Source organism: Pseudoalteromonas sp. GCY, from assembly GCF_016695175.1.
GTDB lineage: Bacteria > Pseudomonadota > Gammaproteobacteria > Enterobacterales > Alteromonadaceae > Pseudoalteromonas.
On record NZ_CP068023.1, the window covers coordinates 458,528 to 573,870 of the forward strand.

General features: G+C 44.8%; 81 protein-coding genes, 5 tRNA genes and 1 pseudogene. 54 read left to right on the forward strand and 33 right to left on the reverse strand.

The features are described 5' to 3' along the window. The first annotated feature begins 4 nt into the window (after positions 1 to 4). From JJQ94_RS07265 to alr, 18 genes are all read left to right on the forward strand, one after another. Positions 5 to 80: transfer RNA gene (locus JJQ94_RS07265), tRNA-Gly, on the forward strand. 191 nt (positions 81 to 271) lie between these two features. Continuing rightward, positions 272 to 347: transfer RNA gene (locus JJQ94_RS07270), tRNA-Gly, on the forward strand. A 117-nt stretch (positions 348 to 464) separates the two neighbouring features. Beyond that, positions 465 to 540 (forward strand) — tRNA-Gly (locus tag JJQ94_RS07275). A 208-nt stretch (positions 541 to 748) separates the two neighbouring features. Continuing rightward, positions 749 to 824: transfer RNA gene (locus tag JJQ94_RS07280), tRNA-Gly, on the forward strand. 204 nt (positions 825 to 1,028) lie between these two features. Beyond that, positions 1,029 to 1,370: a 30S ribosomal protein S6 gene (rpsF, locus tag JJQ94_RS07285; protein WP_010368810.1), complete on the forward strand. Its 342-nt coding sequence runs from the start codon at positions 1,029 to 1,031 to the stop codon at positions 1,368 to 1,370. A gap of 38 nt (positions 1,371 to 1,408) precedes the next feature. Continuing rightward, positions 1,409 to 1,738 (forward strand): primosomal replication protein N, encoded by a 330-nt coding sequence (gene priB, locus JJQ94_RS07290; protein ID WP_010368809.1) that lies wholly within the window; start codon positions 1,409 to 1,411, stop codon positions 1,736 to 1,738. Positions 1,739 to 1,749: 11 nt separating this feature from the next. Beyond that, positions 1,750 to 1,977, forward strand: coding sequence for a 30S ribosomal protein S18 (gene rpsR / locus JJQ94_RS07295; RefSeq protein WP_002962753.1), 228 nt, complete (start codon positions 1,750 to 1,752; stop codon positions 1,975 to 1,977). A gap of 35 nt (positions 1,978 to 2,012) precedes the next feature. After that, positions 2,013 to 2,465, forward strand: a complete 453-nt coding sequence (rplI, locus tag JJQ94_RS07300) for a 50S ribosomal protein L9 (protein ID WP_010368808.1) — start codon at positions 2,013 to 2,015, stop codon at positions 2,463 to 2,465. A 438-nt stretch (positions 2,466 to 2,903) separates the two neighbouring features. Continuing rightward, entirely contained in the window at positions 2,904 to 3,317 is a 414-nt protein-coding gene (locus JJQ94_RS07305) for a type IV pilin protein (protein ID WP_099028967.1), read from the forward strand. Then, complete coding sequence (locus tag JJQ94_RS07310; RefSeq protein ID WP_099028968.1) at positions 3,301 to 3,759, forward strand: GspH/FimT family pseudopilin; 459 nt, start codon at positions 3,301 to 3,303, stop codon at positions 3,757 to 3,759. Before JJQ94_RS07305 ends, JJQ94_RS07310 begins: the two co-directional genes overlap by 17 nt. Next, the gene (locus JJQ94_RS07315) at positions 3,750 to 4,172 is read left to right on the forward strand and encodes a type IV pilus modification PilV family protein (protein WP_099028969.1); all 423 of its coding nucleotides are present in this window, start codon (positions 3,750 to 3,752) and stop codon (positions 4,170 to 4,172) included. Before JJQ94_RS07310 ends, JJQ94_RS07315 begins: the two co-directional genes overlap by 10 nt. Further along, positions 4,169 to 4,657 (forward strand): PilW family protein, encoded by a 489-nt coding sequence (locus tag JJQ94_RS07320; protein ID WP_099028970.1) that lies wholly within the window; start codon positions 4,169 to 4,171, stop codon positions 4,655 to 4,657. Before JJQ94_RS07315 ends, JJQ94_RS07320 begins: the two co-directional genes overlap by 4 nt. 4 nt (positions 4,658 to 4,661) lie before the next feature. Continuing rightward, entirely contained in the window at positions 4,662 to 6,401 is a 1,740-nt protein-coding gene (locus JJQ94_RS07325; protein ID WP_099028971.1) for a DUF7305 domain-containing protein, read from the forward strand. 206 nt (positions 6,402 to 6,607) lie between these two features. Beyond that, entirely contained in the window at positions 6,608 to 7,159 is a 552-nt protein-coding gene (locus tag JJQ94_RS07330; protein WP_010368802.1) for an RNA polymerase sigma factor, read from the forward strand. Then, on the forward strand, positions 7,152 to 7,631 hold the full coding sequence (locus JJQ94_RS07335) for a hypothetical protein (protein ID WP_010607097.1): 480 nt from the start codon (positions 7,152 to 7,154) through the stop codon (positions 7,629 to 7,631). Before JJQ94_RS07330 ends, JJQ94_RS07335 begins: the two co-directional genes overlap by 8 nt. A 10-nt stretch (positions 7,632 to 7,641) precedes the next feature. After that, positions 7,642 to 8,580, forward strand: a complete 939-nt coding sequence (locus tag JJQ94_RS07340; protein ID WP_099028972.1) for a DUF4097 family beta strand repeat-containing protein — start codon at positions 7,642 to 7,644, stop codon at positions 8,578 to 8,580. Between the two features lie 118 nt (positions 8,581 to 8,698). Continuing rightward, positions 8,699 to 10,078 carry a replicative DNA helicase gene (dnaB, locus tag JJQ94_RS07345; RefSeq protein ID WP_099028973.1) on the forward strand — a complete coding sequence of 460 codons (1,380 nt, stop codon included), beginning with the start codon at positions 8,699 to 8,701 and terminating at the stop codon, positions 10,076 to 10,078. A gap of 19 nt (positions 10,079 to 10,097) precedes the next feature. Beyond that, entirely contained in the window at positions 10,098 to 11,180 is a 1,083-nt protein-coding gene (gene alr / locus JJQ94_RS07350) for an alanine racemase (RefSeq protein ID WP_099028974.1), read from the forward strand. Between the two features lie 11 nt (positions 11,181 to 11,191). On the opposite strand, the gene JJQ94_RS07355 is transcribed toward alr, so the two are convergent. From JJQ94_RS07355 to JJQ94_RS07370, 4 genes are all read right to left on the reverse strand, one after another. Continuing rightward, positions 11,192 to 11,623, reverse strand: coding sequence for a secondary thiamine-phosphate synthase enzyme YjbQ (locus JJQ94_RS07355; RefSeq protein ID WP_099028975.1), 432 nt, complete (start codon positions 11,621 to 11,623; stop codon positions 11,192 to 11,194). A gap of 23 nt (positions 11,624 to 11,646) precedes the next feature. Next, the gene (locus JJQ94_RS07360) at positions 11,647 to 12,117 is read right to left on the reverse strand and encodes a chemotaxis protein CheX (RefSeq protein WP_010607100.1); all 471 of its coding nucleotides are present in this window, start codon (positions 12,115 to 12,117) and stop codon (positions 11,647 to 11,649) included. 80 nt (positions 12,118 to 12,197) lie between these two features. Next, entirely contained in the window at positions 12,198 to 12,632 is a 435-nt protein-coding gene (gene zur / locus JJQ94_RS07365) for a zinc uptake transcriptional repressor Zur (protein WP_010368795.1), read from the reverse strand. 126 nt (positions 12,633 to 12,758) lie between these two features. Continuing rightward, positions 12,759 to 15,221 carry a bifunctional diguanylate cyclase/phosphodiesterase gene (locus tag JJQ94_RS07370; protein ID WP_236596560.1) on the reverse strand — a complete coding sequence of 821 codons (2,463 nt, stop codon included), beginning with the start codon at positions 15,219 to 15,221 and terminating at the stop codon, positions 12,759 to 12,761. A 261-nt stretch (positions 15,222 to 15,482) separates the two neighbouring features. On the opposite strand from JJQ94_RS07370, the gene ggt reads away from it, so the two are divergent. The 12 genes from ggt (at position 15,483) to JJQ94_RS07430 (ending at position 59,376) form a co-directional block, all read left to right on the forward strand. Then, complete coding sequence (gene ggt / locus JJQ94_RS07375) at positions 15,483 to 17,177, forward strand: gamma-glutamyltransferase (protein WP_099028976.1); 1,695 nt, start codon at positions 15,483 to 15,485, stop codon at positions 17,175 to 17,177. Positions 17,178 to 17,288: 111 nt separating this feature from the next. Beyond that, positions 17,289 to 19,304 carry an amidohydrolase family protein gene (locus tag JJQ94_RS07380; RefSeq protein ID WP_099028977.1) on the forward strand — a complete coding sequence of 672 codons (2,016 nt, stop codon included), beginning with the start codon at positions 17,289 to 17,291 and terminating at the stop codon, positions 19,302 to 19,304. Between the two features lie 701 nt (positions 19,305 to 20,005). After that, positions 20,006 to 29,932, forward strand: coding sequence for a hybrid non-ribosomal peptide synthetase/type I polyketide synthase (locus JJQ94_RS07385; RefSeq protein WP_099028978.1), 9,927 nt, complete (start codon positions 20,006 to 20,008; stop codon positions 29,930 to 29,932). Next, a complete protein-coding gene (locus JJQ94_RS07390) occupies positions 29,932 to 39,753 on the forward strand; it encodes a non-ribosomal peptide synthetase (RefSeq protein WP_099028979.1) in 9,822 nt (3,273 codons plus the stop codon). Before JJQ94_RS07385 ends, JJQ94_RS07390 begins: the two co-directional genes overlap by 1 nt. After that, a complete protein-coding gene (locus JJQ94_RS07395) occupies positions 39,753 to 51,809 on the forward strand; it encodes a non-ribosomal peptide synthetase (protein ID WP_099028980.1) in 12,057 nt (4,018 codons plus the stop codon). The genes JJQ94_RS07390 and JJQ94_RS07395 overlap by 1 nt, the downstream gene beginning before the upstream one ends. A gap of 32 nt (positions 51,810 to 51,841) precedes the next feature. After that, complete coding sequence (locus tag JJQ94_RS07400; protein WP_099028981.1) at positions 51,842 to 52,810, forward strand: TauD/TfdA family dioxygenase; 969 nt, start codon at positions 51,842 to 51,844, stop codon at positions 52,808 to 52,810. 81 nt (positions 52,811 to 52,891) lie between these two features. Further along, the gene (locus tag JJQ94_RS07405; RefSeq protein WP_099028982.1) at positions 52,892 to 54,268 is read left to right on the forward strand and encodes a serine hydrolase domain-containing protein; all 1,377 of its coding nucleotides are present in this window, start codon (positions 52,892 to 52,894) and stop codon (positions 54,266 to 54,268) included. Between the two features lie 266 nt (positions 54,269 to 54,534). After that, complete coding sequence (locus JJQ94_RS07410; protein WP_010607109.1) at positions 54,535 to 55,095, forward strand: YcjF family protein; 561 nt, start codon at positions 54,535 to 54,537, stop codon at positions 55,093 to 55,095. Between the two features lie 80 nt (positions 55,096 to 55,175). Continuing rightward, complete coding sequence (locus JJQ94_RS07415; RefSeq protein WP_172439889.1) at positions 55,176 to 55,352, forward strand: hypothetical protein; 177 nt, start codon at positions 55,176 to 55,178, stop codon at positions 55,350 to 55,352. 155 nt (positions 55,353 to 55,507) lie between these two features. Beyond that, positions 55,508 to 57,169 (forward strand): cyclic peptide export ABC transporter, encoded by a 1,662-nt coding sequence (locus JJQ94_RS07420; protein ID WP_099028983.1) that lies wholly within the window; start codon positions 55,508 to 55,510, stop codon positions 57,167 to 57,169. Then, a complete protein-coding gene (locus tag JJQ94_RS07425; RefSeq protein ID WP_099028984.1) occupies positions 57,166 to 58,245 on the forward strand; it encodes a prohibitin family protein in 1,080 nt (359 codons plus the stop codon). Before JJQ94_RS07420 ends, JJQ94_RS07425 begins: the two co-directional genes overlap by 4 nt. Before the next feature lie 69 nt (positions 58,246 to 58,314). Then, positions 58,315 to 59,376 (forward strand): DUF6765 family protein, encoded by a 1,062-nt coding sequence (locus JJQ94_RS07430; RefSeq protein ID WP_099028985.1) that lies wholly within the window; start codon positions 58,315 to 58,317, stop codon positions 59,374 to 59,376. A 43-nt stretch (positions 59,377 to 59,419) separates the two neighbouring features. Here JJQ94_RS07430 and JJQ94_RS07435 read toward each other — a convergent pair whose 3' ends face one another. From JJQ94_RS07435 to cutA, 7 genes are all read right to left on the reverse strand, one after another. Beyond that, positions 59,420 to 60,166, reverse strand: a complete 747-nt coding sequence (locus tag JJQ94_RS07435; RefSeq protein WP_099028986.1) for a hypothetical protein — start codon at positions 60,164 to 60,166, stop codon at positions 59,420 to 59,422. Positions 60,167 to 60,583: 417 nt separating this feature from the next. Beyond that, positions 60,584 to 60,660, reverse strand: a tRNA-Ile gene (locus JJQ94_RS07440). 466 nt (positions 60,661 to 61,126) lie between these two features. Then, a complete protein-coding gene (gene accC, locus JJQ94_RS07445) occupies positions 61,127 to 62,473 on the reverse strand; it encodes an acetyl-CoA carboxylase biotin carboxylase subunit (RefSeq protein WP_069021387.1) in 1,347 nt (448 codons plus the stop codon). Positions 62,474 to 62,493: 20 nt separating this feature from the next. Then, positions 62,494 to 62,955 (reverse strand): acetyl-CoA carboxylase biotin carboxyl carrier protein, encoded by a 462-nt coding sequence (accB, locus tag JJQ94_RS07450; protein ID WP_099028987.1) that lies wholly within the window; start codon positions 62,953 to 62,955, stop codon positions 62,494 to 62,496. A gap of 19 nt (positions 62,956 to 62,974) precedes the next feature. Then, positions 62,975 to 63,436, reverse strand: coding sequence for a type II 3-dehydroquinate dehydratase (gene aroQ, locus JJQ94_RS07455; protein ID WP_099028988.1), 462 nt, complete (start codon positions 63,434 to 63,436; stop codon positions 62,975 to 62,977). A 195-nt stretch (positions 63,437 to 63,631) separates the two neighbouring features. Further along, positions 63,632 to 65,458: a protein-disulfide reductase DsbD gene (locus JJQ94_RS07460; protein WP_099028989.1), complete on the reverse strand. Its 1,827-nt coding sequence runs from the start codon at positions 65,456 to 65,458 to the stop codon at positions 63,632 to 63,634. Continuing rightward, positions 65,458 to 65,778, reverse strand: coding sequence for a divalent-cation tolerance protein CutA (cutA, locus tag JJQ94_RS07465; RefSeq protein ID WP_039494127.1), 321 nt, complete (start codon positions 65,776 to 65,778; stop codon positions 65,458 to 65,460). The genes JJQ94_RS07460 and cutA overlap by 1 nt, the downstream gene beginning before the upstream one ends. A 129-nt stretch (positions 65,779 to 65,907) precedes the next feature. On the opposite strand from cutA, the gene JJQ94_RS07470 reads away from it, so the two are divergent. The 4 genes from JJQ94_RS07470 (at position 65,908) to JJQ94_RS07485 (ending at position 69,472) form a co-directional block, all read left to right on the forward strand. Beyond that, positions 65,908 to 66,420, forward strand: coding sequence for an FxsA family protein (locus tag JJQ94_RS07470; protein ID WP_099028990.1), 513 nt, complete (start codon positions 65,908 to 65,910; stop codon positions 66,418 to 66,420). Positions 66,421 to 66,576: 156 nt separating this feature from the next. Then, positions 66,577 to 66,864 carry a co-chaperone GroES gene (locus tag JJQ94_RS07475; protein WP_010368755.1) on the forward strand — a complete coding sequence of 96 codons (288 nt, stop codon included), beginning with the start codon at positions 66,577 to 66,579 and terminating at the stop codon, positions 66,862 to 66,864. Positions 66,865 to 66,914: 50 nt separating this feature from the next. Further along, positions 66,915 to 68,561, forward strand: a complete 1,647-nt coding sequence (gene groL / locus JJQ94_RS07480; RefSeq protein ID WP_010368752.1) for a chaperonin GroEL — start codon at positions 66,915 to 66,917, stop codon at positions 68,559 to 68,561. 281 nt (positions 68,562 to 68,842) lie between these two features. After that, a complete protein-coding gene (locus JJQ94_RS07485) occupies positions 68,843 to 69,472 on the forward strand; it encodes a hypothetical protein (RefSeq protein WP_099028991.1) in 630 nt (209 codons plus the stop codon). 19 nt (positions 69,473 to 69,491) lie between these two features. On the opposite strand, the gene JJQ94_RS07490 is transcribed toward JJQ94_RS07485, so the two are convergent. Next, positions 69,492 to 69,968 (reverse strand): hypothetical protein, encoded by a 477-nt coding sequence (locus JJQ94_RS07490; RefSeq protein WP_099028992.1) that lies wholly within the window; start codon positions 69,966 to 69,968, stop codon positions 69,492 to 69,494. Between the two features lie 1,060 nt (positions 69,969 to 71,028). Here JJQ94_RS07490 and JJQ94_RS24150 point away from each other — a divergent pair. Continuing rightward, positions 71,029 to 71,483, forward strand: a pseudogene (locus tag JJQ94_RS24150) (IS982 family transposase). Positions 71,484 to 71,570: 87 nt separating this feature from the next. On the opposite strand, the gene JJQ94_RS07500 reads toward JJQ94_RS24150, so the two are convergent. Next, entirely contained in the window at positions 71,571 to 72,506 is a 936-nt protein-coding gene (locus JJQ94_RS07500) for a hypothetical protein (protein ID WP_099028993.1), read from the reverse strand. Positions 72,507 to 73,090: 584 nt separating this feature from the next. Between JJQ94_RS07500 and JJQ94_RS07505 the strand changes: the two genes are divergently transcribed. From JJQ94_RS07505 to JJQ94_RS07540, 8 genes are all read left to right on the forward strand, one after another. After that, entirely contained in the window at positions 73,091 to 73,600 is a 510-nt protein-coding gene (locus tag JJQ94_RS07505; RefSeq protein WP_088531706.1) for a DUF3016 domain-containing protein, read from the forward strand. Between the two features lie 354 nt (positions 73,601 to 73,954). After that, positions 73,955 to 74,539 (forward strand): TetR/AcrR family transcriptional regulator, encoded by a 585-nt coding sequence (locus tag JJQ94_RS07510; RefSeq protein WP_165384115.1) that lies wholly within the window; start codon positions 73,955 to 73,957, stop codon positions 74,537 to 74,539. Positions 74,540 to 74,695: 156 nt separating this feature from the next. Continuing rightward, positions 74,696 to 77,062 (forward strand): efflux RND transporter permease subunit, encoded by a 2,367-nt coding sequence (locus JJQ94_RS07515; protein WP_099028995.1) that lies wholly within the window; start codon positions 74,696 to 74,698, stop codon positions 77,060 to 77,062. Further along, complete coding sequence (locus JJQ94_RS07520) at positions 77,043 to 77,834, forward strand: outer membrane lipoprotein-sorting protein (RefSeq protein ID WP_099028996.1); 792 nt, start codon at positions 77,043 to 77,045, stop codon at positions 77,832 to 77,834. The genes JJQ94_RS07515 and JJQ94_RS07520 overlap by 20 nt, the downstream gene beginning before the upstream one ends. A gap of 8 nt (positions 77,835 to 77,842) precedes the next feature. Beyond that, entirely contained in the window at positions 77,843 to 79,021 is a 1,179-nt protein-coding gene (locus tag JJQ94_RS07525; RefSeq protein WP_099028997.1) for a hypothetical protein, read from the forward strand. A gap of 9 nt (positions 79,022 to 79,030) precedes the next feature. After that, on the forward strand, positions 79,031 to 80,530 hold the full coding sequence (locus JJQ94_RS07530; RefSeq protein WP_099028998.1) for an NAD(P)/FAD-dependent oxidoreductase: 1,500 nt from the start codon (positions 79,031 to 79,033) through the stop codon (positions 80,528 to 80,530). A 211-nt stretch (positions 80,531 to 80,741) separates the two neighbouring features. Then, on the forward strand, positions 80,742 to 81,629 hold the full coding sequence (locus tag JJQ94_RS07535; RefSeq protein ID WP_099028999.1) for an isocyanide synthase family protein: 888 nt from the start codon (positions 80,742 to 80,744) through the stop codon (positions 81,627 to 81,629). Further along, positions 81,629 to 82,423, forward strand: a complete 795-nt coding sequence (locus JJQ94_RS07540) for a TauD/TfdA family dioxygenase (RefSeq protein ID WP_099029000.1) — start codon at positions 81,629 to 81,631, stop codon at positions 82,421 to 82,423. The genes JJQ94_RS07535 and JJQ94_RS07540 overlap by 1 nt, the downstream gene beginning before the upstream one ends. A gap of 56 nt (positions 82,424 to 82,479) precedes the next feature. On the opposite strand, the gene gph is transcribed toward JJQ94_RS07540, so the two are convergent. Together gph and JJQ94_RS07550 are read right to left on the reverse strand one after the other, a co-directional pair. After that, positions 82,480 to 83,139: a phosphoglycolate phosphatase gene (gene gph, locus JJQ94_RS07545; protein WP_099029001.1), complete on the reverse strand. Its 660-nt coding sequence runs from the start codon at positions 83,137 to 83,139 to the stop codon at positions 82,480 to 82,482. Between the two features lie 56 nt (positions 83,140 to 83,195). Then, positions 83,196 to 83,489, reverse strand: coding sequence for a prephenate dehydrogenase (locus JJQ94_RS07550; RefSeq protein WP_099029002.1), 294 nt, complete (start codon positions 83,487 to 83,489; stop codon positions 83,196 to 83,198). A 185-nt stretch (positions 83,490 to 83,674) separates the two neighbouring features. Between JJQ94_RS07550 and JJQ94_RS07555 the strand changes: the two genes are divergently transcribed. Next, positions 83,675 to 83,884 carry a hypothetical protein gene (locus JJQ94_RS07555; protein WP_099029003.1) on the forward strand — a complete coding sequence of 70 codons (210 nt, stop codon included), beginning with the start codon at positions 83,675 to 83,677 and terminating at the stop codon, positions 83,882 to 83,884. 93 nt (positions 83,885 to 83,977) lie between these two features. On the opposite strand, the gene epmB is transcribed toward JJQ94_RS07555, so the two are convergent. After that, a complete protein-coding gene (epmB, locus tag JJQ94_RS07560) occupies positions 83,978 to 84,994 on the reverse strand; it encodes an EF-P beta-lysylation protein EpmB (protein ID WP_099029004.1) in 1,017 nt (338 codons plus the stop codon). 42 nt (positions 84,995 to 85,036) lie between these two features. Here epmB and efp point away from each other — a divergent pair, with 42 nt between their 5' ends. Continuing rightward, positions 85,037 to 85,603 (forward strand): elongation factor P, encoded by a 567-nt coding sequence (gene efp / locus JJQ94_RS07565; RefSeq protein ID WP_017217199.1) that lies wholly within the window; start codon positions 85,037 to 85,039, stop codon positions 85,601 to 85,603. 67 nt (positions 85,604 to 85,670) lie between these two features. Continuing rightward, entirely contained in the window at positions 85,671 to 86,645 is a 975-nt protein-coding gene (gene epmA, locus JJQ94_RS07570; protein WP_099029005.1) for an elongation factor P--(R)-beta-lysine ligase, read from the forward strand. On the opposite strand, the gene JJQ94_RS07575 is transcribed toward epmA, so the two are convergent. From JJQ94_RS07575 to JJQ94_RS07585, 3 genes are all read right to left on the reverse strand, one after another. Beyond that, positions 86,642 to 87,856, reverse strand: coding sequence for a methyl-accepting chemotaxis protein (locus JJQ94_RS07575; protein ID WP_099029078.1), 1,215 nt, complete (start codon positions 87,854 to 87,856; stop codon positions 86,642 to 86,644). The genes epmA and JJQ94_RS07575 overlap by 4 nt on opposite strands. Before the next feature lie 93 nt (positions 87,857 to 87,949). Beyond that, entirely contained in the window at positions 87,950 to 88,672 is a 723-nt protein-coding gene (locus tag JJQ94_RS07580) for a glycerophosphodiester phosphodiesterase (protein WP_099029006.1), read from the reverse strand. Beyond that, positions 88,669 to 89,532 carry a DMT family transporter gene (locus JJQ94_RS07585; protein WP_099029007.1) on the reverse strand — a complete coding sequence of 288 codons (864 nt, stop codon included), beginning with the start codon at positions 89,530 to 89,532 and terminating at the stop codon, positions 88,669 to 88,671. The genes JJQ94_RS07580 and JJQ94_RS07585 overlap by 4 nt, the downstream gene beginning before the upstream one ends. A gap of 246 nt (positions 89,533 to 89,778) precedes the next feature. Between JJQ94_RS07585 and JJQ94_RS07590 the strand changes: the two genes are divergently transcribed. From JJQ94_RS07590 to rlmB, 5 genes are all read left to right on the forward strand, one after another. Then, the gene (locus JJQ94_RS07590) at positions 89,779 to 90,759 is read left to right on the forward strand and encodes a sensor histidine kinase (RefSeq protein WP_236596561.1); all 981 of its coding nucleotides are present in this window, start codon (positions 89,779 to 89,781) and stop codon (positions 90,757 to 90,759) included. Next, positions 90,756 to 91,358 carry a response regulator transcription factor gene (locus JJQ94_RS07595; protein WP_099029009.1) on the forward strand — a complete coding sequence of 201 codons (603 nt, stop codon included), beginning with the start codon at positions 90,756 to 90,758 and terminating at the stop codon, positions 91,356 to 91,358. The genes JJQ94_RS07590 and JJQ94_RS07595 overlap by 4 nt, the downstream gene beginning before the upstream one ends. Positions 91,359 to 91,464: 106 nt before the next feature. Beyond that, complete coding sequence (locus JJQ94_RS07600; RefSeq protein ID WP_099029010.1) at positions 91,465 to 93,651, forward strand: ATP-binding protein; 2,187 nt, start codon at positions 91,465 to 91,467, stop codon at positions 93,649 to 93,651. A gap of 79 nt (positions 93,652 to 93,730) precedes the next feature. Beyond that, positions 93,731 to 96,220 (forward strand): ribonuclease R, encoded by a 2,490-nt coding sequence (gene rnr / locus JJQ94_RS07605; RefSeq protein ID WP_099029011.1) that lies wholly within the window; start codon positions 93,731 to 93,733, stop codon positions 96,218 to 96,220. A gap of 22 nt (positions 96,221 to 96,242) precedes the next feature. Beyond that, the gene (gene rlmB, locus JJQ94_RS07610; RefSeq protein ID WP_010368698.1) at positions 96,243 to 96,983 is read left to right on the forward strand and encodes a 23S rRNA (guanosine(2251)-2'-O)-methyltransferase RlmB; all 741 of its coding nucleotides are present in this window, start codon (positions 96,243 to 96,245) and stop codon (positions 96,981 to 96,983) included. Between the two features lie 621 nt (positions 96,984 to 97,604). Here rlmB and yjjG read toward each other — a convergent pair. The 3 genes from yjjG to JJQ94_RS07625 all read right to left on the reverse strand — a co-directional run bounded on the left by yjjG (position 97,605) and on the right by JJQ94_RS07625 (position 99,812). Further along, positions 97,605 to 98,282: a pyrimidine 5'-nucleotidase gene (gene yjjG, locus JJQ94_RS07615; RefSeq protein WP_099029012.1), complete on the reverse strand. Its 678-nt coding sequence runs from the start codon at positions 98,280 to 98,282 to the stop codon at positions 97,605 to 97,607. Then, the gene (yjjX, locus tag JJQ94_RS07620; RefSeq protein ID WP_010605825.1) at positions 98,282 to 98,815 is read right to left on the reverse strand and encodes an inosine/xanthosine triphosphatase; all 534 of its coding nucleotides are present in this window, start codon (positions 98,813 to 98,815) and stop codon (positions 98,282 to 98,284) included. The genes yjjG and yjjX overlap by 1 nt, the downstream gene beginning before the upstream one ends. Positions 98,816 to 98,912: 97 nt before the next feature. Then, complete coding sequence (locus tag JJQ94_RS07625) at positions 98,913 to 99,812, reverse strand: phosphoribulokinase (protein ID WP_010368692.1); 900 nt, start codon at positions 99,810 to 99,812, stop codon at positions 98,913 to 98,915. A 135-nt stretch (positions 99,813 to 99,947) separates the two neighbouring features. Between JJQ94_RS07625 and JJQ94_RS07630 the strand changes: the two genes are divergently transcribed. The 3 genes from JJQ94_RS07630 (at position 99,948) to phnW (ending at position 103,173) form a co-directional block, all read left to right on the forward strand. Continuing rightward, positions 99,948 to 100,832, forward strand: coding sequence for a hypothetical protein (locus tag JJQ94_RS07630; protein WP_099029013.1), 885 nt, complete (start codon positions 99,948 to 99,950; stop codon positions 100,830 to 100,832). Positions 100,833 to 100,892: 60 nt separating this feature from the next. After that, positions 100,893 to 101,906: a UDP-glucose 4-epimerase GalE gene (galE, locus tag JJQ94_RS07635; protein ID WP_099029014.1), complete on the forward strand. Its 1,014-nt coding sequence runs from the start codon at positions 100,893 to 100,895 to the stop codon at positions 101,904 to 101,906. Positions 101,907 to 102,066: 160 nt separating this feature from the next. Further along, a complete protein-coding gene (phnW, locus tag JJQ94_RS07640; RefSeq protein ID WP_099029015.1) occupies positions 102,067 to 103,173 on the forward strand; it encodes a 2-aminoethylphosphonate--pyruvate transaminase in 1,107 nt (368 codons plus the stop codon). 495 nt (positions 103,174 to 103,668) lie between these two features. Here phnW and JJQ94_RS07645 read toward each other — a convergent pair whose 3' ends face one another. The 11 genes from JJQ94_RS07645 to JJQ94_RS07690 all read right to left on the reverse strand — a co-directional run bounded on the left by JJQ94_RS07645 (position 103,669) and on the right by JJQ94_RS07690 (position 115,209). Beyond that, positions 103,669 to 104,394, reverse strand: a complete 726-nt coding sequence (locus JJQ94_RS07645) for a hypothetical protein (RefSeq protein ID WP_099029016.1) — start codon at positions 104,392 to 104,394, stop codon at positions 103,669 to 103,671. 5 nt (positions 104,395 to 104,399) lie between these two features. Continuing rightward, positions 104,400 to 104,885, reverse strand: coding sequence for a DUF1643 domain-containing protein (locus tag JJQ94_RS07650; protein ID WP_099029017.1), 486 nt, complete (start codon positions 104,883 to 104,885; stop codon positions 104,400 to 104,402). Positions 104,886 to 104,933: 48 nt separating this feature from the next. After that, positions 104,934 to 105,944 carry a hypothetical protein gene (locus tag JJQ94_RS07655; protein ID WP_099029018.1) on the reverse strand — a complete coding sequence of 337 codons (1,011 nt, stop codon included), beginning with the start codon at positions 105,942 to 105,944 and terminating at the stop codon, positions 104,934 to 104,936. A 2-nt stretch (positions 105,945 to 105,946) separates the two neighbouring features. Beyond that, positions 105,947 to 106,744, reverse strand: coding sequence for a tyrosine-type recombinase/integrase (locus JJQ94_RS07660; RefSeq protein WP_099029019.1), 798 nt, complete (start codon positions 106,742 to 106,744; stop codon positions 105,947 to 105,949). Between the two features lie 142 nt (positions 106,745 to 106,886). Further along, complete coding sequence (locus JJQ94_RS24305) at positions 106,887 to 107,012, reverse strand: hypothetical protein (RefSeq protein ID WP_017217180.1); 126 nt, start codon at positions 107,010 to 107,012, stop codon at positions 106,887 to 106,889. Positions 107,013 to 107,431: 419 nt separating this feature from the next. Then, entirely contained in the window at positions 107,432 to 108,124 is a 693-nt protein-coding gene (locus JJQ94_RS07665; protein ID WP_099029020.1) for a UTRA domain-containing protein, read from the reverse strand. Positions 108,125 to 108,204: 80 nt separating this feature from the next. Beyond that, a complete protein-coding gene (locus JJQ94_RS07670) occupies positions 108,205 to 108,753 on the reverse strand; it encodes an HD domain-containing protein (protein WP_099029021.1) in 549 nt (182 codons plus the stop codon). Continuing rightward, the gene (locus JJQ94_RS07675; protein WP_099029022.1) at positions 108,750 to 110,168 is read right to left on the reverse strand and encodes an FAD-dependent oxidoreductase; all 1,419 of its coding nucleotides are present in this window, start codon (positions 110,166 to 110,168) and stop codon (positions 108,750 to 108,752) included. The genes JJQ94_RS07670 and JJQ94_RS07675 overlap by 4 nt, the downstream gene beginning before the upstream one ends. Beyond that, complete coding sequence (gene phnX / locus JJQ94_RS07680) at positions 110,168 to 110,977, reverse strand: phosphonoacetaldehyde hydrolase (RefSeq protein ID WP_099029023.1); 810 nt, start codon at positions 110,975 to 110,977, stop codon at positions 110,168 to 110,170. Before phnX ends, JJQ94_RS07675 begins: the two co-directional genes overlap by 1 nt. 13 nt (positions 110,978 to 110,990) lie before the next feature. Beyond that, on the reverse strand, positions 110,991 to 112,328 hold the full coding sequence (locus JJQ94_RS07685; protein ID WP_236596562.1) for a DUF5690 family protein: 1,338 nt from the start codon (positions 112,326 to 112,328) through the stop codon (positions 110,991 to 110,993). 85 nt (positions 112,329 to 112,413) lie between these two features. Beyond that, the gene (locus JJQ94_RS07690) at positions 112,414 to 115,209 is read right to left on the reverse strand and encodes a TonB-dependent receptor (RefSeq protein WP_099029025.1); all 2,796 of its coding nucleotides are present in this window, start codon (positions 115,207 to 115,209) and stop codon (positions 112,414 to 112,416) included. Between the last annotated feature and the right edge of the window lie 134 nt (positions 115,210 to 115,343).

Sequence of the window (115,343 nt, forward strand, 5' to 3'; positions counted from 1 at the left end):
GAATGCGGCACTAGCTCAGCTGGTAGAGCGCGACCTTGCCAAGGTCGAGGTCACGAGTTCGAACCTCGTGTGCCGCTCCAAACACTTACTTTAGGTGTATAAACTAAAAAATGTAATGCGGCACTAGCTCAGCTGCTACAGGTAAAGACGCGACCTAGCGTAGTTACCGATAAATCCAGAGCTAAATATGTGATGCGGCACTAGCTCAGCTGCTACAGGTAAAGACGCGACCTAGCGTAGTTACCGACAAATCCAGAGCTAAATATGTGATGCGGCACTAGCTCAGCTGGTAGAGCGCGACCTTGCCAAGGTCGAGGTCACGAGTTCGAACCTCGTGTGCCGCTCCAAACACTTGTTTTAGGTGTATAAACTAAAAAATGTGATGTGGCACTAGCTCAGCTGCTAAAACGTTAGACGCGACCTCAAGGTTGCGCCCAGCGGAAAATTAAGAGCTACATCGGAATGCGGCACTAGCTCAGCTGGTAGAGCGCGACCTTGCCAAGGTCGAGGTCACGAGTTCGAACCTCGTGTGCCGCTCCAAAATTCTCAGTTCATATTCGACTGAAAAAATAAAGAATATGATGTGATGCGGCACTAGCTCAGCTGCTAAAACGTTAGACGCGACCTCAAGGTTGCGCCCAGCGGAGAAATAAGAGCTATATCGGAATGCGGCACTAGCTCAGCTGCTAAAACGTTAGACGCGACCTCAAGGTTGCGCCCAGCGGAAAAATAAGAGCTATATCGGAATGCGGCACTAGCTCAGCTGGTAGAGCGCGACCTTGCCAAGGTCGAGGTCACGAGTTCGAACCTCGTGTGCCGCTCCACCCCCCTAAATATTCTTATTTTTCAATCTCTCTAAAAAAACTTGCAGATATAGTCTTATTCCACCAATTTTTCATAACAAACTGATTGCTTAATTTTAATGCTACGCGTAAAATACTCGCTCTTTCGGCCTTACTATTATCGTTCCTTGCCTTACCCCGACTGGCCGAAACGGGACAAGGCTATACTAACCGTAAGGAATATCCATGCGTCATTACGAAATCGTATTCATGGTTCACCCAGACCAAAGTGAGCAAGTACCTGGTATGATCGAGCGTTATACTGGTGCTATCACTGAAGCTGGCGGTACTATTCACCGTCTAGAAGACTGGGGTCGTCGTCAACTGGCTTACCCAATCGAAAAGCTTCACAAAGCACACTATGTTCTATTGAACGTTGAAGCACCAACTGAAGTAATCAACGAGCTTGAAACTTCTTTCCGCTACAACGATGCAGTGCTTCGTAACCTAGTTATGCGTACTAAAAACGCGGTAACTGAAGCGTCTCCTCTTGCAAAAGAAGAGAAAAAAGAAGCAGCTTCTGCTTAATCGTTGTTGATTTCGGATTTGACTAACCTTTCGAGGTAATGGTGAGTAATCAGGTTGACCTGTATACCAATCAATATCTGCTTTCGGGCGTGATTTGTAAAACACCTAAATTTAGTCAAAGCCCAGCTGGGATCCCACATTGCATATTTGTACTTGAGCACAAATCAATGCAATTAGAGGCTGACCTTACTCGAAATGCCTACGTGCGTATTCAAGTGGTTGCCAGTGGAGAACAGTTCCGAAACCAAACTGAGCATTTATACGTTGGGCAAGCATTACAAGTTCGCGGTTTTATAAATCGCCACGAGAGCCGAAATGGCTTGAGTCAGCTGGTATTGCACGCACAACATATTGAAAGAATTAATTGAGGAAATTACTCATGGCACGTTATTTCAGACGTCGTAAGTTCTGCCGTTTTAAAGCGGAAGGCGTACAACAAATTGATTACAAAGATCTGGCTACTCTTAGAAACTACGTAACAGAAAGTGGCAAAATCGTACCTAGCCGTATCACAGGTACTAGCGCTAAATACCAGCGTCAGCTAGCAACTGCTATCAAGCGTGCTCGCTACCTAGCCCTTCTTCCATACACTGACTTACACAAGTAAGCAGCTGATTACTAGTTTTTAAAAGGTGTAGAGACATGCAAGTTATTCTACTAGACAAAATTGCAAACCTAGGTAGCCTAGGTGATCAGGTTAATGTTAAATCTGGCTTCGCACGTAACTTCTTATTCCCTAAGGGTAAAGCAGTTCCTGCAACTAAATCTAACATTGAAACTTTCGAAGCACGTCGCGCTGAGCTTGAAGCGAAAATCGCTGAAGAGCTAGTTGCTGCACAGGCACGCGCTGAAAAACTAGAAGCACTAGCTGAAGTAACTCTAGTTTCTAAAGCGGGTGACGAAGGTAAGTTATTCGGTTCTATCGGTACTCGCGATATTGCTGATGCTATCTCTGCAGTAGGTGTTGAGGTATCTAAGTCAGAAGTTCGTCTACCTCTTGGTACTATCCGTGAGACTGGCGAGTTCGATGTAGCTATCCAAGTACACTCTGACGTTACAGCTACGATCAAAGTAATCGTAATTGCTGAAGCTTAATTTTTAATTGAGCTTAAATTAAAAAAGCCGTGTATTTTATACACGGCTTTTTATTCACTTAATTTACCTAAATTCGCCCGAATTTCGAACAGTAAAAACCTAGTTAACAGATATTCTTAATGCTGAATGCATTGAATATTAAAAATATTGGTTTTGTTGGCATCCAAATCTTAGGTTGAATTAAGTAACCCCTCGAAGAAAATCATAATAATCTTATTCATACCAATTTAAGGTGTGACATGGATGATCCTCTCGCTCAAAGTTTGCCTTATATCAAAAGGCAATACTGCTGTAATGTGGTGTAATAAGTTTCCTTTTTAGAAACTTTCGCTCCATGTTATGTTTACATATTATAGGTTAACCCTTTTCTTTGTCTTTTGTCTGTCATACAGTGCAATGTAAATGACAGCGCTATCAATCTAGTGGTGGAATAATTAAATGTCTGTAAATAAAGGTTTTACACTTACGGAGCTATTAATTGCCGTTGCAATCGTGGCGATCACTGCCAGTGTGGCATATCCGTCGTATGTGGAATACGTTCAGGATGGGCGTCGTTCGCAAGCACAGCAGCAAATGTTGGAAATGGCTGGTGTGATTGAACGCATATACAGCCGCAATAGTGGCTATCCTGATGCGAGTTTACTTACAGATTTGCCTGAGTCTAAATTCTACACGTTTAAATATATTCCCACTGATAAACCAAATGGCGCTGTTGGGCAATACCGTAATTTGGGATATCAATTTACAGCTACGCCAATAGTAGGAAAAGCACAAGCAGCTGACAGGTGTGGTGTGCTAAGTATCAACCATCTTGGTGAACAAGGACCGAAGAACAATGATTGCTGGCAATAGACATTTAGGGTTTACCTTGCTTGAGCTGCTTATTTCCATGGCAATACTTGCAATTTTAGCTTCGATAGCAGCGCCCAGTTTTATAAAGCAAATTCAGCAAGACAGACTTACGACGCATGCTAATCAACTGCAGGCGGTATATCGCTTGGCCCGCAGTGAAGCGGTTCGACGTGAGCAACAGGTATCACTGGTCGTTGAGGACAGCGACTGGGTTGTGAAAACCACTGAAAATGGCCAATTGACCGAAGTGGGGCGGTTTTCTATTAAACACAGCTCGATAGAAGTGGCACTGGCCGACCAAGTTGTGCGCGAAAGTGGCGAAGTGCTGGCTACAAACAACATATTGATCACCGACAACATTACCGATACCCAGGATTATCGTTTATGTGTGCTGGTCAGTGGTCAAAGTTGGTTAGCTGAGGCGGAACAAAATTGCAGTTAAGTAAGGGGTTTTCTCTCATTGAGGTCGTGGTGTCGATGTTGGTGGCTGGGCTAATGTTGCTTGGTCTTGCTGCGACGCAGCTTAAGTCATTACAGTTTGCCTCCAATAGCTTTCAATACACGATGGCGTTAATTCATGGCCAAAATGCAATTGAGAGGATATGGCCCTTGTTATGTGAATTACAACATAACAACAATGATATGACATTCGCTAATCCACTTATTCAACAGCTGCATCCAGCGGATAGTCGCTTTACGTTAGTGCTGCCTCCGGTATATAGCAATAACATGCAGCTTACAGTGAGTTGGGAAGATAAGCGGGTAAAAAACGCTGCTGAAAACCAAATTTCTTTGACTACCAGTTACCCAAATGTTGCGGATACTTGCTCTCCACCGCCTGGAGGGGGCTTATGAAACAAATAAAGGGATATACCTTACTGGAACTCATGGTTGCGATGGTTGTGGGGTTGGTTTTAGTTATTGGGATTGCAACGTCATACACGTCGATAAAAGAAACGGTGACGACAAGCCAACAGCTCGCAACATCGCAAGAGATTGTTCGCTATACCAATCGAGTGATGATGCGCAGCATCAAGCAAACTCAGGAAATCCCTACTGTGACGGCGACCGATATTACGATCCGCCAATTGGCTGGGGTGCCCGCTTGTGATGGCAGCGTACCTACGGCTGACTACACTGAGCGCTATTTTTTACAAGATGGGTATTTAGTGTGCGATCGCGGCACGGGTGATATCAATCTTTTGAAAGGGGTAACTGGACTCGCGTTTGCAACCGATGCCAGTGGTCAGTTAATTACAGTCACAATACAAGGTAGTAGTTTTCCGACGCAGTACGGTGCAGGCATACAGATGAATTTTTACGCTGGATTAGGTAGCTAATACAATGAAACAACAAGGTTTTACACTGGTTAAAGTGATGCTGCTCGGCGGCATGGCTAGCGTTGTGGTATTCGCTTCCCTCAAAGAAGGCGTTGTACAAGAAAGGTTGAGTGGTAACTTCCAAAAAGACATTAATGCAAGATTAGTGGCTGAACAAGGGATCAGAGAATATCGTCAAAAGCTGGATGCGGCGTTAAGTGGCAATCCGCAAGATGTCAATGCGCTGATAAATGGTATTAGTAAAACAGGTAGCGGAACGATCACTGATTCGCAATATCAGATCTCGGTTAATGCTAATGGCAATGAGTTTGAAATTGAAAGCTTGGGTCAGCGTCATGGTGAGCACGCGAACCATCGGCTAGTTGCGCGCTTCGAGTTACAGCCAGCAGCGAAAGAGTCCATATTCCAAAATGCGGTTACTGGCTGTAAAGGTGTAAATCTATCTGGTAGTGGCTCTGTCGATAGCTATGACTCATCGAAAGGCACTTACGAAGAAACAAAAAGCCATGATGGTGATGTACACACTGTGGTGGGCGATGCGGATGTGGTGCTATCAGGTCACTCTCCGATTAAAGGCGATGTTGAAGCATCTGGTGTGATTTACTTAAAAGGTTCTTCACCTATTTTGGGTGACGTTAGATCAAATACCGGGGTAGATATTTCGCCGTCATCAAGTGGTATTCGAGTGGAAGGTAATGTCTACAGCCGCGGCTTTTTTACACATAGAGGCGGCAAGATCCAAGGTTATGTGCGCGCAATGGGTGACGCGAAAATGGAGTGGGGCGCTGAGATCATCAACCAAAATGGCGATGCGTTCGATATTCAATATACTGGCAGTGGTCAATTTAAAGATACTGGCTTGCAAGTTCAAGATGGTGTGCATTACTCCGATGCTAAATTTAGAGTCGCTGATTTAGTGGTTGAGCCGGTAAAAGTGTACGATCCTGATTCTCCCGACTACGACCCTGCAAAGCCTAATAAAGAGTGTGATCCTTTGGCGTTACCTTTTAATATGGATAGCATTATCGATCCTCGTAATCGATTCACTCCCCTAAATGTAGGCGCGCAACAAATCTTACACTTTAAACCAAAACAGGCAGTGTATGAGCGTAATGGCTCGAGCGTGTATGTTGCTAAAGAGCACACCATTTATTTATTCCAAGAGGTGGATCAAAATCTAGGCACAGCGACAGAAAAAACGCAGCTTGCGTTCTCATTTAAAGGGTTGAAATTAGGATCTGACGGCAAAATCAAGATTTCTGGTGGCGATGTGATTTGGTTGATTGATGGTGATCTCACATTAACTGGCGACACCCATATCTGGATAGAAAAAGAAAGTTCTTTGACGGTGTTCACTACTGGCAAAGTTTCTATTGGCGCAAGTGCTAAGGTTATTGCTGAGCAAGAAGGTTTAACCAAGAAGAGCAAACTGCCGGTATTTAGTGTGTATTCTTCATTTGATGGCCCCGACGGTTTTGTATTTAGTGGCGCGTCTTCTTTATATGCTGCTATTTATTCACCGTTAACTTCTATTCTGTTGAATGGCAGTGGGCAATTGTACGGTACAGTTCGAGGGGCATCGATTACTGGTACCGGTGGTACAGGGATCCACTTTGACCAAGCATTAAAAAATTCGGGTATTGGCGTACAGCCGCCAGGGCAAAAGCCGAAATTAGTCTTTAAGGGCTGGCACTATAAACCATATCAAGTAGCAGACGAGAGCGAAACTAAAATCGCTGAGTAACTTTCCTAAGTGGAGCGTCAGGCTCCACTTTTTGCTGCCAAATAAAAAAGTAAAATTTTTTCCAACCCTTTTAAACCATTTCCGATTTCGCTCGCGTCTAAATAAGTACTTTATAAAAAAGTAGAAATTGGCAATTGAGCGTTGGTGACTTTGTTTGTTCCATTCGATATGCGAAGATGAAGGAATCAACCCAAAGGAACAGACGCATGATAATTAATGCCAAAGAGGCATTTACACAAGAACAAACCGATGCGCTAGTGGCTAGGTGCCAGCAAGGGGACCAAGGTGCATTTCGCGAACTATTTGAGCAACATCACCGTCGCGTATATGCATTGTGTCTTAGATTGCTCGCTGAGCCCGCCCATGCAGAAGATGCATGTCAGGAAGTTTTTGTGCAATTGTGGCAAAAGATAGACCAATTTAAAGGGCAATCACAATTTACGACTTGGCTTCATAGTGTGACCAGTAATATTGCTATCAGCTATCTTAGAAAGCAAAAAAACTGGTTACAAAAGGTTGTAAGCTTTGAACAATCCGGACTGGATGAGCAAGGAGCTGAGCAGCTAGGAGAGCTAAATGGCCTAGATAAACTCATCGTCAGATTGCCGGAACGTGCCAGGTTGGTCTTCGTATTACATGCTGTCGAAGGGTATCGCCACGAGGAAATTGCCAATATGTTAAACATGGCCGTAGGGTCGAGTAAATCGCAATATCACCGAGCACGTAACTTATTACAGGAGTGGTACAACAATGACTAAACCATCTTTTGATGAATTTATGCATACCGCACTGAATGACGAACAATCGCAGCCAAAGCCACAACGTGACTTATGGCAAGGCGTTGAGCGTGCAATCAATCAAGCACAACCGATGCAGCCGCCAAAGCAAAATAATTGGCAAAAGTTATCTGGTATTGCGGCGTGTACTATTGCGGGCTTACTTGCTTGGCAAGTCATTATGAATCAGCCCAAGCAGGACTCACTGGCCAATATTAGCGCTTTTTTTGAGCAGCAAAAGCAGTCTTTACTGGTTCAATATGAAACGCAGCCAGCGCTGACTTCTGATTGGCAGACACAATTGCAAGAGCTCGAGCAGGCGGAACAAGCGATCAAGCTGTCTTTAAAGCAAGATCCTGAGAACGCTGCGCTGTTAAAAATGTTAGCTCAGGTTTATCAGCAGCAACTCGACTTAATCAATAAGGTTCATCAACCTCGTTGGCAACAAATTTAGGAGAATTAAGATGAAAGCATTAATTATTGGCCTAGCGGCGCTACCTGCGATAGTGTTCGCCGGAGAATCTATCGATAAAGAACTGTCGATACCTGCAAATGGTAAAGTTGTCATCGAGAATCAGCGCGGTGACGTAACGATAAAAACATGGGATAAAAATGTTTTTAAAGTGACAGGCGAGCTAGACGATAAAGCCGAGGGTTATAAACTAAAAACCTCTGGCGAGGTAACTGAGTTTATCGTGAAGATGCCAAGACGCTATAAAAGTTGGGGTGGTGGTGATGGCTCTAAACTCACCATTTATATGCCTCGTAGCAGTGAATTAAACTTTGAAGGGGTGGTGGTTGACGTTGAAGCTGCTGATTTAACTGCGGGCGCTCGTATCAAAACGGTCAACGGTAATATTAAAGCGAGTAAAATCAGCGGTAAAATTGCGTTAGAAACCGTAAATGGTGATATTGATAGTCGTGACTTAGATGGCAATATTCAGTTTGAAACCGTCAATGGGGACATTGAAGATATCGCTTCGAGCGGTAAACTAAGGTTTAACGCCGTTAATGGCGAAATTAAAACGCAAACCACTGCAACCGAGCTGCGCTTAGAAAACGTCAACGGCGAAGTCGAGTTAAAGATGGCAGAGTTAAAAGACTTACGCTTATCTACCGTTAACGGCGAAATTGCAGTATATGCAGCAAAGTTACTGGATAACGCCAATATAAATATGGACAGTGTTAGTGGTGATATTGAGCTTTATTTCCCTGCAGATGTATCGGCAAGGTTTGAAATCAACGCGCATTCTGGTGGCCATATCACCAATGAGCTAAGCGCAGAGCAAGTTAAAAAAGCCAAATATGGCCCAGCTCGTTCACTTGAGTTTGTGCTTAACGGTGGTAATGCAGATGTAGAAATCGATACCGTTAGCGGCAATATTGAGCTAAAGCGTAACTAATACGAATATTTATCAGACTAGTAAGGCCAGAGTTTCCCCCAAACTCTGGCCTTTTGTTATTTGCACTTATGGGTAGACCAGATACAATAGAGGGCCTTCAATTTCTCAATGTTGTGATATGGCTAAACCAGATATACAAGTCGACACCTTAAAAGTTCCACCGCACTCAATTGAAGCTGAGCAATCTGTGCTCGGTGGCTTGATGCTAGATAATGAAGCCTTCGACCGTGTTGCGGAATTGGTGGTGTCTCATGACTTTTATACCAGAACCCATAAGCTGATCTTTGAAGCGATGGAAAAGCTAGTAGAGCTTGGTCACCCCATAGACTTAATCACGATTTCTGAGAATCTAGAAAAAAATAATCAGTTAGAAACCATCGGTGGTTTCTCATATCTTGCTGAGATTGCTAAAAACACACCAAGTGCTGCTAATATTGATGCTTACGCGAGTATCGTACGTGAACGGGCGGTTATTCGCGAAATGATTGGTGTGGCGAATGAAATTGCAGAGGCAGGCTTTAATCCTGAGGGACGAGATAGCCATGAGCTATTAGATTTAGCTGAGAGCAAGGTATTTAAGATTGCTGAGCAGCGCACTAAAAGCACTGAAGGTCCGCAAAGTATTCACAGCATTCTAGAAAAAACCGTCGACAAAATTGAAGAACTTTACCAATCTCCACAAGATGGTGTTACCGGGGTAAGTACAGGCTACGGCGACTTAGACAAGATGACGGCAGGACTGCAGCCTTCTGACTTGATCATTGTTGCAGCGCGTCCGTCGATGGGTAAAACCACGTTTGCGATGAACTTGGCTGAGCATGCAGCAATGACGCAAGACAAGCCGGTACTGATCTACTCGTTAGAGATGCCTTCAGAACAGATCATGATGAGGATGCTCGCCTCACTAGGCCGTATCAACCAGACCAAGGTACGTACCGGTCAGTTAGATGATGACGATTGGGCACGCCTGTCATCCACCATGGGCTTGCTGATGGAAAAGGGCAAGATGTACATAGATGATGCATCAGGTCTTACGCCAACAGACGTGCGTTCACGAGCCAGACGAATTGCACGTGATCACGGTGGGATCAGTATGATCATGGTGGATTACTTGCAGCTCATGCGCGTGCCGAGCCTTTCAGACAACCGTACGCTTGAGATTGCCGAGATTTCTCGTTCATTAAAGGCGCTAGCCAAAGAGCTGCAATGTCCAGTTATCGCGCTTTCTCAGCTTAACCGTACGCTAGAACAACGTGCAGATAAACGCCCAGTAAACTCCGACTTACGTGAATCAGGCTCTATCGAGCAGGATGCCGACTTAATTATGTTTATTTATCGTGATGAAGTTTACAACGACGATAGTCCAGACAAAGGCACGGCCGAAATCATCATAGGTAAGCAACGTAACGGTCCGATCGGTAAGGTTAGGTTAACCTTCCAAGGTCAATACTCTCGATTCGATAACTATGCGGGTCCAGCAATGGACGACGAATATTAACTGTCAATTGAGTAGTGAAATGCGACTAGCGAGTGCTGAAATAGATTTAACCGCGCTGAGAGAAAACCTACAGCTAACGCAAAAACTGGCGCCAAAAAGTAAGATTATGGCGGTACTTAAGGCCAACGCTTATGGTCATGGCTTGGTTAAAATAGCTCAGCATTTGCAAGATGCGGATGCATTCGCAGTGGCGAGAGTCGATGAAGCACTTGCGCTTAGAACTGGTGGCATCACCAAACCAATCGTCCTGTTGGAAGGTTTTTTTCATCCTTCTGATTTACCTATTTTACTTGCCAATAATTTGCAAACCATAGTGCATGACATTTCTCAGCTTGAAGCCATTGAGCGTGCTAATTTAGATGCACCGCTTACAGTTTGGCTAAAAGTAGATACCGGTATGCATCGACTCGGCGTTGAGCCTGAAGAGTTTGAAGCATTTTATGCCCGCCTTAAGCGCTCAAAAAATGTTGCTGATAAAATCCACTTAATGACACACTTTGCTTGTGCCGATGATATCAAAGACAATAAAACCGAAGTACAGCAAGTACTATTTAAGTCTTTAGTTGGCCAAAGTCACGCACCATTGTGTTTGGCAAACTCCGCGGGGATCATAGGTTGGCCAGAATCTCATGGCGACTGGATCCGTCCGGGCCTAATGCTTTATGGCGTTTCGCCTATGCTTGCGCGTGTTGGCCAGCAACATGGTTTAAAGCCTGTCATGCGTTTGACCACTAAAGTTATTGCCATCAAGCGGGTGAGAGCGCATCAGGCGGTGGGATATGGCGGACGTTGGCAATGTGAACAGGACACCTATCTTGCCGTTATTGGTGTTGGCTATGGAGACGGTTATCCCAGACACGCTAAAATTGGCACTCCAGTGGTTATTGGTAACCAGCGTTACGGCATAGTCGGCACCGTGTCTATGGATATGATCAGTGTGAATATTGGTGATAATCCCAATGGCATTCAAGTGGGTGACGAAGTAGAAATGTGGGGACCAAACCTGCCAGTAGAAGAAATAGCGCAATGTGCTGATACTATTCCATATGAGCTGCTGTGTAACGTCACCCCAAGAGTAAGCTACGAATACATAGAAAGCTAAGCGCTGAGCGCCTAGCCTTCTATGTCACCTTGAAGCGTTGCGATAACGCGTCTTGCACCGCCATGGTCACGATGCTCACCGAGATAAATACCTTGCCAAGTACCTAAACGCAGGCGGCCCTCAGAAATGGGAATCGTTACTTCACATCCTAAGGTGCTGGATTTGATATGTGCTGGCATATCGTCATCGCCCTCATAGTCATGGCGGTAGTAGCTTTGCCTCTCTGGTACAAAATGATTAAAGTGGCTTTCCATATCCATACGTACCGTTGGGTCGGCATTTTCGTTAATTGTTAGGCTGGCGGAGGTGTGTTGTATAAACAGGTGCAGCAGCCCTATACGATAGTCATGTAGTTCAGGAAGCTGCGAGATAATCTCGTCGTCTACCAAGTGAAAGCCTCGTTTTCGAGGCTTCAAGGTAATTTGTTTTTGAGTCCAACTCATAAAGTAACGTGTGTTTTTAACTGTTAGGCGAGTTTGTCGAAGCTGACTTCGATATTGGCATTACCGTCAGGAGAGGTGAATGGCATAATAAGTTTAGGACCATCACATTTATGGGTGATGGTATGGCCCGGGCCTGAAACGACAACCGGTGTTGCCATATCAAATTCGTAACCTTTTTCGCCGAGCAGGTTTTTAGCACCGCCAGTGACCATGTTGGTGATTTCACCAACCATATCAGTGACGTCTTCATTAATGGAATCTGGGCGCTCACCAAGCATACGCTCCATAATGGTTAGCGCTAGGTTCTCTTCAAAGGTGATCGAAAATGACCCTTTCGTCTGTGGACCAACCATGCCAATCAGACCCGATACATCACCTTGTGCGACTTCGTCTTTCTTCACTTTTGGCTTACCCGGCGTCAATTCTGTTTGCGCCATAGTAGCCAATACATTGATTAGAGATGATAAAAAGGGGTTGATGAACTCTACATTCATATGGACTTTCCCTTACGCATTTTTAATAAATTAGTGTCGCTCTTAGTGATAAGTGTAGTGGGCTTTTTTGCTCACTGCACTTAATCTTTACATTTTTCGCAACGGCCATGAGCCTCGATGGTTTGCTCTGTAACCACAAATCCGGTTTCTGCAGCTAGGCTGTTCAGTTCATGCGAAATCGTGTTTGAGTGTAACTCCTGAACGTTACCGCAACTATCACAGATCAGTAACTGCACTGGATGTGTGTGGTCGAAGTGATGGCAAAGCATAAACGCATTAGTGCTTTCTATTTTATGGATAAAACCCAACTCAGAAAGAAAGTCTAAGGCGCGATATACGGTAGCGGGTTTTGCAGCCGCTTCCGTCAACTTGAGCTCTTCAAGTAAGTCGTATGCACCAACGCCACCTTGTTTAGAAGCAAGTAGTCTAAATACTTTTTCTCTAATAGGGGTAAATCGTGCACCACGGTTGTCACATACTTGCTTGGCTTTGCTAACTAGTAACTCTATATTCATGATTCAAAATCCTTACACTGCCTTGCAATACTAACATATTATTTTTATTAGTCTTGTGTTTACCCTGATTTATTATCTCAAGTGGATATTCGGGAGCGATGTTGCTTTTACACTTTATTTTTCTTGCTAAGAAGAGCGCTTAACTGGTTCAATCTTAGTATGGTAAAAGGTTTCAAATTGTGCTGCAGAAAGCGGCTTGCTGATCAGGTATCCTTGGCCAAAATCACACTCCAGCTGCTGCAATAAACGCAATTGCTCCTGCGTTTCCACTCCTTCGGCGACTACTTTCATCGATAAATTATGCGCCATGGCAATAATGGTTTTAACTAACGCTTTAGACTCGTGAGTAGCGAGCATATCGCTGATAAAACTTCGGTCTATCTTGAGTAAATCAAAGGGGTAATGGCGGAGGTAATTCAGTGACGAATAGCCCGTACCAAAATCATCCAAAGATAATTTAAACCCTAACTGATGTAATTGAGTTAGGGTCTGCTTGACCTGAGTTTGCCCAGAGATCAGTACACCTTCAGTGATCTCCAACTCGATAAAGCGATTGGCAATCGGGATGTCTTTTACTAACAGCTCTATCTGCTTCAAAAGGCTTGGGTCTTTAAACTGCCTAGGTGACAAGTTGATTGCGATGCGAATATCGGGATCTAAGTGTTGCTGCCATTGGTGTGCTTGGTTAATAGCCGTTGAGAGCACAAACAATCCGATGTCGATGATCAAACCACTTTGTTCTGCAACGGGAATAAACTCCGCAGGAGAGACATTGCCCAATGTTTTACTGTGCCAGCGTAGTAAGGCTTCCGCGCCAAATACATCACTGTCTTCAATATAAAATTGAGGTTGGTAAAACACTTCTAACTCGTTTTCATTCAGTGCAACGCGCAATGCTTCCTCAATATCAATGCGCCGAGACAACTGCTGACTCATTTTTTGATTAAATAGACAGTAGTTGTTGCGACCGTTACTTTTGGCATTGTACATGGCGGTATCAGCACAGCTGAGTAACTCCTGAGGGGAGTTCGCGTCTAAAGGATAGATAGCAACGCCTATACTGACTGAAATATTAAAATCTTTATCGTCGACAATAATGGGATGGTGAAAAAGCTTGATGAGCATATCGGCAACAGACGTAATGTCTGAAGTATGTTTAAACCCTCCCATCAACACAATAAACTCATCACCACTAAGGCGTGACACGGTATCTTGCTCACGTAGCGATTGCTTAAGCCTTTTCCCTGAAGCGATGAGAATTCGATCGCCCGCTTCGTGCCCGAGTGAATCATTGATCCGTTTAAAATCATCCAAATCAATAAAAAACACCACCGCAAGCTCATCGTTGCGTTCGGCATCAAACAGTTGCTGCGCTAAACGCTCCATGGCTAAAAAGCGGTTTGGTAAATCGGTCAATGAGTCATAAAAAGCGTGATGTAAGATGACTTCTTCTTGACGCTTTTTCTCTGTGATATCACGCACTGCGATAACCAGTTGATCGGTCTCTGGAATGGGGGAGAGCCTGGCTTCAAATAGTTTCGCTTGATCAGCAATTGTCAATGGATATTCTATTTGGGTCAATTGATGACGCTGATTGGCAGACTTGATGGCTTGGCTAAATTGTTTTGCTGCGTGGGAAGGGAGTACTTCCGACATCTTCTTGTTGATAAACTGCTCAGGCGATATATACAAGTCGTCTGATTTTCCGGTATGGCATTCTAAGATGGTACCGTTCGTATTGATTATAAAGAAAATATCCGGCAAGGCCTCAAAAACACTATTAATAAGTGCGTGGCGGCGCTGTAATTCTTGGGTGCTTTCTAATTGCTGTTGCCAGTTTTTCTCTAATGTTTGTGCCATAACATTAAGCTGCTTAGCTAGGACTCCAAGCTCGCCATGTCCTACGATATCAGCTCTACTACTCAAAGACTTATTGGATAATTCAGCGCCTACTTGGATCAGCTTCTTAATTGGTTTATGAATGAAGTAATGGGTAAAGCTTAGTAGCGCGATAATGATGAGTATTAAAAACACCGCTAAAATACTCGCCTTCGTTATCAATTGCTGCCTTAACGAGAGAAAAACGGTGCTTACGTCGTAGATAGCAATCAGCCTAACTAAATCATCGGGCTCAACGACGGGCACTTTAGGTGAAATGGGAATTGCTGCGAGAAAGTACTGCTGACTAGGGTCAAATGTCACCTTGAGATCAAGGGTGCGTAGCGTTGCTGTGGCTTGCTCCTGACTGATAACTTGATTAAATACTTGTAGTCCAATCGCTGAGTGTTGAGTTTTGTTGACCAGTGTTTCTCCTTGAACAAGGAATAGTGCTTTATATTTATTGTCAGAATAATAATCCTCGAGGGTCAGGTTGATCTGATTATTGTTGCCTTCCACCAATTCAGTGAAAAGATGCTTACCTAAATGGGATAAATTTTGTCTTAGTTTTGTCTCATAGGTATCGAGAAGCATGTCTCGCTGGCTAACATATGAAATGGAGATAATAAGAGATGAGATCACCAGACCGCAGAGTACCGTGCCCCAAGTCAGTGTTTGTTTTAAATTTATAGAAATAACCCGATTACTCATAAACAACCAATTCAATTACCCCGATTCCATTGCGTTTATTTTTTCCTTCAGAGCGCTTCAACATTAGTGTAGTCCAGCTGCAAAATCCTGTATTAAATTTGAGCAAATATTAATGTGACAGATCATGTGCTGTGGCGATAGCGTGTTGAGTTTTCGCATTAGGTCCAATCTCGTTTTATTTCGCTTTGACCGCAAATTGATTGCCGTAAACGGATTGGCTTTTTATATTGGTTAAAAAGAAAACAATAAAAGAGAAAATTAATGAATAAGGTAGTTAAATGCACGCTGGTTAGTATGCTTTGTGCGTCAGTAAGCTCTGCAGCTCTCGCTTATGACAGGATCACCGGAAAAGCTTTTGCTAGCCGCTCTGAGATTATTGCAACCCAAGGCATGGCGGCAACTTCTCAACCACTGGCAACACAAGTCGCAATAGAGGTATTGAAGCAAGGCGGAAGCGCCATAGATGCTGCAATTGCGGCCAATGCTATGCTTGGCTTAGTGGAACCTACGGGTTGCGGTATCGGTGGTGACTTATTTGCCATTGTGTGGGACGCAAAGCAGCAAAAGCTGTTCGGTCTCAATGCATCAGGGCGCTCACCAAAAAGCCTTTCGTTAGCAAGGTTACAGCAACAAGGCGATACAATTCCAAGTTATGGGCCGCTTCCCGTTTCTGTGCCCGGAGCGGTCGATGGCTGGTTTGAACTGCACAACAAATTTGGCAAATTGCCAATGAAACAGTTGCTTCAACCTAGTATCGACTATGCCAGAAGCGGCTTTCCAGTTTCTGAGTTGATTGCCTATTATATGCAGCGCTCGGTATCGGCTCGTGAGCAATATCCAGGATTTAAAGAAGTATTCATGCCTGAGGGGGAAATGCCTAAAAAGGGAGAGATATTTAAGAATCCGGCACTCGCTAATACCTATGAATTACTTGCAGAGAAAGGCCGTGATGCCTTTTATAAAGGCGAAATTGCTAAAGAAATCGACCGTTACATGAAGGCCAATGGTGGATACCTAAGTTACCAAGACTTGGCTGAGCACCACAGTGAGTGGGTTGACCCCGTAAGTGCTGATTATCGCGGCTATACTTTATGGGAACTACCTCCCAATGGTCAGGGCATTGCCGCCCAGCAAATTCTCAATATTTTAGAGGGCTATGATATCAAGGCAATGGGATTCGACAGCCCCGAGTATATTCACACCTTTGTTGAAGCAAAAAAACTTGCCTTTGCAGATAGAGCAAAATACTACGCCGATCCAGACTTTAATGAGATACCAGTCGCGACGCTTATTTCGCAAGCATATGCTGACGAAAGGCGTGCATTGATTGATCCAAATAAAGCAGCTAAGCGCGATCATGCAGGTCCTGTAGATGGGGATACCATTTATCTCACGACTGCCGATAAAGAAGGGAATATGGTGTCGCTGATCCAAAGTAATTTCCGTGGTATGGGCTCGGGTATGACTCCAGTTAAACTTGGCTTTGTCTTGCAAAATAGAGGCGAGCTATTTACGTTAGATAAAAACCACTTTAACGGTTATGCGCCGGGAAAAAGACCATTTCACACCATTATTCCTGCCTTTGTCACAAAAGATGGTAAACCATGGATGAGTTATGGCGTGATGGGAGGCGCGACTCAACCGCAAATGCATGCGCAGATCCTCATTAACATGATTGATTTTGGTATGAATCTACAAGAAGCGGGCGATGCACCTCGAATTTTGCATAGTGGTTCATCGCAACCAACTGGTGAAATCATGACAGATGGAGGATATGTCAGTCTCGAGTCGGGCTTTTCGATGGAAACCCGTAGAGAGCTGATAAAAAAAGGTCACAAGTTACAAGAGGCCGTTGGTCCTTATGGCGGTTATCAGGCGATTATGCGAGATGGTAAAACTGGAGTTTACTACGGTGCATCTGAAACAAGAAAAGATGGCCAAGCAGCAGGTTATTAAAAGCCTAGCCGGATGGTGAAATCACACGAATTGTAACAGTTAAAGCACTTCGCTTTTTGTTATCTTGATGTAATATCATTGTTGTTAAACGGAAATTTAAGGAACAATAGCATGACAAAAATAATAACAAAGCGAAGTGCCTTGTCGACACTCGTTGCGGCGCTTTTAACTACTCAGAGTTGGGCGGTATTTGCTGACACCATTACCAATAATGTTTACTCAGAAAAGGGCTTGGCAGGTACGCTAACCCAAGAAAAAATCGACGAGCAAAACTATAAAGCCAAAATTGAGTTTGGCTGGAACAACCGTCGAATCTTAATTGATGAAACCTTAAAGTTGAATGAAAAAGGACTACCCATCAATTTTAGTCTTAAAGGGCGTTCTGCTTTTGGCTCCGCAATTGATGAAATGTTTAGCTATAATAGAGGCATTGCGCAGTGGAAAAGCGTCAATGAATCAGGTATTAAGGCTGACGCGACACTCGATTTCTACGTACCGTCTAATAACCACCTTGCACTAGATAACGCGACGATGCGTTATGTTCTAAAAAATAATAAATACGAATTAGATGTTTACCCTCAAGGCAAAATGCTTATCGAAAAAATGAAGACGATGAAGTTGGGGGAACAAACCGTTCATCTATTAGTAACGAGTGGCCTTAGCCTTACTCCTAATTTTGCATGGTACGATGACGATGGTAACTATTTCGCGCAAAGTTGGGGGCCAATGTATGTCTTGCGCGACGGTTACACTAAAGCACAGTTCGAAGAACTTGAGGCTATCCAAAAACAAGCCGAACAGCAGCATTTAGAAAACCTCGCTAGCAAGCTGACACATGATGTCCCAGCATTACTTATTGAAAATGTTGCCGTCTTTGATGGTGAGCAGAAAAAGCTGCTGAAAAACCATGATGTGTTGATTAAAAATGGCAAGATTGTAGAAATAGCTAAACATATTAAAAAGCAAAATGGGGTGGTTAGCCTTGATGGAAAAGGAAAAACCTTGATCCCAGGGCTTTGGGATATGCACGGTCATTTATCAAAAGAGAACGGTATTTTAAATATTGCGAACGGTGTTACCAGCGTTAGAGATATGGGTAATGAGCACGACAATATTATGGAAATTGAAGCGCTCTTTAATACCAATCAGGTGCTGGGTTCGCGTGTATATCGTGCTGGCTTTATGGATAAATACAGCGAAAACTCAGCTGGCTTAAGTGTGAAGTCATTGGAAGAAGCGCTCGAGACGGTCGATTTCTTTGCCGATAATGGCTATGTTCAAGTAAAGCTATATTCTTCTATCGATCCGAACTGGGTAAAGCCTATTTCTGAGCGTGCGCATAGCCGTGGATTGAGACTTAGCGGTCACGTGCCTGCGTTTATGACGGCAGAGCAAGCCATTGCAAATGGCTACGATGAGATTCAGCACATTAATATGCTGTTCCTTAACTTCCTTGCTGGTGAAGAAGTGGATACCAGAACACAAAAACGGTTTTCACTGATGGGAGAAAAAGCCTCTGGCTTATCACTTGATAGTCCAGAGATGAATGCATTCATCAAGCTACTAAGTGATAAGCGCATCGTTGTGGATCCTACGGTATCTACATTCAGAAGTTTATTGATGGCAGAAGATCAAAAGATCAACCCAGAATTTGCTGCTATTTCAGAGCATATGCCAATTGCATTCGCTCGTGGTTTAAAAGGGGCTGAGATGCATGTTGATGAACAGTTTAAACTGAGCTACCAAGAGTCGGGTGAAGCGATGCAAAAAATGCTGAAAAAGCTCTATGATGCTGGGGTTCCAATGGTACCTGGAACGGATAACATTGCAGGCTTTACCTTGATCCGTGAGCTAGCGCTTTACGTTGATGCGGGCATTCCTGCGGCTGATGTGCTGAATATGGCAACGCTAGAAAGTGCCAAATTGATGGGCGTTGCACATCAAACCGGTTCAATTGCCAAGGGTAAAGTGGCAGATCTAGTATTGATCGACGGCGATCCACTTAAGGACATTACGGCACTGCAAAAAGCGACATTGGTGATCAAAGGTGAGCAAGCGTTTAAGCCTGCTGAAATTTACCAAGCGATTGGCGTGAAGCCGTTCACTACCTCGCCTTCGCTAAAGTAATCGTTTGATGCTATAAGACCAGTGCAAAAAATATAACACTTGCACTGGTCTTATTTTCTTTACTTCGATATCAGGCTAAATTGTATTTCTGAGTTTTACCAAAAGTGTTTCTAAAACAGAGGTTTGTTTAATAAATAAACAAATCGTTCTGACTTTCCCGTTACTACCTAATAAAAGTTCCTAAAAACGGTTCGGTGTAATCTTGTGTAATGGATAAATTTACTTTTTTGTTAATAAAGCGGTTTATTTATCAGTTTCTTGTGCTAGCCTTTTTCAGTACAGATCATGAGTCGTTGATGTAAAGCCATACAAGTTGTGTGTGATTTACCAGCTTCAGTGTGGTCTTTTTTATAACTCTATTTGAGACTTTGATGTCGTCACCCCCGCGTGCGAAGATGGTAAAAAAGTTTCCATATTCAAGCGTTAAAGTGACAGTGAGTGATTACAGCAATGTTGTATATATGCTGCAAGCAAATAGCAAAAGGTGCTGTTGATTAACTTGGCTCGCGGTTTTAGCGGTTAGTTAACCTTTTTTATAGATACACCCTACAAACGTTCTCCTGCTTAAGTGGGTACTGTGTTTGTTGCGGTTAAGTAATTGATTGGTTTTTTACAACGTTACTGATGGTTAACTGTCGCAAGCCAAATTGATACTGCTCGCGCTGTTGCCAAAGGAATCCCAACCAAGTTATGGGGATGGCATGAATAAAAATATTGTTACTATACTCGCGGGTTTAGCGCGTACTCGATCTCAAGATATTGCTTATCAGTATTTTTACGATGAGGCATTACCAAGTAAAACCATTTCCTACCAAGAGCTGCATGAGCGTGCAGTCTCTATTGCTGAGACATTGAGTGAATATTTTGAACCGGGTGACAGAGCATTATTGCTGTACAACTCTGGATTTGAATTTATTGAAGCCTTTTTTGCTTGTTTATACGCAGGGATAATTGCGGTACCGGTCTATCCACCTAAAAAGAATCAAAATGTTGATCGTCTGCGCGCCATCATCGAAGACGCAGGTGCCAAAGGTGCGCTTACCAGTGAAAAGATCAATGAAATCGCCAAGCCATTGCTTGATTCTGAGCCAAGCCTAGCTCAATTAGCACTATTTACTACCGATAACATTGCACTTAAATCGACGACTCAACAGTGGCCTCGTGCACAGAACCGTGGTGAGCAACTGGCATTTTTGCAATATACCTCAGGCTCGACGGGCACACCCAAAGGTGTGATGGTAACCCACAATAATATTCTTGATAATCAGGCGCTCATGAAAGAAGCGTTTGGTCACGACAGCAACTCTTCGATTGTAAGCTGGTTGCCTCATTTCCATGATATGGGACTCATTTTTGGCATTATGCACCCAATTTACATCGGTGCGACAGCCGCGCTGATGAACCCGGCTTATTTCCTGCAAAAACCACTACGTTGGCTAAAACTGCTTTCACAAACTAAAGCATTAACGTCAAGTGCGCCAAACTTTGCCTATGATCTGTGTGTGGACACCGTCAAAAATGAAGACCTTAAAGATTTAGATTTGTCCCATTGGCGCTCAGCATTAAATGGCGCAGAACCAGTGCGTGCCAGCACGTTAGAGCGCTTTTATCAAAAGTTTAAAGTGTGTGGCTTACAAAGAGAGAGTATCGCACCTTGTTACGGCATGGCAGAAACCACCTTATTTGCAACCGGTGGACGTCTTCTAGAAAAGCCAAAGATATTACGTATTGATGCAGCCAAGCTACAGCAGGGCATAGCCGAACAAGTCGCAGATGAAGGTCCAGTAGATGCGTTTTATGCATTAGATGTGGCTGATGAACAGCAACCTTATTACGCCGTGTCTTCTGGCGTGAGTTGGGGCGAGCATTGCATTGTGATTGTTAACCCAGAGTCTTTTGAAGCCTGCAATGATGGTGAAACCGGAGAAATTTGGGTAACTGGCCCAAGTGTAGCAAAGGGGTATTGGAATAACCCAGCGGCAACCGAGGCTACGTTTCATGCCAGAATTAAAGGTGATGACGAGCGGAATTATCTGCGTACTGGTGATTTAGGCTTTATCCAGCGTGGGGAATTGTTCGTTACCGGACGCGCCAAAGACGTGCTTATCTTCCGCGGTAAAAACTACTACCCGCAAGATATAGAACTTACGGTTACAGAAGCAAGCGATAGCTTAGAGCAAAATGGCGGCGCGGCGTTTTCGGTCGCCTCTAATGGCGATGAAGAGCGTTTGGTCATCGTGCAACAAGTTAAGCGTACCGCGCTTAGAAAGTTAAATGCTGAGCAGGTATTGCAGCAGATCACCGCAGCGATCGTTGAGCACCACGGCATTACGCCTTATGACATCGTATTGATAAAACCTGGCCGTATTCATAAAACATCGAGCGGTAAAATTCAGCGCCAGGAGAATAAACGCAGTTATTTAGCCGATAATTTTGAAGTAATTGCGCGTGCCCGTGAAGAAGCTACGCCACAACAAGCTGAGGTGCCATCCTCCTCGTCGTCACTACAGCAAATTCAGCGGTTATTACAAGAGTTAGTCGCACAAGAAATAGATAAGCCCGCGCGTAGTTTGGATATCGACGCGCCATTCTTGGCATTAGGTGTGGATTCGATGAAAGCGGTACGGATCTCAGGGGAGTTAATGGAAGTACACGAGCTAGACCTTGAGCCAACGATACTTTACGAATATCCCTCCATTCGCGAACTAGCCCAGTATTTAAGCCAGTTTAGTACGCTTACTCAAGCCCTAGGAGAGACAGAGCGTAACGAGTCGAAAGGCGCCACTGAGCAAGCGAATAAGACGCAGCCTACTTGCCGAGCTGAAGATATTGCAGATACAGATATTGCCGTGATTGGCATGGCCTGTCGTTATCCTTCAGCAAATGGACTCGATTCTTTTTGGCAGCTGTTATGTCAGCAGGGCGATGGGATCACCACGCCAGATCCTAAGCGCCAGCAGCTTTGCCCTAACCTTGAAGCCGATCGACTCGGTGGCTATCTAGAGAGTGTCGATGAGTTTGATGCTGCGTTATTCGGCATCTCACCACTTGAGGCCAAGCATATCGACCCGCAACATAGATTGCTGCTCCAAACGACTTATCACGCCATACAGCATGCAGGTTACCAACCTGCCACGCTCGCAGGTAGCGATATTGGCGTGTATGTTGGTATATCGCAAAATGACTATTTTTTATTGTCGCAACAACAGCAAAAAAGTACCGCGTATTTAGGCACGGGCACTGCGCTGAGCATTGCTGCAAACCGCATTTCTTATAGCTTTAATTTTACCGGCCCGAGTGTGGCGATTGATACTGCGTGCTCATCATCACTGGTGGCGCTTCATCATGCAATTCAAGCACTAAGAAATGGAGAAACGAACGCGGCATTGGTGGCGGGCGTTAATCTTATTCTGAGCGATGATGTGACTAAGGCCTGTGAAAACGCACAAATGTTGGCAGCAGACGGCCATTGCAAAACTTTTTCACAGGCAGCGGATGGCTATGTGCGAAGTGAAGGCGTTGGGGTGGTGATGCTTAAGCCGCTACAACAAGCCATGGCAGACAACGACCCGATTGTTGGTGTACTCAAAGGCAGTGCAATTAATCAAGACGGCCGCAGCAATGGCATTACCGCGCCAAATAGTGCCGCGCAACAGGCTGTGATCAATGCAGCCCTTGGTAATGCCAAAATGCAGGCGGGGGATATCCACTATGTGGAAACCCATGGCACGGGTACGGAGCTTGGCGATCCTATCGAGATCACAGCATTAAACCGCACGTATGGAGAACACCATAGTCGTCATGATCCGGTTATTCTCGGTGCGGTAAAAGCGAATATTGGTCACCTTGAGTCCGGTGCGGGTATTGCTGGGCTTATCAAAACGCTACTATGTTTACAGTATGGGCAAATTCCTGCGCAGCGTTATAGTGAGGTGTTAAACCCGCATATTCCATGGCAAAAACTCCCATTTATGGTGCCGCAAAACATGCAGACATGGCCTGTACAACAAGGGGGAATAAGAGTCGCTGGATTAAGCTCTTTTGGTTTTGGTGGTACTAATGCACATGTGATCTGTGCACAAGCTCCAGCGCCTAAACCCTACACGCAAGCTGAAATAACTCCGCCTTCGTTTTTTCTATTGCCTCTGGCTGCTAAGTCAAAAACTGCATTGCAACAACTTGCTGGTTACTATAGTGAACGATTGTCGAGCCTTGCTCCTCAAGCATTTGATGACTTCTGCGCACAAAATGCCGAGCAAGTGCCGCTTAAAGGTGTGCATAAAACGTTTAGTGGCGTGAGTAGAGATGCACTTATTTCGCAACTGAATAGCCCCATTATTGTTGAGCAGCCCTCGGCAAATGCTGCACCAGAAGTCGCGTTTTTGTTCACCGGACAAGGTTCGCAATACCCGTTGATGGCTCACTCTTTATATCAACACCATGCAGTGTTTCGTAGCCAGTTAGATGACATTGACAGTCTGGTTGGCGAGCGCTTTGGTGCGCGCCTTTTGGATGTGTTATTCGATAAAAAGCATAGTGAACTACTTGCACAAACCCGTTGGACGCAAGTGAGCTTGTTTGCCATTGAATACAGTGTGGCAAGGTTACTGATGCATTATGGGGTGAAGCCATCCCAGCTGCTCAGTCATAGCGTTGGTGAGTATGCGGCTGCTTGTATAGCTGGCGTGTTCTCGCTTCGTGATGGCGTTGAGTTGATAGCGGCGCGTGGTCAACTAATGCATGAATTACCGATAAAAGGCAGCATGATCGCCGCAAGATGTGATGAAATAGCCGCACGTAATTGCTTGAGCGAGATTCAGGAGCAAGTGGTTATCTCAGCCCTCCATGGTGAGGCAGGGGTAGTATTCTCAGGTGCTGATGAAGCAATCACAGCCCTCAGTGACGTACTTGCAGCACAGCAAATTAAAGTAAAAGCGCTGCATACGGCAAACGCTTTCCACTCTCCACTGATGAACCCCATGCTAGACGCCTTTAGGGAAGTCGCTGAGCAGGTTAGATTCCAACAGCCTCGGCTGCCTTTTGTTTCATCCATGACAGGGCATGTAGAGACCGCACGCATTGCAACAGCTGAGTATTGGGTTGAGCAAATTATGGCGCCGGTTCGCTTTGTTGACTGTGTAACTGCACTTGAGTCAATAGAGCATGGCTTAGCGATTGAGCTTGGTCCCAAACCTATTTTGAGTGGCTTACTACAAGAAAACAGCAAAAACAAAGCGCTCAATTATGCCCATGTATTGCATCCCAAAGGCGAAGACAGCATGAGGTTCGCCGAGTGTTTGGGCACATACCTCGATTTAGGCGGGGCGCTCGAATGGCAACAGGTGTATGGCAATCGTCCGAGCGTTAGAGTGAGTTTGCCGCAATATCCATTTGATTGCAGCTCATACTGGATTTTTGGTACTGAACAATCACAGCCCGAAGCTCTGACAGTGGTAGAAGCGAGTGACCGTGATGCTCAGATCCGAAGCTTTGTGCTCAATACCCTAGCAGGACTCTTGTCGATGCCCGCTGATGCTATCCAAACCAACCTCCCTTTGTTAGAAATGGGGGTTGATTCGTTGATGATCATGCAGGCCGTTAGAGTGTACGAGCGGGAATTCGGTTTAGAGTTTAGTGTTCGTCAATTTTATCAAGAGCTCAGCGATGTCGATAAGTTAGTAGCCTATATTCAAAGCCATAGTGACTATCTCAAAGCGCCGCAAGGTTCACAACAAGCTGGCAGTTTGCAATCACCTGTATCGGTAACGACAGGTGCACTGCAAAGTAGTGAGGTAGAGGCTGACAACCACACACTCGTCGCTATCTATCAGGCGCAATTACAGGCTGCAAGCACAGTGACCAACGCTGAAGCGAGAGCTGCGTTAGAAGCGGTGGTGGGTCAGCAGTTACGCCATATACAGGGCGTGAAAGTTGAAAACAGTGCAGTCACCACGACAGCAACCGCGGTATCAAAACCCCAGCCGAGCAGAGCTCAAGCAGTATTACCGGGTGCGCAGCAAAAGCAAGTGCAGCGTGCCAATAGCAGCCCAGCCATGCGTCAACACCTTGCCGCATTGAGTGATGCTTACATTGCGAAAACGCATAGTTCAAAAGCGCTGGTGAGCGAATATCGCGCACGCCTTGCGGATTGCCGAGCATCGGCAGGTTTTAGACTATCGAGCAAAGAGCTACTTTATCCGGTGTTCTCTAAGCGCTGTGAGGGCGCATATATCTGGGATATCGATGATAATCGCTATATTGATATCACCATGGATTTTGGTACTAACTTATTTGGTCACAACCCTGACTTTATCAAAGCTGCGCTGGCACAACAGCTTGAAGCGGGTATGCAACTGGGGCTTGCCAGTCCAGATGCGCCTGAGGTCGCCGCACTTATCTGTGAGCTGACCGGGCTTGAGCGTGTATCGTTTTGTAACTCTGGTACAGAGGCGGTCATGACGGCGCTACGCTTGGCAAGAACGGTGACTAAGCGCGATAAAATTGTTCAATTCTCAGGCGCATACCATGGTCACTATGATGGTACTTTAGCAACTGAGTCGCCAGAGCAAGGCGTAGAGGCAATGTGTGCTGGAGTGCGTTATGGTGCAATCGCCGATAATCTTGTTTTACCTTATGGTGATGATGAAGCGCTTGAGACCATTACCCGAGAGGCGCAACATATTGCTGCGGTGATTGTTGAGCCAGTACAAAGCCGTCACCCTGAAAATCAACCTTGGGCGTTTTTACGTAAACTACGTACGCTCACCGAAGCCCATGGTATTGCCCTTATTTTTGATGAAATGATCACTGGCTTTAGAGCACATCCCGGTGGTATTCAAAGCTTGATAGGGGTTAAGGCCGATATGGCAACCTATGGCAAAATCGTCGGTGGTGGTATGCCTATCGGTGTGGTCGCGGGGGCCGCTACCTATCTCGATGCCATTGACGGAGGAAATTGGCAATACGGAGACGATTCCTACCCTGAGACCGATACCACCTTCTTTGCTGGGACTTTTTGCAAACATCCAATGACCATGGCGAGCGCCAAAGCGGTGTTGCAAGCGATTAAGTCGCAAGGTCCAGCGTTACAACAAGGGATCAACGACAAAACCGCGGCATTTAAAGCACATCTCAATGCGTTTTTTGAAACCCATGACGTACCCATTCGAATAGAAGCGTTTGCCTCATTATTCCGTTTTCGCTTTTCGCAAAATCTTGATGTGTTCTTTTATGAAATGCTAGAGCGCGGTGTGTTTATCTGGGAAGGGCGAAACTGCTTTTTCAGCGCCGCCCATACAGATGAAGACATTGCAGCGGTGATAAACGCAGTTGAAGCCAGTGTACTTAGCTTAAAACGCGCGGGCTACTTTGGTGAAACGAGTCAACGCGATGGCGATGCTGCATTCCCACTTAGCCATAGCCAGCAACAGCTATTGGCGATGGCGTTGACCTCTAGCGATGGGGCGAGCGCATATCAATTACAAGCTATATTAAAGCTCTCCGGCAAGCTCGATTTAGCGCGGCTGCAACAAGCCGTTACTGCGGTCTGCCGCGACTTCCCAATCTTGCGTTTTGGCGTCGATAGTGATCGCTTAATGCAATATTGCCGAGTGGAAAAAGCCGAGTTGCATATTGAGCCATGGAACGAAGAAGACCAAGCAGCATTGCAAGCGCGGTTATCCGCGCTGCGTTATCAACCGTTTGACTTTGCAAAAGACCCACTTTGTAGAGTGACGCTGTTGAGTGATGGCAAAGCGCAGCACTATCTAAGTGTTGTGGCCCATCATGTGATCTGCGATGGGCTTTCACTACAAATGGTGCTGGCAGCAATCGCTGAGCGCTACAATCAAGATGCAAAACAAAATGAAGTGGCAAGCCGAGCTGTCTCTTTTAGTCACTATGTTTATAGCTTGCAGACATATTCGCATTCACCGGAAGCTGCAAAAAACCAAGCTTTTTGGCATCAGTGCTTAGCTAATTCAACACCACTTGAGCTGCCAAAATCAACGACAGTGAGCGTGGCTTCATACCAAGTTAATCAGCTCACATTACCCATTTCATCGAGTGCAATCCGAAACACTGAGACCCTTGCTCAGTCTTTGCGTTGTGGGCAATTTGCGACGATGCTTGCACTTTATTGCTTGTGGCTACACAAGTTAAGCGGCCAGACTGTGGTAAGTGTAGGAGTGCCGGTATCGGATAGGCAACGACTGGCGTCGCAGTTTGAGCCTGAGTTACTCGACCAAGCGTTACTGGGCTATTGCACCAATATCTTGCCCATTGTGGTTGATGTGGCAGGCCTTAGCAATATCGGTGAGCTGGTACAGCGGGTGCAAAATACTTTACTTGATGCCTTTGATCACCAAACCCACCCGTATGCAAGCCTTGCCGATGATCAGCTTATTCTACCTAGCACTTTGTTTAATCTAGATAAAGTCACCACTTTGCCGAGTTTTAATGGGCTAGAAGTTGAGGTGCAGCCAAGTGTGGCTAAATTCGGCCAATTTGAACTGACGACAAATATGACCTGTGTTGCGGGACAGTGGTCACTGTTAGTGGAATATCACACAGGGAAATTTGATACTGAATTAATGACCCAATATGTGGCTAAGTTTGTCCATTTGCTGTCGCAGGTTCAAGTCAACACGCCTATAGGGGCTCAAAATGAGCTGATGCAAAGTAGTGATGATGTGTATCGATTGGTTGAGTTACCACTGCAAAAAGAGAAATTGGTCAAGGTCGCGACGAGTTTCGTTGAAACTTGGCAGCACAATGTGTCGCGTTGCAGCGCACGTATGGCACTGGTAACGGATGATGTGAGTCTCAGTTATGAGGCGCTAGATGCGCGTGTTAATCAGCTGGCTCACTACTTGATGAAGCAGCAGGTAACGCCCAATAGTATCGTGGCGGTGGCATTACCACGCAGGGCGGAGCTGTTGATAGCACTCATGGCAGTGATGAAAGTTGGAGCTGCATTTTTACCACTCGATCTCACCTTTCCTGACGAGCGTATCGCGCATATCTTAGAGGATGCCAAAGTGAGTGTTGTGCTGTGTGATGCCACCAGTGCAGAGTCTGCGTTATTCAATCATGGTCGTTTCAAACGAGTTTGCATGGACAGTGATGCCGAAGAGATTACCAAAAGCTCGGCTCGCAGCCCAAGCTTGCTAATTCAAGCTCAGCAGCGTGCTTACGTGATTTACACCTCTGGTTCCACGGGATTACCCAAGGGCGTTGAAGTCAATCACGGGGCATTTGCTAATCTGCTTGCATCTATGTGTCGTGAGCCGGGGCTGGTGGCAGATGACCGCTTATTGGCCATTACCACGGTGGCGTTTGATATTGCCTTGCTTGAGTTGTTTGGGCCATTACTGGTTGGTGCGTCGGTGGTGCTGGCAAGCGATGAAAGTGTTAGCGACCCCGCAGTGCTTGGCGCGCTTATTGAACAGCAACAGATCACGGTGATGCAGGCAACGCCAACGCTATGGCAATTAGTGTTAAATGCGGCGCCAGCATGCATCTCTGGAATAAAAGTATGGAGCGGCGGTGAGCCATTATCTCAGGCACTGGCCGCGCAGTTACTTAGTCACAGCAAAGCGGTTTATAACTTATACGGGCCAACCGAAACCACGATTTGGTCGGCGGTGGCACATATCGACAATGCCGCAGAGATAACCATTGGTAAAGCGATACAAAATACCAGCTTATTTGTGCTCCCAACCGAGTGCCATGGTGAAGGACTGCCTTTACCCGATGGCGTATGGGGCGAGTTATACATTGGTGGTAGTGGTGTTGCTATGGGTTATTTACATAAAGCGGAGCTGACCCAGCAGCGCTTTACCAATCATCAATTTTCAGCTTCCATTAGCCGCCGTTTATACAAGACGGGAGACAAGGCGAGACGGTTAGTTGATGGCCGCTTTGAAGTAAAAGGACGCTTAGATAACCAAATTAAGCTCCATGGTCACCGTATAGAGCTTGGCGATATCAGTCATCATTTGGGGCGGATACTCAATACTAGTGAAGTCGATGTTTTCGTACAAACGCTAGAAACAGGCCCATGTCTGTGTGGTTATATGATTGATGATGGTGAGTTATCAACCGAGTGGTCTTCGCCTCGATTGCGCCAAGTGCTCGGTGAATGGTTACCAAGTTATATGGTGCCTGAGCATTTTGTTTGGTTAAGTCAATGGCCGATGACACCAAATGGTAAGCGCGACCGAAAAGCACTACCAAAGCCTGCTGCTGAGCAAGTATTAGAAATATGCACGTTGGCTCCTCGCACTGAAACAGAAAAACAGCTGCATCAACATTATATAGCTCTACTCCCTGTTGAGCAGCTGGGCGTCACAGCACGTTTTGTGGATAGCGGCGGCAATTCGGTGATTGGTATGCAGTTGGTATCGAGACTCAACCGAGCTTTCAATATTAAATTGACTATTGGCGACATCTTTGAGCACGCCTGTATTGCAGAGCTTGCTGAGTGTATAGAAGCGCTAAAACAAGCTCATGATGCTATTTCGGTAGAGACGCAAACTCCAAACGTAGAGAAAGTCAGTGATATTGTAAGCGATCGAGATTTGAGTGCTGCTCTAAGTGATAAATCTATGACGGAGATGGACTTGTAATGATGGATAACTTAGCGATTAAACAGTGGTTAGATGAGCTGGACCGTCAACAGATTTATGTTTATTTACAGCAGGATAAATTAAAACTTAGAACACCCCTTGGGCAGGTGCCTGAGGGTATTCTGGATAAGATAAAGGCGCACAAAGCTGCGCTCATCACCTACCTTCAAGGGCAGCAAAAGCAATCTGCTGCGCTCTCGGCAGCACAGCAAAGAATGTGGTTTATTGATAAATATGAAGGGGGCACTGCGGCATACAATATGGCTGGGCTAGTTAAATTATCGCAGCCATTTTCAGTCACGGACATTGAACAAGCGTTGAGCCGCTTGATAGCAAAGTACGATATTTTGAGAGCTCGATTTATCACGGTTCAAGGGAAGGTCGTGCAGCAAATTGAACCTGCTGAGGCGATGAAAATTGCTCTGATGACAGTGGATGAAGAAGCGCTACCCAATCAGCTACCAGAGTCGATTAAACAGGCTGTGCGGTATCAGTTTGATCTTGCCAACGAGTCGCTGCTGCAAGTGACGGCTTTGGTGAGCAACTCTCACATCGCTTGCCGCTGGTTACTAGTTAACATGCATCATATTATTGGTGACGGCTGGAGCGTGACTGTGTTTATCAACGCACTGCTGTATGAGCTAACTGAAGCGTGTGTTGAGCTTCCCGATTTACAGTATGTTGACTATGTGCACTGGGAGCAGCAATTAAGACAATCCCCAGCTTATCAACAACAATTGGCTTATTGGACTGGGCAGTTAGAGGCATTTACACCGTTTGAGCTGCCCACCAGCTATCCAAGAAAAAAAGAAAAACAGTACCAAGGTGACACATTTCGTTGTTCGTTTAACGCAGAACAAATACAACTATTAGATAAAGCTTGCCACCTTGACGGCGTAACACATTTTACCGCCTTGCTTGGCGTGTTTTACATCTTGCTTTATCGCTACAGTGAGCAAGCCGATATTACTTTAGGGGTGCCGGTTGCAAATCGTCAGCAAAGCGAGTTTGAAGCTATGCTTGGCTGCTTTATTAATACCTTGCCACTGCGTATGCAGTTAAACGGTCATCACTCCATGAGTGAGGCGATTAAGGCGCTGCAATACAAAGTATTGCAAGGGCTTAGTAATCAAAACGCTGCCGTGGAAGACATCATTGAAGCGCTGGAGCTACCCAAATCCGCTGCGCATTCCGCCTTGTTTCAAGTGTTATTTAACTACAATGGTGTAGCAAGTAATAAGGTGTCGGTAAATAACCAATTAGAAGCCGAGTTAATTGCCCTAGATAATGGCACTGCCAAATTTGACTTAACCTTATCTGTTGATGATACAGATGATGCCCTTGTGTGTGACTTTGTTTATGCAACAGGGCTCTATGACCGTGCGCTTATTCAGCAATTTGCCGATGATTATTTGGCACTCGTCCAGTGCTACTGTGCTAAAGAGGCATTGCCAATTGACTACTTGGTGCTTAAATCAACGAGCGCACCGACAAAGGCGGCGGATATCAATCACAACATCGGCCAGCCGATGCTTGTGCCGCAAGCAATCAGAGATATAGCGCAAACCCAAGGCGAGGCGATTGCAGTGATTGTGCCAAGCATCAATGGCGAAGCATCGCGTACTCTGACCTACAAACAGCTACAATCTCAAAGCCTACAAATTGCCAACAACTTACATGTTCCAACGTCAATCATTGCGCTGATAACAACGGGTGGTATGAGTGACATTCTCACTATGCTTGGCGTAATGCAAAGTGGCCGCGCGTATTTGCCCATAGATGGCAATATGCCCACTGCTAGAGCGCTACAAATGCTAGCGCAAGCTGAGTGTAATACGGTGGTGGTAAGTGTAGAAACGTCACTTTGCCAAGCGTTACGAGAAGCTGGCATCCAGGTGCTTGACTATAATGAGCTGAGTCAAAACAAAGGAGCGCCGCAGCAAACTTATTCACCAAGTTATGATGATAGCGCGTATGTGATGTTTACTTCAGGGTCAACTGGTACGCCCAAAGGGGTCGAGATCAGCCATGGCGCGCTGAGCTATTATTGCAGCAGCATCGCAGCACGATTGAGTTACAACCAAGATACGCGAGCGGGCGTGGTCACCGGGCTTGCCACGGATTTATGCTTAACGGCTGTCTATCCGGTGCTTACTCATGGCGGCACTGTGGTACTCACCCTTGCAAACCAAGCGCCAGAACCCGCTGAAATCGCAGCTAAGTTAGTGGCTGAGCAAGTTAACTTGATAAAATTAACCCCTTCTTTTGCCGCGGTGCTTTTGCCTCAGTTTGCTGAGCAAAAGCCCGCTATTTCGCAATGGGTGTTAGGTGGAGAAGCATTGGGTGAGCAGCTTGTTGATAGCATTCGCACGCTGACGCCCACGGCGCGTATTTTTAACCACTATGGTCCGACGGAGGCTTGTGTTGGAGTGGTTTGTCATGAAGTCACAGACAGAAGACTAACCGGCCACAGTTATCCGATCGGTACGCCTTTGGCACATGTTACCACCTGCGTACTCAACAAACAGGGGAGGCCAACACCGGTTGGCATGCCTGGTGAGCTCTATATTGGCGGGCCGAGCCTCGCCAAAGGGTATATAAATGCGCTTTCAGAGACCACAGCTCAGTTTACAAGCGTCTTGCAAAATAGCGGTCAACGCACGCGTTTTTACCGCAGTGGTGATAGCGTTAGGGTGAATGCGAGCGGCGAGCTTGAATTTCTTGGTCGAATTGACAAGCAAGCGAAAATTCGCGGTTACCGTGTTGACCTCAATGAAATAGAAGCTGCACTGTTAGCACTTGATGAGGTAACGCACGCAGCAGTCGTCGTGCGCAAGCTCGGCAAACAAGATGCCTTGGTTGCTTTTGTGGTAAGTGTTAATGACAGCCTCTGCGCTGCAACCAATCTGCGCGAGGTGATCCGTCAAGGCTTGAAGCGTCGCTTGCCTGAGCCGATGATCCCAAGCTGGATAGAACTTTGCCAGCACTTACCGACACTGAGTAATGGCAAGATAGACCGCCAACAATTACAGTCTTTGGCATTAACTTCTCAAAGCCAAAGTAGTGAGGTGACGAGTGCGTTGCAGCGACAGTTAATCACACTCTATCAAACCTTAACGGGCGCACCAGAAGTGGGGCTGCACGATAGCTTTTTCAGTATTGGTGGTCACTCTTTATTGGCAATGCAATTACTCAATGAACTAAGAGCCCAGCTCTCGGTGGAGGTGAGCTTAAAGCAAGTGTTTGCCAATCCTAGCGTATTTGAACTAAGCGAGATGCTGGCTAACTCTCAGTCTCAATCTTCATTACCAAGTCTACAACCTGCACCATCACAGCCCAATTATCCTTTGTCATTTGCACAGCGGCGCTTGTGGTTTGTAGATCAACTGCAAGGGCACAGCAACCAGTATAACCTACAGGGCATATTCCAATTGCAAGGCAAGCTGAATGCTAAGGCCTTAGAGCAAGCCTTTATTGCTGTGATTAAGCAACATCCAGTCTTGGCGTTTAATTATCATCAAAATGAGCAAGGTGAGCCGCATCAAAGCGCTAACCTTGATGCTCGATTTATCTTGGTTAAGCACGACTGGACAGATAAATCCGCTGAGCAACAAGCACATGCGTTAGAGCAGGTTATCGCAGAAGATTACGCAACCAGCTTTGATTTAAGCCGTGATTTAATGCTGCGCGCCAGTCTTTATCAGCAGCAGGCAATGCGGGCTACCCTTGTGATCACCTTACATCATATAGCAGCCGATGGCTGGTCTATTGCGTGTTTGAGTGAGGCTTTAGGACAGGCTTACAAAGCCGCTCTCAGCGGCGAAACCTTACCGCTACAAGAGGTGCATTACGTTGATTATGTAATGTGGCAACAGCAGCTGGAACAGGGGTCGCTATGGCAGCAGGAGCTCGACTATTGGCGTATGCAATTACAAGGTCTGCCCAAGGTTCATGAATTACCGCTGGATTGTAGCAGAGAAGCAAAAACCTCTTCGCGTGGCGCCTTAGTGATTGAGCCCATACCTGCAGCGCTGGTTAGTGCGCTTCGAGCGTATCAAACTCGTTCAGGGCAAACCTTATTTGTGTTACTGCAAACGCTGTTTTCATTGTGGTTAAGCCGCTTTTCTCAACAGCGCGATGTGGTTGTTGGTACGCCGGTATCAGGACGTCACCTTAAAGCATTTGAGAGTATGATTGGTAACTTTATCAATACCTTAGTGCTTAGGAGCGAATGGAGTGAAGACACCAGTTTTACCCAAGCGCTACAGCAAACTCAAGGCTTACTCAACGATGCGTTGCAACATCAACATATTCCCTTCGATGTGTTAGTGGATGAGCTAGACGTTGAACGCTCAAGCGCCCAACATCCGCTGCATCAAATCGTGTTTCGGGTAAATAATCAGGTAAATGAAAACCTTAGGCTAGAACAATTGGAAGTGACGCCCCGCCAAAGTAAAGTACGCGGTGCCAAATTAGATTTGGAAGTCGCAGTGATAGACGAGGGGGATGTACTCACCGTTGAATGGCTTTATGACAGCAATTTGTGGCAAGAAGCGAGTGTGGTTAATTTCCATCAGCAGTTTTGTTATGTGTTATCGCAGTGTCTTGCAGAGCCAAATATCCCGTTGTCAGCATTGTCATTGTGGCCCGCTGAGCAGCAGTTAGCACTATTAAAACAGCAGCAAAGTTTTGTGGTAGAAGTGACAGAGCAACAGCCGTGGGTGACTCAGTTTAGTCAGGCGGCTCTTCAGACACCACTACAGACTGCGGTGCGCATGGGGGAGTTCACTTGTAGTTATCTCACCTTAGAAAAATGCGCGAATCAACTTGCTAATAGCTTATTAGAAATGGCATTTGCCGAGCAAAGTCGCATTGCTATTTTACTGCCGTCTTCAAGTTACATGGTGGCTGCGGTGCTGGCAATATTAAAAGCGCGCCATACCTATGTGCCCATTCATCACGACACGCCAACCGATACCTTAGCCTATATCATGAATGATGCAGACATCGCATTGACGCTGGCGCTAAGTGAAGATGCCGAGCGTTTGATTGAAGCCGGTAGTGACTTTTTGTTGCTTGATGATTTGTTCGAAGCCGAGGGGAACTTTGCGTTTTACGATACCAGTTTGTTGGTAGATGAAGACGCAGCTGCATTTAATGAGGCCGAGCTTGCCTATGTTATTTATACCTCAGGTTCAACCGGGCAGCCAAAAGGGGTGCCCATTAGTCATGGCAACCTCAATAATTATCTGCGCTTTGCATGTCAGCGCTACCTGCCACAATCCGGCGATATAACCAAGGCAGTGCTCAGTACACCGCTGGCGTTTGATGCGACGGTGACCGCCTTAGTACCTATCTTAATGCGAGGCGGTGAGCTTGAGTTGCTCCCCACGGGCGCTGAATTGTTGCCCGCCTTACAAACGCAGATTTTTGCAGCTAAGGAAGCCAAGTTATTTAAATTAACACCGGCTCACCTACGCGCGGTATTCGCATTAAGTGACGCACAAACTCGCAGTGATATTGCCCACCGATTTGTGGTTGGCGGTGAAGGGCTGAGCACAGCCTTGGTTGATAAGCTGATGGATAAGCTACCTAATGCTCAGTGGATAAACGAATACGGCCCAACTGAGGCAACAGTAGGCTGTAGTATCTATGCTGTAAGCCGTGAGTCGCGCCACTTGTTAGCGGGCCATGAGGAAGTGCCTATTGGTCATGCTATCGATAATATGACACTTGCGGTAGTCGACGAGTTTGGCGAACTGGCTTTACCTAACATGCCCGGAGAGCTTTGGCTAGCGGGAGATGGCGTGTGTGAAGGCTATATTAATCTTGCGAGTGTGACGCAAACACGCTTTGTTGAGCAGGCAGTGCCTGTATCTGGCACTTCAAGGAGGCGTTGGTATCGCAGTGGCGACAAGGCAAAGTGGCAGGCGAATGCGCGCGGTGAGGCTGACTATCTTTGTTATTTAGGGCGGTTAGACGAGCAAGTAAAACTGCGAGGCTACCGTATTTCTCTTGTGGCAATCGCCCATCAAATCGACGCGTTGGCGCAGGTAAAAAGCTGTGCTGTGAGTGTTGATGAAGCACAAGAAAGCCTAGTGGCTCATGTGGTCTTAAATGATGAGGCTAAGCTCACGTTAGTGCAATTGCGCCAAGCTTTATCGCAGTCTTTAGCCAATTACATGTTACCTGCTGCGCTGGATATCGTTGCTGATATTCCACTGACCGCAAACGGAAAAGTAGACAAGTCAGCATTACAGTTTGCCTATCAGGCACTGGCGAAAAGCCAAGAGGTTACCGAGGTGATTGATGGCTCTACGCTCACGGACATACAGCGTTATTTACTTGAATTATATCGTGATCTACTGCCGAGCCCAGTACAGAGTATTAACGACAGCTTCTTTGACTTAGGTGGGCATTCGCTGCTCGCCATAAAAGTGATCAGCCGAGTGCGCAGTGAACAGCAGCGAAATATCACCTTGCCACAACTTTTTGATGCGCCAAGTATTGCAGCGTTTGCTGAAGTGATAACCGCAAGTTCGATGATTGCGCACAGCAATACCATTGAGCCGGTATCAAGGGCTCAAGCTTTACCTCTGTCTTTTGCTCAGCAGCGTTTGTGGTTAATCGACCAGTTACATGAGCAGAGTTTGCAATACCAAATGCCTGCGAGCTATTGGTGTGAGGGAGCGCTTGATATTGATGCCCTAACACAAGCATTAAGCGCGATTGTTGCGCGTCATGAGGTACTCCGTACGGTCATCGTCCCCGCAAGTGGTGATCATGGTGCAGTGCAGCAAGTTCGTGCTCAAGTTGCCTGTCCTGTGGAATTAGTGGATTTGTCTGGGCTGAATAACGCTGAGCAACAACTACGTTGGCAAACATTGCAGCAACAATCACTTAATAAGCCTTTTGATTTATGCCAAGACACTATGCTGCGCGTTATATGTGTACAGTTTAGTCGCAACCAATTTGGACTTTTATTTAACATGCATCACATTGCCAGCGATGGTTGGTCGATGGCGCTGCTTGCCAAAGAGTTCGTGGCGTTTTATCGGCACTTTAGTGAAGCGCCAGCGTATCCGTTGCCAGAGCAATATAGTAAACCGCTGGCGGTGCAGTATGCAGACTTTGCCTACTGGCAGCAGCAACAGCGAGATAGATATCAGGCGGATCTTGCCTATTGGCAAACTCAGTTGCAGCAGTGTCCAGTGGTTCATGAATTACCGCTGGACTTTGAGCGACCTCAAGTTCAGTCCCTTGAGGGAGAGTATATTCGTCATACATTTACGACGTCGCAAGTTGAGGCGATAAAAGCGCATTGCCAAGCACAAGGGGTGACCTTGTATATGTGGTTGCAAAGTGCTTTTTCGCTGTTGATGCTTCGTCTTAGCCAAACGCAGGATATTGTCATTGGCTCGCCCATTGCCGGACGTGAGGTGAAAGAGTTAGAGGGGTTACTGGGCTGCTTTGTAAATACCTTGGCTATTCGCGCTCGTAAAGTGGGCTCGCCGTCATTTAACGACTGGCTAAGTGAGCAAAAACAGGTGATCTTGGCGGCTTTTGCCCATCAGAGTTTACCCTTTGAACAACTTGTTGATGCCATTAATCCTCCGCGCAGCTTAGCGCATTCGCCCGTGTTACAAATACTCTTTGCACTACAAAATAACGAACAAAGTGACTTCGAGCTACCTCATCTTAAAATCGAGCAACAGCTTGATCTTAAGCCTGCAATGAAGTTCGACTTAGAAGTCAATGCACAAGAATCTGGCAGTGAGGTAGCAGTGCAGTGGAACTATGCCAAAGCCTTATTTAAACACACCAGCGTGCAGGCGATGGTCGATGCTTTTGTAACCTTAATTGATGCTGCGCTCATAAACCCTGAGCAAAGCGTGAATACCTTGCCATTAGTTGAGAGTAAAGCACTCAGCGAGTTAGGGCTTGCCAGGCAAGCGCAGCCGCCTTGGTTTATCAGCGATAAAATACAACATTTTGCTCAGCACCACGCGAACCATAATGCAGTGCGAGATATGGCTGGAAAACGATTAAGTTTTGGCGAATTGGAGTCCCAAAGTAATCAACTAGCGCGTTACTTGGTTGAACAAGGCGTAACAGCAAGGTCGCAGGTCGCAATAAGCTTAGCGCCAAGCTGTGAGCAAGTTGTGGCACTTTTGGCAATCTTAAAAGTCGGGGCCGTGTATGTGCCGCTTGACCCAAATGCACCGAGTCAGCGTCAGCAATATATATTGCGTGATAGTAAAGCGACTTGCCTTATCACCACCTCAACGCTACTTACAAACAGCGCAGATCTCAGCTGCCGTTTGGTGCTAATGGACACCGCACAGCATTGGCAGAACATGCCTGTAGAAGCGCTTGCGCCGTTAAGTGATATTGATGCGCCAGCTTATATAATTTATACCTCAGGCACCACAGGGCAACCCAAAGGCGTGGTGGTTAGTCACCGTAATTTGCACCTTTATCTTGAGCACGTTAGCCACAGTTATCTCCAAGGCGATATACAAGAGAGTGTTGTCAGCACACCTTTAGCGTTTGATGCGACAGTAACGAGCTTATGGGGCGCGCTGGTTAATGGTCTTGGCGTTGTACTATTAAGCGATGGCGGGCAGTTAATCACAGAGCTTAGTGCGTGTTTAGCGCGCGAAGAGGCGCTGCTGTTCAAGGTGACTCCAGCCCACTTGCAAGGCGTGCTGGCACGATTACAACCGAGCAATGCTGCGCACCAAATCGTGGTGGGGGGAGAAGCCCTATCTAGCAGCGTGGTTGCTCAAGTTGGGACTTTGATGCCACAGGCTCATTTTTATAACGAATATGGCCCAACAGAAGCAACGGTCGGGTGCTGTGTGTATCGCTGTAACGGCCAAGATGCGGTTTCGCTTGCACAGCAATCGCAGCGCTTTGTGCCAATCGGTAGCGCCATTCAAGGTACTCATTTGGTGGTACTGGATCAGCATCAACAGCCTGTGCCTATGGGCATGCCCGGTGAGCTATACATCGCAGGCGATAATGTGGCTCAGGCGTATTTTGGGTTACCTGAGCTCAGCGCCAGTAAATTTGTGTCTTTGTCTTTGAACAATGACTCACAGCGTTATTATCAGACGGGCGATCAAGTGCGCTGGCTGCTAGATGAACAGGGCTGCCCCAGCGTGCTACAGTTTATTGGTCGTCGAGACAACCAAGTTAAACTGCGTGGTTATCGCATCGAGCTTGAAGAAATTGCGGCACAACTTGAGCAACTAGATGCAGTGCAACAAGCGCATGTGTTACTCAACGAAAGTAAAGATAACTTACTGGCCTGTGTGGTGCTAACTACGCCATCGCACAGTGATACCATCTGTGAGCTTGAACAGACGCTACACACTCAGATATTAGCCTTGTTAGCAGAGGTCCTACCAAGTTATATGTTGCCTTACAAGCTGTATGCACTGACTGCTATGCCGCTCACCAATAATGGCAAAGTAGACGCAGGAGTGCTTGCACAACTAGTGCAATCGCAACAGACGCAAGCGCTTACAGTACCTTTAGCTCCTATGACTGAACTACAAACGCTACTAGCAGAAATTTTTGCTCAAGTGCTCAATACTCAAGTTCGAGATATTAACAGTAATTTCTTTGAGCTGGGGGGGCACTCTTTATCAGCGAGCCAAGCGGTTGCCTTAATTGAACAGGCGCTTGAGGTGCCCATTACCTTAAAAGTATTGTTCGAGCGGCCAAGCGTAAGTGCACTTGCAACTTGGTGTGAGATCCACAGTGCAGCTAAAGCGGCGGACGAAAACGGCCAGTCTGAGGAGATGTTTTTGTGATGAATGAACAGCAAAGACAAATAGAGGCATTGATTGCTGAAGCATTAGCAGCTGGCGTGACCTTGTATGAAAAAAACGGTGGCTTGGCATTTAAGCAAACCGCTGGATTTCCTCCACAGTTAAAACAGCAAGTGGTTGAATATAAATCAGAGATCATTGCCTATTTCCAACAGCAAAGCCGTGATGTGGCGAAGTCATCGTCGAAAATAGTCGCGCAGCCAAGCGCGGGTAAAACCTTACCGCTGAGCTTTGCACAAGAAGGGTTGTGGTTTATAGAGCAACTGCAAGGCAGCAAGCAGTATTACATGCCTGCCGAGTTTTTGTTACGTGGCGAGCTTAATATTCAAGCAATGCGCAGCGCCGTACAAGATGTGGTGCAGCGCCACGAAATACTGCGCGCTAGGTTTGTAAAAAATGAACAAGATGGCCAACCCCAGCTGCAAATAACGGATGACGTGAGTGCGCCGTTCGTGTGGCTTGATGCCAGTGTAGTACCTGAGGAAACAAGGCAAGCCTATATTACTTCACACCTTGAGGCCCATCAGAATAAGCCTTTTGACTTGGCTCATGATTGTTTGCTTCGCGTGCTGGTGGTGAGTGATGGCGATGAACATCACCTTGCATTTAATATGCATCATATTGTCTCTGATGGGGCGTCAATGGTGCTACTTGCACAAGAAATAGAAGCTGGCTATTGCAAACACATAGGCGCACCGTATTCGCCGCTGGCTGCTATTAATGTGCAATATAGCGATTTTAGTCAGTGGCAGCGAGCACAGCTAACGCCAGAGCGCATCGAAGCACCACTGGCACAATTAAAACAGCAATTTAGCGAATTAGCGCCGTTGCAGTCATTGCCTTGTGATTTTGTTCGTCCTGCGGTGCAGTCGTTAACGGGGAAGGTATATCGCCAAGCGCTTGATGCGTCGTTATTTGCGGCGATCTCGACACAGGCGAAGTCGCTCCAGCTGACACCCTTTATGTGGCTGCTCAATACCTTTATGTTGTTTATCGCAAGGCTTACGCAATCGCAGCAGGTGGTTGTAGGAACGCCAGAACTTGGCCGTCATCACCCCGAATTAACGCCATTAATCGGCTTGTTTGTTAATACCTTAGTGATGCATGCAAAGCTCGACAGTGATATGCCATTTAGCCAATGGTTGCAGCAACAAAAAGCCCTCAACCTAGCGGCGTTTGAATATCGCGATATTCCCTTTGATAAAGTGGTGGAAGCGGTTGGCGCTCCACGAGATTTAAGTCACCATCCGTTAGTGCAAATATTATTTACACTGGAAACCCGTGATGAGCGCGCTTTTACGCTTCCTGGGTTATCAGTTCAAGAAGTGCAAAAACCACAGGCGGATAGCATAGCGGTAAAATGCGACTTAGAGCTCAATGCGGTGATTGATGAGCAGACACTTTATTTACATTGGAAGTTTGATAGCCATCTTTACACAGAAGAGACCATCAAACATTGGGCGGATTGTTTCCATACGCTGCTTCAAGCTTGTGTCACAGCCCCTCATACCACTGTTGGTGAACTTGCCTTACTGAGCCAAAAGCAGCAGCAAGCTTTAATAACGGGCGCTCAATGCCAAGGGGCAATTTGGCCTAAGCAAGACACCATCACCAGTTTATTCACGCGCTACGCCGAGCACTTTGCCACACGCACTGCCGTGCAAGATAGCACTACTGTGCTGAGTTATCGTGACCTTAACGATCGAGTCAATGCGCTGGCGGTAATGCTGTTACAGAAGGGTGTTACGCCACGAACCATGCTGGTGGTGAGTGTATCACGCAGCATTGAGATGATAGTGACCCTGTTGGCAGTGCTTAGAGTGGGTGCTGCCTACGTGCCGGTAGATCCCGACTATCCTCAAGAACGCATTGAGTATATTTTGGGAGACGTGCAAAGCCCATTTCTGCTTTGTGACAACGCCACGCAGGTACTGTTTAGTCAGCTTTCATACCAGCTAATTAATGTGTCACAGGCAGAACATCAGGTCAGCCGCGAAGCCCTCAAGCAGCTAGATGCTATTCAGGTTGAGCCGCAAGACTTGGCTTATATGATCTATACCTCGGGCACCACAGGGCGACCAAAAGGCGTACAAATTGAGCACCGTCATGTGGTGCGGTTACTCCATGTTGAGCCCAGTTTATTCGATTTTAATGAGCAAGATGTTTGGACCTTATTTCATTCCTTCTGCTTTGATTTCTCTGTGTGGGAAATGTATGGCGCGTTACTCTTTGGCGCTCGTCTTGTGGTTGTGGATAAAGCGACTGCGCAAGACACTCAAGCTTTTGCTCAGTTGTTGGTTGATGCTCGTGTTACGGTCTTAAATCAAACACCAAGTGCGTTTTACGCGCTACAAACCACGCTGCTTGATGACAGTCACCTCGCGAGCCAATGTGCAGTGCGGTACGTGATTTTTGGTGGTGAAGCGTTGCAGCCAAGTAAGCTACAACCTTGGGCACAACACTTACCAAATTGCCAGTTAATCAATATGTATGGGATTACCGAAACCACGGTACATGTTACGTTTAAGGCGCTGGAGCCTGCGGATCTGACGCTTGGCACCAGTAATATAGGTCGTGCTATTCCGACTACCAGCTGCTATGTCCTTGATGACAAGCAAAGGCTCTTGCCGCAAGGCGCCGTGGGCGAGTTGTACGTAGGTGGCGAGGGGGTTTGTCGGGGATATTGGCAACGTGACGAATTAAACGCGACCCGCTTTATTCAAAACCCATTTAGTGAAGCGTCTGAGCAGCGGCTATATCGCTCAGGAGATCTCGTGCGCTTAATGGCCAGCGGAGAGCTGAGCTATGTTGGCCGAATTGACGACCAGGTAAAAGTTCGGGGTTATCGCATTGAATTAGGCGAAATTGAAAACCAGTTGCGCCATCATCCCGAAGTGGCTGAGGTCACTGTGCTGTTAAATCGGCAAGACTCAGAAAACGTCTGGATCTGCGCCTTTGTGGTGTTACACAAACAGGTCGAGTTCGACGACATCACTTTAGTCATGCAGCAGTTTTTAAAACAAAATTTACCCGACCATATGTTGCCTGCAAAAGTTCAAGCGGTGGCAGCTATGCCACTGACCAGCAATGGCAAAGTAGATAAAAAAGCACTATTGCAGCAACTTGATACAAGCGTTAACGAAAACACTTATGAAGCACCGATTGGCGAGCTTGAAACCCAACTTGCAAGCTATTTTGCTGAGATACTGCAGCGCGAATCAGTTGGTCGCTATGACGACTTTTTTAGACTCGGCGGGCATTCGCTACTTGCTGCAAAACTGGCAAACCATATTCGCAAGACGCTGCACATTGAGTTACCGCTGCAAGCGATTTTTACGCACCCTACGGTGCAAGGCTTAGCGGCTGCACTTGAAAAGCAAGACGCGCAGCTAAGCACAATTGCTGTGGTGGATAAAACCAATGGCGTGGTATTGTCTTTTGCTCAGCAGCGTTTGTGGACATTAGATCAAATGCAGCAGGGCAGCCAGCAATATCAAATTCAAGCGTTATTGGCTTTTTCAGGAGAGCTTGATCTGAGCGCATTCGAGCAAAGTTGGCAAAAGGTGCTGTCACGGCATCAGGTGTTGTATTCGGCTATCACCAACACTAATGATGGGCCTAAACAGTACCTTGTGGCTTTACCTGAGCATTTTGTTACGCTCATTGACGTCTCCACACAATCGCCGCTTTGGCAAAACTTGCTTTGGCAGCGCGCGATACGAGACGACCAAGCGCAGGGTTTTGATCTTAGTAAAGCGCTAATGATCCGTGCAACCCTAGTTCGATTTTCATCAGACTACCATCGCCTTATCGTCAATATGCACCATATTGCAAGTGATGCTCGCTCCATTGAAGTATTAATGCGAGAGCTTACGCAATTTTATTCCCATTATGCCCAAGGCTGTGAACTTGCCCATGACTTGATTGCGCCACCAGAGGTGCAATACGCGGATTATGCCCACTGGCATCGAGCACAATGCCAAGGCGCGCAGCAAAGTGCAGACATGGCATTTTGGTCAGCGTATCTTGACGATGCGCCGCCACTGCACCAATTACCGCTCGATACGCCGCGTGGGCAAGCTGTGAATATTAGCGCGCAAGCATTTAATGAGCAGCTAAGCGCAGAGACATGGCAACGGCTACAGCAGCATTGCCAGCGCTTGGCAATAACCCCGTTTATTTGGTTGCATAGCGCGTATGCGGTGGTGCTCGCTAAGTTTAGCCAAGTGGATGATATTGTGATTGGTGCGCCATTTTCAGGGCGGCATCACCCACAAGTGGAGCAGTTGATTGGCTTTTTCGTCAATGCCTTGCCTATTCGCGTGAAGTTCGATTGGCAGCAGGGTTTCAGCCAACTACTCGATATACAAAGAGAGCAGATTGAGCAAGTACATCAACATCAATCTCTTCCCTTTGAGAGGCTCATTGACCATCTTGGTGTTAGCCGAGAGCTGAGTCACCAAAGTGTTTTCCAGTTGAGTTTTGCGTTTAATCCCGAGCCACAGCACACACCAGAATTTGAGGGGCTCAGCACGGAAGTTTTAGCGTCGGAAAACGCGCGTGCCAAGTTTGATATCGAGCTCAGTGCAACAGTAAATGGGCAAGGGTTGAGACTGCACTGGCTATACAACAGTGGACTATTTGAAAGAGAAACTGTGGCTAGCATTGCAGAGTGTTTTAATGCCGTGATAGTGCAGTTACTCACACAGCCTGATTGCCCGCTTGCGGATATAAAACTTTGCAAGGAGCTGCCGCTAGAGAATCATGCGATTTCAGGCAAATCAGCGCCGGAACACTTTGAGCTGTCTGTGCTTGAGCAAATTGAGCGAAATCTGGCTGTGCCCACACAGGCCAAACAGATAGCGGTAATTGACACAAACTCAAATCAAACCTTGAGTTATGGTGAGCTTAATGAACGAGCGCGTGCATTGGCGGCGCTGTTATTGAGCGAGGGGCTGCAACCCGAGCAACCTGTGCTTGTCGCGATGCCAGGGAGTGCGGATCTCATTGTGGCGATGTTGGCTGTATTAAAAGCGGGTGGGTGCTATGTACCTGTGGACCCTCATTATCCTCAAGCTCGGGTCAACTATATTGCCAAAGACAGCAGCGCTACCTTGGTTTTAACAAAGTGTGCGTTTGCAGCTTGCTTTGAGGTAGCAAAGTTAGATGATAATCACCTTGAGGCTGAATATCGCTCCCCACATGTCATTTGTATTGATGACGCTAAAGTGCAAGCGCGCCTTGTGGCAATACCACTACCTCAGCAGTTTCCAAAAGTTAAAGCGGAGCAGCTGGCCTATGTGATTTATACCTCAGGCACGACAGGTAATCCTAAAGGCGTGATGATAGCCCACCAAGGGTTGGCGAATTTATGTGGTTGGCACCGACGCGCCTTTGCGGTGGATAATCATAGCGTAGCGAGTCAAACCGCCAACCCCGCCTTTGATGCGGCTACGTGGGAAATTTGGCCTTATTTGTGTGCTGGCGCGAGCTTAGTGTGTGTGACAAAAGCGGTGCTACAGTCACCGGCCGAATTAACAGCCTGCTTCAATACATACCAAGTCACGCATAGTTTTATTGCAACGCCAATCGCTCAAACGCTGCTCACTGAGACTTTGTTTAATCCACAAAGCTTGCGCTATTTATTGGTTGGCGGCGATAAACTCGGTGCGCTGCAAGCAAAAGAGTACGGATTTACCCTAGTCAATAACTATGGACCTACCGAAGCCTCGGTGGTCGCGACTTCAGGTGTGGTTGAGTTTGACGATAAGGTGCCTGATATCGGCTTGCCCGTCGACAATAGTCAGCTGTTTATTTTAGATCCACAACTGCGCGCTGTGCCACCGGGGATGATTGGGGAGTTATACGTAACAGGGGCAGGACTTGCCAGAGGATATTTACATCAACCACAGCTTAGTGCTGAGCGTTTTATTGAGCTACAAGTCTCTCCCTCGCATACGGTGCGAGCCTATAAAACGGGAGATTTGGTCCGCCTGCTTAGCAGCGGCCGTATCGCCTATATGGGTCGTAACGATGGACAAGTAAAACTGCGAGGTTATCGTATTGAGTTGGCGGAAATTGAACAGCAAATTGGGCTACTCTCGAGCGTACAAGAATGTGCGGTTCAGATAACCACAAGCGCGTCAGGGCAGCCACAGTTACAGGCATTTGTGGTGGCAACAACTGAGCCTCAAGTGCTTCAAGCCCAGCTAAAGGAAAGACTACCAAGTTATATGGTGCCAGAGCATTTTGTCATGCTCGCAAGGCTACCTTTGACACCACATGGCAAGGTTGACCATCGTGCCTTGGCAACACTTGGTAAAACTCAACAGACTATCACAGTAACCGAGCAGAGCGCGGTCATACCAAAGGCTAACAGCATCGTAGCGCAGTTACTGGCGATTTATCGTCAGGTATTAAATACGCCATCCATGACCGCTGAAGATGACTATTTTGCGTTGGGCGGCGACTCTATTTTGAGTATTCAAATCGCCAGTAAAGCCAAAGCGCTCAAGTTACCTGTCAGTGCGACCGACGTGTTTACCTACCCCAGTGTTTCGGCTCTTGCTGCAAGACTTGCCCAGCAGGATATTCACCTGCCGATGGGTAAAGAAAGGCTAAAACTTTCAGGCCCGCTCGATAAATTACCAATTCAGCATTGGTTTTTTGGCCAACAATTTGCTAAACCCAGTCATTGGGATCAGAGCGTGCTGGTGAGTGTAGGTAAATCCGTCACACCAGCGCAGCTCATGCAAATGATAGAGTACTTGATAGCCCAGCATGATGCGCTACGTTTGGTGGTTGCAGATGAAAATACCCTATTTGTACGTGATGGCATTGATATTCAAAAGGTATTTACGGCGCATACGCTTGAGCGTGACGCATGGCAAGCTGAGCTGAGCGAGTTCAGTGAACAAGTGCAGCAAGGTTTTGCGTTTACTGGCACGCCACTGTTTAAAGCGGTGCTATTTGTTACACCTGACAGTGAGGCCAATAATCGCTTGTTGTTTAGCGCCCATCACTTGCTGGTGGATGGCGTCTCTTGGCGTGTGTTACTTGAAGATGTGAGCCAGCTACTACAGCAGCAAATAAACAATGTGCCGCTGGAGCTTCCTGCCGCAAGCGCGAATTTGGCTGAACTTGCCGATTTTTATCGTGAACTTGCAACCAATGAGCGCGATTTGCGCAAATGGCAGAAGGTGGCGGCACAGGCTGAAAGCTCACATTTATTGAGTCTTAAAGATACAAGCGCGACCCCAACCATAGCCAAAGTTCGCCACACATTGTCAGCAACGCACACCCGTGCGCTACTGGGATCCGCCAACACCAGTTATGGTACGACGGCGCAAGCATTGCTGCTCAGTGCGCTTGCCTGGTGTGCGCAAAAGCGTGGTGCAGGCAGTGAAGTGATCATGCTAGAAGGGCATGGTCGCGAGTTACTGACGGAGGCTCTGGACAGCAGCCGAACCGTTGGCTGGTTAACGGCGCTCTATCCAATGCTGTTATTTAGTAATGGCAGCCGCTTGCATGATGTGATTTGCAGTATCAAGGCAGAGCTTGAAAGGAGCGCTAAAGTCGCCAGTAGTTATGGTGCAGCGCGGTATTTACACCCAGAGCCAAACGTTCGCTCATCGCTTGAGATTGATACCCGAGGCTTACTGTTTTTCAACTATTTAGGCCAGCTAGATACAGTCATTGAGCAACAAGGTTTGCTGGGAGATGCTCGTGAGTCGACTGGCACTTTGGTTGCAGAGTCAAACCTCAATTACTTTGGAGCACAGCTAACAGCGGCGGTTGTCGATGGTCAATTGGCGTTAACGTTAGAGTTTGACAGCCAGCGCTTAGCACCTGAAGAAGCAGAGCGGTTAAGTAAAGAGATACTCGAAAGTCTAATTCAGGTCATCGAACACTGCCAATCCCAACCTCAACGTCATTATACTGTCAGCGACTTCACGCTTCTCAGCGGTATTTCTGAACGGCAGTTACAGCGCATACTTGGACAGGTTGAAGGGAAAGTTGAGGATATTTACCCCCTTACAGGCTTACAGCAAGGCATGTGGTTTCACAGTCAAACGGTACATAAGGCGCACGCTCAAAACACGCAACCTTATGTCGAGCAAACCAGCTTATTGCTGCAAGGAAGTATAGATATTGAAGCGCTGAGTTACGCTTGGCAGCAATTGATTAAGCAGCACAGCATATTACGCTCGGCTTTTATAGACGTTGCTGGCGAGCCGCTGCAGGTGGTCTGTAAACATGCCGATGTACTACTGACGCTGCTCCAGAGTGATGCCATCGCAGAAGAACAATCGCACATGGTGAAATTACAGGCCGAAGTAGAGCTTGCCGAGCCGCTTAGGCTTTCACTGGCGCCTTGTATGCGGTTGTGTTTAATCGCTTTTGAAGATGGCAATGTTGGGGTGGTTTGGACCTATCACCATCTCATCATGGATGGCTGGTCGCTGCCAGTGTTATTTGCTGAATTATTGGCATTTTATCAAGCCCGTTGCCAAGGTGAGTTACGGCCCATTGTGGTAGATAATTTTCGCGATCATATCGAATATTTGCATACGCATGTTGACCGCGACGAAGCGTTTTGGCGGGAGTCTTTGGGTGGAGTTACCGCGCCCACATTACTCAGCGAAAAGGTACTACATACTGAAAATAAAGCGGCTGGTGTTAAAGAACTTAGTGTGACGTTACCGCAATCACTGCAAGATGCCGTGACTCGCTTTACAAGCGAGCAAGGACTTACCGTCAATCAGTTTATCCAAGGGCTCTGGGCGTATTGGGTGGCAAGTTGCTGCAATGAACCGTATGCCTTATTTGGTCAAACCATCGCGGGTAGACCTACAGATCTTAGTAGAATGGCGCAGCGCGTTGGCTTGTATATCAATACTCAAGCGGTCCATGTCACGATAGATCAAAATGTGCGAGTGAGAGACTACCTGCAAGCGGTGAAGTCGCAGCTTACGGCATTGGCGCAGCACCCGCATACACCACTGACACAAGTTCATCAGTGGTCCGGTATTGAGAATGAAAGGTCACTGTTTGACTGTTTGTATGTTTTTGAAAATTATCCGCAAGATCCGTTGCAAAATAGTGCAGCGTTGCCATTTATCGCAACAACCTTAAGCGAAGTTGACGAAACGCACTATCCATTGACCTTTGTGGTAGGCGTAGGGGCGGGTTTATCGCTCACGCTGAGCTATCAGCAGCAATGCTTTGATGAAGTGTTTGTCGAGCAAAGCCTAGCGGCGATGCAACAGCTGATGTTAGCTGCGACACAACAGCCTGAGCAAACACTCGGAAAATTGTCTTGGCAGCCTCAACACGCGTCGTACAGCAAGGCATTGCCACTCCCTACTTTTGCACTGACGCAAGCGGCGCAATATAAAACGCCAAATTTACCTATTCAGCAATTATTTACACAAGTTGCAGCTGAGTTTCCTGAGCATATTGCTATTCGTGAATATAGTACCGCCTCTGGGGAGGCACGCTGTTATCACTATTCACAGCTGGATAAAGACGCCAATCAGCTCGCGCATTACCTCGCTTCACGACTAGAGCCGAGTACAGCCCCCGTAATTATTGCTCTGTGTTTAGAGGCGAATTACCAGCTTATTGTGGCTATGCTTGCGGTGCTCAAATTGGGCGCGGCTTATCTACCAATTGCACCATCACTACCCGAGTCTCGACGTCGTTTGCTGTTGCAAAATGCCAATGCAGCCATGCTGGTTACTAAAACAGAATATTGGCAGGGTAGCTCACAGCAGGTGGTGCCTCAAGTCGATTTAGATAGTATTAAGGGCGCTTTGGCCGAGCAGCCTAGTCGTTGCTTTACTGCGCCATGCCAGATCGACGACCTCTGTTATGTGATTTATACCTCGGGCACCACGGGCATGCCAAAAGGGGTGATGGTGGAGCATGTCAGTGTCGTTAATTATGTGCAGGCATTAGCCTCGCAATATGCTATTACGCCAAGCGACAATTACCTGCAATTTGCTAGCATGAGCTTTGATGTGTTTGCTGAAGAAGTCTTTTGTACTTTACTTCGTGGCGCAACCTTGGTGATGGCGCCGACGGACGACATGCTAGATCCCAATAAACTGGCGCAATTAAGCCAAGATGCCGAGCTGACACTGATGAGTTTGCCAACGGCGTATTGGCATCAACTTGCAGCGACTTCAGTCACCTTGCCAAGCTCGCTGAGGATCATCACCATAGGTGGCGAGCAAATGCAGATAGCCGCGCTCACCGATTGGCAGCAGCGCTATGGCAGTCGTATTCGAATTATTAACGCCTATGGCCCGACTGAAGCAACCATTTCTGCAACCCTTAATGATGTTACGCACTTCAGCGGTGCACGCGTGCCAATCGGTCAGCCTGTCGCGGGTTTGTCTTTATATTTACTTGATGAACAGCTTCGAGCGGTGGCCACCGGTGTGGAAGGCGATTTATACATTGCGGGTATTGGCCTTGCCAGAGGTTACCTCAATGACGAAGAAAAGACGCAGCAGGCCTTTATCATTGAGCCCAGTAGCGGCCAGCGACTTTATAAAACCGGCGATCGCGCTTGCTGCTTAGCCTCAAATGAATTGCTGTATGTAGGCCGTGATGATGACCAAGTTAAAGTGCGCGGTTACCGCATCGAATTGGGTGAGATTGAGCGGCAACTTCAGCTGCTAGACGAAGTTGCTGCGTGTGCTGTGGTGGTGCGTGAAGATAGCAGTAACAACGCGCAATTGGTGGCATTTGTGCAGCCAACGCAGCATACGGAAGTGAATGATGCTGCTCTGCGAGCGCAATTACGCGCAGGACTACCCACTTACATGGTCCCCGAGTTGTTTCAATCAGTTAGCCAACTTCCGCTGACAACGAACGGCAAAGTCGATCGCAAACAGCTCATTGCGCTGGCCGGCTCATACACTCCGCCTCAATCCCAGCGGCAAGAGGCTAAGCAGGAAAGGTTCACACCACTACAAACTCAATTAGCGCAGCAGTTTGCCCGTCGTTTGCAGTTGGATGGAGTGTGCCTTGACGATAACTTCTTTAATTTAGGTGGTCATTCGCTATTAGCGATGCGTTTAGTGGGTGATATTAATCAGCACCTACAGCTCAATTTGCCGCTGTCGGCACTTTTTGAGCATCCGACTGTGCGTGGGCTCGGTCAGTATGTTCAAGCATTGAGAGATGGTCTTGGCGAACGCGATGGCGAACCTCAATCGCTTGAAACCTTAGTGTGTTTGCAAGAGGGCGAGCTTGGTTTTACACCTGTGGTATTGATTGCGGGAGCGGGAGGTTGGCTAATGGCATTTCATGCTTTAGTGAATGGGCTTGATCGCCGTATACCCGTTTATGGCTTGCAGCCAGAGGCGCTTGCCGAGGAACCTGAGACGCTAACCTCAATTGGGCGCACCGCAGAGTATTATTTGAGTGTATTAGCAGACGCTGAACTTGGTGAACAAGTGCATTTGGTTGGACATTCTTTTGGTAGCTTTATTGCCTATCAACTTGCCACTTTACTTGAGCAACAAGGTCGAATTGGCTGTTCGGTAACTGTGATTGATACGCCTGTACCGAGCAGCCCAGCGCTTAATCTGGATGAAGCGCAAATCGCACAAATGATGCTGGATAATCTGGTGGCGTTTTTTCGCCTTAGTATCTCTTGTGCTGAAATCAGTGCCTATAAGCAAGGTGATGCTTCAGCACGCATTGCCTATCTCAATCGTTGGATACACCAAGCTGGATTTAATTTTAGTGATGCGCATCTACGCCACTTTCAACAAGTTTTTAGTGCCCAACTGCGAGCAAATATTGAGATGCCGTCTATGCTTAGCGACACCCCTATCTGCGTTGTAAAAACGCAGCAAACGCAAGAATTTGAAGACCGTCCTGTGAATAAAGACATGGGATGGCAACCATTTAGTCACTCTCTCTCTTGTTATGAAGTCAAAGGAGATCATTTGTCCTGCCTGCAAGCCGAGCAAGTAGGGCAGTTGGTTAACATAATTGAGCGCAACTATGTGTTGCACTAGCAAAAGTACTTACTTTTAAGGATGGGAAAACAATGGATCACGCACTTTCTTTGGAATTGGATCCGACAACGATTGCAGCAGACTCTCGGATACATGACTTATCTGAGGTTAAACAAAGCGGCATGGCATGGGTGAAAAACCACGTTCAAGAGGTGAATAACTGGGTTGAGCGAGATGGTTTTGCATTGCTGCGTGGCTTAAATATTGTAAGCACGAATCAGTTTAGCGCCATACTTGAGACCTTGTTTGGTGAGCGTTTAAGCCAGTATGTTTATCGCTCTTCGCCACGAACGGCATTGAACAACAATATTTACACCACCACGGAATATCATGCCGATCAAGTGATCCTACAGCATAACGAAAATGCTTACTCCAATGTTTGGCCGATGCGAATGGGCTTTTTTTGTGTGATCCCAGCAACCACCGGTGGGTGCACACCACTTGCCGACAGTCGTGAAGTATATCGTCGTATTCCCAGTGAATTAAGAGACAAGTTTGAGCGTTTAGGTGTGCAGTACGTGCGTAACTACGGTGATATCGACCTACCTTGGCAAGAGGTTTTTCAGACTGAGAGTAAAGCCGAGGTTGAGGAATATTGCCGACAAAATGAAATCGAATTTACTTGGCTTGATGATAAAAGGCTACAAACCAAGCAATGGCGTCCGGCGGTCATGCGTCATCCAAAAAGTGGCGAAAAGGTATGGTTCAATCAAGCTCACTTGTTCCACTGCTCGAGCTTAGATAATCAACTCAGTGCACAAATGCGTGACAGTATCGGCAGCGAATTTTTACCTCGCAACGCCTTTTTTGGTGATGGTAGTGAAATAAGTGATCAAGACATCAAGCTTATCAATCAGGTTTATCAAGACCTCACTTTCGCCTACCCGTGGCAAAGAAACGATATTTTGCTGCTGGATAATATGCTGTTTACTCATGGCAGAGAGGCCTATACAGGCACTCGTAAAGTACTAGTTGGCATGGCAAATATCGCGTCAGCATAACTAGTTGATACTCATTCCGATGAAAGTCGGGCAACAACATTTGTTAGTGGTTACGTGGTTGGCAATGTAAGGAATGAAAAAATGAAATGGCTAATACAACTACGGCTAAGGATGATGATGTTATTTTGCATCACCTTAGCATTGGCTTCTTGTTTGCAGAAAAAGAGCGTCGCTGATAATCACACGATTATGCCTAATCAATTAGAAATGATAGAGGCGGTGGTGAAGGAATATTGCGATGCCAACCTATTCTTTGGCACGGTTTATATCACCTCGGTTGATAAGGTGGTGTACCAGTCCAACTGCGGACCACAGAACATGCAATATGATGTTGATAACAGCGTTAAGTCCAAGTATCGCATTGGCTCCAATACCAAAGCGTTTTCGGCCGCTATTTTAATGAAGATGTTAGATGGTAAGGACTTGCGACAGGAAACCATCGGCGATCACTTGCCTTGGTATCCAGATAACCAATGTGCAGATGTTTCGCTGCATCACTTGCTTACCATGTCGTCAGGGATCAATAACTACAGCGACAACGAAGCCGTGTACGATAACTACGGTTGGCGGCCTTATTTATATAATTCGAGTCTAGATCTTAATGGTCCGGAAGATTTTAGTAATCGTTTTTGTACTTGTGGTGCCGAAGCGGGGCAAAGTGGCACACCGTCATTTACGCCCGGCAGCAAGTATGAATACAGCAACTGTAACTATTATCTTATCGGTAATATCATCGAGCAGTTAGCGGCTGGCAAACAAGGCAATATTGGTCGTGAGCATTGGTTTGCCAATATCGTTCAAGAGCAAATTCTAAACCCGCTTAGCATGACGGACAGCGGCTCTTACAGTGCGATTGGTGTCTATTCAAATATGACCACAGGTTATATCTATAATCAAAACCAATACTTATCGCTTGCTAATGGCCGTCCTCCTGCCACTGGAGGCCCCGCGCCTTACGAAGATATTTTAGTGAATCCATATAGCAACCCTTTGGTGCTGTATTCAGCTGGAGATTTGTATTCCACAGTGGAAGACATGCATAAGTGGGATCAAGGCTTGTATGGCACTCAAATCTTAAACGATACCCAGAAGCTAGCGGCCTTTGCTCCCTACTCCAACACCGGTAGCAGCGACGAGTGTGAATACTATGGCTATGGCTGGTTTGTGACTTATGTCGACCCAAACCAGTACGGCAAAGTGGCAAATTGCCCCGAAAACCCAGCCGATGCAAATCTCAGAATGTATGAAAAATTCTTACAGTACTCTGGTAGTTACCCCTATTCATGGGTGACCAGTTTTACTCGTTTACTGGAACGAAACCAAAGCATCATGGTGTTTAGCAACTATGTGAAAGAGGGGATTGAGTCAGATTGTATCGCCAAGGAGATCCGCAACATTATCTTCTATAGTGATAAACACCGTACCGAGCAATGCCAGCAAGATTTGAATCAGGCATAACGCGGTAAGGAAAAACACCGAGCTTTCGCGCTCGGTTAAACAAATTAATAGAACGCCTGCAGTAGGTGGCAACGTTTCGCTCAGTTGTATTTGTGACACTGTGCAAATCCTTGGTTGTTCTTAGGTTTACTTCTTCATCATGGATGAAGGCGGTAAAGCTCAGAGTTAAATAAGTGCAGCTTGTTTGATTTTGGGTACTAGGGCAAGTGCCAACATGGTGCTTGATGAGTTCGACAACTGTTTAAATAAATCATAGAGGATGAATTATGGCAGTGACAAAAACAGCGAAGGATGACAAGGCGAGCGACGCTCCAGAACAACAGGAATCACAACTTGTTGCTGATGAAGACAGAGCAGCCGTTGCTCAGCTGATTGTCGACAAATACACAAAATGGTCGTTTGGCTCTGGGTTTATTCCAGTTCCTGCGGTTGATTTAGTGGCGTTGACAGGGATCCAAATGAAGATGATAGGCGAAGTAGCAAAAGTCTATGGTCAATCATATGGTGACAACAAGCTGCGTGGCACAGTAAGCGCATTGATCGGCGGCTCTTTTCCACAAACCCTAGGGGGCGCGGGACTAAGCAGCTTTTTGAAGGCGGTTCCTGTACTTGGCACGTTAAGCGCAATCGCATTTATGCCAGTTGTGTCTGCGGCATCAACACACGCAGTAGGCGCAACTTTTGTTCGACACTTTGAAAATGGCGGCACGCTGATAGACCTGAATCTAGCAAGTATGAAAGGGGATATCGCAGACATCGCAGCTAAGTATCGTGCAAATAAAGGGAATGCGGACGCAACAGCTACAGCGGAAAAAGCCACAGTATAACCGATACTGGCTGACATAAACCGGCAGGCAACTGCTGGTTTATTCTTCGCACCGAATTTATCAACAACTTGGAGAAAACTATGCTTATCGCTTTATATTTAGTGTTATGCATTTTAACTGGTTATTGGGGACGAAACACCTTTGCAGGGCCTGTGGGCTTCTTTTTAATTTCGTTGATGTTTACGCCGCTTGTTGGCTTGATCATTTTACTAGTTGGGCAAAAGCGCAAGCCCACAGAGGTGAATGACGAAGAATGAGATCTTACATTGCCGGTAAAACTGGGCGATTTATAAATATAACTTAATGTTTTAATGCAATATTTATTTAAATCCAACAGGCAGTTTTGATTTTTAGGAACTATGCTAAGTAGCATGCGCGGGCGGTAGCCCAATAACAATAAAAGATAATAACAATGGTATTGTACGAATTAATTCGCCGACATATTCAGATAAAGAAAAGGGCCTTTATTGCACTAGGGTGCATTTCTGGTTTGGCAAATGCGTTGGTGCTTGCGCTTATCAACAACGTAGCAGCCAATATCTCTGATATTAATAAAGAAAATCATATTCTTTACTACTTGGTGCTATTTACACTGACGATTGCAATATATGGTTTCACTCAGCAAAGATTGATGACTAAGGCCGCGCAAATGGTGGAGCGTGCCATCGATAAATTGAGAGTCGATCTATTTGAAAGCATTCGTCATACCGAGCTGTCAACGCTAGAGAAAATCGGCAAAGAGCGGATCTTTAATACCATCAGCAAAGAGTTACAGACCATATCTCAGTCGGCGCAGCTGTTTGTGATCATTGGTCAGTCCATCAGCTTGGTATTTTTCACATCTCTCTATATTGCTTGGCACTCTTTTATGGCGTTTATGGTTATCTCAACATTGATTATGGTTGGTGCCAGTATTCATCGCTTACGCGCTAATGAAATCCAGCGCAACATGCGGATTTCTTTTGACAGTGAAAACCAGCTGATCCAGCGATTATCTGACTTGCTAGACGGCTTTAAAGAGGTCAAGCTGAGTGAGCCTAGAGCTGAAGATCTAGAGCATGAGTACCGCCGCGATTCTAATCGCGCAAGGCGTGCAAAAACCAAAACCCAAACCTTGTTTGCGACCGACTTTATTCTGTCGCAAATCACCTTTTTCGCAGCGACGGGTGCAATGGTGTTTATCGTCCCTATGCTCTCTGATGTGTATACCGATGTTGTCATTAAAGTCACCACCGCATCGCTATTTTTAATCGGCCCTATCACCAGTATTGTTGGTGGTATCCCAGTTTTCACCACCGCAACAGAGGCGGCACAAAACGTCTTAGCATTGGAGCGCGATTTAAAAAATGTCCAAGATGAGCAAGAGGTTAAACGACCTGAACCTGGTGAAAACCTAACTTCATTTAATACCATCACCTTAGCGGGGGCGTTTTATCAACATCAGAAAAAATCGAGCGATCGCCCATTTGCTGTGGGGCCTGTAGATATCACCTTCGAGCAAGGCAAAACCACTTTTATTACCGGTGGTAATGGTAGTGGTAAAACAACGTTTATACGGATGTTGACTGGCCTTTATGAATTACAGAGCGGACAAATCCTGTTGAATGGCAAAGCGGTTACGGAAGAAAATCGTCTTGCTTATCGAAGCCTATTCACAGCCGTTTTTGCGGATTTTCATTTGTTTCAGCAGCTCTATGGTATTCGTGATTTGAGTACTGAAGAGATCGACGAATGGTTGGACTTTTTAGAGATGCGCGCCAAAGTGGGTATTCAAAATGGGGCGTTTAGCACCATAGATTTATCATCAGGTCAGCGAAAGCGCTTAGCGCTTTTGAGTACCATTTTAGAAAATCGTCCCATTTACATCTTTGATGAGTGGGCGGCAGATCAAGATCCTATCTTCAGACGAAAATTCTACGAACAAGTGTTACCTCGTTTAAAAGCGCGTGGTAACACCATTATTGCCATCACCCATGACGATGCCTACTTCCATTTGGCCGATGTGCACTTAAAAATGGAGGAAGGGCAGTTGTTAGCACACCACGACAGTGAAAGTAATGGAGTACCATCATGAACATTAATATTTCAGGGGATTTTGCCTTACTCGTCGCCGGCGGCTTAATACTGGCACTGATCCTATCTAATTTGCTCATGCGGGTGTTAAAGCGTTACAAGCCCAAGTGGCATAAGCGTATTTTGTCTTGGCGTTTTCGTGCTGGTGTGACGTTACTTATTCTACTGTTTATTGCCGTTGCATTGGTCAAAATCATTTTTATCAAGGTCGATTCAGGTCAAGTTGGGGTGCTGTGGAAGCGCCTTGGCGGTGGTACATTCGTAGAACATCCCTTTTATGAGGGCACGGTGCTAGTTTATCCTTGGGATACGTTGACGATTTATTCGAGCCGATTCCAAACCGCGACCACCGAGATCCACGCTATTACTTCCGAGGGACTCAGGATCAAAATGGAAATAACAGTGCGGTACCGTCCTGTTGTGGAGCATATCCCCTATTTACACAAGTTAGTCGGAGCCGACTATCTTGATGAAATTGTGATCCCTGAAGTTGCATCAGCGGTGCGCATGATTGTTTCTGATTATACCGCTGAAGAGGTCTATGCTAATCAGCGCTTAAAGATCCAAGAACGGCTGTTGTGTACTGTGTTGAGAGAAGTTCAGCTACAAGAAAAGTCGATACTCAAACAAGAAAAAAGCGAAATGCAAGGACACAACTTGGTGAATTTAGACGATATGCTTATTCGTCATGTTGATATTCCTGAAGGGGTACATAATGCGATCGTTGCGAAAGTGAACCAAATGCATTTATACCAAGAATATCAAATGCGTTTAGAAGTAGCCAAAAAAGAAGCGGAACGCAAAAAAACTGAAGCACAGGGGATAGCCGACTTTCAAGAAACGGTGAGTGGCGGGATCTCTGAAACTTATCTAAGGTGGCGCGGTATAGAAGCAACCATAGAATTAGCGAAATCCAATAACGCAAAAGTGGTGGTAATAGGCAGTGGTAAAGATGGCCTACCGCTGATTTTAAATACAGAAGGCAGCACTTCGGCTTTGCCTGTCTCGGTGAAACCAAATACTGCGGATCCACAAAGCCAAGAGCCACAAACGCCCAATGCGACTAAATCAAAGTAAGGGATAGTTACATTTTTAGCATCACGGACTACACTGTGGCGGTAAAGGAAAAGAGAAGGACAACGAAAAATGCAAATTGATTTACATCATGGCATGACATGGGTGGCCGCACGCGCGGCGGGATTCACCGATCAAGAGGCGGAAATTATTGCTCATGCGGCACAATACGTAGACGATGCAACAAACTATGGTCACATTGAGTTCGATAACGGTGCCGCTTATGAGCGCATCGCAACCGCCCATAAAATGCTCGATTATAAAAACCTAGACAGCTTAAAGAATATGAAAGTGTGGGTACCTTTTCATTTCCTGCCGGGCAATGGTGGTTTACCCGCAGGGCAAAATCCGTCGGGCACCTTTATTCAAAAGCTAGTGTGTAAGCCACATTCCCATGTAGCAAAAGATATGGTCGCTGAGTGTATTGCAGATAAGCATAGGCCTTATGGACTGCACCGCCTTGGTATCACCTCTCATGTCTTTATTGATACTTGGGGCCATCAGGGCTTTGCTGGCATACAGCATAAAGTCAATGAAGTGACTGAAATAACGGACTTGAATGGTGAACCAGAAGAGACTTGGCGCGAGCGAATTAGCGAATACTTTTCTGATGTTTTTCAAGATGATATTCCAAGTTTAGGGCATGGACAGGCGCTTTCTCATCCTGATCAGCCTCATCAGCAGTGGAGCTACATCAACGGATTGGGCGAAAAAGTGGTGCGAGATAATCCAAGCGATTTTCTGGTCGCAGCCGATGAGCTCTGCAAAGTCTATCAAGCCTATCGAGGCGAGGCTATCAGTGGCTTGAGTGAGTCATTAAAGCAAGAAATAGCGCAGTGCTTTGCTGAATTTGATATGGATGATGGTGAAGAACGTCATCAACTGTGGCTTGATGCCATTGAAGCTAACCGATTTGGGCTTGGAAGTTATACCCTAACTTACATTGCAAAAGGTGAGGGGTCGTGGAAACACCAAGCACTAGGAACAACCCGTGCTAAAGGTGACGACGATAGCTATTCATTTCGCAGTGAATTCTTAACTTCTAATTGGAAGTATTTTCATGATGCGGCTAAAAAGCATCGCCTCTGTGTCATTGATGATATTTTGCCCAAATACGGAATTTGTGTGAGCTAAGTTTCAGTAAAGTAAGTGCAGCTAGGCTGCACTATTTTTGTGTTTAAAATAGCTCGGAAGAAAGCTCACGGGATTGTGAGTTTTGGTTAATATGCCAAGTTTCGACAAGGCGAGTCGTACCACCTGAGTTTTTACAAATTAATTCTGTCACTAGCACTTTATAAAAACCACTGTATTTAGCCTCACCTACAACATTCAAGACATCACTATAAAATCCACCATGATGTCTTTCATTGAAAAATTCTGGGTTACCACTGACATAGTTGGTTTTACGGCACTGACCTTGGTGCGAGTTATTATTAATATTAATCAAGCCAGTATATTGAACATCTGCAAAATACCCTGGGGCATTGCTCGGCGTTTGCCAATCAGCCACTGTGATTTCACTGTGCCATACAACGGCGGGGGCCTTAGGTATCTTGTGATAAACAATCGCTTCTTCACCTGAGGGTAAGGTGCAGCTAAGTTTAACCGACTTTTCTGTCAGCTTATGCTCCGCAGGCAATGGGCCAGAAATAAAGGGCGCGTTGAATGTGAGAGGAGCAATCAAATCGCCAGTTTGTGTATTAACCACTTCAAATTGATGGCACTCATCCGCCGCTAAGCCACCCGTGAGTGCATTAAAGTACTCAGTTGTGCCTGCACGAGCTGAGATAAAATCAACAGGTGCGCCCTGATACTGGGAATGATCTCCCGCACCATCCTGATCATAAAATATCTGAGTAGCCAAAACAGAAGTGGAACTACAAGCCAATGCCATCGCCAGCAGTCGAGTATTGAATGTAACCATAGTTTTTCCTTTACAGTTGTGTTTGTTTTTTATTCAGTCTCAATATAAGGTAAATGTAACTTCATGCAACTTTTTGACTTTTATGGTTTTAGCAACTATCTAATTACTGCAACCGCTATCTGGAGTGGTACGTGATATGAATATAAATGCTTAGAGTTTTGCCAACGTTAGATGAATGGAGTTCAAGTGGGTAGAGGTTCGAGTCATCTGAAGCTCTGGTTACTAGATTTCAGTATTTTATTATGTGGATTGACAGTTGTGTTTGTGCCTGTTTTGGATTAAAGCTGTGAAACTTTAAAGTTTAGGGCTAAGGAGTTATGTGGCCACTATTTTTATAGTTTGCAATCAAATAGGCTTTTGAATATTGATTTCAGTAGTACGTTAAAAAAGAGTACAAAAGACGTAAGGTAAGAAAAATGGTGGCCCCACCTGGACTCGAACCAGGGACCTAACGATTATGAGTCGTGCGCTCTAACCAACTGAGCTATAGGGCCATTTTGTGTTGTAAGTGCTCATTAAATTCATCCATGAAGCAATATCCTGTCGGCGTCCTGCCTCCACCTCATCAAGCTGCGAAGCGGTGCTTCGGTCTTGATTCGCTCAACTGAGCTATAGGGCTATTTGCTGTAGTGATTTAAAGGTAAATCACTGAAAGCGCAGGCAGTATAAAAATTTTTAACAGGCTTGTCACTATTAAAACGTGAAAAAGTCGGGGCGAATGGATTGATCGCTCAATATTAAGCCAATGTTGTAGCGGTTAGGGTGATGAGCTGTGCAAATCATTAAAATGGCGAGGTAAGTATTGGTCTGGTTTTACAGTGTAATAAATAGAGTCACTTAGAATCTGGGTTGGATTTTTGCTGCAAACACAAGATGAGCAAACAGTAACATTCGCTGGAAGTAGAGCAGAGATAAAAGAAGCCGGCAATTGGCCGGCCTCTTTTAGGAGAACGAATTAGGTTATTGGTGCATGCCTAGTTTTTTCTCTAGGTAGTGGATATTCGTGCCACCGTTTTGGAAGTTCTCGTCTGACAAGATCTTCTTGTGAAGTGGGGTATTGGTTTTAATCCCGTCAATCACTAGCTCATTCAGTGCGTTTTTAGCACGAGCGATCGCAACATCACGGTTCTCACCATACGTGATTAACTTACCGATCATTGAGTCGTAATGTGGCGGTACTGTGTAATCAGCGTAAATATGGCTGTCCCAACGGATCCCAAGGCCACCTGCTGGGTGGAAGCGTGTAATTTTACCCGGTGAAGGGATAAAGCTTTCTGGGTCTTCTGCGTTAATACGGCACTCGATTGCGTGACCACGGATCACCACGTCTTCTTGTGTGATAGAAAGCGGTTGACCAGCTGCAATCTTAAGTTGCTCTTTGATTAAGTCTACGCCAGTGACCATTTCAGTTACTGGGTGCTCAACCTGAATACGGGTGTTCATTTCAATGAAGTAGAACTCGCCGTTTTCGTATAAGAATTCAAACGTACCTGCACCGCGATAACCAATCTCGATACACGCACGAGTACAGCGATCACCAATGTATTTACGCATTTCAGCTGTGATCCCTGGTGCAGGTGCTTCTTCCACTACTTTTTGGTGACGACGCTGCATTGAACAGTCGCGCTCGCCTAGGTGGATAGCATTACCTTGACCATCAGCAAGTACTTGTACTTCGATGTGGCGTGGGTTTTCTAGGAATTTTTCCATGTAAACCATGCCGTTACCGAAGAACTGCTTTGCTTCTTGTTGTGTTAAGGCGATAGAGTTTGCGAGTTCTTTTTCGTTGCGAACTACACGCATACCACGACCACCACCGCCGCCAGCAGCTTTGATGATAACTGGGTAGCCGATTCGCTTAGCGATCTGCATATTGCGATCGTTGTCATCGGTCAATGGACCATCAGAACCTGGCACGCAAGGTACGCCTGCTTTTCTCATCGCTTCAATTGCTGATACTTTATCACCCATTAGGCGGATCGTGTCGCCTTTTGGACCGATAAAGATAAAGCCACTTTGCTCAACTTGGTCAGCAAAGTCGGCATTTTCAGAAAGGAAACCATAACCTGGGTGAATAGCAACTGCGTCTGTGACTTCTGCTGCCGCGATAATACGAGGAATATCAAGGTAGCTTTCGCTTGCCGCAGGTTTTCCGATACAAATGGTTTCATCCGCAAGAAGAACGTGTTTTAGGTCGCGATCAGCTGTTGAATGCACAGCAACCGTCTTAATACCTAGCTCCTTGCAGGCACGCAATACGCGAAGTGCAATTTCACCTCGGTTTGCAATGACTACTTTATCTAACATAACGTTGACCTTCTGCGTAATTATTCGATGATGAATAGCGGTTGGTCGAATTCTACTGGCTCACCGTTTTCAACTAGGATTGCTTTAACTACACCAGCTTTGTCTGATTCGATCTGGTTCATCATCTTCATTGCTTCAACGATACAAAGAGTGTCGCCAACATTTACCTTTGAACCTACTTCAACGTATGCCGCTGCTGTTGGAGAAGAAGCTGTGTAGAAAGTACCAACCATAGGAGACTTAACTTGGTGACCTGCTGGTGCGCTGCTTTCAGCTGGTGCTGCTTCTGCAGTAGGAGTCGCCGCTGGCGCTGCTGGTGCAGGTGCCGCTGGAGCTGCCATGTATTGTTGAGGTTGCGCATAAACTGGTGCACTGCTGTGGCGATTGATACGTACTGACTCTTCACCCTCAGTGATTTCTAGCTCTGCAATACCTGATTCTTCTACTAGCTCGATAAGTTTTTTGATCTTGCGAATATCCATACAATGACCCGCCTGTTAGTTAATTTGAGTTATTTTGTTTTCGCAATTGCACTAACGCTGCATCAAATGCAGCACGATAGCCCAACGCGCCTAATCCACATATCACGCCTTCCGCCACATCAGAAAAATAAGACTTGTGACGAAATGGCTCTCTGGCGTACACATTGGTGATGTGTACTTCATAAAAAGGGATGTCCACACTGAGTAAAGCGTCTCGAAGAGCAATGCTCGTATGGGTAAATGCGGCAGGATTAATGATAATCGCATCGCATTGTTCATATTGAGCGTGAATAGCCTCGATAAGCTGCGCTTCACTATTACTTTGAATGTGTGACAAGCTGACTTGCTGTGCTTCTGCATATTCAGTTAATGCGTCAACAATTTCGTTGAGAGTCTGCGTGCCGTACTTGTGCGGCTCACGGCGACCTAGCATATTTAAATTAGGGCCGTTTACTAATAAAATCTTTAATTTTGCAGACATATTACGCGAACTTCCTTTAACTAAAGCATTAGCCAAAAATTTAGACTGTATGGCTTGTTAACTTAAGCCGAATTACAGCAAATAGCAAATATTTCTCCATTTCGTGGAGTATTATAGAGAGTTCGAGGTAAATAGCAGCAAAATACTGGTCTAATCAGAAGGGAAGAGGGGCAAGCATGCTTGCCCCTGAAATGGTTACTTTGCGTCCTGCTTGGCCTTTTCTAGGTGGGCAGCAAAGTCTTTTGAGTCTAAGAAGCCTGTGATGCGGTGTGTTGGCATCTCATTACCTTGGCTATCAAAGATTAAAATAGTCGGTAAACCAAACACCGTAAATGCTTCCATGATCTCTTGGGTGTTGTCATTGGCTTTGGTCAAGTCGAGCTTTAAGAGCTCATAATCTTTGAACTGTGCTTGTACTTCAGGTTTCGGGAAAGTGTATTTCTCAAACTCTTTACACGCGACACACCACTCTGCGTATAAATCAACGATGGGCACTTTGCCTTTAGCATTGGCCTCAGCAACGGCGACTTTAAGCGCGGCTAAGTCAGGTAGTAGCTTAAACTTCTGCTCTCCCGTAACGGCCTCGGCTTGAGTCGATGCAGTACTTACAACAGCTGTAGGTGCTGGAAACAAGCTTGTTTTTAATGCGTATAAGCCAACAATAAACAGGGTGATCGCAAAGCCCCACAATGTGGTTTTACCTTTGCCTGCCTGTAATTGGCTTTGCCAATAATGCAAGTAGAGTGCTGTCGCTACGGCGAGGCCACCGGCAAGTGAGATAATCACTGTCGCATCTAGTATACGCTCTAGAAGGATAAGCGGTACGAAGAGCATCACAAAACCAAATAGCGTTTTGACCTGATCCATCCAGCCACCGGCTTTTGGCAGTAACTTTCCACCTGAGGTACCTAGCAGTAATAGCGGTAGGCCCATGCCCAAGCTAAGTGCGTATAGCGTTACCGCGCCCACCACATAATCACCGCTTTGCGCGACAAATAATAGCGCGCCAGAAAGTGGAGCCGTGGTGCAGGGCGATGCAATAAGTCCAGATAGCACACCCATAATGAATACGCCCCAGTAATTGCCGCCTTTTTGCTTGTTACTGAGCTGAGTGAGTTTATCCATCATGCCGCTAGGTAAACGAATTTCGTAAACCCCAAACATAGATAGCGCAAGTGCGACGAACAATATACTAAAGCTGATAAGTACCGCTGGATGCTGCAAGTAGCCTTGAATTTGGCCACCAAAATACGCAACGACTAACCCAAGCGCCGCGTAAGTGACCGCCATGCCTTGCACATAGACAAAAGACAGGCTGAAGGCTTTTTTAGTCGAAAGGCCTTGTTGACCGGCAATGAGGCTAGACAAAATCGGGAACATCGGGAATACACAAGGGGTAAACGCAAGACCAATACCAAGGCCAAAGAAAGTCAAAATATTCGCAACTAAGCTGCGCTGCATTAACTGCTCAGTGAAAGACAAATTATCGTCATCCACAGGCATGCTTTCGCTTTGAACTTCTGCTTTTTTCTCAGGTGCTTTCGTTTCAAGAGCTTTAGTCGACGTGGTCTTTGGCTTTTCTCCCGCAATCGTGCTTAACGGCACTTCTACAATTTCTGGCGGATAGCAAAGTCCAGCTTCGGCGCAGCCTTGATAGCGTATTTTTACGATTGCACCTTGCTCGATATTACTGAGCTTAGAGATAACAGATAAGTTATTAAAGTAGACTTCAGTGCGACCAAAAAACTCATCTTCAATCATCTTGCCTTTTTCAAGTTCTGGCACTTGGATGTCGGCTTGTTTGGCGATAATTTGAAGATTCTTCTTATATAAGTAATAGCCGTCGGCGATGTCCCAACCCACAAACAAGGTGTTGCCTTGCTGGTCAAAATCGAACTTGAATGCTTCTTTTACTGGTAAAAAAGTCTGTTGTTTAGGAGCCAGTAAGCTGTCTAGCACCGCATTGTTTGCTTGCGCGGGAAACCACATCAGCAATGAGAAAAGAACTACTAAGAGTCGCATTACAATAATACCTCGTCCATCCATTTGAAATAAGCTAAGTTGCCGCTGGTGACGTCCACGACTTGAATTTCTGGGACATCATAACTGTGTAAGTCGCGAATAGCGGCCATCACTTGCTCTAGTTTTTCGGATTTTGTCTTGATTAACAGCTTGGTCTCTTGTGCATGTTCAACCTGACCTTCCCAAACATAAATAGATTCCACTGCCGGGATTAGGTTCACACAAGCTGCAAGTTTTTGCGTTACAAGTTGCGTTGCAATCTTACGCGCTTCTGCAACCGAATCGCATGTAGATAAGACGAGTTTATATCTTACGCCCATTGCCATTTCCATTTTAGGGTTAGTAATGGCATCTTAGCGGATAGCTCCTCTTTTCTAAAGCGTCTTACTTGTATCGCTTGAATTAAGACCTTTGCACCCATATTTATCTTTCGTAGATTTGGAGAAAGTATGTTTAGATTCTTATTTATTTTATTTATCGCTATTCCGATTATTGAAATTGCTTTGCTGATCCAAGTCAGCGAGGTGATAGGCGGTTTTGCTACCATTGCGCTTGTAATTGGTACCGCCATTTTAGGGGCAAGACTGGTTAAACAGCAGGGTCTTGGCGCTTATGTCAACGTACAGCAACAGATGTCTCGTGGGCAATTGCCTGCACAAGATTTATTTACCGGTTTGTGTGTGATCATTGCCGGTGTGCTATTGATGACGCCTGGGATCATGACCGATGTATTAGGTTTTTTACTGTTAACCCCAGCCGTTAGAAAAAGGCTGGCGCAGTCGCTTTTAGCTCATGCCACCGTAAGAGTGCAAACAGGCATGCACTCAGGTCAGTCACCGTTTGCTAATCAATCACGCGACGGGCGTGCGGAGCAGCAGGAAGAAATTAGAGATCCATTTAAAAATCAATCGGGTAGAAATTCTTCAACAACGATTGAAGGTGAATACGAAAGAAAAGACTAAATTTTTTTGGTTTTTTCTCTTGGGTTTTAATTTGCCCATCCCCATAAATGAAAGCAATTAAAATTGCGTGTGTTAACCACAACCTGTGGATGTAACACCGCCTTAAAAAAGCATTATTTCTGTCATTGTTCAGAAACTGTTAGGAGAACTATATAAATGAACATTCGTCCTTTACATGATCGCGTCATTGTTAAGCGTCTTGAAGAAGAAACAAAGTCAGCTGGCGGCATTGTGTTAACTGGTTCTGCAGCTGAAAAGTCTTCACGTGGTGAAGTGGTTGCAGTAGGCAACGGCCGCGTGTTGGACAATGGTGAAACTAAAGCACTACAAGTAAAAGCGGGCGACACAGTGTTGTTCGGCTCTTACATCGAAAAAACTGAAAAGATCGAAGGTCAAGAGTATCTGATCATGCGCGAAGATAACATCTTAGGCATCGTAGAATAATTAATACTTTTTAGTTTAATCGACAACAGAATTTAAGAGGAATTTATAACATGGCAGCTAAAGAAGTTCGTTTTGCAGGTGACGCTCGTACAAAAATGCTAAAAGGCGTAAACGTACTAGCAGACGCAGTAAAAGTAACACTAGGTCCTAAAGGCCGTAACGTTGTTTTAGAAAAGTCATTCGGTGCACCAACTATCACTAAAGACGGTGTATCTGTTGCAAAAGAGATCGAGCTTGAAGATAAGTTCGAGAACATGGGCGCACAAATGGTGAAAGAAGTTGCGTCTAAAGCAAATGACGCAGCGGGTGACGGTACAACCACTGCAACTGTTCTTGCTCAAGCTATCGTGAACGAAGGCCTTAAGTCAGTTGCTGCGGGTATGAACCCAATGGACCTTAAGCGTGGTATCGACAAAGCAGTTATCGCTGCTGTTGAAGAGTTAAAAACACTTTCTGTGCCTTGTTCAGACGCAAAAGCGATTGCACAAGTTGGTACGATTTCAGCTAACTCTGACAAAGAGATTGGTGACATCATTGCTGAAGCAATGGAAAAAGTAGGTCGCGAGTCTGGTGTTATCACTGTAGAAGAAGGCCAATCACTACAGAACGAACTAGATGTAGTTGAAGGTATGCAGTTTGACCGTGGTTACCTTTCTCCGTACTTCATCAACAACGCTGAAAAAGGCCAAGTTGAGCTAGATAACCCACATATCCTTCTAGTAGACAAGAAGATCTCTAACATTCGTGAACTTCTACCTACGCTAGAAGCTGTTGCTAAAACAAGCAAGCCGCTACTAATCATTGCTGAAGACCTTGAAGGTGAAGCGCTGGCAACTCTGGTTGTAAACAACATGCGTGGTATCGTGAAAGTTGCTGCGGTTAAAGCACCTGGCTTTGGTGACCGTCGTAAAGCAATGCTACAAGATATCGCGACACTAACTGGTGGTACGGTTATCTCTGAAGAAATTGGCCTTGAGCTTGAGAAAGCTACGGTTGAAGACTTAGGTACAGCTAAGCGCGTGGTTATCACTAAAGATGATACAACTATCATTGACGGTGCTGGCGAGCAAGAAGCAATCGATGGTCGCGTATCTCAGATCAAAGCACAAATCGAAGAAGCAACTTCTGACTACGACAAAGAGAAACTACAAGAGCGCATGGCAAAACTTGCAGGCGGTGTTGCAGTAATCAAAGTTGGCGCAGCAACTGAAGTTGAAATGAAAGAGAAAAAAGACCGCGTAGAAGATGCACTACACGCAACTCGCGCAGCGGTTGAAGAAGGTGTAGTACCAGGTGGTGGTGTTGCGCTAGTTCGCGTTGCGAGCAAGCTTGAATCGCTAACTGGTGACAACGAAGACCAAAACCACGGTATTAAAGTGGCACTTCGTGCGATGGAAGCACCACTTCGTCAAATCGTTTCAAACGCAGGTGACGAAGCATCAGTTGTGGTTAACGCAGTTAAAGCTGGCGAAGGTAACTACGGTTACAACGCTGCAACTGGCGAATACAGCGACATGATCGAAATGGGTATCCTAGACCCAACTAAAGTAACGCGTTCTGCACTTCAGTTCGCAGCATCGGTTGCTGGTCTAATGATCACCACTGAAGCGATGGTTGCTGAAATTCCGAAAGAAGAAACTGCTGGTCCAGATATGGGCGGCATGGGCGGAATGGGTGGTATGGGTGGCATGATGTAATAAACATCATCTCCTAAGCACTACACGCTTTAGAAAAACCCTAACAGTTTGATGTTAGGGTTTTTTTATGCCTGGAATTTGCTAAAGCGTCATCATTTTTGGGGTATAAAATGGGGTATTGATTAAACAACCTGCTTTGTGCTGTTTCACACAAATAGACTAGTAGCAACATGCTTAGGTGGGCTAACTAACCGATGTATAACAACCATAAAATCCAACACAATATGCTAAAGTAAAATAGGAATACTGCCGATACTAAGGCTGTACAAAAAGGAGCTTTTATGACTATTCATTTTAATATCCATTCGGCGTCAACAACGAATGCGCCAACATCAACATCTACACAACCGCTTGCTGCGCCCGTAAAAAAGGAACCAGAACCAAATCAGGTTAAAGATACCAAAGAGAAACAAGTATCTGACGAGTCTGTGTCTATTGCTGCATTTACAGGTGATGCGCCGAGCAGTTCACCATACAGCGCTCTACTTAATCCTGAGGGCTTTGATTTTGAGAATATGTCTATCAATGAATTTAAAGGTATTGTTGATGCAATTCGAACGTTGGAGTCTGATATGGCACGCTCGAGTGGGTATACGGGGAGCTTACGTGACACATTTTGGGATGATGTAATGGGGGTGAAAGGTTCTTTAGATGGTGTCAATTTTGAGGAAAAAGGTTTCAAGCCTGACGAAAAAATAAATATTATCGACTTCTTTGTAGATCATGTAGAAGGCGCGGCGCAAATGGAAAAAGAGAACTACCGCTCATTTCATGGTGTGTTGGGTAATGCTCAAAAGAAACAGCAAACAGTTGCTAAAATCACTTCAGAATCTTTTCTCCAAGAGTATCAAGAGAAGGTGATCAATTTCCTAAAAAGCCAAGAAACTAAACTTGTTGATACGCAGGCTTAATTAGCCTGCGTAATATAAATTAATTCTCGCGGTATTCGTAACGTACACCGCCACGTATACTTGTACCGCCACCGTTGTTTTTCAGAGTTAATCTATAGCTGCCACGAGGAAGGTATCTTCCGATATGAGTACCTCGATCAATTTCTCTATCATCACGGTATAAAATTAATTCCATATCATGGCCATCATAGTTTCTTTCTATTGTGAAAAAGTAAGAATTACAAGTACCGCCAAAGCTTGAAAAATTGGTAAGAGTAATTTCTTGATCTACTTTAGCACTTGCATACTTTGTATATTTATAGGTCTCGCAGCGTCCCCATTCAGCATTTAATTCAGCGGCTCTTTGATTTACGTCTAGTTCGCCACTTTCAGAACGGTCTAGCAGCTCAGCCATAGTAATACCTTCAGCTTTAGCGACCGCTTCAGCTCTTTGAACTAATCCACCTTCGACTTGAGCATAAGATATAGTAGAAGTGCTAACCAATGTCGCTAACATAAGTGATTTTGTAACTTGACTCTTGAAAGCTTTTTCTCAGAATCAAACTCGGAGAAAATTTTAATTTATCTATGTTCCTATTACAATACAAGGTAGTTCGAAATTTACTTCTAATTATATGATTGCCAGTATCATAACAATTTGTTATTAAATAATTTATATTGAATTGCTTCAGAGCCTTAGAGTTGTTGTTAGCGCGCTATTGATATAGGTAACTGGTTGAAAATAAATAAATTCATCCTTTATTTCACCCGAGGGGTATCGCCACTTTCTCCCATGTAAAATAGTTTAATAGATACAAAGGCTTGAGTTCTAGATGGGTGGCATGATGTAGTAAAAATCGGTCCAAATCGCTTTTTAGAAAAACCCTAACACATTGATGTTAGGTTTTTTTTGTGTCTGAAATTTGCTTCAACCTCATTGAATGAAATTAACGTTACAGAAAGTGAGTCAACATTCGGCAATGCAACGTTAAAACATGATGTTGTGTCGTCAGAAGTAAATGTATATAATTTTTCTTCTTTTTGTAAATTTTCGCACGTAGAGGCGAAAGTAAGATTAGAATGTCCGGTGAAAAGTACTGCAAAAAGCGTAGCTAAATAACCTGAGCTGCGCATAAGAAATTGAACTAAATGCCCTTGTGGTGATCAGATCTTTCGACCAAGAAACATAAGATTACCAAGGCAAGGGCATGAATAACTTAGATGCAATTTACATAGATGTCGATGATTTTTGTTTATTGTTTGAACCTCAATGGCTTAAACATCTAATGGAATTGGGTGAAAAGCAACGCATAAAACCTTTCCGCCTAGCTTCTAGCGAAGTTATGACTATTTTGATTGCTTTTCATCAATCGGGTTTTCGCGACTTTAAAACCTACTACACCAAATTTGTTTGCCAGTATTGGAGACATTATTTTCCCGATTTAGTCAGTTATACACACATGTTAAAATTGCTTCAGGCCACGTTAGCCGATCTGTGTAGCTACTTAAAGCTGTGCTTTGATAAACCAACTGGTATAGCTTTGATAGATTCAACTTCACTTAAGGTTTGTAACAACATGCGTATTCCTCGCCACCAAGTTTTCGAAGGCGAAGCCAAACGAAGCAAGGGTCAATGGGCTGGCTTTATGGCTTTAAACTTCACCTCATCATGAATGACGAAGGTGGTTTATTAGCCGTAAAAGTAACCGCTGGGAATGTTGATGATAGAAAGCCTGTGCTAGATATGGTCGATAATGTTACAGGTAGTTTATATGCTGATAAAGGCTATGTATCTGCAAACCTAAAGGCGGAACTTGCCGAGCAAGGTATTGATTTCATTATAGGTCAACGAAGTAATATGAAACGTCAGCCAATATCATCTTGGGATAAAGCGATGTTATCAAAGCGTTTCATCATTGAGACTGTTTTCGACCAGCTAAAAAATATGGCTCAAATAGAGCATACAAGGCACCGAAGCTGCATTTCATTTATGGTTAATTTAATGGCTGGATTAATTGCCTGCACCTTTTAGACTAAAAAGCCGAGTATAAAAGTGACTCGGCTTTGATTCTTATGCAGATCTGAGGCTAGTTAGCTCATTCCTTATCCAGACCTCAGGTTAGTTACAAACTAGCGATGCCTGCTCTTGGCCTTTGTTATTTTTTGTTATAACAATACGACAGTCTTTAATTTTTGTGGTACCACCTCCACCACCAGAACCTGGGTTGTATATGGGCACGCCCCGATCTTCCATCCTGCTTAGCCATTCGGTGAGCCACTTCATGTTACCAGCGGTTTCCTCATTTAATGCTCTGTCTTTGGCCCAAAGTCTAACCCCTAAGACGCCATCACCAATAGGAATAATCTGGCCTTGCTTATCGAGTGCTTTCATGAGACTTCCCTCTACGGCTACACCTGCTCCATTAGTTGTGAGCAAATCCAACTTCACCCAAGCATTGGTGCCATCTTTAAAATTTATTACCAACACAGGTTTCAGGTTTAAGCCTAGTGATGTTAACCCAATATCTAGACCCAGATCAGCTTTTAGCTGTTTTAGTTGTGTATGAATGAGAGTGAATTGATTTTTAACCTTTTTGTCTGTTTTAATCCGAGTGGCAATTTTACTTATGAAGTTGTGCTCGGGTAAGGCAATTTGAAATGCACTTTCAAATTCCTCGTCGACGAGTAACGTGATCTCAGCTGTTCGTTTACGGAGCACCTCTACAGTCTTTTGAACTTCGATTAGTTTTTCTTTGAGTTGCTGTGACATAACCGATTCTGGCCCGTGATATTCAATACTAAATGCGTGGTACTTATCAGGTGCAGTTACTTCATCAGTACTTAGGTCTAAAACAGATTTATAAAGTGTTATTTTAGGTGATGAGTGAACGAGATCTACAACATATACCCGCTCGCCTTCATAGCGAGTGACTTCTTCTACTAGTTTTTGCGAGCGCTCAGGACTACAAGCATTACATAGTATTGTTCTTTCAGCATGTACATAAGTGCTGCACAGACTCATGATTAACACACTAAGATATAAGAAATATTTCATTTGAAACAATGTCCTTTTGTGTTTCTAAAAAGTGTATTTTGATTGTTTTTTTGTGAATGTCAATGGTGGGCGGATTTATCATGCAGAATAAATAGCAGTGGTTTGATGGGGGATAAAAGAGCGTAGAGATGAAGGTGACTCGTTGAAAAACGGTTTAAACCGATCCGCTCAGCCGCCAATAGCCTTAAGCTATTACGGTTAAGTTGAAACTACTCGATTGCTTATAGTCGTAAAGATACTGCTTTGATTACATCCGTTTGAGAACGATTTACCTTAACCTCGGTCTTACTAACTATAAGCTGACTTGAACGCTGTCAGAGTAGCAAAGAGTAGCAACTTGCGCGCTGGCAATTGTGATTCCTTAAGAGTGCTTTAACTTTGTTTTTAATAGCCCCGAAAACCTACATTGCTTTTGAGAAAGCACTTATCTAGGGTGAAATAGTATTAGTGAACTTAGTTTTTCATTCAGTTAGCTAACTAACTTCTGTGTACAGCTTTAGGTTGGTTATGTAAATGTAGTCAAATGTCACACTGCGTAAAAGGGTGTGATCTTGCTTTACTTCGCACAATGAAGGAGTAAGGTGATGGTAGAGTTTGAAGGAGATCCAAAGATGAAAACACAAATTGCAATACTTGCTTTATTTATGACTCCCTTGTTTGTCAATGCAGGTGAGGTCGCTGTGACTTGGAAGGACTTTAAAGAGTATCGCGATGTTAAACCAGGTAATGAAACGCGAGGTTCATTTCATAAACGGGTTGAAAAGCAACTGCAGAAACACCTAGAAGAATTAGCGACTAAATTACCCGAGGGCTACAAGCTCGCAATTACCTTTGATGAGATAGACCTTGCTGGTGATGTTCATTACGGTACCACTGATATTCGGGTGATTAAACCAATCCATTTCCCCCGTTTTGAAATTAGCTACAAGTTAACAGATAAGTCTGGTAAAACCATCGCAGAGGAAAATGGCGTGACGTTAAAAGATATGTCGTTCATGGATAGAATAAAAAGAGGCATGGACGAATCTTTTTATTATGAAAAGCGTCTTTTAACTGACTGGTTTGAAGATGACTTGATGAAGAAAGCTAGTTGAGTTGATCAACAGTTATGGTGACCTTGATGAGAGCGCCGAGATTGGGCATTCTCATCTTCTTTTAGCTGAATATTAGTAAGTTAGATGAGTGCTACTACTTGTACTCTATTGTGGGAATTTTTAGTTTTATACCTCAAAATATTTTGCCTACCTCAAATACATGTTACTGTTCTTTGGAGTTGTGAAAAGTTCTAATCGTAACTCACTACTTATTTCGTACTTAGGTTGGATGCTTTTATAAGCACCTAAGCTGAACTAAAGTCATAACAATCCAATTGTTACGGTTTTATTATTTTGTTGTGATTTTGTTGACTTTTTTATTTCAGAATGTATATTCTGTTTTTTGAGGAGCCTATGGGAAGAACGCGAGAGTTTAATGTCGATAAAGCATTGGAACAAGCGACAATCCTGTTTTGGAAGCAAGGGTATAGGAATACTTCCATGGAACAGTTAGTCACTTGTACTGGTGTTAGTCGGTACGGGTTTTACCAAGAATTTGGTAATAAAAAGGAATTGTTTCAACGCTGTTTGCAGGAGTATTCTCTGCGTAAAATTGGACCTGGGCTTAAGCGTTTAAGTGCAAGCGATGGCAGCTTGGCAGACTTAACTGCATTTTTTAACTTGTATAGTCAAAACATTGCAGCGCATGGTGCTAATGGCTGCTTGATTTGTAATACGGCCACAGAAGTGGGTGAGTCCGACCCTGATATGAATTCAGCGGTGCAACAGGTCTACAGTGCGTTGAGTGCGCAGTTTCGAGATTTCATTGAAAAAGCGCAAGCGCAAGGTGAGATTCGCAAAGAGATTGATGCAAACAGTTTGAGCTTTTGTTTACTTGGTGTGCTTCAAGGTGTAGCCGTGATGGCAAAAGGAGATTTCCATCGTGAAACTCTGAGACATTACTTAACTACGATTTTTGACATGATGGCGCAGAAGTAACGAAAGATAATACGTCGTGATAAAGATTTGAATTGAGTGATCAGTAAAGATTACCCAAAGCGTTTGCTTAATTGCTAGAAGTGATCGTGAAGAAAAGCTTTTAGCTATTTTTTTATTTTATATCAGAATGGTTGTTCTGTTATTTAAGGAGAGACAATGGGATCATCGCTAGAAGGAGTTGCTAAGCGACTCGGTGAGTTTGTCACTAGATATAAATACTTGTGTTTACTCTTCAGTATCATGTCTTGTATTGCAATTGGTATTGGGGCAAAAGGCTTAACATTTTCTAATGATTATCGGGCATTTTTTAGTGCTTCAAACCCCGAACTACTGGCTTTTGAAGCTTTTCAGGACAAGTACACCAAGAACGATAATATTCTTATTGTTGTGCATCAAAAAGAGGGTAACGGTTTATCCAAACAACACGCAATGGTGGTTGAGCAGCTGACAGAGGTTGCGTGGCAAACACCCTATGCTAGTCGAGTCGACTCTGTGACTAACTTTCAGCATAGTTACGCGGAGGGAGATGAGCTGATAGTTGCGGACTTGATGAAAAACATCCAGTCATTAAGTGAAGAAGACATTTTACAAAAAGCGGAAATTGCACAACAAGAACCCTTATTAAAACAGCGCTTGATCGCAAATAACGGTAAGACGACAGGTATCAATATTACCGTTCAGTACCCAGGTGAATCACTGACTGAAGTACCGACAGCGGTAAAGCATGTTCGCGAAATAGTTGCAAAAGCACAGCAAGAGAATCCTGATTTAGTGTTTGCGCTTTCTGGAATTTCGATGCTAAACAATGCGTTTAGTGAGTCAGGGCAGCAAGATGCCGAAACCCTTACGCCTATCATGTATTTGGTTTTGATCATTGTAATGTACTGTGGATTACGCAGTTTTCCAGGAACTATTGCAGCTGTATCTGTGGTGATTTTCTCAAGTGTTGTTGCTATGGGGATCAGTGGCTACGCTGGTATTCAATTAACTCCTATTTCGATAACCGCACCAACTATTATTCTAACGCTAGCGATAGCTGACAGCATACACGTTTTGTTGTCTTACTATGCAGCAAGAAAAGCAGGACACGAAAAAAATCACGCGATAGTGGAAAGTTTACGAATTAACTTCGTTCCCGTATCTATAACTAGCTTGACTACAATTGTAGGCTTTTTAACTCTTAACATGTCGGATGCCCCTCCATTTGCCGATTTGGGCAACATTACAGCATTTGGTATTGCTGCTGCTTGGGTATTATCTCTAATTTTACTACCCAGCCTCATCGCCATTTTGCCAGACAAAAAGAGCTATGCAACTCGTACAAGCATGTTATCTCATTACTTAGGTCGTTTTGGTGGTGTTGTCGCGCAGAAATATCGAGCTATTTTGCTATTTACTGTTGTTGCGATTGCGGCTAGTGCCTACGTGGTCCCTAATATTGATCTCAATGATGAGTTTGTGAAGTACTTTGATCATCGAGTGGAGTTTCGCCGTGATACTGATTTTACCATGGAAAACCTTACTGGTATTTATGTGGTTGAGTTTGATGTTGAAAGTGGCAAAGTAGGTGGGATCAGTGAACCTGAATATCTTACCAATCTGAATCAATTTACACAGTGGCTGAGAATGCAACCAGAGGTGGTTCATGTCTATAGTTACACGGATATTGTTAAGCGTCTCAACAAAAATATGCATCAAGATGACGCCAGTATGTATCGTTTACCTGCTGATAGAGAGTTAGCAGCGCAGTATCTCCTACTTTATGAAATGTCCTTGCCATTTGGGTTAGACCTGACGGACAGGATCAGTATGGATAAATCGGCAACTCGAGTAAGCTTGACTCTAGATAACCTCTCAACTGGCCAGATCCAATCTTTTATCGCTCGTACTGAGGCTTGGTTAGTCGACCATACACCAGATGCTATGCATGCTAAAGCAACCGGTGCGACCGTAATGTTCTCACATATTTTCCAGCGTAACGCAGAAAGCATGCTCAGCGGTAATTTAATTGCCGTTATCGTGATCACCTTGATTATGGTGGTGACGCTGAGAAGTATTAAATATGGGATCGCAAGTATTCTACCCAACACAATTCCGATGCTATTCACTTTTGGTATTTGGGCTATATTGGTCGGTCAAGTTGGTGTGGCGGCGGCTACGGTAACTTCAACTTCTTTAGGGATCATTGTTGATAATACCGTGCATTTCCTATCCAAGTATTTACGGGCGAGGCGAGAGCAGGGATTGGACCCAGCAGGTGCGGTGAAGTATGCCTTTGAAACCGTCGGTGAAGCTATTTTACTGACCACATTTATTCTGGCTGGCGGCTTCGCAGTGTTGGCCTATTCAACCTTTATGATCAATGCGCAGATGGGGCTGCTAACTGCACTTGCCATTGTCATGGCACTCATCGTGGACTTTTTATTCTTACCCGCGCTGCTTATGTTACTGGCTAAAAGATCAAAGCAAGCGAGCAAAGCGTCTATTCAAGAAGGAACGAAAAATGAAATCTACAACGTCTAAGTTTTTATCGCATTTAGCAATCGGATTGCTGGTTATACCTTTTGCCAGCAACGCAACGCAAAACAATCTAGGCTACAACATTGCAGCTAAAGCAGATCGTTCAGATCGAGGTTTTGAAGTCAGTGCGGTTGATTTAAAAATGCGTTTGATAGACAAGAAAGGCCAAGAAACCGAACGTTTATTGACCATGAAAACCATGGAAGTGGCAGACGAAGATAAAGGTGACAAAAGCCTTATTATTTTTAACTCTCCTGCAGATGTAAAAGAAACCAAGCTGCTTTCACATGCGCAAATTATAGATGCTGATGATCAGTGGTTATATCTCCCAGCGCTTAAGCGTGTTAAACGGATCTCTTCTGCAAACAAATCGGGACCATTTGTTGGCAGCGAGTTTGCGTTTGAAGATTTTACAGCTCAAGAACTCAATAAGTATAGCTATGAATATGTATCGGAAGAGGCGTGTGGCGAGCTGACATGTGCGGTGATAGATCGGTTTCCAAAATATGAAAACTCGGGATATACCAAACAACGTGCATTAATAGATACCAAGGATTATCAAGTTAGAAAAATAGACTTCTACGATAGAAAAGGCAGTCATTTAAAAACATTGAGCCTAGATAACTACAAGTTATATCAACAGGCGTACTGGCGCCCGCTTACCATGACAATGGAAAATCATCAGTCGGGCAAAAAGACGATATTAGAGTTTTCAGACTACCAATTTGATATTGCCTTGAGTGCTCGCGACTTTATTAAGTCGTCGTTGAAATAGGGGGGGGTATGCGACTCAAGGCGATGCTTGCTGTTGTGCTATCTTGCATTCCTTATGCGAAAGCAGAGATGGAATGGCAAAGTAGCACCAGCATTGACCTTAGCACTCGGCAGTATAATGGCTCTCCAATGAGAGCCTCACAACTTGACCGAGAATTCGATGCTAAATTGATGTGGGAGTTGGATTTTGAAAACCCGAAAACAGGCTTAAGCGGAGGGTTTAAACCTGTATTGAGTGCATCGAAAAATGAGGGGGTAAGGACATTCGACATTCAAGAAGCATATATCACTCGCTCTTTCTCACAAGGACAGTTGAATGTTGGTGTAAATACTGTTTTTTGGGGAGTTGCAGAGTCTCGTCATTTGGTTGATATCGTCAATCAAAAGCAGCCGACACGAAATTTAGATAACGAGTCTAAGCTTGGAGAGTTACTACTTCATTATCAGCATTTTACTGATAATGGTCACTGGTTTGCCATGTCTTTACCTTATTTTCGTGAGCGTGATTTCGGCCTTCCTGATGACCGCTTGTCGTTGCCACTGGCTGTAACCGATGAGCAATTTGTAGGCCGAGATGCTAATTATAGAGGTAGCTACTTATTAGGTTATCGCGGTGTGCTAGGTGATTGGGATGTTGGAGCCTACTACTTCGACGGCATCGACAGGGAGCCCGTTATACGGCCTAATGATAATCAAAAGTTCGATGCCATTTATCGACGCCTTCAACAAACAGCATTGGACTTACAGTGGACGTCTGAGTACCTGCTTGGGAAGGTTGAAGCGGTACATCGCCAACACCAAATGGGAGGGAAAAGCTGGGCTTATGTAGTCGGTGCCGAATACTACTTTTACGGTATCGCCAATTCCAACAAAGATCTCAGTTTACTCATGGAGTTACATAGAGATACCGAAGAACAGGTGAATCTAAATCGTCTCTATCAAGATGCGACATTTATTGGCATGCGACTCGTGTGGAATGATGTTGATGATACGAGCATGATTACTGGGATCTTAATCGATAACGATACTGGGGCTCACACCATTAAAACCGAATTTTCGACTAGGCTCTCCAGTCACTTGAGTCTAGCGCTTGAAGCAAACTTGTTTTTAGAGCAAACCCAGCGTGATGCGACCTACGGGTTTAAAGATGATGATTTTATAGAACTTAGGCTGACTTACTACCTTTAAGGAGAAATTATGGTAAGCCAATACGCAGATGTATTGATTATTGGTGGTTCAATGGCGGGGGCTTGCTTGGCAAGACAACTAAAATTGGCTCACCCAGATATGAAAATTACGGTTATAGAAAGAAAGCAGGCGTTTAATAGTTGGGTTGGAGAGTCGACACTGGAGTCTTTTTGGGACTACATGGCAAACGATTTAAAGCTTGGTTTTTACCTTGAAACAAACCACCTATACAAACATGGACTGCGTTTTTACTTTGATAGTGATAACCGCGATTTAAGTGTGGAAGAACTGAGTGAGCTTGGGCGTAGTTGGTATCATGGCATCCCTGCGCATCAAATTGACCGCGAAAAGTTTGATAACGATATGGTGCAGTTTAATCGTGAACTAGGTGTCGATGTTGTAATGGGCACTACAGTTAATGAAATTAGTCTCGATGCTCAGCGAGGACACACTGTAGTTACCAGTGGTAGCTCTTATACTTGTCGTTATTTAGTTGATGCATCGGGCTTTAATTCACCGTTGGGTAAACAGCTTGGATTAATTGAATCACAAAATGATCGCCATCCTGTGAGTTCATACTGGGGAAGGTTTAAGCATATTGAGCTGATTGATCATCTTGGAAGTGATGAGTGGCGTGCTCGCTCGAACTTTACGAGTAGAGCACTGGCTACCAATCACTTTATGTACAAAGGATATTGGATTTGGTTAATTCCATTGAATCAAGACACCTTCAGCATTGGGATTACTGCTAAAAATAATGAAGTGAATTTAAATATTCGTTCAGCTGAAGAGTTTGAGCAGTTTTTACGCTCTCATCAAGCACTCAATGAAATTCTAGGACAGCACGCTGAATTATTAGATTACACGTCAATGAAACGACTATCTAGAAAGGCAAAGCAATCCTTTTCTACAGAACGCTGGTTCTTAACTGGAATGTCATCAGCCTTTTTAGATCCCTTGTTATCACCAGGTTCTGCTTACCTAACCGATGCTAACCGCATGATTGGCGAACTTATTGAGGCGGATATCGCCGAAGATGCAGAAATGTTTGCCGGTAAAACAAAGGCATTCAATGCGTATCTTCTTTCTTGGTATGAGAGTTTTATGTTGCACATTACAGGTAACTACCATGGTAGTTATGAAGTACATAAAACGCATTTTGAAGCATTACTAATGCATTGGTTTGGTTTTATTTTACCGTCCTCTATGTCTCGTCGTTATGGTTATTGCCCAAGCCTGCATGGAATGAGTCAAGACGAAGTCAATCAAAAAGCCATCGCGATGATAGAAAATGCTGCGATTGCACGAATTCACGTATTAAAAGATGAGTTTATTCAATTAATCAAAGGGTATGAATACCGCTACAATCGTGGACACTTTTTCGATATTGAACTCACGCGACAACGTATAAAACACGCACACACAAGAGGTGTAATGTTAGATGATGCGGCGATTGCAGAGTTAGATCATGCACTTTTGGAAGTCACCTATCAGGGGGTTTTTACGTAGCTTATGTGAAATTCAAAAGGTCGACTTTGACGAAGAAAAAATGCCGATGGTAGTTCAAGTCGCTATCGAAGATAAATTATCACTTACCCATGCTATGCAGCTTTTTCACATATAATAATTAGGCAAAGAAAATGGAAAATTTAGCTATTAAACACCGCATTCAGGATTGTCAAATACAGTCGTTAGCAGAAGATGTTTTGAGCAACGCCGTTTGTTACCTATAGAAGATAACGCACCATTCACTGAGCAGATCGCGGGGCATGTGGAGAGGGTCGAGCAATTCATCGCAAATAACGAATCTATTAATATGGTATTGCCAGCTTTCCCTGCAAAGTCACCAAATAGAACGAAAACACTGGGTTTCTTGCCTGATAAAGGGGAGTTTTATGCATTTGAACGCTTAGTCAATCTCTGTAAACAGATTGAATCTATTTATGAACCAGGTGCAAAAGTAATAATTTGTTCTGATGGTCGTGTTTTTGCCGATATCATTCATGTCACGGATTCACATGTCAGTCAGTACGTAAATACACTACGCCAATACGCGGCTCGTCATTACCCTAACTATTTTGAATTCTTTAATTTAGAAGATATATTTGACAAAGTTGATGACTTTACTGTACTTCGTGAAGAGCTGATGATCCGCTACGGAGAGAGCTTGTCAGACTTACGTCAACGCGTGAAAAATGAAAAAGAAGCGTCCACGATGTATAAAGGCATAACACGCTTTATGTTGGAAGATTTCTCTGGCATTGACAAGTTTTCGGATTATAGCCGCACAGCGTTGCAAAAAGTTGCTAAAACAGCTGCCTACCGAGTGATCCAAAGGAGTAATGCATGGAGTCGATTGTTGAAAGATCACTTACCTGAAGCGTTACGTCTATCAATTCACCCTCAATACTTGGTGTCTGAAAAAATTGGTATTTCTTTAGTTTCACAAACTGATGTCTGGACAACGCCATGGCATTCAGTATTAGTGAAAGATAATACAAGTTATCAACTCATGCCACGTGAACAAGCTGAGAAGTTAGGTTGTGTATTGGTGTTCAACGAAGGGCGTGCAAGCCATTTTGAGCGCATTCATCGAGGAGCGGAGTGATGGATACAATTAAAGCCTTGGATAGCGTTGGAGTTGTCATTGATGCAACTCCTATGGCTTGTCAAAGAGTTGAGCGTCTTAATATCGCTTCATTGATCGATGAAATATTTTCTCAAGGACTGGTTGTGCTCAAAGGATTTGAGCCCCTCAATGATACTGATATGGAGTTAGTAGCTAAAGAGATCGGTCCGCTTTTACAGTGGGACTTCGGTTATGTACTTGATTTAAAAATACAAGAGCAACCGCAAAATCATATTTTCAGTGAGGGTAAGGTAGAGCTGCACTGGGACGGAGCATTCGCCTCAGAAGAGCCAAGGTTTAACTTCTTTCAATGCTTGCAGAGTAGTTCCAGCTCCGGTGGTGGAGAGACTACATTTTTGAATACAACACGGTTACTAGAAAGTCTACCGAACGATACCATTGAGCAATGGAAGCAAATTCGGATCCGTTATGAAACGGAAAAGAAAGCCCACTATGGAGGGGTGATTGAAGTTCCTTTAATAAGCCGTCACCCTAAGACAGGCAAGCTTCGCATGCGTTATATTGAACCTTTCAATAAAGATAATATGGCAGTGAATCCAGTTGAGGCACAGGTGATAGGTTTTGATACTTATCAAAGTGACGTCTTTTTAAAAGAAATGAATTCGTTACTTTACTCGTCGAACTACTTTTATAAACATAGTTGGAGGAAAGGCGAGTTTGTGTTTGTGGATAATCTAGCTTTATTACATGGACGCAGTCGCTTTGAAGGAAGCGGCTTAAATCGTCATCTAAAACGGGTTCATATTCTATAGTAATGTATTTACTTTCTCATAGCTCACATGGATGTGAGCTTTTTTATCTAAGATTATTAATTGAATAGTGCTAATACTTCCGATAAATCACTGATAATAGCGTCAGGCTCACTTCGTGAAATTGGATTGCCATGATTATAGCCATAGTCAACGGTAACGACTTTACAACCTGCATTTCGTGCGGCTGCAACATCGTTGATGGAGTCACCAACATAAAACCCATCTTGTACTTTGCAATTCATAATGTTTACAGAAGTGTATAAAGGCAGTGGATCTGGCTTTTTCTTCTTCAAAGTGTCAGCACACACAATTGTGTCAAACATCGTTTTAATTTCTAAGTGCTCTAATAATTTATAGGTATGTGAAGTGTTCTTGTTGGTGACTAAAGCGAGTTTAATTTTTTGCTGACGTAAACTTTGCAGTGTAGTTTTTGCATTAGAGAATAAACTGGATGAGCGTGTGACACAGTCATCGTAAATGGTTTCAAGTAAACGAGTCGCTTCGGCTCTGTCAATATTGGTATTGTTATGGAAGTCTAACGCACGTTCAGTCAGCTTAGTTGTACCATTGCCAATCCAAGTTTTAACAAGGGCAAGTTCAATATCCGGCAAATAGTAATGGTTTAATGTTGTGTTTAAAGCGTAGGCGATATCTTCAGCGGTACTTACTAAAGTACCGTCTAAATCAAAGCCAACCCAAGTCGGGTATGTAAACATGATTTCATTCCTTGTACATTATAGAGGCCCCAAACAACAGAACCAGAATTGATAAATTATTTAAAAGTAGCGAGTAGTTGTAATAGGCTCTGTAGCTTTTTCACAACAAGTGCAAGTTTTTGCTCGTCAATTTTTTCAGTTGTCGATAGGCCTTCAACGTCGGCTGCAACATCCAAAACATAAGGCTTAAAGCGCTTTGCTTCAAACGTAAACCCCGCTTCTTCTGTAAATAGTGCTTTAAACTTACCGTGACCTTGCTGCTGCAATTCATCGAGTTTTTTATCCGCATCTAGTGCTTGGCGGTATATGAGCTTGAGATTTTCATTGAGTTTTTCGATAACGGCTTGCATGGTCAGTCCTAATCGCCCTACTAAAAGAGCTTATTTTAAGGGTTTCATTTACAAATGTCAGGTGTAAATCTACCCTTTTATAGGTAGTACAAAGGGACTGGTAGTTTATCTCGAAATTTATCCTAAAGGTTTAAATTTATACGCCGATAACCAATTTGATCCATCAAAAAGTCAGGTAACCACTTATGAATATTTCCGGAAGTAACCTACCTGCTATGTCTGGAGCTGGTCAAAGCGGTGAAGTATACAGCGCCGTTTTGGCAAAAAAGCAACAGAAAGCAGATGGACAAGCCGCGCTTGCTTTAATTGAATCTGCGGGCAGCAGTGCAACAGCACAAACGCCAGCTAAATCAGTGACAGCAACGCTAGGCAACAACATCAATACATACGCGTAAGCTTATGTCTGATGGCACGTTGTCTTCGGCATGTCCGATAGATATGTGCAAAGCAATCGGTGCTAGGGTCATTGGCACCGATTTTTTGCGCTTTTAAGGGAGTAAATTTAAGTCAATCGGCGTTTTACTTGGCTGACCACCTATTTCTCGCACTAATTTAGGCACCAAAAATCCCGGCAGCACTTCCAAAAGCTCAGCCATTATTGCCTTGGCTTCACGTTCTTCTACATCAAAATGACTAGCGCCTTCTACCTTATCAAGTAAATGCAAATAATAAGGCAGTATATCTGCATCGAATAGGGCTTCACTCAATTGGGCTTGGGTTGCAACATCGGTATTAATTCCTTTAAGTAGCACAGCTTGGTTCAACAAGGTCACATTGGCTTGTTTAAGCTTTTGCATTGCCGCTTTAAAAGTATCATCGATTTCATTTGCATGATTAATGTGATTTACCAAAATCACCTTTAAATGACTCTTAGCTAAACGTTGGCACAAATCCTCGGTTATTCTCGCTGGGATCACTACCGGTAAGCGACTGTGAATACGCAAACGCTTGATTTGTGGTATAGCCTCTAATTGTTCTAACACCCAAGCTATCATGTCATCTCTGGCCATCAGCGGATCACCGCCACTTAAGATCACTTCATTGATTTCATGATGGGCGCGCAAATAATCAAATACTGGCTCTAAGGTGCGTTTGTTGACCTGATTATCCTGATAGGGGAAGTGGCGTCGAAAACAGTAGCGGCAGTTGACCGCACAACCGGTTTTGAGCATGAGCAATACCCTAGAACGGTACTTATGTAACAAACCAGGTACAGGCGCGTCTTGTTCTTCGAGTGGATCTTTACTAAATCCCGCTTCAGTTAAATATTCCTGATGTACAGGTAACACTTGTAATAGCAAGGGATCATGACGGTCCCCGTGGCGCATTTTAGCGATAAATGGGCGAGGTACTCGCATAGGAAACAAGCGCTTAGCTGCAAAGTCTCGTGCATCAAATTGGTCATGCAACCCCAAGATGTTGAGTAGCTCTTGTGGGTCAGTGACAACATTTGCTAATTCTTTTTGCCAGTTAGTCTGCAAATTTACTTCATTTATTTGTATCATTAGCAGGTTAATTACTCGAATATACGTAGATTAGAGGATACGATGGCGAATTATAGCACCAACGAGTTCAAGGGCGGCCTAAAAATTATGATGGACGGCGAGCCTTGTTCTATCTTAGAAAATGAAATGGTCAAGCCTGGTAAAGGACAAGCGTTTAACCGCGTTAAAATCCGTAAGCTTATCTCAGGTAAAGTACTAGAGAAAACATTTAAGTCTGGCGACTCAGTGGAAGGCGCAGACGTAATGGATACTGATCTAGCGTATTTATACACTGATGGTGAGTTCTGGCATTTCATGAACAACGAAACATTTGAGCAGATCGCAGCTGATGAAAAAGCACTTGGCGATAGCGTAAAATGGTTGGTTGAAAATGACGTTTGTACTATCACACTGTGGAATGGTAACCCAATCGCAGTAACACCACCTAACTTTGTTGAGCTTGAGATCACTGAAACAGATCCAGGCCTGAAAGGCGACACTGCGGGTACTGGTGGTAAGCCTGCAACCCTAAGCACAGGTGCTGTTGTTCGTGTGCCTTTGTTCGTTCAAATTGGTGAAGTGATCAAAGTTGATACGCGTAGTGGCGAATACGTAAGCCGCGTAAAATAATAGCGTAAAGCAATTTACGATGTTTTATAAATCCCAGCATGTTGCTGGGATTTTTTTGGAGTAAACAATGACGGTGAACAATTGGCAGCCAAGTGCAACGATAGAGACGCTTAGGCAAAGGGCTGCGATTTTAGCGAAGATACGGCACTTTTTTGCTGCTCGTGATGTGATGGAAGTCGACACGCCGAGCCTTTCTCAAGCCTCAGTGACCGATCCTCACTTAGATACTTTCCATACTCGATTTGTTGGCCCAAATCACAGCCAAGGCTTGCCGTTATTTTTACAAACGTCACCTGAGTATGCGATGAAAAGACTACTTGCCGCGGGCAGTGGTGCGATTTTTCAATTATGTAAGGCTTTTCGTAACGAAGAGTCAGGGCGTCATCACAATCCAGAATTTACGATGTTAGAGTGGTATCGTCCGGGCTTTGACGAATTTGACTTAATGGCGGAAATCGATGAGCTGATGCAGATGTTATTGGACTGTCCAGCTAGTGACTCGATGACCTACCAGCAAGCCTTTGAGACACATCTTGGATTTGACCCTTTAAGCGTGTCGCTGACGGAATTGAAAGCGCACGCCAATAAATACGGTTATGGTGATATTGCAGCTATCGAGAATAATCCAGATACTTTACTGCAATTGCTATTTTGCATGGAAATTGAGCCTAAAATTGGTCAGCAGCAACCTTGTTTTGTTTATCACTTTCCGGCATCGCAAGCGGCGCTGGCAAAACTTAACCCGAAAGACAATCGCGTTGCAGGGCGTTTTGAGCTCTATTATCGCAATATGGAGCTGGCCAACGGATTTAACGAATTGACGGATGCGGTAGAGCAAAGAGCGCGTTTTGAGCAAGACAACCAACTCAGAGCTGAGATGGGATTGCATCCAGTGCCGGCTGATGAGCGGTTATTGGCTGCACTTGACGCGGGGATCCCCGATTGTGCTGGCGTTGCACTTGGAATAGATAGGCTAGTCATGCTGGCGCTAAACAAAGCTAGTATCAGCGAAGTGCTCACATTTGATGTTTCGCGGGCTTAACGCCGCGAAACAAAGCGAGTAAGTTCTTTTTGAGTAGTTTCTGTGAGCTTTTGGGCACTTTGGCATTCAGCTAACGCGCCATCAATTTGTGATTTAGATTGCTGGCCCAGTTCGACAATTTGTTGCACTGCTTGGTGGGTATGTTTTTGTGTTTCTTCAAGTTGGTGTACCGCACTAACGATTTCTTCTAATTGCGCTTGATTGCGTTCAAAGTCATCACTCATCGAAATAAAGCCTTGAGAGGTGTCACTAATGGCTTTCTCTGCTGAGCTTGAGTGAGAAATCAATTGTTCTGATTCTTGATTGGTTTCACCTACTAGCACGTTCATTTGATTGATAAAATCGCTGATCTGGCGGGTGGCAGCATTGACCTTGACCGACAGCGCACGAACTTCATCGGCAACCACTGCAAAGCCACGCCCGGCTTCACCTGCTCGAGCTGCTTCAATTGCCGCATTGAGCGCAAGCAAGTTGGTTTGGTCGGAAAACTCTTCAACCATTTTTAGAATGTTGCGAATGTTCTCGCTATTTTCTTTCAGGCCTGAAACCGTCGATGAAAAGTTACCTAGTAGCGTGGTGATTTGCTTTACTTCAGCGACAAGCTTAGTTAACGACTGTGACGAGCCGCGAACAAAGTGTAAGCTTTCAGTGTTGGCTTGATAAACCTGATCGGTATTATGCACAATACTTTGTAAACTGTGGCTGACCTGATCGGAAGCGGCAATAATCGTGTCACCTTGGCTCAGCTGCTGCTGTCCATACTTTGCGGTACTTTGCATGGAGCTGGTGATATCGCGGTTGCTTTGTGTCGCCGCAGCGGCACTTTCGTATGTTTTTTCCAATAAGAGACTAAGGTGGGTGGTAAAGGTGTTGTACTGCTCGCTTAAATCTCTAAATTCGTCATAAGTGAATTGTGGCAGTTTCGCATCTAAGTTACCGTTTTGGCGATTAACACGCTCCAATGACTCTTTCATCGCTTGTACAGGTCGCACGATTAAAAAGCGCATATAAAAGACGGTAAATGCAAACGCAGCAATAATCACAATAGTGATCAGCCAAAATAGCCCCATATTCGCGCTAGATTGGGATAGCTCCGAATACAGCCAAAATAAACTAATTGCTTGAAAGAGAAGTAAAAAACCTAAATTGCCAACAATTTTGCGAGTTAGGGTAAAGAAAAACGTCTCTTCTAAAAAATTATAAATGCGCATATATAAACTCATATTGGGCTCATCATTGTGCCACTTTATTTGTCTCAGTATAGATGAGCTAAATGGAATAACAATGCTAAAGCGATCAAGCAGTTACTCCGCTGGGGTGGCGTAGGCACCAATGCCCTGTAAATACATTTTGGTTTGGCATGGAAAGTTGGTGAAAATACCATCCACCCCGAAATCTAGCATCATATCTATGTCTTGTTGTTTATCGACCGTATAAGCAAATACCTTTAGCCCGCGAGATTTTGCGTCCAACACATATTCATGATTAATAAAGTTTTTGTCCATATGAATGCTGTAGGCATGGAGTGCTTCGGCAAATTGCGCATAATGAATTGGAATAGAAGCGGTTAATGCGCCAATTCTTACCCAAGGTAATTTTTGCTTTAGCCACAATAGTTGATGATGGTCAAAAGAGGAGATGAGTAGCTGCTCTCTGGTGATCACGCCTTGCTGGATATGTTCTTCAATATAGGTAACGAATTTATCTAGGCCAAAGGTATGCTTCAATTCTAAATTGATATCTGTCTGTTTGCCTATGGTGGCGAACACTTGCTGCAACGTGGGAATTGATTGCCCTTTACCGGCATCAAGCGTGGCAAGGTAGGCTTGAGTTTGTTCATTAACTTTACCCACGCCGTTAGTGGTTCTGTCTAGCCAAGTGTCATGGATAATGGCGTAATCATCCGCGCAACTTTGCACATCCAACTCAATACCATCAACGCCAATATGGAGAGCGGCTTCTATTGCAGCAAGTGTGTTCTCTGGATAGCTGCCACTGGCTCCACGGTGCGCTAAGACTTGAATCATGCTTTTTTCCTTGTAATAGACCAAGTTTCAAAACAGGCTGCACTAACTACCAACAACCCGCCAAGTAATGTTGTAAGTGTCAACGTCTCGTGTAACAGAATATAAGCTAATAGCGTTCCATACAATGGTTGTAAACAAGAAATTAACCCAGCAGTGGTGGCAGATAAATAACGTAGGCTAGAGGCAAACAAGGCGTGTGGAATTGCCGTAAATATTGCTCCTGCAAGCAAGATTAACCAGAGGTTTTCTGTGGATACTTGCTGAATGGGCACTTCCACAAATGCTAACAGCATGAGGCATGCAACAAGCGTTTGATAAAGCATTGTGTGTGGGCCGCTATAGTGAGAAAAGAAGCGCTTTTGGAGCAAGTTGCGTAGCGCAAAGAGTGCGCCCGAGAATACGCCCGTAATAATCCCCAAGGTAACTTGGTTGCCAAGGTTCGCTTCTGGTACTAACAGATAGATACCAAATAATACTGCGCTCGCACTGATAAAATCTTTTAGCTGTACACGGCTGCGAGTGAAAAGTGGCTCTAAAAAAACGGTGATCACGGGGTAGGTGAAAAAGGCAATGATCCCAACTGCAATTCCCGCCATTTGCATGCCTGCAAAGTAAGTCACCCAATGGAGTCCCACGATGACACCAAGAACTAAAGCCGTTAGATAATCTTTTTTATGTATTAATTTTATCGGCTGCTGTTGTATTTTGAGTAACAGTAGTAGCACAAAGAAAGCAACGGCGGTACGGTAAACGGTGATATCCAGTGCTGAGAGTGAAATTAATTTTGAAAATAATGCTGTTCCACCAAATAATAAAACGGCACTATGGAGCGAGAGCAAAGCGGACTGTTGTGGGCGCATATTGAATATTAGAACTGTTTTTTAGCAGTCTATCATTTAATCGCTTTGAGATGACAAGATTGTTGACACTTGTCACTCAACATTCTGCGCTTAAACGTAAATAATAATAAAAAGAGTGAATCAGAGAAGCTTGTGTCCATAACCACAGAATTTACCCTAGTTGAGAAACGGCGCTCATTTTGGAATGCCGGACCCCTTATATTTTCAACCTTTTATTTTTTCCCATTAATATTTAACTGGGCGCAATTGAATGCAGTTAATATTGCGTTGCAAGTTGTTGTGTACCTTAGTTTTGTCCTGCTCTATTGGCAGAGTATTACAAAAACGGGCAATGCGTTGGTGATGAATTTAGTGCTGATGGCAGGGCTTTGTGTCGCAGGTAGTTGGGTGACGACCGGGACGAGTTCATTATTTGGCTTTATTGCTTTTTTCTGCGGTTTTAATTTTCTGCCTCGCTATAAAATCATAGCGATGCTGGTCATCATTGCGCTGGTATTGCTAACGGCTAAATTTATCGCGACCCAGCAAACGGTTTATTTCTTGATGCCTGCACTGTGTGTGGCATGTGGACTCTTTATTTTTGGTTGGATGTCACACCGAGAGCGAGTACATAAAGAGTTGCAGAGGCAAAGTGAAGAGGAGATTAAGCGATTAGGCGCCGTGGCTGAGCGGGAGCGTATTGCGCGCGACCTACATGATTTACTCGGCCATTCACTCAGCTCGATAGCATTAAAAGCGGAGCTGGCGAGCAAATTTGCTGCTGCAAATGCATTAGAGCAAGCACAATCAGAAGCGCAGCAGGTTGCAGACTTAGCGAGAGAAGCACTAAGCGAAGTGCGCCAAGCGGTCACCGGCTATCATCAGCTAGCGCTTGATGCTCAGCTGCACATTTTGGCATCGAGGCTAAAAGATAAGGGCATTGCCGTAACTCTAGAATTGCAGGCGGTCACTTTAGATAAAGTAAGCGAAGCCTGTTTGTGCTTTTTTGCTAAAGAAATATGCACCAACATTATTCGTCACAGCGACGCCGATAAGGTTTGCTTCACACTACGGCAATCTGACAGTAATGTCTTTGTGGAAATTAAAGATAACGGCTCTGTAAAGTCGATAAAAGAAGGAAATGGTCTAATGGGGATCCGTACCCGATTGAAAGAATGTGGTGGCCAATTATTTTATAACACCGAACAGGGCGGATACTTTAAGGCGGTACTAGGGGAAGCAGTATGATCAAAGTTTTTATTGTTGAGGATCAAGCATTAGTAAGAGGAGCTATCGCGGCATTATTGAGCCTAGATAGAGAGATAGAGGTGGTTGGCGAGGCGGAAAATGGCCAAATTGCAAAGGAAAAGTTAGCAAAGTTAACGCCTGATATTGTGCTAACCGATATTGAGATGCCACAAGTCACCGGACTTGAGCTTGCTCAGCACTTACAACAAAAAATGTCAGACACTAAAGTGGTGATCATGACGACCTTTTCAAAGGCGGGTTATATTCGTCGCGCGATCACTTTAGGGGTAAATGGATTTGTATTAAAAGAAGCCCCAAGTGAGTACTTGCTATCAACGCTGAAAAAGGTCATGAATGGTTATAAGGTTATTGACCCAGAGCTTGCTTTGTACGCTTTGGAAGATGCTGATCCTCTAACCGACAAGGAACGTAAAGCGTTACGTTTAGCTAGCGAAGGATTAAAAACCGCTGAAATCGCAGGACAGTTATTTTTGAGTGAGGGAACGGTAAGGAATTATTTATCCGACGCTATCGCGAAATTACATGCGACAAACCGAGTAGATGCTGCAAGAATTGCTAAGCAAAAAGGATGGCTGTAACTAGCTGTAATAGCATATATCTAGTTAATACTTCAAAATAATGCTGTGCGGTAATATACTGCACTATTCGCTAAGTAATAATAATGTATTAATTTTGAGTGCAATAATGGATCCTAAGTTACTTATTCAAGTTACCGCAATAACGACTGTGGTTTGTACAGTTTTTATGGCCGTAAACTGGTTTATTAATAAAGGCCTACCAGGCACTCGAGATTGGCTTATTTTCATTGCGCTTACCGCAATTGGATGTGGCTTGTTAGCTGCCTATACACTTCCTATTACGTTCTCAATTTTTATTCCCAATCTCACTATCGCATTTGGGCTTTTTTATCTGGCTCGTGGTGTTGATGCGTTTTTTAGTGTGAAAAGCAATTACATGCCTTGGTATGTATTAGCTGCATTGGGTATTCCAAGTTTTACTTACTTTTTGTACGTGGATTTTAATTTTATAGCTCGCGTTGGGATCAACTACCTAGTCTGGGCGATAGCGATGATTTATTGTCTACGGGCTCTGAATAAAGGACAAAAATTATTATCGAAGGAATTTAGTGCAGCACATTGGGCGTTTGGCCTATCATGCTTGAGCTTACTGGCGGTATTTACATTTAGAGTGGTCATGCTTGGCGGCTATTCAGTGACAGACAGCCTTATTTCGGCAAATTGGGTTAATCAGTTTTTCGCTGTCTCTGTGAGCACGATGCCGCTGCTGTTGTGTTTTTCTCTATGCCTGTTATGTAGCAGCCGTCGTGAAAAAGAACTATGCCTGTTAAAAACTGCTGCTGAGCAGTCAGCGCAAGTAAAAGGACAATTTTTAACGTTATTAAGTCATGAACTGAGAACGCCACTAAACGCCATTGTTGGTCATGCAGAGTCACTTAAAAAAGTGCCGCGAGAGCCCAATCGCCATGTTCAATTATGCGATGTTATCGTCCACGCCGCGATGTCTATGTCAGACTTAGCCAATCAAGTATTATTGCAAGCGAAAGGGGAATATGCGGCGCAAAATCGCGTGCCAGTCTCGCTTTATAGTCTTTCGCAAGAGTTAGTTCGCCTCTTACAGCCGCTGGCATTGGCTAAAGGGTTGAGTTTGAGGGTCGAGGTTAAAGGCCTGTATCCACAGGACGTTCATGTCGTCGAGCAAGATACATTGTCGTTAGTACTCAGAAATCTGCTCTCGAACGCGATTAAGTACACAGATAAAGGCATTATAACGCTGATCCTCGAAGGCACTAGTCGCGCCGAGGATAAGCAAACTATCCGTTTTGCGATTAAAGATACGGGTAAAGGGCTAACAGAAGGACAAATGGAAAAGATCTTCGAGCCCTTTGTTACATTAAATACCGAACAATCCATCTCGCAAAGTGCTGGATTTGGGTTGGCGTTATGCAAGCAACTGCTGCAAGGGCTAGACTCTGAGCTAAACGTTGACAGCAAGCTTGGCAATGGCACGGTGTTTAGCTTTGAGCTAGATTGTCAGTGTAGTGATTCACCGTTGCAGAGCACAGAGTCTACTGCAGAAAAGCTGGCACTCAATGTTCTTGTTGTTGAAGATAACGCCATGAATATTGAAGTGATCAGCACCTATTTAAACGATATGGTGAATGAGTTTTCTATTGCTAAGTGCCTTGCAGAAGCTGAAGTCGCGCTATTAGAACACAATTTTGATATTGTTCTGTTAGACATGCGACTGCCTGACGGTAATGGTCTGGAGTGGTTTAAAGAGGGTTTCAACGAAATTGGCTTTACCTCAAGCGTTAAGGTTGTAGCATTAACGGGTGATGGCGATCCTGAATTGAAAAGACAATGTCTCAGAGTAGGTATGCAAGACTGTTTAACTAAGCCTATCATGCCAAGCCGTTTATATGCGGCACTGGAATGTGCGACTGTAAAAACAACATCTCGCTTGGAATGTAAGACTCTGATTGATCAATCAAGATTTATGGATCTCGCAAACCGTGAAAGTTCAGGCGTGTTGGCGACAAAATTGATGTATTTAGCAGATCGATTTGAGTACGAAATTGCGCAAATTAAAGGGCTCGCAGAGTTGAATGTAACTGACTTAGCCGTTGATAAACTTGCCTACATTGAAAACGAAGCGTTAGAGCTTGGCATGGTGAATTTTGCCGAGCTTGTGCAAGCTGCAACTGCGCAGCTAAGTTACTCGGAAGAGCAAGTTGATTGGGACGGTCTTGCTATGGTTGCTAGACGCTCAGTTGAGCGTTTATTAGAACTTCATGCTCAAATTGCAACACTGGAGTCGGTATCAAATTCAGTGGTTAATCTATCTGCATAAAAAGATTCATCGATCTTGGCCTAGGTCATTAGGCTATTTTGGGTTAAAATAACAGCATAGCTTATTTAACAAGACAGTAATGCCAAAACAGGATCCCTATCTCGATAGAGAACAGCAAAAATACGACAATCCAGTACCTAGTCGCGAGTTTATCTTAGAACATATTAAAAGCGCGGCCAAACCACCTTCTTTCTCTCAATTGTGTAACGATTTAAAAGTGCAAGACGAAGAACGTCAAATTGCGCTTAAACGCCGCTTGCGCGCAATGGAGCGAGATGGTCAACTGCACTTCAATAAATTTAAGTGTTACACCATTCCAAGTGATGATGGTCTAGTCAAAGGTCGCGTTGTTGGACACCGTGACGGCTTTGGCTTTTTAGAAGTCGAAGGCGAACCCAAAGATTGGTTTATCACTAAGTACCAAATGGAGCGCGTGCTGCATGGCGATTGGGTGTTAGCGAAGGCTGGCAGTCGAGGCTCAGGTGGTAAGGTGGAAGCGCGCATTGTGCGGGTACTTGAAAAAGAGCGTGCGCCAGTCGTCGGTCGTTATTTTGTTGAGTTTGGCATGGCAGTCGTGGTGCCAGAAGATCCCCGCATTACTCAAGATATCATCATCGTACCTGGCCAAGAAAATGGTGCTCGCCATAATCAAATGGTGCAGGTAGAGATCACTCAAAGCCCTAGCAAACAAATGAATGCAATGGGTAAAGTACTTGAGGTGCTCGGCGATCATATGGCACCGGGTATGGAAATTGAGGTGGCACTTCGCAATCATGACATTCCTCATGAGTGGCCAAGTGAAGTAGAAGCACAAGTTGCAAATCTTGGTGAGTTTGTTGAAGAGTCTGCCAAACAGGACCGAGTTGACCTGCGCGATTTACCGTTAGTGACCATTGATGGGGAAGATGCCCGTGACTTTGATGACGCCGTATATTGCGAGCGTAAAAAGTCAGGAGGTTGGCGTTTATGGGTTGCTATTGCGGATGTGTCTCATTATGTAGGTAAAGGCACTGCGCTTGACAAAGAAGCGATTGAACGTGGTAACTCAGTGTATTTTCCTGAGCAAGTTGTGCCAATGCTACCTAAGGTTTTATCGAACGGTTTATGTTCATTGAATCCAAAGGTAGACCGCTTGTGTATGGTTGCGGAAATGACCGTGTCCGAAGCGGGTCGTTTGTCTGGCTACCGTTTTTACGAAGCCGTGATGAACTCTCACGCTCGTCTTACTTACACCAAAGTCCATGCGATCTTACAAGGTGACGAAAAGCTCAGAGCGGATTATCAGCCTCTTGTGCCTCATCTAACAGAGCTCCATAACATGTATATGGCGCTGAAGGCTGCAAGGCAAGAGCGTGGTGCAATTGAGTTTGAAACCCTAGAAACGCGCTTTGTATTTAATGCCCATCGAAAAATTGACTCTATCGTGCCTGTGGTTCGTAACGACGCCCACAAGCTGATTGAAGAGTGCATGATCTTGGCGAACGTGTCAGCAGCAAAGCTGTTGGAAAAACACGAAGCCCATAGCTTGTACCGTGTTCATGATGAGCCAGACCCTGAAAGATTGAGCCAATTTAGACAATTCTTACAAGACTTGGGTATTGAAAGCCAATTACCTAACGATCCGTCGCCAGAGGAGTTGACTCAAGCGCTTGAGTCATTGGGAGATCGCCCTGAAAAAGAATTGATCCAAACCATGTTACTGCGCTCAATGAAGCAAGCAGTATATCAGCCAGAAAATATTGGCCACTTTGGTTTGGCATTAAAAGCCTATGCACACTTTACCTCACCTATTCGCCGTTATCCGGATCTGGTGGTACACCGCGCAATCAAAGGCATTTTACAGCAGCAACAACAGCCAGTGAGTGGCGCTTACATCTACAATGAAGATGAAGTGAAACAACTGGGTGAGCAGTGCTCGATGACAGAGCGTCGCGCTGATGACGCCACTCGTGAAGTTGCTGATTGGCTTAAATGTGAATTTATGCAAGATCATGTTGGCGATGAATTTACCGGTGTGATCTCATCGGTCACCAACTTTGGATTATTTGTGAGGTTGGACGACCTACAGATTGACGGGATGATCCATGTTAGCAATTTAGGGCATGAGTACTTCCACTTTGATGGTGCAAAGCAATGTTTGATTGGCGAGCATAGTCGTACGGTGTTTAGACTCGGCGATAAACTTACCGTTGTGGTTGCTTCAGTTAGCTTGGACGATCGTCGTATCAACTTAGCTTTAGCTGAAGAAGGTCAGCAAGACAGGTATGCAAGGCGTCGAAAATCGCCAAAAAGCACAGCAAGTAGTGTTCGTGAGCAGCTAAAAACGGGTAAAATTCCGGGACCTAAGCGCCGTGACGGTGAAACGTCTGGTCGCGACAAAGATAAAAAAGGCGATGACAAAGCCAAAAAGCGCAAAAGAACGACCCCTAAAGGTGAGCTCAAACAGGCGAAAAAGGCAGGCACGCTGAAGTCGAAGAAGAAATCGACGAGTAAAAAAGCCAAAGCGGCAAAGGGCAAAGCAAAGCGCCCAGGTAAAAACGAAAGAAATAGTAGCAAAAAAGCGCAATAGATTATAAAGCGGGAGCTTTAACGTGAGTAACGAATTAATTTTTGGCTTTCATTCAATCGAAGCCATTTTGAATAACGCGCCGGAGCGCTTTTTAGAAATTTATGCACTTAAGGGACGTGAAGATCAGCGTTTAAATCAAGTCGTAAACGATGCCCGTAAGTTTGGTATTTCAGTGCAATTTATGCAGCGTAAAGCACTTGATAACAAAGCGAATGGTGAGCAACATCAGGGTATTATTGCCAATGTTAAAGCGGCGCGCGCATATAATGAAAAAGATCTTGATGAGATTATTCAAAGAGAAACTACACCATTTTTCTTGGTGCTTGATGGGGTAACAGATCCTCATAACTTAGGTGCGTGCCTGCGTAGTGCCGATGCAGCAGGTGTACACGGTGTTATCGTACCAAAGGATAAGTCTGCAAAGCTAAACGGCACTGCAAGAAAAGTAGCGTGTGGCGCTGCAGAAACAGTTCCGCTTATCCAAGTAACCAATCTTGCTCGCACATTGCGTGATATTAAAGAAGCCGGTGTGTGGGTTGTGGGTACTGCTGGTGAAACCGATACAGCTGTTTTTGATGCAAACCTGACTGGACCTATGGCTATTGTAATGGGCGCCGAAGGGGATGGCATGCGCCGCTTAACTCGAGAGCATTGCGATGAACTGGTTAAGATCCCGATGGTAGGTAGCGTGTCCAGCTTAAATGTGTCGGTTGCGACCGGTGTTTGTTTATTTGAAGTGTTAAGACAGCGCTCAGCGCTTTAATCTGCTTGATAAGCGCCGGTTGACGCGCGCATCTTCAGCAGCGTAAAGAGCTCGCAAGGTAAACTTGCTCCTACACAGGTTTATCTTTGGTAGGAGCCGATTTACTCGGCGCATCTTCAACAACTTTAAGAGCTCGCAAGGTAAACTTGCTCCCACTCAGCTCTACTTTTGGTAGGAGCCGATTTACTCGGCGAGCTTTTAATAGCTCGCAAGGTAAACTTGCTCCTACACAGGTCTACCTTTGGTAGGAGCCGATTTATTCGGCGAGCTTTTAATAGCTCGCAAGGTAAACTTGCTCCTACACAGGTTTATCTTTGGTAGGAGCCGATTTACTCGGCGCATCTTCAACCGCTTTAAGGGATCGCAAGGTAAACTTGTTCCTACACAGGTTTACCTTTGGTAGGAGCCGATTTATTCGGCGAGCTTTTAATAGCTCGCAAGGTCAGCTTGTTCCTACACAGGTTTACCTTTGGTAGGAGCCGATTTTCTCGGCGCATATTCAAAAACTTTAAGAGCTCGCAAGGTAAACTTGCTCCTACTCAAGCCTGCCTTTGGTAGGAGCCGATTTATTCGGCGAGCTTTTAAAACCCGCAAGGCCAGCCCACACAATTGTACAGGGTATTACCCCATTAAAATCGCTTGCAACTCTCTCAGAGACTCTACGGTATAGGTTGGCTTGATATGGTCGGGGCAGACTTTGCCATCATGCTTTAACCAACAGCTATCAATCCCAAAGCGGTTTGCGCCTAGAATGTCACTTGCTGGTGTGTCGCCAACCATTAACACTTTGGATTTGTCGGGGTTTCCCAACAGCGCTAACGTATGCGCAAAAATACTCGGATCTGGCTTTGCCTTGCCAACCGACTCAGAGATCACCACTTCAGAAAAACGATCGACAAGGCCGGTATGTTCTAATCTTTTTTGCTGAAGCGCGGCAAATCCATTGGTAATAATAGCCAAAGTACACTGGCCTTTCAGGCTGTCGAGCAAGGCTTTAGCTCCCGGTAACGGTTGGCAAATTTCTGCCATCGCTGCCAAGAATCCTGCATTGAGTGTTTCAGGTGCGATATCGAGTTTTTCAGCCCAGCAGCTAAAACGCGTTACCTGAAGTGTTTTTGCGTCAATCTCACCATTTTGATACTGCACCCAAAGTGGCGCATTTAAGCTGTTATATTCTTCGTAGTCCTCGTCAGTGAACACAACGTCATATTGAGTAAACAGCGTTTGTAATCCAAGTTTGGCATTAAAGCTAAATAAGGTCTCGTCAGCATCAAATAAAATATGTGTGTAGTTCGACATTATAAATACATCTCTGGGTGATTAAAGGGCGCCATTGCGAGCAATAAGGCTTGCGTGTAGCTACTTTCTCTAGTGGCAAGGTGGTTGGTTAGTAAACCGATAGCACCGCCTTGTTGCTTGATATTAGTGGTGTTGAACAGGTCGTCCATTACATGTCCTAGCTCTTCACCTTGTTCAAGACGTGCGTAGACCGATGCCGGTAGAGGCAAGTTACAACTACGGCCGACACTCGTACGACGGTTATCCGCAATGACGACATAAGCGAAAGTAGCCGCACCATATTCAAATTTGGCAGCGCCTCCTTCCATGGCACAATAAAAATCGGCTTGATGATGTTGCTGTAAGTAAGTAACACGATTCTCTGCGCCTTCGCGGGTGGCTTGTTCACCTAAAGGCTGATCCGCAACGAGACTCGGCGCTGAGATACCCTGACAGTCAATTTTTGCATTGGGAAAGTACTGCGCAAAGATGGTTTTTGCAGCATTGATTTTTACTGGGTTTTTAGACCCCACTAAAATGGTAAGCACGTCCATATAACAACTACTCGTGATGCCCTAAAAGGCGTCAGTGTAAAGTGTGATATGGAGCGATGCAAGGAAGCTATTATTCCTTATCAAAACATAAGGTGGATTAAATCGGTAAATCGACTGGCGCCATATTCTCAAGGGCGCGTTTCTTTACTAATAATTCTTTGATAAGTGGAGTCAGCACCAACTCCATCGCCAACCCCATTTTCCCACCCGGCACAACTAACGTGTTTACACGAGACATAAAGCTGCCTTCGATCATTTGTAAGTAGTAAGGGAAGTTAACATCTTCGATGCCACGAAAGCGAATAACCACAAAGCTTTCGTCTAATGATGGTATATCTTTAGCACTGAATGGGTTGGAGGTATCCACGGTGGGCACGCGTTGAAAGTTAATATGCGTGCGAGAAAACTGGGGAGTTATGTGATTAATGTAGTCATCCATTGAGCGCACAATTGACGTCATGACTGCTTCTTTGGAGTGGCCGCGTTCATTGGTATCGCGAATGAGCTTTTGGATCCACTCAAGGTTGATGATAGGCACCATGCCAATCAATAAATCAACGTTGCTGGCCACATCATATTCGGGGGTCACGACACCACCGTGCAGTCCCTCATAAAACAGCATATCGGTGTTTTGTTCTAGTTCTTGATAAGGAGTAAAAGTGCCCGGTAGCTGATTAAATGGCACGGCATCGTCAAACGTATGAAGGTAGCGACGGACTTTGCCATTACCGGTTTCGCCATAGCTTTTGAACAGACTTTCTAATGCGCCAAAATCATTAGCTTCTTCACCAAAGTAGCTAATGTGCTTACCTTCTTGTAGCGCTTCGCGACGCAACTTATCCATTTCAGGGCGAGTGTAGCGATGAAAGCTATCGCCTTCGACATAGGCGGCTTTGGTATTAAGACTGCGGAATATGTGTTTTATCGCGCTTGTCGTTGTTGTAGTGCCTGCGCCTGAACTACCAGTGATGGCGATAATAGGGTGTTTGTCTGACATAAATCTGCCTTAGCTTTCATCATCCGTTAATTCGATGTTACGCGAAGCAAAGTTTTTGGCAAGCTTTGCTTGAGGGCGAGTGTTGGGTATCATAGCGGGGTGATATAACTACAATGAAAAATCAAAGGAACGTCCATGCCCATTTTAATGCGTGTGAAGCTCGCAGTTTGTCTATTCGCTTTCGCGTCTTGTTTACCAGCTTATTCAGCCATGCCCAAAAGCCAAATTTGGCTAGCTGAATTAGGTGAACATTTCAGTGCTAAACCAATTACCGAAAACACCGCGTATTTTAATCAGCCGCTAGTGACCGACTCTGGGGTTTACTATACCGCGGAAGTAAGCGCTGATGGTAATAGCCAAACGGATCTGTTTTTTTACGACTTGCAAAGCCAAAACACAACAAACCTCACTCAATCCCCTGTCTCCGAATATTCGCCCACACTGCATCCCAATGGGAAAGGGTTAACGACGATTGTGGTTGAGGGATCCGGTAAGCAAAAACTGTGGTTTTATCCGTTTGATCAGGTTACAAAACCAAGTCGTGTTTTTGAGCATATCGAACCTGTGGGGTATCATGCTTGGGGGAGCAATCAAGATCTGATCATGTTTATTTTAGGTGCGACTGAGAGTGCCCCGCATACCTTACAGTACACAGATATTAACGGTCATTTACCACAAATTCTTGCCGAAGATATTGGTCGAACTTTGTCTTACAACCGTGCGCGTGACGTGTTTGCTTTTACTTATCAAGTCAATGGCTTGATGTGGTTCGCAACCTACCACAGAGAGAGCGATCATATTCAGCGATTTTTTGCTCTTCCCAGTCAAGTGCAAGATTATACCTGGTTGGATGATAATAAAGTGGCGTACTCATTGGATAACAAGATTTATTACCGAGATTTAAATGCGCCTAAAAAAGTTCACTTATTAAGAAACTTAAGAAGTTACTGTCAGACTTCAATCTCTCGCTTGAGCTTTTTTGATAACAAGCTGGCATTTGTATGCCACAGCGAAGACTGATAGCGATACATTAAATTGCATGTTAAACGCAATGCATAGACAACAACCATAGGAATAGATATGACGATTCTCGTAACCGGTGGCGCAGGCTATATTGGCTCTCACACTGTATTAGAGCTGCTACAGCAAGGCAAAAAGGTAGTGGTCGTAGATAATCTAAGCAATTCTCAGCAGACTTCATTACATAGGGTCGCTGAGATAGTAGGAAAGGAAGCTACATTCCATCAAGGTGATATTCTTGATAAGGCATTTCTTGATAGTGTATTCGCGCAATATGATATTGAAGAAGTGATCCACTTTGCAGGCTTAAAAGCCGTAGGAGAGTCGGTTCAAAAGCCAATCGAGTATTATCAAAACAACGTCCAAGGTACGTTGACGCTGCTTGAGGCAATGCGTGACGCCAATGTATTTAAGCTTGTTTTTAGCTCGTCAGCGACGGTCTATGGAGATCCTGCCAGCCTTCCTATTCGTGAAGATTTCCCTGTCGGTGGCACAACCAATCCTTATGGTACGTCAAAGCTGATGGTTGAAATGGTATTACAGGATGTTGCTAAATCAGACCCGCGTTGGGCCTTTGCTATTTTGCGTTACTTTAATCCGGTTGGCGCACACGAGTCGGGGCTAATTGGTGAAGACCCAAATGGTATTCCCAACAACTTACTGCCCTACATCTCACAGGTTGCTGTTGGTAAACTGGCGAGTTTAGGCGTCTTTGGCAACGACTATGACACCAAAGACGGTACGGGCGTGAGAGATTACATTCACGTGGTTGACCTTGCTATTGGCCATTTAAAAGCACTTGAGAAAATCGCAGTAGCAGCAGGCACACATATCTATAACTTAGGTACCGGCAATGGCTACTCGGTACTAGAGATGGTTACCGCGTTTGAAAAAGCAGCGGGCAAAGCTATACCGTATGACATTAAACCGCGTCGCGATGGCGACATTGCCGCCTGTTACGCTGCGCCTGAAAAAGCCAAATCTGAATTAGGCTGGCATGCAGAGCGTGGACTGGATGCCATGATGCAAGATACATGGCGCTGGCAAAGCAATAATCCAAATGGGTATAAATAACCTGAACATCTGTTGCTTCTCTTCGCCTTTGCCATTCAGGGTAAAGGCGAGGCTTCATTGAACATCATTACTACATCAATCTTAGTTTCATAAAACTGTCATGCCGTTGTCACCTAAACTCGGTTAAATAATCTGGTATAGACCAGTTTAGAGGCAAGTTATGAACAACGATTATTTACTCCTGACGCCAGGCCCACTCAGTACCTCTCACACCGTGAAAGAAGCCATGTTGAAAGACTGGTGCACTTGGGATGATGAATATAACCAAGGTGTGGTGCAAGTTATTCGCAAGCAACTTTGTGAAATTGCGGTTGCAGATCCGCAGTATCGCAGTGACTACAGCGCAACCTTAATGCAAGGCAGTGGTACAGCAAGTGTAGAGGCGGCTATTGGGACTTTTATTCCTAAGTCTGGCACTTTACTGGTTATCAATAATGGTGCCTATGGTGCGCGTATCATTGAGATAGCCAATTATCTAAATATTAATGTGATAGCGCTCAATTTTGTTGAAACCGAACTGCCGCAACTTGAGCAGATCTCACAAGCGCTTGAGCAACACTCTGAGATCACCCACGTAGCAATGGTACACTGCGAAACCACAACGGGGATGCTGAATCCGGCTAAACGCGTAGCGGAGCTTGTGAAACATCACAACAAAGTAATGATCCTTGATGCCATGAGCAGTTTTGGCGGCATTGAGATGGATATGCACGAGTGGCAAATTGATATCCTCATTAGCTCAGCCAATAAGTGTATTCAAGGTGTTCCAGGTTTTGGCTTTGTGATCGCAAAAACGGCGCTGCTGGTTGCCTCTGAAGGACAAGCACGTTCACTTTCTTTGGATCTTCACGCCCAGTGGAAAACCATGGAAAATCATCATGGTAAATGGCGTTTTACCTCGCCAACGCATGTTGTCAGGGCTTTTGCCAAAGCACTGGAAGAATTGGCGCAAGAGGGAGGCGCTTCTGCGCGATTTAAGCGTTACAGCCAAAATCAAAAACAGCTCGTTAGCGGCATGAAAGCCCTTGGTTTTGAAGCCTTGTTACCAGAAGCCATGCATTCACCTATTATCACTTCTTTTTATTCACCAAGTGACGAAAGCTATGAGTTTAAGCGCTTTTATGAAGTATTGAAGCAAAAAGGATATGTAATATACCCCGGTAAAGTATCAAACGCAGATTGCTTTAGGATCGGTAATATTGGCGAAGTGTATGCCGCAGACATTAGCGGACTACTCGAAGCTATCGCACAAGCAAAATACTGGTAAACCGTTAGGGTAGGAGACGCTTTACGCGGCGATTGCTATTGCTGAAGCAAAGTATTGGTAAACCGTTAGGGTGGGAGGCGCTTTACGCGGCGATTGCTATTACTAAAGCAAAATACTGGTAAGCCGTTAGGGTGGGAGGCACTTTACGTGGCGATTGCTATTACTAAAGCAAAATACTGGTAAGCCGTTAGGGTAGGAGACGCTTTACGCGGCGATGGGTTAAGGGGGTTACACCCCTTTAGCTAAATAAATGAGTAGCGAATCTTCAATTGTGTTAACGATGACCTAATCTGAGCTATCACCTTCCCATAAAATAAGGCATGCATAATTGGAGTCTTCAGCACTCATTAAAGCAGGAGGTTAACTAAGAAAAATCACGTTTTACCAAATCACAAGTTATCGCAGTGCTAACAGAAGCTGGAAAGTCTCAGGTGTATGTAATAAACACAGCGTAAGCAATGGTACGTATTCCAATATTGGCTTTCACCGGTTTTTTTATATGGCTGCTGATACTAGTTTGTCCAAACAATGCAAAATATTAATTACAATGTCGTTCTGCCGCTTAAACTCTTTCTCAATTAGAGGTATTGCGCTAGTTTCTGCAAATTTTTCATTTGAACCAGGTTGTGTTTCAATTTCTTCAAAGATGAACTGATAACGTTCTATGCCTTTTTCTTTAAGGTTGAAATGGGAAAGTGGCCTTACAATACTTGAATGCTTTGTTTGGTTGCTCAGCCTGCCGAGGTGTTTATAATCGGTGTTGTCGGTGAGTCGATTTAAAAGAAGTAATAGTTCCATGTATTTGGTGTGTGTTTCAAGTTTTATTTTTACATGGTACAAGGTGATCTTAGAATTAGGTAGCTTTGTACTCTTGTTTAGGTTAAGGCCTAGCCCCAGATAAATTACAAAACTCACTATGTCTGACAACGAATGTAAAGTTCTTACGATAGCGATAATGTTGGCTCTACATCCTAATGTAAATTCAAAATTTTTGTTATTCGCCTCGGCATCTCCACTGAACCTTGATCTAAATAAACAACTTTCTGTAGGGTTATTGCGCATGTGCTCGTCAAGTAAAGCTTGCAATGTACGGTAGTGGTAGTTGCATAGCATTTGAGTTTCAACTACAGAGCTAATAGCCCTCTTCAATTTTGATATATCTTTCTCTGATTGATTATTTTGAGCGTAGTGAAGTAAAGTTTCTCGATTCCAGGTTTCCATTTTAGTTATTCCCACACCACTAATTTTGTATCATAACTAAGCGTAAGCGGGTGCTTCGGATCTTGACTGGCTGTTTTTCCAAAACAATAAACTGGTTTATCTGATTGAATTAACATCGCCATAAAATTATCTAAATTCTCCCTTAGCTCCTTTGGTAGCTTTGTTCTACTACCCCAACAAGGAACAAGAATGTCAGCTTCAGAAATTACATCAGAAATATGAGCAAAGTTTTCACTTCCAATCGGGTCTATCACTGTTGCTAGCTCTTTTACATTCGTAGCCCTGTAACCAAATACATTGCCAACGATGAAGCGTTTACCACCATTTCTTTCAGTAAACCCACGCCACTTTCTAACAGTCTGGTCATCTATAGCTTCGTCAGCGGTACTAGGATTTATTCCGAAATATGCAATCACTTTATGGCCTTGAGGCTCTACGTCTCGCTCTAGCCTATACCTATACTTTCTACATGGGCTTAAAATTGCCGACATAACAACTCCCGCATTCCAATTAGTGTTGATGACCGCATATCCGTGAATCTAGTCTTCTAAATTAGCGGATATGCTCTTTACTTGATAAGGCCAGAACAGGCCTCCAAAAATATCGTAAGTACAGCCAAGTATTTCATTACGTTGTGCTAGTGAAAGTAATCCTAATTGATTCAAGAAGTCATACATAAATACAAGGTCAGTTACGTACTTAAATTGAGTTTTTTGATCTGTGATAGATTTTTCTTTTATCAATTTTGCAAACCCAAAGTTTGCTAACGTATTGTAAATGTCAACTAATACTCGAACTTCATATTTGAAATCCGCCATTGCATCTGGCAACAGCGGATAATTCTTAATGTACAACTTCAATTGATTCAAATAGCATTGAAAAGACCCACACGACATACCTTCCCAGCTATTAGCTTCTATTGGCCAAACAGGATCATGCGCGAGAACTCCATTGACTGGAGAGTTATTTACAAAGAAAGTTTTGTATAGCTGACGACTGTCTATTCCTAAATTATGCGGTTCGCCATGCAATCTTTCTAATCTATCTGCAATATGCTCCAATTCTGTTTCAAAAATTTTTACATGTTCGTAGTAAAGTTTTAGATTTTCTCTTGCTTGGTTTGTTTTGTTCTGCACGGTTGCTAAATTAAATTGCTTATTGGCCAACTTAAATTGATCGTTCGACAACTCAAATTGCAATTCAGTCATTATGGTTTGTTTGCTGGCTCTCAATTGCTGCAGATCTAATTGTTTAGCTCTGTGATTAAAACCTAGCATCCCTGTTAGAGCAGCAAAGATACCAAAAGAGCCAATCGTTACAGAAAAAGTATCTTTAACTGCAGCCCATAGTACGGGGTCACTATGATCAATTATTATGGAATCACTAGTCGCGCACATTTGCCATATAAGCAGCATAACTGGAATGCCTACAGTGCAAGAGAAACTAATATCGTACTTTCGTTTTGCTTTAGCTACTTCTTGTTCTTTACTTGAAATTGAGATTGAAACTGCGTTAAGTTCATTCCTTAGATTGTTTTTTAGATCTATCACTATTATTCCTTTTGCAACCAGTCAATTGACATCCCTAAAGGTGGAACAGACTTGTATAAGTTATTCAGTGCGTCTGTTAATTTTTGCGGATCAGGTATTATGTATGTGTCGGTCATATCATCGCTTACATGGCCTATAGCCATTTGTATAACGTCATACGGCACGCCTGCGTCAGACAGTAAGCTGGCTGTGCTTTTTCTCCCTGAGTGGCTTGAGCCTTGCTTGAAGCCGCAGCTCTTAAACAGGTTTCTAACGTAATTCTCCATACTGCTACAGACTAGCGTTTCTTTTTGCCCGTCTTTGGTTTGATACCTTTTTACGTTAAACGACAGAGTTACCCAGCGCTTCCCGCTTCTAGCTAAAAATAAAGGGCTGTCGCCATTTAAACCACCATAACTACCATCACTTGATAACATGGCTTTATCCGCTATGCGCTTGTCACGCCACGACCAAATTGCCTTACGTTGCTGTTTTAATACTAAAGCGCAATCACGACTTTGACCTGTTTTGGTGTACTTAGCTTTCATTCTGAAAATTGATTTAAGCTCCCCTGAATGAGTAAATACATCTTTAACTTTAAGATGGCAAGTCTCACCAATGCGCGTTAGCGAGCCGAACAAAAACCAAATTAATGCAACGTTTCTCTCAGCTGTCTCACCTCGATTCGCATTAGCCAAGATGTGTTTTAGCTGCGCTTTACTCTCTATTTTACCCGCACCTTTTTTGCTTGCTTCTAATCGCTTCACAGCATCAGAAACTGGCCTTTTTCGCATTGGCTTATGACCTTTTGTAAATGGCATATAACACCCGAACAGCACCAAATTCCAATATAGATGATATTTTAGTCTATAAAATTCACATGCGCCGTGTTTTGGGGTGATATTGGAAATGTCATTTGGAGTGCAAAGGCTTAATCAGCCTTTGCAATTTGATAGACTAAATTTAATTGAAGAATGCCTCTAGCAGCTCTCGGATCAACCAAGAAGCTATTCCTTGCTTGAAACCTTTTTGAAAGTCATTTTTCGTTGTTTTGTTATCACTAGTTTTTTTGTTGCTAATTTTGGACATCTTACGACTCCTATATTTATTTTTATATGATCCTAGAGCCAGCATCTACTTCAATACTTAAGCTGTGTACTAACACTAACAAAACCCATGTTGGACATAATGTTGAATTAGAATGAATATGGAATTGCACGCAGCAGAAAACCGCAATTCTTTAGTAAGACAGCAGTAAAAATATAAACATGAGATTGGTTTTTCTAGGAGTGAATGAAACGACTTATTTATTTTAGTTTTTGTCGATTCATAATTTTATTATAACATAATGAGAATCATTTGCAATAATGCTTAATTTCTTGCATACAAGAGTATTCCACCACTAACTCGCATTTAGACGTAGAATATAGAATTAATGAAGGTGTTTTTGACGCGGCAGTAGCTCTGGAAAGGTTGTCGTGCTAAAGCACGACCTACGGGGACGGGGGTTACACGCCTTCAACAATCATTTCTATGGCGTCATGGAGCCAATATTCAATATTGTAATCCACCAGTGCTTGCTCGGCGTCATAGCGGGCGCGCAGTACCTTTAAACAAGGCGCGCCGCTGTTCTTTTCTAATTTGTCGGCAACGTCATCGGGTAGTACGGTGACGCTTATTACACACTGTTCAAAGCTGACGTCAACTTGGTAGTGGGTCGACATCACATCTGTGATTGAACCATCCAGCGGTTGGTTGTGCAAGTCGGCAAAACGTTCGGCTGCACAATAGATCTGTTCCATCATTATTGCGCGACTATCTAACGCGCGTACTCGGGTTAGTTCATACACCGGCTGGCCGTCAAAATGAGAGTGGCTAAACTCAGGCTCTGTGGAAGGGGCATTAATTGCCACTACTTGAGTTGTTGGTGTAAAGCCTTGTTCAATGGCAAGGTGGTTAAAGTTCACTTTTTTAGCTGGATGCCATTTGAGTTTTTCGGGGGTGACAAACCAGCCACGACGCTTTTGGCTAAAGATAAGTCCTTCGGCTTCTAGTCGTGCTAGGGCTTCACGGACAGTGATCCGTGTTGAGCTAAATGTTTCTTGCAGCGCACGCTCTGAAGGCAATTTGGCACCGGGCGTCATGCTGCCAGCGGCTAGCAGCGCTTGGATATGGTTTCGAATACGTTGATAAAGCAGCATAATTGAGTCGATAAAACCTTTTGTGACAAGCTTACTATCGTTTTATGACAGGATAAATAGACTTGTAAATTCAGATTGGCCTAACTCGCCAAATAGGCTTCTATCTGGCTAAACCAATAACTACTAGGCAAAACGGCTAAACTCGGATCTTTCCCTAAATCATCAAAACGACGCAGCGTGATAATGGCGTCCAATTCAGGCAGCTTGGAGAATGCCGAAAGTTCTTCGGGGCTCATTTTTCCGCCTTGTCTTGTTAGTGTTAATTGGCTGGCAGGAGAGAGCGTTTGGTAATACTCCTCATCCATACTGACCAGATAGCGTTTCGCATCTACGTGTTTGCGCACCAGTATTGTCACCGCGCGGTCAAAACCAAGTTGAGTTAAATGATCAGCCCCTAAATCGCCATGATTGCTATATCCTTGTGGGGTAAAGTCCAGGTTCTTCTGAGACTGAGCAACAAAATGGCCAATATCATGTAAAAATGCAGCGATTTGGGTCGCTTGATCATAACCACTTTCTTTCGCGAGGGTGGCGCATTGCTCGGCATGGTAAATTTGGCTGCATGCCTCGTCATAGGTCGCGTGACCATATTGCTCGAATAGCTGTTTTATTTGTGCAATGGCATTCACTTTATATACTCCTGCTTCACGTTCGGATCTAATTTTGCTGCGCTGCCACTAAGCTTGCTAAGCCAAACATCGAGTTTATGCGGTGGCGTGTTGTTATCCTCTGCGCTTTCTTTACGGCGAATGGCATTTCTCACCATTAAGGCCCCCGCGGTGCGAAATGGCTCGACGGGAAACTGTTTAAGCGTTTGGTTGACCAAGGCGCAGTGACGCCAGTCGTTATGTTGATTAAGCAGTAGACTCGCTAAGATTTGTCCACCTAAATAGGATTGCACCACGCCGTTGCCTGAGTAACCGCTGCCATAAAACACATTAGCTTGACCATTTAAATGACCAAAGAAAGGCATGCCAGAGACACTTCGGTCTGAGGGGCCGGTCCAGGTTCTTTCTATCTCGAGCTGGTGATGTGCAAAAAAATGGCTAAATGAGCGTTCAAGAATGGCTTGATAACGGCTAGCGCGGTGAAAGGTGTCTCTCACTTGGTTATTGAAACTAAAATAATTCCCGCCTTTGCCAAGCATTAATCGACCGCTTGAGGTAGTGCGGTAGTAATTCACAAAAATGCGAGCATCAATCACCGGAGCGCCGTGGTTTAGCCTCATTGCCGCAAGCTTTTCAGGTGCTGGTGTGGTGATCGCCATATCGCTCGAAACCAACACCACGCTGCGAGAAAATTGCGGCAATAAGCTTGGCAGCCAAGCGTTAACCGCAAATACTAGCTGATTGGCTCTGATCTCACCTTTGTCTGTGGTAATGGTTAGCGTGTCTTGGCCTTGGTGCTTTAGGTAGCGGGTGTGTTCAAATACCTTGACCCCAAGGGTTTTTGCCACCTTCATCAGTCCACGCACAAGCTTGGCGGGTTGAACACTACCGGCATGGGGGGAGTAAATTCCAGCAAGGTTGGCATTAGAGCCGGTTGCTTGCAACTGCGCTTTATCCAGAGTTTGCCACGCATTAAGCTGGTGTTGCTCGAGTAGGGTGGTAATGGGGCCAAAGGCATTACGCTGGCTGTGATTTGAAGCCGTATAGTAAGTACCATCAACGCGGCAATCACATTCAATCTCGTGCTTGCTGGTAAAGGCTTTAATATCATGAACGGCCTGCTCCGACTGGCGCACTAAAAAGCAGGCTTGTTCTAGGCCAAACTCTTTAATTAAGCTGGCAAACTTGGTCGACCATGTCAGCATGGCACCGCCATTACGACCCGAAGCACCTTGTCCACAGAGGTCTTTTTCAATAATGGCGATATTAAGTTCAGGTTTTTGCTTTTTCAGCGTTATGGCTGTCCAAAGGCCAGTAAAGCCACCACCTATGATACAAACTTGGGTATCTAACGCGCCATGAGGCGGCGCGCTTGCTGCGACTTCAATATCGGCTTGAGTGATTGCTTCATCAAACCAAAAAGGCTGAAAATGCATTACGGGCGCTCTCCACGGGCGATACGAGCAGAAATATCCACCAAAACCATTTCGATATCAGTCAGTGAATCAATCACATAATGCGCACCTGCCTCGCCAAGCTGCTGATAAGCGCTCAGTGAGCGTGCACTTTGCTCTTCGTGACCGAGCGCAGTCCATTCTTCTTCGCTAAGCCCCACCGCATTACCCGTTAAAGCAAGTCCAACGGTCCACATGCCGGCATTTAATCCCTCGCTTATTCCCGGCGCGGAGTCATCGACTTTTATGCATCCTGATACGCGATTAATTCCAAGTCGTTGTACATTTTCTAACGCCATCCAAGGGCCAGGGCGAGAGCCTGCCGCACATTCATCACTGGCAACCACACAATCTGGCTGATAACCATAATCGGCAGCAGCAGGCACTAATACGTCCATCACAGGCTTGGGATACCCAGAACAACTGCCAATCTTAACGCCTTGTTGTTGCAAACGTTTGATCACCGCAAGCACGCCCGGAATGGGGGCAGCTCGGTCGGCGACTTTTGCTTGTTGAAGCGGCATAAAGGTTTGATAAATATGGTCAACATCTGCCGTACTCGGTGCCTGACCAAATTGCGTTATCCAGCGGGTGCGGACGCTGTCCATTTGTAGCAAGGTATTAATGTGATCCCATTTGCCCATTCCCATCGGGCCGCGCGCTTCAGCCAAGGAAATATCAAATTGATACGCCTGCTTAAATGCTTCAACAAAAATACTGGTGGGAGCAATCGAACCATAGTCGACTACAGTACCTGCCCAATCCAAAATTAACGCTTCAATGTGTTTCATATTGCTAAGACTCCTAGCTAGGAATTGCCGTAGCGCGTACTTGCGTTGACGCCTTATGTGGTCGCTTTAATTTCACGGCAAAATAAATAATTGAGCTCACTACCAGGGCGCTTGCGATAAACGCCACCCAATAGCAAGCCATGGTAAAAAAGTGCAGCCAGCTGAGCTCAGGTGTGGCAAAAGTTTTATAGAGCAAAATGCCCACTGAGCCGATGTAGCCCGCCGAATCCGCCAGATAAATCAAAAAACCGGCGTTCGCAGTCGAGCCAACCGCTGAGATCATGCGGTCAAACAAAAAGCAGTTATAGGGGATATAACTGATATAAAGACCAGCCCCCAGCAGTACCATCCAAGTTTTAGGATCGAGACTTTGGGTTTGGTATAAATAGGTGCTGCCAGCCAGCAGTATAGCCCCCAGTAAGACAAAGCCATGATTGGCAAAAAATGCGATGCGGTTATTTTTAATTAACACCAAAGCGGCAAGCGCAATGAGTACGATAAAGGCGATGCGGATCCCAGCATAAGCAAAAATCGCGGGTTCTTGCCCATAACCTAAGGCCTGCCAGATCTCGGCTGAGAAGTTATCTCTAAAGTCACGAAAGCCAGTAAAGAGTAAAAAGCTAAGCACCAGTACGGTTATTCCAAACCAATACTGTTTAAAAAACGCCAGCCGGGCTTTGCCATCCATTGGCGCGCGCTTTTGTCGTAATTGTTCATCCTCTTGTGTAGGTTCAGGAATGCTATTAAGACAAGCAACGCTGAGTACAAGCAGCGGCAGAAAAATCGCTCCGGTTGCCGCTGGCATCCACAGTTCAGGCACATTGAGTTCACTCACCAGCCATTTGCCCACAGTTCTGACCAATCCTGAGGCTAGAATAAAAGTCACGCTGAGTACCGCACCTAAGATTTCGGTGGTTTTACGACCTTCTAAAAAGCTAAAAACCAGCCCCCAGATCATGCCAAGGGAGAGACCATTGGCAAATAGCCAAACCAGATTCCAGCCCGTAGGAGTAACGGCAAATAGCACCAGTGCGAGCTCGGCGGCTAAAATCATGGCCAAAATCGCACGGCCGCGATAATGATGCTGCATTTCAGCAATCACTTTAACGCCGATAAATTTCGCGCATAGGTAGCCAAACACTTGCGATAGGATCAGGGCAATTTTAAAGCTAACAACCCAACTTGGGTCATCAAAGGCTTCATAGGTATTGACCGAAAATGGCTTACGAAAGGCGTACATACAAAAGTAAGTCATAAACGCACTGGTTGCGGCAAATAGCACAAAGCCGATACCTTGGGCGTCTTTTAGCCAGCGCGGGCGGGCGTTAAATAGTGTGATCTGCAACATCATAGGATCCTCGGTAATTCGAGGGCAATCCTTTGTGGATTGCCCGTCAACCGGTGTATACCAATCGGCTTAATCAAGTGAATTGGTATTAAAATTGGTAGTTAATGCCGACCATGCCGCGGATACCATAGTATTCCACCTGTAATGGACGACCTTGCTCACCTTGGTAGTACTGTAATGCTTCATTGGTGAGGTTACTCAGCTCTAGGTAAACTAACGTTTGTTCGTTAAGTTGGTATGACGTTGTAAAGTCGACGCTGGTATTGGCGCCATAGTAGCTATCCGATTGGCTATCGCCGCCGTGCTCTTCGATATAAGCACCTTTATGATTAAGTGCTATTCGAGCTGCAAAACGGGTGTCGTCGTAATACAGCGTAAAGTTGTAAAGCTCATTGGCCTGACGTGGAATGGCCACTTTTTCTGTGCGCTCTGGGATCTGCATTTCAGAATCCATAAAGGTCGCATTGGTCATTACCCCAAAGTTGCTCAAACTGTCAGAAATAAAACCAAGGTCGCGGTTAAACGCCAGCTCAATGCCCGCAAGCCAAGCGCTATCGCCGTTTTCAGGACGGATGATGGTCACGCCTTGCTTGTTGTTGTAATTGCCAACGCTGGTGGCTTGGAAGATTGGGTCTTGGATATCTTTGTAGAATACCCCCGCAGAGACCAAGCCAACGCGGTCAAAATAATGTTCCACCATCAAGTCGAGATTATTTGAGTACGTAGGGTCGAGCGCTGGGTTTCCTGAGTTAAGCTGGTTGTCCTGCTCCAGGTAAGTTGCGCCTGGTGTTAACGAACCAAAGTCAGGACGGGCAAAGGTGCGAGTTAGTGCGAGGCGATAATTGGTATCGTCATTGGCACGATAGGTAACATGTAGTGCAGGTAAAATTGACCAATAATCATTGCTGTTGGTGGTCTCAACAACTTTGTCTTCGTCGGCTAAATAGGTGTAACCAGACACTTCGGTATCGGTGCGGGTAACGCGTAAGCCGCCTAATACTTCCCAGTTGTCGCTGGCTTGGTAAGTTGCCATACCGTAGAGCGAGGTGTGGATTTCTTCAACATCAAAGTTTCTGCCCAGTGCTCCACCGTTGCTGATGAGTGCTGATTCTCCCGCATCTAGCTTGAACTTATTGCGATTTTGCGTCCAAAACTGAGCAAGAGCATCGGTGGAAGCCACTTGTGACAGCTGCGTGCGATAATCAAACTTGGCTTCGCTTAAGTAATCGCTGCGACCGGGTTGATCGCTTAAGGCAAAGTCTGCAAGCGTTGGCGCTGCGCCATATTGTTCGCTGTCCCACGCGTAAAATTCATCGGCAAAGTCAGCTTTACGGACTTTATCGCGGTATTTTGCCCCAAACTTAACGGCTAGCTGGTTATTGTATTGCCAGTTAAAGTCAGCATTGGCCACCAGTCTGTCTTTTTCGTTGACGTAGACCTTGTATAGCTCAACCCAAGACAACCCCATTTTGCTTGGATCGAGTGTAAAGCCCGAGGGGAAGTGATTACTAATGGCATTCCAAGGATCGCTGCCGCCATCTACTTGGTTGTAGGCATAATTTTTACCGGTATCGCGGTCTTCAAGTCCAACATATCCCACCTCTTTTTGATCAAAACGGGCGACAAAATAGCTATTGTCTTCACTGTTGGGTTTGTCGCCATAGCGAAACTCATTTTCGTACGTGGCTACTTGCCAAGAGAGCGTTTTATCAAAGCCAAAGTCATGCTCACCTGCAATTTCAAAGCCTTGCATTTCGGTGATGAGTTCGTTGCGAATATGCTGCAGTTCAGCACGGTCTTTATCAAAACGCAGCCTGTGCTTATAGTGGGTTTCATCATCAATCAGTGTGCCATATAGCGCGCTGGCGCTGAGCGTGCCGTTTTCAAGTTGATATTCCAGCGAGCCATTTAAGCCATAAGTTTCACGGGTTCCCGTATAATCACGCAGCTCTAAGCGGTAAATGCCTAAGCCATCGTTACCACGGCGCGGCTCATAGTTATCGGTTGCCCAATCACGCTGCCAAGCTGTGGCGTTAATGATAAAACCCAGCTTGTCGTCGAGTAGACGGTCGCCGTACACCACATTGGCAGAATAGTTTGTGCCATCGGCCAGTTCGTTTTGGCCCACAGCAAAGTTGGTTTTGAGGATAAAATCATCAGCGCCTTTTTTGGTCACGAAATTAACATTACCGCCAATCGCATCGCCTTCCATGTCAGGGGTGATAGCCTTAGACACTTCCACAAACTCTATCAATTCGCTTGGAAAAAAGTCGAACGCAGTGGCGCGGCTGGTGGTTTCCTCTTCTGCGGTTGGAAGGCGGTTACCGTTGATGCTGGCCGAACTCCATTGTGACGGTAAACCGCGCACTGCAACAAAACGGCCTTCACCTTGGTCACGCTCTATCGACACACCTGGAATACGTTGCACGGCTTCAGCGGCATTTCTATCTGGTAACTTACCAATGCCATCGGCAGAAATGATACTTTTGATATTACTGGCATTTTTTTGGTTATTTGCAGCGGCCATTTCGCCACGGAAGATTTGCCCAACCGTGACCACTTCTTCCATAGTTTGTTGATGGTTTAATAAGATTGGAGACAACGTAGTGACTTTGCCATCGGTCACTTCCACCTGTAGTTCAGTTTCCTGATAACCCATATACTTCACGACTAAGGTGTAGCGACCGGCATCCAGTTTTGGCAGTTCAAAGCGACCACGGTAATCAGATACAGTGGATATATCTTGGCCTTTTACTGAGATAACAGCGCCAGACAGATTACTTTGTGGGTCTTTTACAACACCAACAAGTTTACCTGTCGCAGCATATAAGCTGGGACTGGTGGCGAGTAACACAGCAGCAGCGATTTGGGTTAGTTTTTTCATTGCTCTTTTCTCAAAAGTTTGGGTTAAGTTTCTGGTCTAGTCCAGTTTGTTGCAGATAGAGTAATGACGGTTTTTTACATTCCGATGACACAAAGGTGAAAAATTAACTAGCACCTACTGCTCTTTGTTGTTTA

Excerpts from the sequence above, each read along its gene's own strand:
- JJQ94_RS07335 (WP_010607097.1), top strand. The coding sequence starts at position 7,152 with ATGACTAAACCATCTTTTGATGAATTTATGCATACCGCACTGAATGAC.
- JJQ94_RS07330 (WP_010368802.1), top strand. The coding sequence starts at position 6,608 with ATGATAATTAATGCCAAAGAGGCATTTACACAAGAACAAACCGATGCG.
- JJQ94_RS07505 (WP_088531706.1), top strand. The coding sequence starts at position 73,091 with ATGGTAGAGTTTGAAGGAGATCCAAAGATGAAAACACAAATTGCAATA.
- rpsF (WP_010368810.1), top strand. The coding sequence starts at position 1,029 with ATGCGTCATTACGAAATCGTATTCATGGTTCACCCAGACCAAAGTGAG.
- cutA (WP_039494127.1), bottom strand. The coding sequence starts at position 65,778 with ATGGGCGTAAGATATAAACTCGTCTTATCTACATGCGATTCGGTTGCA.
- JJQ94_RS07485 (WP_099028991.1), top strand. The coding sequence starts at position 68,843 with ATGACTATTCATTTTAATATCCATTCGGCGTCAACAACGAATGCGCCA.
- JJQ94_RS07630 (WP_099029013.1), top strand. The coding sequence starts at position 99,948 with ATGCCCATTTTAATGCGTGTGAAGCTCGCAGTTTGTCTATTCGCTTTC.
- JJQ94_RS07415 (WP_172439889.1), top strand. The coding sequence starts at position 55,176 with ATGCTTATCGCTTTATATTTAGTGTTATGCATTTTAACTGGTTATTGG.
- JJQ94_RS07515 (WP_099028995.1), top strand. The coding sequence starts at position 74,696 with ATGGGATCATCGCTAGAAGGAGTTGCTAAGCGACTCGGTGAGTTTGTC.
- dnaB (WP_099028973.1), top strand. The coding sequence starts at position 8,699 with ATGGCTAAACCAGATATACAAGTCGACACCTTAAAAGTTCCACCGCAC.
- JJQ94_RS07405 (WP_099028982.1), top strand. The coding sequence starts at position 52,892 with ATGAAATGGCTAATACAACTACGGCTAAGGATGATGATGTTATTTTGC.
- galE (WP_099029014.1), top strand. The coding sequence starts at position 100,893 with ATGACGATTCTCGTAACCGGTGGCGCAGGCTATATTGGCTCTCACACT.
- JJQ94_RS07580 (WP_099029006.1), bottom strand. The coding sequence starts at position 88,672 with ATGATTCAAGTCTTAGCGCACCGTGGAGCCAGTGGCAGCTATCCAGAG.
- JJQ94_RS07625 (WP_010368692.1), bottom strand. The coding sequence starts at position 99,812 with ATGTCAGACAAACACCCTATTATCGCCATCACTGGTAGTTCAGGCGCA.
- groL (WP_010368752.1), top strand. The coding sequence starts at position 66,915 with ATGGCAGCTAAAGAAGTTCGTTTTGCAGGTGACGCTCGTACAAAAATG.
- JJQ94_RS07665 (WP_099029020.1), bottom strand. The coding sequence starts at position 108,124 with ATGCTGCTTTATCAACGTATTCGAAACCATATCCAAGCGCTGCTAGCC.
- JJQ94_RS07435 (WP_099028986.1), bottom strand. The coding sequence starts at position 60,166 with ATGGTTACATTCAATACTCGACTGCTGGCGATGGCATTGGCTTGTAGT.
- JJQ94_RS07360 (WP_010607100.1), bottom strand. The coding sequence starts at position 12,117 with ATGAATGTAGAGTTCATCAACCCCTTTTTATCATCTCTAATCAATGTA.
- JJQ94_RS07425 (WP_099028984.1), top strand. The coding sequence starts at position 57,166 with ATGAACATTAATATTTCAGGGGATTTTGCCTTACTCGTCGCCGGCGGC.
- accB (WP_099028987.1), bottom strand. The coding sequence starts at position 62,955 with ATGGATATTCGCAAGATCAAAAAACTTATCGAGCTAGTAGAAGAATCA.
- rplI (WP_010368808.1), top strand. The coding sequence starts at position 2,013 with ATGCAAGTTATTCTACTAGACAAAATTGCAAACCTAGGTAGCCTAGGT.
- JJQ94_RS07340 (WP_099028972.1), top strand. The coding sequence starts at position 7,642 with ATGAAAGCATTAATTATTGGCCTAGCGGCGCTACCTGCGATAGTGTTC.
- phnW (WP_099029015.1), top strand. The coding sequence starts at position 102,067 with ATGAACAACGATTATTTACTCCTGACGCCAGGCCCACTCAGTACCTCT.
- JJQ94_RS07420 (WP_099028983.1), top strand. The coding sequence starts at position 55,508 with ATGGTATTGTACGAATTAATTCGCCGACATATTCAGATAAAGAAAAGG.
- JJQ94_RS07310 (WP_099028968.1), top strand. The coding sequence starts at position 3,301 with ATGATTGCTGGCAATAGACATTTAGGGTTTACCTTGCTTGAGCTGCTT.
- JJQ94_RS24305 (WP_017217180.1), bottom strand. The coding sequence starts at position 107,012 with ATGTCCAAAATTAGCAACAAAAAAACTAGTGATAACAAAACAACGAAA.
- yjjX (WP_010605825.1), bottom strand. The coding sequence starts at position 98,815 with ATGGACGTGCTTACCATTTTAGTGGGGTCTAAAAACCCAGTAAAAATC.
- JJQ94_RS07645 (WP_099029016.1), bottom strand. The coding sequence starts at position 104,394 with ATGGAAACCTGGAATCGAGAAACTTTACTTCACTACGCTCAAAATAAT.
- JJQ94_RS07510 (WP_165384115.1), top strand. The coding sequence starts at position 73,955 with ATGGGAAGAACGCGAGAGTTTAATGTCGATAAAGCATTGGAACAAGCG.
- JJQ94_RS07460 (WP_099028989.1), bottom strand. The coding sequence starts at position 65,458 with ATGCGACTCTTAGTAGTTCTTTTCTCATTGCTGATGTGGTTTCCCGCG.
- JJQ94_RS07600 (WP_099029010.1), top strand. The coding sequence starts at position 91,465 with ATGGATCCTAAGTTACTTATTCAAGTTACCGCAATAACGACTGTGGTT.
- JJQ94_RS07475 (WP_010368755.1), top strand. The coding sequence starts at position 66,577 with ATGAACATTCGTCCTTTACATGATCGCGTCATTGTTAAGCGTCTTGAA.
- JJQ94_RS07500 (WP_099028993.1), bottom strand. The coding sequence starts at position 72,506 with ATGAAATATTTCTTATATCTTAGTGTGTTAATCATGAGTCTGTGCAGC.
- JJQ94_RS07530 (WP_099028998.1), top strand. The coding sequence starts at position 79,031 with ATGGTAAGCCAATACGCAGATGTATTGATTATTGGTGGTTCAATGGCG.
- JJQ94_RS07685 (WP_236596562.1), bottom strand. The coding sequence starts at position 112,328 with ATGATGTTGCAGATCACACTATTTAACGCCCGCCCGCGCTGGCTAAAA.
- JJQ94_RS07390 (WP_099028979.1), top strand. The coding sequence starts at position 29,932 with ATGATGGATAACTTAGCGATTAAACAGTGGTTAGATGAGCTGGACCGT.
- JJQ94_RS07400 (WP_099028981.1), top strand. The coding sequence starts at position 51,842 with ATGGATCACGCACTTTCTTTGGAATTGGATCCGACAACGATTGCAGCA.
- JJQ94_RS07675 (WP_099029022.1), bottom strand. The coding sequence starts at position 110,168 with ATGCATTTTCAGCCTTTTTGGTTTGATGAAGCAATCACTCAAGCCGAT.
- JJQ94_RS07690 (WP_099029025.1), bottom strand. The coding sequence starts at position 115,209 with ATGAAAAAACTAACCCAAATCGCTGCTGCTGTGTTACTCGCCACCAGT.
- JJQ94_RS07520 (WP_099028996.1), top strand. The coding sequence starts at position 77,043 with ATGAAATCTACAACGTCTAAGTTTTTATCGCATTTAGCAATCGGATTG.
- JJQ94_RS07595 (WP_099029009.1), top strand. The coding sequence starts at position 90,756 with ATGATCAAAGTTTTTATTGTTGAGGATCAAGCATTAGTAAGAGGAGCT.
- JJQ94_RS07355 (WP_099028975.1), bottom strand. The coding sequence starts at position 11,623 with ATGAGTTGGACTCAAAAACAAATTACCTTGAAGCCTCGAAAACGAGGC.
- JJQ94_RS07575 (WP_099029078.1), bottom strand. The coding sequence starts at position 87,856 with ATGCGCATTTATAATTTTTTAGAAGAGACGTTTTTCTTTACCCTAACT.
- JJQ94_RS07430 (WP_099028985.1), top strand. The coding sequence starts at position 58,315 with ATGCAAATTGATTTACATCATGGCATGACATGGGTGGCCGCACGCGCG.
- JJQ94_RS07410 (WP_010607109.1), top strand. The coding sequence starts at position 54,535 with ATGGCAGTGACAAAAACAGCGAAGGATGACAAGGCGAGCGACGCTCCA.
- JJQ94_RS07585 (WP_099029007.1), bottom strand. The coding sequence starts at position 89,532 with ATGCGCCCACAACAGTCCGCTTTGCTCTCGCTCCATAGTGCCGTTTTA.
- alr (WP_099028974.1), top strand. The coding sequence starts at position 10,098 with ATGCGACTAGCGAGTGCTGAAATAGATTTAACCGCGCTGAGAGAAAAC.
- epmB (WP_099029004.1), bottom strand. The coding sequence starts at position 84,994 with ATGATACAAATAAATGAAGTAAATTTGCAGACTAACTGGCAAAAAGAA.
- JJQ94_RS07395 (WP_099028980.1), top strand. The coding sequence starts at position 39,753 with ATGAATGAACAGCAAAGACAAATAGAGGCATTGATTGCTGAAGCATTA.
- epmA (WP_099029005.1), top strand. The coding sequence starts at position 85,671 with ATGACGGTGAACAATTGGCAGCCAAGTGCAACGATAGAGACGCTTAGG.
- JJQ94_RS07555 (WP_099029003.1), top strand. The coding sequence starts at position 83,675 with ATGAATATTTCCGGAAGTAACCTACCTGCTATGTCTGGAGCTGGTCAA.
- JJQ94_RS07525 (WP_099028997.1), top strand. The coding sequence starts at position 77,843 with ATGCGACTCAAGGCGATGCTTGCTGTTGTGCTATCTTGCATTCCTTAT.
- accC (WP_069021387.1), bottom strand. The coding sequence starts at position 62,473 with ATGTTAGATAAAGTAGTCATTGCAAACCGAGGTGAAATTGCACTTCGC.
- JJQ94_RS07380 (WP_099028977.1), top strand. The coding sequence starts at position 17,289 with ATGACAAAAATAATAACAAAGCGAAGTGCCTTGTCGACACTCGTTGCG.
- JJQ94_RS07325 (WP_099028971.1), top strand. The coding sequence starts at position 4,662 with ATGAAACAACAAGGTTTTACACTGGTTAAAGTGATGCTGCTCGGCGGC.
- priB (WP_010368809.1), top strand. The coding sequence starts at position 1,409 with ATGGTGAGTAATCAGGTTGACCTGTATACCAATCAATATCTGCTTTCG.
- JJQ94_RS07385 (WP_099028978.1), top strand. The coding sequence starts at position 20,006 with ATGAATAAAAATATTGTTACTATACTCGCGGGTTTAGCGCGTACTCGA.
- JJQ94_RS07305 (WP_099028967.1), top strand. The coding sequence starts at position 2,904 with ATGTCTGTAAATAAAGGTTTTACACTTACGGAGCTATTAATTGCCGTT.
- JJQ94_RS07370 (WP_236596560.1), bottom strand. The coding sequence starts at position 15,221 with ATGAGTAATCGGGTTATTTCTATAAATTTAAAACAAACACTGACTTGG.
- phnX (WP_099029023.1), bottom strand. The coding sequence starts at position 110,977 with ATGAAACACATTGAAGCGTTAATTTTGGATTGGGCAGGTACTGTAGTC.
- JJQ94_RS07470 (WP_099028990.1), top strand. The coding sequence starts at position 65,908 with ATGTTTAGATTCTTATTTATTTTATTTATCGCTATTCCGATTATTGAA.
- zur (WP_010368795.1), bottom strand. The coding sequence starts at position 12,632 with ATGAATATAGAGTTACTAGTTAGCAAAGCCAAGCAAGTATGTGACAAC.
- yjjG (WP_099029012.1), bottom strand. The coding sequence starts at position 98,282 with ATGTCGAACTACACACATATTTTATTTGATGCTGACGAGACCTTATTT.
- ggt (WP_099028976.1), top strand. The coding sequence starts at position 15,483 with ATGAATAAGGTAGTTAAATGCACGCTGGTTAGTATGCTTTGTGCGTCA.
- JJQ94_RS07490 (WP_099028992.1), bottom strand. The coding sequence starts at position 69,968 with ATGTTAGCGACATTGGTTAGCACTTCTACTATATCTTATGCTCAAGTC.
- rnr (WP_099029011.1), top strand. The coding sequence starts at position 93,731 with ATGCCAAAACAGGATCCCTATCTCGATAGAGAACAGCAAAAATACGAC.
- JJQ94_RS07660 (WP_099029019.1), bottom strand. The coding sequence starts at position 106,744 with ATGCCATTTACAAAAGGTCATAAGCCAATGCGAAAAAGGCCAGTTTCT.
- rpsR (WP_002962753.1), top strand. The coding sequence starts at position 1,750 with ATGGCACGTTATTTCAGACGTCGTAAGTTCTGCCGTTTTAAAGCGGAA.
- JJQ94_RS07550 (WP_099029002.1), bottom strand. The coding sequence starts at position 83,489 with ATGCAAGCCGTTATCGAAAAACTCAATGAAAATCTCAAGCTCATATAC.
- gph (WP_099029001.1), bottom strand. The coding sequence starts at position 83,139 with ATGTTTACATACCCGACTTGGGTTGGCTTTGATTTAGACGGTACTTTA.
- aroQ (WP_099028988.1), bottom strand. The coding sequence starts at position 63,436 with ATGTCTGCAAAATTAAAGATTTTATTAGTAAACGGCCCTAATTTAAAT.
- JJQ94_RS07650 (WP_099029017.1), bottom strand. The coding sequence starts at position 104,885 with ATGTCGGCAATTTTAAGCCCATGTAGAAAGTATAGGTATAGGCTAGAG.
- JJQ94_RS07540 (WP_099029000.1), top strand. The coding sequence starts at position 81,629 with ATGGATACAATTAAAGCCTTGGATAGCGTTGGAGTTGTCATTGATGCA.
- JJQ94_RS07320 (WP_099028970.1), top strand. The coding sequence starts at position 4,169 with ATGAAACAAATAAAGGGATATACCTTACTGGAACTCATGGTTGCGATG.
- efp (WP_017217199.1), top strand. The coding sequence starts at position 85,037 with ATGGCGAATTATAGCACCAACGAGTTCAAGGGCGGCCTAAAAATTATG.